General features: G+C 34.3%; 107 protein-coding genes, 1 tRNA gene, 1 pseudogene and 1 riboswitch (1 of these 110 running past the window's edge). Of the genes and pseudogenes, 51 read left to right on the top strand and 58 right to left on the bottom strand.

Translation table 11 applies throughout. The features are described from left to right. The 10 genes from queG to ACSV4D_RS00500 form a co-directional block, all read right to left on the bottom strand. Window positions 1–159, bottom strand: partial view of a tRNA epoxyqueuosine(34) reductase QueG gene (queG, locus tag ACSV4D_RS00545; protein WP_439226958.1) — the 5' end (the start) only. Its footprint begins 765 nt before the window's first position; 159 of the gene's 924 nt are visible here — the first part of the coding sequence; it begins with the start codon at window positions 157–159; its stop codon lies beyond the left edge, outside the window. A 70-nt stretch (window positions 160–229) separates the two neighbouring features. After that, window positions 230–1,252 carry a Holliday junction branch migration DNA helicase RuvB gene (gene ruvB / locus ACSV4D_RS00540; RefSeq protein ID WP_439226746.1) on the bottom strand — a complete coding sequence of 341 codons (1,023 nt, stop codon included), beginning with the start codon at window positions 1,250–1,252 and terminating at the stop codon, window positions 230–232. 97 nt (window positions 1,253–1,349) lie between these two features. Next, window positions 1,350–3,146 (bottom strand): cytochrome c oxidase subunit I, encoded by a 1,797-nt coding sequence (locus ACSV4D_RS00535; protein WP_408080875.1) that lies wholly within the window; start codon window positions 3,144–3,146, stop codon window positions 1,350–1,352. 31 nt (window positions 3,147–3,177) lie between these two features. Further along, entirely contained in the window at window positions 3,178–4,332 is a 1,155-nt protein-coding gene (locus ACSV4D_RS00530) for a cytochrome c oxidase subunit II (protein ID WP_439226745.1), read from the bottom strand. Window positions 4,333–4,351: 19 nt separating this feature from the next. Then, entirely contained in the window at window positions 4,352–5,719 is a 1,368-nt protein-coding gene (locus ACSV4D_RS00525) for a quinol:cytochrome C oxidoreductase (protein ID WP_439226744.1), read from the bottom strand. Window positions 5,720–5,746: 27 nt separating this feature from the next. Beyond that, window positions 5,747–6,292 carry a c-type cytochrome gene (locus ACSV4D_RS00520; protein WP_439226743.1) on the bottom strand — a complete coding sequence of 182 codons (546 nt, stop codon included), beginning with the start codon at window positions 6,290–6,292 and terminating at the stop codon, window positions 5,747–5,749. A gap of 7 nt (window positions 6,293–6,299) precedes the next feature. After that, a complete protein-coding gene (locus tag ACSV4D_RS00515) occupies window positions 6,300–6,824 on the bottom strand; it encodes a DUF3341 domain-containing protein (protein ID WP_408080871.1) in 525 nt (174 codons plus the stop codon). After that, entirely contained in the window at window positions 6,817–8,220 is a 1,404-nt protein-coding gene (gene nrfD, locus ACSV4D_RS00510) for an NrfD/PsrC family molybdoenzyme membrane anchor subunit (RefSeq protein WP_073241589.1), read from the bottom strand. Before nrfD ends, ACSV4D_RS00515 begins: the two co-directional genes overlap by 8 nt. A 29-nt stretch (window positions 8,221–8,249) precedes the next feature. After that, window positions 8,250–11,303, bottom strand: a complete 3,054-nt coding sequence (locus tag ACSV4D_RS00505) for a TAT-variant-translocated molybdopterin oxidoreductase (protein WP_439226742.1) — start codon at window positions 11,301–11,303, stop codon at window positions 8,250–8,252. 32 nt (window positions 11,304–11,335) lie between these two features. Then, entirely contained in the window at window positions 11,336–12,655 is a 1,320-nt protein-coding gene (locus tag ACSV4D_RS00500; RefSeq protein ID WP_439226741.1) for a c-type cytochrome, read from the bottom strand. 217 nt (window positions 12,656–12,872) lie between these two features. Between ACSV4D_RS00500 and ACSV4D_RS00495 the strand changes: the two genes are divergently transcribed. Beyond that, on the top strand, window positions 12,873–13,262 hold the full coding sequence (locus ACSV4D_RS00495) for an SPOR domain-containing protein (protein ID WP_408080868.1): 390 nt from the start codon (window positions 12,873–12,875) through the stop codon (window positions 13,260–13,262). Between the two features lie 466 nt (window positions 13,263–13,728). Here ACSV4D_RS00495 and infB read toward each other — a convergent pair whose 3' ends face one another. From infB to rimP, 3 genes are read right to left on the bottom strand one after another with little or no spacing between them, the layout of a single operon-like run. Continuing rightward, on the bottom strand, window positions 13,729–16,632 hold the full coding sequence (gene infB / locus ACSV4D_RS00490; RefSeq protein ID WP_439226738.1) for a translation initiation factor IF-2: 2,904 nt from the start codon (window positions 16,630–16,632) through the stop codon (window positions 13,729–13,731). 49 nt (window positions 16,633–16,681) lie between these two features. Further along, on the bottom strand, window positions 16,682–17,935 hold the full coding sequence (gene nusA / locus ACSV4D_RS00485; protein WP_073241599.1) for a transcription termination factor NusA: 1,254 nt from the start codon (window positions 17,933–17,935) through the stop codon (window positions 16,682–16,684). A 14-nt stretch (window positions 17,936–17,949) separates the two neighbouring features. Then, the gene (gene rimP, locus ACSV4D_RS00480; RefSeq protein ID WP_439226737.1) at window positions 17,950–18,414 is read right to left on the bottom strand and encodes a ribosome assembly cofactor RimP; all 465 of its coding nucleotides are present in this window, start codon (window positions 18,412–18,414) and stop codon (window positions 17,950–17,952) included. 170 nt (window positions 18,415–18,584) lie between these two features. On the opposite strand from rimP, the gene ACSV4D_RS00475 reads away from it, so the two are divergent. Further along, window positions 18,585–19,409 (top strand): universal stress protein, encoded by an 825-nt coding sequence (locus ACSV4D_RS00475; protein ID WP_439226736.1) that lies wholly within the window; start codon window positions 18,585–18,587, stop codon window positions 19,407–19,409. Between the two features lie 51 nt (window positions 19,410–19,460). On the opposite strand, the gene ACSV4D_RS00470 is transcribed toward ACSV4D_RS00475, so the two are convergent. Then, window positions 19,461–19,531: transfer RNA gene (locus ACSV4D_RS00470), tRNA-Gln, on the bottom strand. A gap of 216 nt (window positions 19,532–19,747) precedes the next feature. On the opposite strand from ACSV4D_RS00470, the gene ACSV4D_RS00465 reads away from it, so the two are divergent. Both ACSV4D_RS00465 and ACSV4D_RS00460 read left to right on the top strand, forming a co-directional pair. Next, entirely contained in the window at window positions 19,748–23,026 is a 3,279-nt protein-coding gene (locus ACSV4D_RS00465) for a glycosyltransferase family 117 protein (RefSeq protein WP_439226735.1), read from the top strand. A 94-nt stretch (window positions 23,027–23,120) separates the two neighbouring features. Continuing rightward, window positions 23,121–23,777 (top strand): polysaccharide deacetylase family protein, encoded by a 657-nt coding sequence (locus ACSV4D_RS00460; protein ID WP_439226734.1) that lies wholly within the window; start codon window positions 23,121–23,123, stop codon window positions 23,775–23,777. Here the strand turns inward: ACSV4D_RS00460 and ACSV4D_RS00455 are convergent. Next, window positions 23,774–24,070 carry a thioredoxin family protein gene (locus ACSV4D_RS00455; RefSeq protein WP_073241610.1) on the bottom strand — a complete coding sequence of 99 codons (297 nt, stop codon included), beginning with the start codon at window positions 24,068–24,070 and terminating at the stop codon, window positions 23,774–23,776. The two genes, ACSV4D_RS00460 and ACSV4D_RS00455, sit on opposite strands and share 4 nt — an antisense overlap. A 76-nt stretch (window positions 24,071–24,146) precedes the next feature. Then, complete coding sequence (locus tag ACSV4D_RS00450; protein WP_408080862.1) at window positions 24,147–25,382, bottom strand: metallophosphoesterase; 1,236 nt, start codon at window positions 25,380–25,382, stop codon at window positions 24,147–24,149. Between the two features lie 302 nt (window positions 25,383–25,684). Between ACSV4D_RS00450 and ACSV4D_RS00445 the strand changes: the two genes are divergently transcribed. The 3 genes from ACSV4D_RS00445 (at window position 25,685) to ACSV4D_RS00435 (ending at window position 30,653) form a co-directional block, all read left to right on the top strand. Next, on the top strand, window positions 25,685–26,131 hold the full coding sequence (locus ACSV4D_RS00445; protein ID WP_408080861.1) for a hypothetical protein: 447 nt from the start codon (window positions 25,685–25,687) through the stop codon (window positions 26,129–26,131). Between the two features lie 497 nt (window positions 26,132–26,628). Further along, window positions 26,629–29,472 (top strand): DNA polymerase I, encoded by a 2,844-nt coding sequence (polA, locus tag ACSV4D_RS00440; RefSeq protein WP_408080860.1) that lies wholly within the window; start codon window positions 26,629–26,631, stop codon window positions 29,470–29,472. A 164-nt stretch (window positions 29,473–29,636) separates the two neighbouring features. Beyond that, window positions 29,637–30,653 (top strand): hypothetical protein, encoded by a 1,017-nt coding sequence (locus ACSV4D_RS00435; protein ID WP_439226733.1) that lies wholly within the window; start codon window positions 29,637–29,639, stop codon window positions 30,651–30,653. A gap of 66 nt (window positions 30,654–30,719) precedes the next feature. On the opposite strand, the gene ACSV4D_RS00430 is transcribed toward ACSV4D_RS00435, so the two are convergent. Further along, the gene (locus tag ACSV4D_RS00430; RefSeq protein WP_408080858.1) at window positions 30,720–31,781 is read right to left on the bottom strand and encodes a LacI family DNA-binding transcriptional regulator; all 1,062 of its coding nucleotides are present in this window, start codon (window positions 31,779–31,781) and stop codon (window positions 30,720–30,722) included. Between the two features lie 335 nt (window positions 31,782–32,116). Here ACSV4D_RS00430 and rplM point away from each other — a divergent pair, with 335 nt between their 5' ends. From rplM to ACSV4D_RS00355, 15 genes are all read left to right on the top strand, one after another. Next, window positions 32,117–32,572: a 50S ribosomal protein L13 gene (gene rplM, locus ACSV4D_RS00425; RefSeq protein WP_439226732.1), complete on the top strand. Its 456-nt coding sequence runs from the start codon at window positions 32,117–32,119 to the stop codon at window positions 32,570–32,572. Further along, complete coding sequence (gene rpsI / locus ACSV4D_RS00420; RefSeq protein ID WP_408080857.1) at window positions 32,572–32,958, top strand: 30S ribosomal protein S9; 387 nt, start codon at window positions 32,572–32,574, stop codon at window positions 32,956–32,958. The genes rplM and rpsI overlap by 1 nt, the downstream gene beginning before the upstream one ends. 172 nt (window positions 32,959–33,130) lie before the next feature. Beyond that, entirely contained in the window at window positions 33,131–33,904 is a 774-nt protein-coding gene (gene rpsB, locus ACSV4D_RS00415) for a 30S ribosomal protein S2 (RefSeq protein WP_439226731.1), read from the top strand. A 128-nt stretch (window positions 33,905–34,032) separates the two neighbouring features. Then, the gene (gene tsf / locus ACSV4D_RS00410; protein WP_408080855.1) at window positions 34,033–34,995 is read left to right on the top strand and encodes a translation elongation factor Ts; all 963 of its coding nucleotides are present in this window, start codon (window positions 34,033–34,035) and stop codon (window positions 34,993–34,995) included. A gap of 113 nt (window positions 34,996–35,108) precedes the next feature. Beyond that, window positions 35,109–35,756 carry a queuosine precursor transporter gene (locus ACSV4D_RS00405; RefSeq protein WP_439226730.1) on the top strand — a complete coding sequence of 216 codons (648 nt, stop codon included), beginning with the start codon at window positions 35,109–35,111 and terminating at the stop codon, window positions 35,754–35,756. 2 nt (window positions 35,757–35,758) lie between these two features. Beyond that, a complete protein-coding gene (locus ACSV4D_RS00400; RefSeq protein WP_439226729.1) occupies window positions 35,759–36,322 on the top strand; it encodes a DNA-3-methyladenine glycosylase I in 564 nt (187 codons plus the stop codon). Window positions 36,323–36,408: 86 nt separating this feature from the next. Next, window positions 36,409–36,515, top strand: a riboswitch (TPP riboswitch). 64 nt (window positions 36,516–36,579) lie between these two features. Beyond that, complete coding sequence (gene thiS / locus ACSV4D_RS00395) at window positions 36,580–36,786, top strand: sulfur carrier protein ThiS (protein WP_408080852.1); 207 nt, start codon at window positions 36,580–36,582, stop codon at window positions 36,784–36,786. 104 nt (window positions 36,787–36,890) lie between these two features. Next, on the top strand, window positions 36,891–38,714 hold the full coding sequence (thiC, locus tag ACSV4D_RS00390; protein ID WP_439226728.1) for a phosphomethylpyrimidine synthase ThiC: 1,824 nt from the start codon (window positions 36,891–36,893) through the stop codon (window positions 38,712–38,714). Window positions 38,715–38,811: 97 nt separating this feature from the next. Further along, complete coding sequence (locus ACSV4D_RS00385; RefSeq protein WP_439226727.1) at window positions 38,812–39,399, top strand: thiamine phosphate synthase; 588 nt, start codon at window positions 38,812–38,814, stop codon at window positions 39,397–39,399. After that, on the top strand, window positions 39,372–40,127 hold the full coding sequence (locus tag ACSV4D_RS00380) for a hydroxymethylpyrimidine/phosphomethylpyrimidine kinase (protein WP_439226726.1): 756 nt from the start codon (window positions 39,372–39,374) through the stop codon (window positions 40,125–40,127). Before ACSV4D_RS00385 ends, ACSV4D_RS00380 begins: the two co-directional genes overlap by 28 nt. Further along, window positions 40,120–40,752 carry a thiamine phosphate synthase gene (locus tag ACSV4D_RS00375; protein WP_439226725.1) on the top strand — a complete coding sequence of 211 codons (633 nt, stop codon included), beginning with the start codon at window positions 40,120–40,122 and terminating at the stop codon, window positions 40,750–40,752. The genes ACSV4D_RS00380 and ACSV4D_RS00375 overlap by 8 nt, the downstream gene beginning before the upstream one ends. Further along, the gene (locus ACSV4D_RS00370) at window positions 40,739–41,509 is read left to right on the top strand and encodes a thiazole synthase (protein ID WP_439226724.1); all 771 of its coding nucleotides are present in this window, start codon (window positions 40,739–40,741) and stop codon (window positions 41,507–41,509) included. Before ACSV4D_RS00375 ends, ACSV4D_RS00370 begins: the two co-directional genes overlap by 14 nt. 77 nt (window positions 41,510–41,586) lie before the next feature. After that, a complete protein-coding gene (gene thiH, locus ACSV4D_RS00365) occupies window positions 41,587–42,744 on the top strand; it encodes a 2-iminoacetate synthase ThiH (protein ID WP_408080846.1) in 1,158 nt (385 codons plus the stop codon). A gap of 51 nt (window positions 42,745–42,795) precedes the next feature. Beyond that, window positions 42,796–43,506, top strand: a complete 711-nt coding sequence (locus ACSV4D_RS00360; RefSeq protein WP_408080845.1) for a HesA/MoeB/ThiF family protein — start codon at window positions 42,796–42,798, stop codon at window positions 43,504–43,506. Window positions 43,507–43,572: 66 nt separating this feature from the next. Further along, on the top strand, window positions 43,573–44,601 hold the full coding sequence (locus tag ACSV4D_RS00355) for a M14 family zinc carboxypeptidase (protein WP_439226723.1): 1,029 nt from the start codon (window positions 43,573–43,575) through the stop codon (window positions 44,599–44,601). Here the strand turns inward: ACSV4D_RS00355 and aat are convergent. Then, entirely contained in the window at window positions 44,587–45,225 is a 639-nt protein-coding gene (gene aat, locus ACSV4D_RS00350; RefSeq protein ID WP_439226722.1) for a leucyl/phenylalanyl-tRNA--protein transferase, read from the bottom strand. The two genes, ACSV4D_RS00355 and aat, sit on opposite strands and share 15 nt — an antisense overlap. Window positions 45,226–45,317: 92 nt before the next feature. On the opposite strand from aat, the gene ACSV4D_RS00345 reads away from it, so the two are divergent. Then, window positions 45,318–46,049 (top strand): phosphatase PAP2 family protein, encoded by a 732-nt coding sequence (locus tag ACSV4D_RS00345; RefSeq protein WP_439226721.1) that lies wholly within the window; start codon window positions 45,318–45,320, stop codon window positions 46,047–46,049. A gap of 50 nt (window positions 46,050–46,099) precedes the next feature. Here ACSV4D_RS00345 and ACSV4D_RS00340 read toward each other — a convergent pair whose 3' ends face one another. After that, entirely contained in the window at window positions 46,100–46,465 is a 366-nt protein-coding gene (locus ACSV4D_RS00340) for a DUF3127 domain-containing protein (protein WP_408080841.1), read from the bottom strand. Window positions 46,466–46,778: 313 nt separating this feature from the next. Between ACSV4D_RS00340 and ACSV4D_RS00335 the strand changes: the two genes are divergently transcribed. Next, entirely contained in the window at window positions 46,779–47,927 is a 1,149-nt protein-coding gene (locus ACSV4D_RS00335) for a sensor histidine kinase (protein WP_439226720.1), read from the top strand. A 91-nt stretch (window positions 47,928–48,018) separates the two neighbouring features. Here ACSV4D_RS00335 and ACSV4D_RS00330 read toward each other — a convergent pair whose 3' ends face one another. Together ACSV4D_RS00330 and greA are read right to left on the bottom strand one after the other, a co-directional pair. Further along, window positions 48,019–48,408 carry an HIT family protein gene (locus ACSV4D_RS00330; RefSeq protein WP_408080839.1) on the bottom strand — a complete coding sequence of 130 codons (390 nt, stop codon included), beginning with the start codon at window positions 48,406–48,408 and terminating at the stop codon, window positions 48,019–48,021. Between the two features lie 68 nt (window positions 48,409–48,476). Then, window positions 48,477–48,953, bottom strand: coding sequence for a transcription elongation factor GreA (gene greA, locus ACSV4D_RS00325; protein WP_035656904.1), 477 nt, complete (start codon window positions 48,951–48,953; stop codon window positions 48,477–48,479). 161 nt (window positions 48,954–49,114) lie between these two features. Between greA and ACSV4D_RS00320 the strand changes: the two genes are divergently transcribed. Continuing rightward, the gene (locus ACSV4D_RS00320) at window positions 49,115–49,534 is read left to right on the top strand and encodes a Rieske (2Fe-2S) protein (RefSeq protein WP_439226719.1); all 420 of its coding nucleotides are present in this window, start codon (window positions 49,115–49,117) and stop codon (window positions 49,532–49,534) included. 57 nt (window positions 49,535–49,591) lie between these two features. Here ACSV4D_RS00320 and ACSV4D_RS00315 read toward each other — a convergent pair whose 3' ends face one another. From ACSV4D_RS00315 to ACSV4D_RS00295, 5 genes are all read right to left on the bottom strand, one after another. After that, complete coding sequence (locus ACSV4D_RS00315; protein WP_439226718.1) at window positions 49,592–51,742, bottom strand: TonB-dependent receptor; 2,151 nt, start codon at window positions 51,740–51,742, stop codon at window positions 49,592–49,594. A gap of 297 nt (window positions 51,743–52,039) precedes the next feature. Next, a complete protein-coding gene (arfB, locus tag ACSV4D_RS00310; RefSeq protein WP_439226717.1) occupies window positions 52,040–52,441 on the bottom strand; it encodes an alternative ribosome rescue aminoacyl-tRNA hydrolase ArfB in 402 nt (133 codons plus the stop codon). Window positions 52,442–52,447: 6 nt separating this feature from the next. Further along, window positions 52,448–54,064, bottom strand: coding sequence for a DUF4301 family protein (locus tag ACSV4D_RS00305; RefSeq protein WP_408080835.1), 1,617 nt, complete (start codon window positions 54,062–54,064; stop codon window positions 52,448–52,450). Window positions 54,065–54,071: 7 nt separating this feature from the next. Next, window positions 54,072–54,719 carry a nicotinamide riboside transporter PnuC gene (pnuC, locus tag ACSV4D_RS00300; RefSeq protein WP_439226716.1) on the bottom strand — a complete coding sequence of 216 codons (648 nt, stop codon included), beginning with the start codon at window positions 54,717–54,719 and terminating at the stop codon, window positions 54,072–54,074. After that, complete coding sequence (locus tag ACSV4D_RS00295; protein ID WP_439226715.1) at window positions 54,720–55,454, bottom strand: geranylgeranylglyceryl/heptaprenylglyceryl phosphate synthase; 735 nt, start codon at window positions 55,452–55,454, stop codon at window positions 54,720–54,722. It lies immediately after the preceding gene. Window positions 55,455–55,544: 90 nt separating this feature from the next. On the opposite strand from ACSV4D_RS00295, the gene ACSV4D_RS00290 reads away from it, so the two are divergent. From ACSV4D_RS00290 to ACSV4D_RS00280, 3 genes are all read left to right on the top strand, one after another. Next, a complete protein-coding gene (locus ACSV4D_RS00290; protein ID WP_408080832.1) occupies window positions 55,545–56,141 on the top strand; it encodes a Crp/Fnr family transcriptional regulator in 597 nt (198 codons plus the stop codon). An 80-nt stretch (window positions 56,142–56,221) separates the two neighbouring features. Next, entirely contained in the window at window positions 56,222–56,506 is a 285-nt protein-coding gene (locus ACSV4D_RS00285) for a hypothetical protein (protein WP_408080831.1), read from the top strand. Then, window positions 56,503–56,913, top strand: a complete 411-nt coding sequence (locus tag ACSV4D_RS00280) for a group III truncated hemoglobin (protein WP_439226714.1) — start codon at window positions 56,503–56,505, stop codon at window positions 56,911–56,913. The genes ACSV4D_RS00285 and ACSV4D_RS00280 overlap by 4 nt, the downstream gene beginning before the upstream one ends. Window positions 56,914–56,996: 83 nt before the next feature. Here ACSV4D_RS00280 and ACSV4D_RS00275 read toward each other — a convergent pair whose 3' ends face one another. Next, window positions 56,997–57,632, bottom strand: a complete 636-nt coding sequence (locus tag ACSV4D_RS00275; protein WP_439226713.1) for a 4'-phosphopantetheinyl transferase family protein — start codon at window positions 57,630–57,632, stop codon at window positions 56,997–56,999. A 286-nt stretch (window positions 57,633–57,918) separates the two neighbouring features. Here ACSV4D_RS00275 and ahcY point away from each other — a divergent pair, with 286 nt between their 5' ends. Beyond that, window positions 57,919–59,235 (top strand): adenosylhomocysteinase, encoded by a 1,317-nt coding sequence (gene ahcY, locus ACSV4D_RS00270; protein WP_439226712.1) that lies wholly within the window; start codon window positions 57,919–57,921, stop codon window positions 59,233–59,235. Window positions 59,236–59,434: 199 nt separating this feature from the next. After that, window positions 59,435–62,212, top strand: a complete 2,778-nt coding sequence (locus tag ACSV4D_RS00265; protein WP_439226711.1) for an outer membrane beta-barrel protein — start codon at window positions 59,435–59,437, stop codon at window positions 62,210–62,212. Between the two features lie 277 nt (window positions 62,213–62,489). Here the strand turns inward: ACSV4D_RS00265 and rpmA are convergent, their stop codons facing one another. Together rpmA and rplU are read right to left on the bottom strand one after the other, a co-directional pair. After that, the gene (rpmA, locus tag ACSV4D_RS00260) at window positions 62,490–62,756 is read right to left on the bottom strand and encodes a 50S ribosomal protein L27 (protein WP_073241682.1); all 267 of its coding nucleotides are present in this window, start codon (window positions 62,754–62,756) and stop codon (window positions 62,490–62,492) included. Between the two features lie 24 nt (window positions 62,757–62,780). Further along, window positions 62,781–63,203 carry a 50S ribosomal protein L21 gene (gene rplU / locus ACSV4D_RS00255; protein WP_408080826.1) on the bottom strand — a complete coding sequence of 141 codons (423 nt, stop codon included), beginning with the start codon at window positions 63,201–63,203 and terminating at the stop codon, window positions 62,781–62,783. Between the two features lie 244 nt (window positions 63,204–63,447). On the opposite strand from rplU, the gene ACSV4D_RS00250 reads away from it, so the two are divergent. Together ACSV4D_RS00250 and ACSV4D_RS00245 are read left to right on the top strand one after the other, a co-directional pair. Further along, window positions 63,448–64,773 carry a M16 family metallopeptidase gene (locus ACSV4D_RS00250; protein WP_439226710.1) on the top strand — a complete coding sequence of 442 codons (1,326 nt, stop codon included), beginning with the start codon at window positions 63,448–63,450 and terminating at the stop codon, window positions 64,771–64,773. Window positions 64,774–64,786: 13 nt separating this feature from the next. After that, window positions 64,787–66,202: a M16 family metallopeptidase gene (locus ACSV4D_RS00245; RefSeq protein ID WP_439226709.1), complete on the top strand. Its 1,416-nt coding sequence runs from the start codon at window positions 64,787–64,789 to the stop codon at window positions 66,200–66,202. 64 nt (window positions 66,203–66,266) lie between these two features. On the opposite strand, the gene ACSV4D_RS00240 is transcribed toward ACSV4D_RS00245, so the two are convergent. From ACSV4D_RS00240 to mutY, 5 genes are read right to left on the bottom strand one after another with little or no spacing between them, the layout of a single operon-like run. After that, window positions 66,267–67,133 (bottom strand): DMT family transporter, encoded by an 867-nt coding sequence (locus ACSV4D_RS00240; protein WP_439226708.1) that lies wholly within the window; start codon window positions 67,131–67,133, stop codon window positions 66,267–66,269. Between the two features lie 59 nt (window positions 67,134–67,192). Next, window positions 67,193–67,786, bottom strand: coding sequence for a gliding motility lipoprotein GldD (gldD, locus tag ACSV4D_RS00235; protein WP_439226707.1), 594 nt, complete (start codon window positions 67,784–67,786; stop codon window positions 67,193–67,195). Beyond that, window positions 67,779–69,077, bottom strand: a complete 1,299-nt coding sequence (locus tag ACSV4D_RS00230; RefSeq protein ID WP_408080821.1) for a gliding motility-associated protein GldE — start codon at window positions 69,075–69,077, stop codon at window positions 67,779–67,781. Before ACSV4D_RS00230 ends, gldD begins: the two co-directional genes overlap by 8 nt. A gap of 23 nt (window positions 69,078–69,100) precedes the next feature. Then, entirely contained in the window at window positions 69,101–69,541 is a 441-nt protein-coding gene (locus tag ACSV4D_RS00225) for a single-stranded DNA-binding protein (protein WP_408080820.1), read from the bottom strand. 55 nt (window positions 69,542–69,596) lie between these two features. Next, the gene (gene mutY, locus ACSV4D_RS00220) at window positions 69,597–70,631 is read right to left on the bottom strand and encodes an A/G-specific adenine glycosylase (RefSeq protein ID WP_439226706.1); all 1,035 of its coding nucleotides are present in this window, start codon (window positions 70,629–70,631) and stop codon (window positions 69,597–69,599) included. A 134-nt stretch (window positions 70,632–70,765) separates the two neighbouring features. Here mutY and ACSV4D_RS00215 point away from each other — a divergent pair, with 134 nt between their 5' ends. From ACSV4D_RS00215 to ACSV4D_RS00205, 3 genes are all read left to right on the top strand, one after another. Then, window positions 70,766–71,056, top strand: coding sequence for an HU family DNA-binding protein (locus ACSV4D_RS00215; RefSeq protein WP_007805026.1), 291 nt, complete (start codon window positions 70,766–70,768; stop codon window positions 71,054–71,056). A 385-nt stretch (window positions 71,057–71,441) separates the two neighbouring features. Next, a complete protein-coding gene (locus ACSV4D_RS00210) occupies window positions 71,442–72,986 on the top strand; it encodes an Rne/Rng family ribonuclease (RefSeq protein ID WP_408080818.1) in 1,545 nt (514 codons plus the stop codon). A 257-nt stretch (window positions 72,987–73,243) separates the two neighbouring features. Further along, window positions 73,244–73,924 (top strand): hypothetical protein, encoded by a 681-nt coding sequence (locus tag ACSV4D_RS00205; RefSeq protein ID WP_408080817.1) that lies wholly within the window; start codon window positions 73,244–73,246, stop codon window positions 73,922–73,924. 133 nt (window positions 73,925–74,057) lie between these two features. Here ACSV4D_RS00205 and ACSV4D_RS00200 read toward each other — a convergent pair whose 3' ends face one another. Next, window positions 74,058–75,224, bottom strand: a complete 1,167-nt coding sequence (locus tag ACSV4D_RS00200; protein WP_408080816.1) for an MFS transporter — start codon at window positions 75,222–75,224, stop codon at window positions 74,058–74,060. Between the two features lie 242 nt (window positions 75,225–75,466). Here ACSV4D_RS00200 and ACSV4D_RS00195 point away from each other — a divergent pair, with 242 nt between their 5' ends. After that, window positions 75,467–76,300, top strand: a complete 834-nt coding sequence (locus ACSV4D_RS00195) for an AraC family transcriptional regulator (protein ID WP_408080815.1) — start codon at window positions 75,467–75,469, stop codon at window positions 76,298–76,300. A 28-nt stretch (window positions 76,301–76,328) separates the two neighbouring features. Here the strand turns inward: ACSV4D_RS00195 and ACSV4D_RS00190 are convergent, their stop codons facing one another. Continuing rightward, the gene (locus ACSV4D_RS00190) at window positions 76,329–77,075 is read right to left on the bottom strand and encodes an RDD family protein (RefSeq protein WP_439226705.1); all 747 of its coding nucleotides are present in this window, start codon (window positions 77,073–77,075) and stop codon (window positions 76,329–76,331) included. 20 nt (window positions 77,076–77,095) lie between these two features. Between ACSV4D_RS00190 and ACSV4D_RS00185 the strand changes: the two genes are divergently transcribed. Genes ACSV4D_RS00185 through ACSV4D_RS00160 form a run of 6 tightly spaced genes read left to right on the top strand, consistent with a single transcriptional unit; the run spans window position 77,096 to window position 83,344 of the window. Continuing rightward, window positions 77,096–78,091, top strand: coding sequence for a stage II sporulation protein M (locus ACSV4D_RS00185; protein WP_439226704.1), 996 nt, complete (start codon window positions 77,096–77,098; stop codon window positions 78,089–78,091). Next, a complete protein-coding gene (locus ACSV4D_RS00180) occupies window positions 78,057–79,013 on the top strand; it encodes a hypothetical protein (RefSeq protein ID WP_439226703.1) in 957 nt (318 codons plus the stop codon). Before ACSV4D_RS00185 ends, ACSV4D_RS00180 begins: the two co-directional genes overlap by 35 nt. Before the next feature lie 16 nt (window positions 79,014–79,029). After that, the gene (locus tag ACSV4D_RS00175; protein ID WP_439226702.1) at window positions 79,030–79,761 is read left to right on the top strand and encodes a DUF4129 domain-containing protein; all 732 of its coding nucleotides are present in this window, start codon (window positions 79,030–79,032) and stop codon (window positions 79,759–79,761) included. Continuing rightward, window positions 79,762–80,958, top strand: a complete 1,197-nt coding sequence (locus ACSV4D_RS00170; RefSeq protein ID WP_439226701.1) for a DUF4350 domain-containing protein — start codon at window positions 79,762–79,764, stop codon at window positions 80,956–80,958. Next, window positions 80,958–81,965: an AAA family ATPase gene (locus ACSV4D_RS00165; protein WP_439226700.1), complete on the top strand. Its 1,008-nt coding sequence runs from the start codon at window positions 80,958–80,960 to the stop codon at window positions 81,963–81,965. Before ACSV4D_RS00170 ends, ACSV4D_RS00165 begins: the two co-directional genes overlap by 1 nt. Before the next feature lie 47 nt (window positions 81,966–82,012). Then, on the top strand, window positions 82,013–83,344 hold the full coding sequence (locus tag ACSV4D_RS00160; protein ID WP_408080808.1) for a DUF58 domain-containing protein: 1,332 nt from the start codon (window positions 82,013–82,015) through the stop codon (window positions 83,342–83,344). Window positions 83,345–83,357: 13 nt separating this feature from the next. Here ACSV4D_RS00160 and ACSV4D_RS00155 read toward each other — a convergent pair whose 3' ends face one another. Continuing rightward, window positions 83,358–83,801 (bottom strand): nucleoside deaminase, encoded by a 444-nt coding sequence (locus ACSV4D_RS00155; RefSeq protein ID WP_408080807.1) that lies wholly within the window; start codon window positions 83,799–83,801, stop codon window positions 83,358–83,360. A 242-nt stretch (window positions 83,802–84,043) separates the two neighbouring features. Here ACSV4D_RS00155 and ACSV4D_RS00150 point away from each other — a divergent pair, with 242 nt between their 5' ends. Beyond that, complete coding sequence (locus ACSV4D_RS00150) at window positions 84,044–85,825, top strand: 1-deoxy-D-xylulose-5-phosphate synthase (protein ID WP_439226699.1); 1,782 nt, start codon at window positions 84,044–84,046, stop codon at window positions 85,823–85,825. Between the two features lie 37 nt (window positions 85,826–85,862). Continuing rightward, entirely contained in the window at window positions 85,863–86,960 is a 1,098-nt protein-coding gene (locus ACSV4D_RS00145; RefSeq protein ID WP_439226698.1) for a DUF3078 domain-containing protein, read from the top strand. Between the two features lie 4 nt (window positions 86,961–86,964). On the opposite strand, the gene ACSV4D_RS00140 is transcribed toward ACSV4D_RS00145, so the two are convergent. Further along, a complete protein-coding gene (locus tag ACSV4D_RS00140; RefSeq protein WP_439226696.1) occupies window positions 86,965–88,311 on the bottom strand; it encodes a deoxyguanosinetriphosphate triphosphohydrolase in 1,347 nt (448 codons plus the stop codon). A gap of 116 nt (window positions 88,312–88,427) precedes the next feature. On the opposite strand from ACSV4D_RS00140, the pseudogene ACSV4D_RS00135 reads away from it, so the two are divergent. Beyond that, a pseudogene (locus tag ACSV4D_RS00135) lies at window positions 88,428–88,559 on the top strand (hypothetical protein); the annotation flags it as partial. A 70-nt stretch (window positions 88,560–88,629) separates the two neighbouring features. On the opposite strand, the gene ACSV4D_RS00130 reads toward ACSV4D_RS00135, so the two are convergent. From ACSV4D_RS00130 to ACSV4D_RS00075, 12 genes are all read right to left on the bottom strand, one after another. Further along, complete coding sequence (locus tag ACSV4D_RS00130; RefSeq protein ID WP_408080802.1) at window positions 88,630–88,857, bottom strand: hypothetical protein; 228 nt, start codon at window positions 88,855–88,857, stop codon at window positions 88,630–88,632. Window positions 88,858–88,899: 42 nt separating this feature from the next. Continuing rightward, complete coding sequence (locus tag ACSV4D_RS00125) at window positions 88,900–90,315, bottom strand: efflux transporter outer membrane subunit (protein WP_439226695.1); 1,416 nt, start codon at window positions 90,313–90,315, stop codon at window positions 88,900–88,902. Between the two features lie 132 nt (window positions 90,316–90,447). Beyond that, window positions 90,448–93,612, bottom strand: coding sequence for an efflux RND transporter permease subunit (locus tag ACSV4D_RS00120; RefSeq protein WP_408080800.1), 3,165 nt, complete (start codon window positions 93,610–93,612; stop codon window positions 90,448–90,450). Between the two features lie 11 nt (window positions 93,613–93,623). After that, a complete protein-coding gene (locus ACSV4D_RS00115) occupies window positions 93,624–94,766 on the bottom strand; it encodes an efflux RND transporter periplasmic adaptor subunit (RefSeq protein WP_439226694.1) in 1,143 nt (380 codons plus the stop codon). A gap of 213 nt (window positions 94,767–94,979) precedes the next feature. Beyond that, entirely contained in the window at window positions 94,980–95,558 is a 579-nt protein-coding gene (locus ACSV4D_RS00110) for a TetR/AcrR family transcriptional regulator (RefSeq protein ID WP_439226693.1), read from the bottom strand. Between the two features lie 175 nt (window positions 95,559–95,733). Further along, on the bottom strand, window positions 95,734–96,483 hold the full coding sequence (locus ACSV4D_RS00105) for an SDR family oxidoreductase (protein ID WP_408080797.1): 750 nt from the start codon (window positions 96,481–96,483) through the stop codon (window positions 95,734–95,736). A gap of 75 nt (window positions 96,484–96,558) precedes the next feature. Next, window positions 96,559–96,846: an ArsR/SmtB family transcription factor gene (locus ACSV4D_RS00100; protein ID WP_408080796.1), complete on the bottom strand. Its 288-nt coding sequence runs from the start codon at window positions 96,844–96,846 to the stop codon at window positions 96,559–96,561. Between the two features lie 187 nt (window positions 96,847–97,033). Continuing rightward, window positions 97,034–97,363, bottom strand: a complete 330-nt coding sequence (locus tag ACSV4D_RS00095; protein ID WP_439226692.1) for a hypothetical protein — start codon at window positions 97,361–97,363, stop codon at window positions 97,034–97,036. A 154-nt stretch (window positions 97,364–97,517) separates the two neighbouring features. Then, on the bottom strand, window positions 97,518–98,012 hold the full coding sequence (locus tag ACSV4D_RS00090; RefSeq protein ID WP_439226691.1) for an RDD family protein: 495 nt from the start codon (window positions 98,010–98,012) through the stop codon (window positions 97,518–97,520). A gap of 196 nt (window positions 98,013–98,208) precedes the next feature. Next, on the bottom strand, window positions 98,209–100,605 hold the full coding sequence (locus tag ACSV4D_RS00085; RefSeq protein ID WP_408080788.1) for a ribonucleoside-diphosphate reductase subunit alpha: 2,397 nt from the start codon (window positions 100,603–100,605) through the stop codon (window positions 98,209–98,211). 103 nt (window positions 100,606–100,708) lie between these two features. Further along, window positions 100,709–101,698: a ribonucleotide-diphosphate reductase subunit beta gene (locus tag ACSV4D_RS00080; RefSeq protein ID WP_408080786.1), complete on the bottom strand. Its 990-nt coding sequence runs from the start codon at window positions 101,696–101,698 to the stop codon at window positions 100,709–100,711. A 252-nt stretch (window positions 101,699–101,950) separates the two neighbouring features. Next, window positions 101,951–102,529 carry a DUF3109 family protein gene (locus ACSV4D_RS00075; protein ID WP_439226690.1) on the bottom strand — a complete coding sequence of 193 codons (579 nt, stop codon included), beginning with the start codon at window positions 102,527–102,529 and terminating at the stop codon, window positions 101,951–101,953. Between the two features lie 257 nt (window positions 102,530–102,786). On the opposite strand from ACSV4D_RS00075, the gene ACSV4D_RS00070 reads away from it, so the two are divergent. Next, window positions 102,787–102,987: a hypothetical protein gene (locus ACSV4D_RS00070; RefSeq protein WP_439226689.1), complete on the top strand. Its 201-nt coding sequence runs from the start codon at window positions 102,787–102,789 to the stop codon at window positions 102,985–102,987. A gap of 3 nt (window positions 102,988–102,990) precedes the next feature. Further along, complete coding sequence (locus tag ACSV4D_RS00065; RefSeq protein WP_439226688.1) at window positions 102,991–103,596, top strand: FAD-dependent oxidoreductase; 606 nt, start codon at window positions 102,991–102,993, stop codon at window positions 103,594–103,596. Between the two features lie 97 nt (window positions 103,597–103,693). On the opposite strand, the gene ACSV4D_RS00060 is transcribed toward ACSV4D_RS00065, so the two are convergent. From ACSV4D_RS00060 to ACSV4D_RS00045, 4 genes are read right to left on the bottom strand one after another with little or no spacing between them, the layout of a single operon-like run. Beyond that, window positions 103,694–103,996, bottom strand: coding sequence for a hypothetical protein (locus tag ACSV4D_RS00060; RefSeq protein WP_408080778.1), 303 nt, complete (start codon window positions 103,994–103,996; stop codon window positions 103,694–103,696). 4 nt (window positions 103,997–104,000) lie between these two features. Next, the gene (locus ACSV4D_RS00055; RefSeq protein ID WP_439226687.1) at window positions 104,001–105,575 is read right to left on the bottom strand and encodes a S41 family peptidase; all 1,575 of its coding nucleotides are present in this window, start codon (window positions 105,573–105,575) and stop codon (window positions 104,001–104,003) included. Between the two features lies 1 nt (window position 105,576). After that, on the bottom strand, window positions 105,577–106,008 hold the full coding sequence (locus ACSV4D_RS00050; RefSeq protein ID WP_408080774.1) for a deoxycytidylate deaminase: 432 nt from the start codon (window positions 106,006–106,008) through the stop codon (window positions 105,577–105,579). Window positions 106,009–106,010: 2 nt separating this feature from the next. Beyond that, window positions 106,011–106,604, bottom strand: coding sequence for a HupE/UreJ family protein (locus ACSV4D_RS00045; RefSeq protein WP_439226686.1), 594 nt, complete (start codon window positions 106,602–106,604; stop codon window positions 106,011–106,013). A 185-nt stretch (window positions 106,605–106,789) separates the two neighbouring features. On the opposite strand from ACSV4D_RS00045, the gene ACSV4D_RS00040 reads away from it, so the two are divergent. Further along, the gene (locus ACSV4D_RS00040; RefSeq protein ID WP_439226685.1) at window positions 106,790–107,221 is read left to right on the top strand and encodes a TerB family tellurite resistance protein; all 432 of its coding nucleotides are present in this window, start codon (window positions 106,790–106,792) and stop codon (window positions 107,219–107,221) included. Between the two features lie 73 nt (window positions 107,222–107,294). Here ACSV4D_RS00040 and fbp read toward each other — a convergent pair whose 3' ends face one another. Beyond that, window positions 107,295–108,305, bottom strand: coding sequence for a class 1 fructose-bisphosphatase (fbp, locus tag ACSV4D_RS00035; protein ID WP_439226684.1), 1,011 nt, complete (start codon window positions 108,303–108,305; stop codon window positions 107,295–107,297). A gap of 171 nt (window positions 108,306–108,476) precedes the next feature. Between fbp and ACSV4D_RS00030 the strand changes: the two genes are divergently transcribed. From ACSV4D_RS00030 to ACSV4D_RS00020, 3 genes are all read left to right on the top strand, one after another. Further along, the gene (locus ACSV4D_RS00030; protein ID WP_408080768.1) at window positions 108,477–108,962 is read left to right on the top strand and encodes a GNAT family N-acetyltransferase; all 486 of its coding nucleotides are present in this window, start codon (window positions 108,477–108,479) and stop codon (window positions 108,960–108,962) included. A gap of 12 nt (window positions 108,963–108,974) precedes the next feature. Then, entirely contained in the window at window positions 108,975–110,231 is a 1,257-nt protein-coding gene (locus ACSV4D_RS00025; RefSeq protein WP_408080766.1) for an aspartate kinase, read from the top strand. 185 nt (window positions 110,232–110,416) lie between these two features. Further along, complete coding sequence (locus ACSV4D_RS00020; RefSeq protein WP_408080764.1) at window positions 110,417–111,490, top strand: glycosyltransferase; 1,074 nt, start codon at window positions 110,417–110,419, stop codon at window positions 111,488–111,490. Between the two features lie 99 nt (window positions 111,491–111,589). Here the strand turns inward: ACSV4D_RS00020 and ACSV4D_RS00015 are convergent, their stop codons facing one another. From ACSV4D_RS00015 to ACSV4D_RS00005, 3 genes are all read right to left on the bottom strand, one after another. Next, window positions 111,590–113,536: an OmpA family protein gene (locus ACSV4D_RS00015; protein WP_439226683.1), complete on the bottom strand. Its 1,947-nt coding sequence runs from the start codon at window positions 113,534–113,536 to the stop codon at window positions 111,590–111,592. An 11-nt stretch (window positions 113,537–113,547) separates the two neighbouring features. Next, entirely contained in the window at window positions 113,548–114,462 is a 915-nt protein-coding gene (locus tag ACSV4D_RS00010) for a PorP/SprF family type IX secretion system membrane protein (RefSeq protein WP_408080760.1), read from the bottom strand. Window positions 114,463–114,518: 56 nt separating this feature from the next. Continuing rightward, window positions 114,519–115,343 (bottom strand): gliding motility-associated C-terminal domain-containing protein (locus ACSV4D_RS00005; protein WP_439226682.1); only part of this gene is annotated, 825 nt, incomplete at its 5' end.

Below are 115,343 nucleotides of genomic sequence, written 5' to 3'. Positions count from 1 at the left end.
ATAACTCATCCTGCCATTCAGATTTTTGTTCAGCCAATTTTCCAGTCGGGGCGCTTCTTCTTCTAAAAAACCTGCTTTAGAGATACCACAAGACAAAAATCCGAGACGTTTAGCTTCGGATTTAATGAATTGTGAATATTTTTGTCGTGAATCGATGATGGCTTATTATTTTAAATGAGTAAAACAAAATTAGAAAACTCCATTTTAAATATCCTGTTTCCTGTTCCCTTTAAAAAAGTCCTCCCTGAATATTTGTTCTTGTTTTTCCTAAATGATTGTAGGCCTTCTCAGTAACTTCCCTTCCTCGCGGAGTTCTCATAATAAATCCTTCCTGAATAAGAAAAGGTTCATAAACCTCCTCAATAGTTTCACTACTTTCAGAGACAGCAGTTGCAAGAGTGCTTAAACCTACGGGACCGCCTTTGAATTTATCAATAATGGTATTTAAAATTTTATTATCCATTTCGTCCAGTCCATGTGCATCAACATTCAATGCTTTTAAAGCGTATTTAGAAATTTCAATATCAATAGTTCCATTTCCTTTTATTTGAGCAAAATCACGAACTCTTCGCAACAAAGCATTTGCAATTCGGGGCGTACCCCGGCTTCTTCCGGCGATTTCTATTGCCGCTTCCATAGAAATTGGCATTTTTAAAATAGAAGCACTTCTTTGTATAATAGTAGTTAGTAATTCTACTGTATAATATTGCAGTCTGGATGAAATTCCAAAACGTGCTCTCATAGGAGCTGTTAACAATCCGGAACGTGTAGTGGCACCAATTAACGTAAACGGATTCAAATTGATTTGAACTGTTCTGGCATTAGGACCAGATTCAATCATAATATCGATTTTAAAATCCTCCATAGCTGAATACAAATATTCTTCTACGATGGGACTTAAACGATGTATTTCATCAATAAACAGGACATCTCTTTCTTCGAGATTAGTTAATAAACCGGCAAGATCTCCAGGTTTATCTAAAACAGGACCCGAAGTAATTTTAATTCCAACCTCCAACTCATTAGCCAATATATTAGCTAATGTAGTTTTCCCCAATCCCGGAGGTCCGTGAAACAAGGTATGATCTAAGGCTTCACTGCGTTGATTAGCGGCAGCAACAAAAACTTTAAGATTTTCTAATACCTGATCCTGGCCGGCAAAGTCATCAAAGCTAAGCGGTCTTAATCGTTTTTCAAGATCAAGCTCTTCAGGATTATATCCTTTTGTCGTTGGGTCTAAGTTTTCATTCATTTGGCAAAGATAGAAAAAACCGATGTTGATTTATAATAATAAAATATGAACAACTCAGACATAAAAAAACCTCTGTAAAACAGAGGTTTAAATATATTTAGTGATGTAAAACTGATTCACCTGGTTTCATTGGAACCGTTTGAGGTACAAAATCCTCTTCATGTTCAGGGTTACTGTAATCGTAAGCCCAACGGTGAACTTCAGGAATTTCACCTGGCCAGTTACCATGTATATGTTCAACTGGTGTAGTCCATTCTAATGTAGTAGATCTCCAAGGGTTTTGTTCTGCTTTTTTACCGTTAAAGATACTGGCAAAGAAGTTATACAAGAAAACTAATTGGAAAGCTCCTCCAACCAAAGCAAAGGTAGTAATCAATACGTTTACATTTTGCAAGTCATCAAATAACGGGAAGTTTGTATTTGTATAATAACGTCTTGGTAAACCAGCTAATCCAATAAAGTGCATTGGGAAAAATACTCCATAAGCACAAACTGCTGTTACCCAAAAGTGAATATAACCTAAATTTTTATTCAACATTCTTCCATACATTTTAGGGAACCAGTGATAGATACCGGCAAACATTCCATAAAGTGCAGAAATACCCATTACTAAGTGAAAGTGAGCAATTACAAAGTAAGTATCGTGAACATTAATATCTAAAGTACTGTCTCCTAAAATGATTCCTGTTAAACCTCCTGTAATGAAAGTAGAAACCATTCCGATAGAGAACAACATCGCAGGATTCAGTTGTAAGTTACCTTTCCATAAAGTTGTAATCCAGTTAAATGCTTTTACAGCAGATGGAATTGCAATCAATAAAGTAGTAAATGTAAATACAGATCCTAAGAATGGATTCATCCCTGAGATAAACATATGGTGACCCCAAACAATTGTAGATAAAAATGCAATTGCAAGAACTGACATAATCATAGCTCTGTAACCAAAAATTGGTTTACGTGAGTTAGTTGCCATAATTTCAGAAACAAGACCCATTGCAGGTAAAATTACAATGTATACTTCAGGGTGTCCTAAAAACCAGAATAAGTGTTCAAACAAAACAGGAGAACCTCCCTGATAATGCAAAACTTCTCCGGCGATATAGATATCAGATAAGAAGAATGACGTTCCAAAACTTCTGTCAAAAATTAACAACAAAGCCGCTGATAATAACACCGGGAAAGAAATTACTCCAATTACCGCCGTAACAAAAAATGTCCAGATTGTAAGAGGCAATCTTGTCATAGACATTCCTTTAGTTCTTAAATTAATTACAGTAACAATGTAGTTCAAAGATCCCATCAAAGAAGATGCGATAAAGATTGCCATAGACACTAACCAAAGAGTCATACCTGTTCCAGACCCAGGAATAGCCTGAGGTAAAGCACTCAACGGAGGATAAATTGTCCAACCTGCAGAAGCTGGTCCAGCCTCAACAAACAGTGAACATAACATAATTACAGCAGATAAGAAAAACAACCAGTATGAAATCATGTTCATAAATCCGGAAGCCATATCTCTGGCTCCAATTTGAAGAGGAATAAGTAAGTTACTAAAAGTTCCACTCAAACCAGCCGTCAGTACAAAGAATACCATGATAGTACCATGAATTGTAACTAAGGCTAAATAAATATCATTTGCCATTACACCATCAGGAGCAAATTTATCACCTAATAAAACATTAAATATTTTAAAAGATTCTTCAGGCCATGCTAACTGCATTCTGAAAAGCAAAGACATAGCTATCCCAATAACTCCCATAATAATACCTGTAATAAGGTATTGTTTAGCAATCATTTTGTGATCAATACTAAAAATATATTTAGTAATGAATGTCTCTTTATGGTGGTGTTCATGTTCGTGATCGTGTGCGTGATCGTGAGCTTCTGCTGACATATATTATACTTTAAATTTTCTTAATAATTTATTATTTCATAGCTACTTCAGGAGCCGCAGGAGCTGCCACAGTATCATTCTCTTTAGCTTCAACCCCAGTTTCTTCAACTGGTTTCTCTAATGATGCTTTTACCTGAGCAACCAAAGTTGTTTGATCTGCTAACCATTTTTTATAATCCTCTGGTGTATCAACAACAATTTTCATTTGCATATTATAGTGTGAAGCACCACAAATTTTATTACAAAGCAATAAATAATCAAATGTATAAGGATCTAATCCTGATTCACCCTTAGCAATTAATTCAACACTCTTTTTAGCTCTTAACTCATTAATATGAGTTACTTTTTCAACCATATAAGGTAATTCTCTGTACTCAGAAGTAGTATAGACAGGAGTAAAAGCAAACTCAGTAACCATACCCGGAACACAGTTCATCTGAGCTCTGAAATGTGGAAAATAAGCTGAGTGTAAAACATCCTGAGAACGGAATTTAAAATGTATTTTTTTTCCTTTAGGAATATGTAACTCACTCACTACTATATCATCCTCTGCATTTTTATCTGATAAATCTACACCTAAAGTATTTACACCTTCGATATATCTTACATTAGCTTTACCTAATACGTTATCTTCACCAGCTATTCTGGCAGTCCATTTAAATTGTTGAGCATATAATTCAACTACAATAGTATCCTCATCTTCATCAACAAACATAATATTTGTCCAGGCATATAATCCATAAAGAATCAAACCAGCTAAAACAACAGCAGGAATAATACTCCACAAAGCTTCTAGTTTATTATTATCAGCAAAATATAAGGCTTTCTGATCTTTTTTTCCTTTATACTTAAAAGCAAAATAATATAATAAAACCTGTGTAATTGCCTGAACAGTAAAAATTAAAACCCAGGTAATATTCATCAGATTATCTACCTGTCCTCCATGCTCAGAGGCAGGAGTATGCAAGGGTAAATTACCCCAGGCTAACAAACCATATATTGTAAAAACATACAGGAATGCTAAAAAACCAAACATCAAATATCCCTGAATATTATTGTCTCTATCATTAGCTACCTGAGAACTATCTGAAGAAGTACCCACTTGAGTAAGGTCGAATATTTTAGTCAATTGCCATAAAGCAACAGCTAATAAAACTAAAACTATAATTACCAACAAACTTGTCATCTGTTTATTTCTTTAAAAATTAATAATGAAAATGTCTACTTTCTTCGATATAAGGATTTCTTTTTGCTAATAAAGGAGCTTTAGTTAATGCAGTAAACACTGTAAAAATAAACAATCCAAGGAAGAAAAGAACTGATGAAATTTCAGGAACACCTATAAACCACTGATCACCAACAGTACCAGGCATAATCATATTAAAGAAATCAATATAATGACCTGCCAAAATAACAATACCAGCCATAACGATTACCCAAGTAATTCTTTTGAAATCAGTATTGATAAGAATTAATAATGGGAAAACAAAATTCATAACAACAGCTCCAAAGAAAGGAAGGTTATATAAATTAATTCTGGTTACGAAATAAGTAATTTCTTCAGGAATATCAGCATACCAGATTAACATGAACTGAGAGAACCATAAGTAAGTCCAGAAAATACTAATACCAAACATGAATTTTGCTAAATCATGAATATGACTTGTATTAATATACTCTAAGAAGCCTCTTGATTTTAAATAAACCGTTACCATTGCAATTAAAGTGATTCCGCTCACAAAGAAACTTGCAAAAACATACCAGCCAAATAATGTAGAAAACCAGTGAGGATCAAATGACATAATCCAGTCCCAGGACATGATAGACTCCGATACGATGAAGAAAACCAAGAAACCTGCAGAAATATTAAAGTTCTTTTTATAAAAACTATTATCATTCGAATCATCCTGTGCTAAACAGTTTTTTCTGGAATAATGACGGTATAAATTCCATCCAATTAAGAAAATAGCTGCTCTTACAATCCAAAATCCGAAATTTAAATACCCTGATTTACCAGCAATCATTTTATCATAATTTGCACTTGCCGGATCCGTTACACCGTCTGCCATCCAGGCAAAAAGATGATTAAAATGAAGACCGCATAATACTAATATTATAAAAAAGATAACAGAAGCTACAGGAAGAAAAGAGGTTATACCCTGCATAACTCTAAACAAAACCGGAGACCATCCTGCTACAGCAACTTGCTGAATAGCATAAAAAACTAAAGTTCCCATTGTTATCAACAAAAAGAAAATACTAGCAACATACAATGCAGCCCAAGGCTTGTTTTGCAATTGATGTAACACGTGAGTTAAATGCTCTTCGTGTTCCGCATGTGCATCTGCTTCACTTGCGCCAGCATGATTTGCTGTTGCATGAGCTTCTTCGTGAGCAGGCTTTTCCTCATGATGTTGTGCTTCACCATGTCCACCATGTGATGATGCAGAAAGGATACTCTCTACTTCATGAATATCTTTTGGTGCGTTTAAAAAACCATACCCTATTCCTAATATACCTACGGCCATTAAGATAAAAGAAAAAGTTTTTAATTTACTTGAAAATGTATACATATCTAATACGATCAGTTTGTTCAACAATTATAATTGGCTTTTAAGTTTAAGCACGTAGTCAGCAATCAACCAACGTTCGTGTTTAGTTAATTGATTAGCATGAGAACCCATTGCATTTAAACCATAAGTCTCAACGTGGAAAACACTTCCTTCAGTGATAACTCTATCCGCATAACTAGGAACTCCAAGAAATTTTTCTCTTTCAACTAATTTTCCTTTACCATTACCAGTTGTACCATGACAAATAGCGCAATAAATATCAAAAAGTTCTTTTCCTTTTCCGGAATTTCTATCCAAAGAATCAAGAGGTGATTTTAAATTTGCTTTCGCTAATTCATAACCCTCAGTAGTATTTGGATACTCATAAGGTTCAAAACCTCTGTTTATACTACCCTGAGCAGGTAGCTGACCTTCCTGACCATTTGCAAAAGCTTTAGACTCTGAATAAGTTTCATAGCCTACTGATTCGTACATATTTGGAAAATACTGATAATTCGGCGCTTTATCGTTATGGCAGGAAGCTACTAATATAGTTATGCCTAACAATAGTGTTATTTTATATACCCTTTTCATATCTAAATTAATTCTTTTCAATTACTTTAACTTCTACAGCACCTGTATTTTGGAAAAAAGAAACTAATTCCTCTTCATTATTATTTACAGCTACTTCCATTAAAAAATGGTCATCAGTAGTTCTGACATCTGGATTTTCAGCTTCTTTAAAAGGCCATAATTTACTTCTCATATAAAAAGTAATTACCATTAAGTGAGCTGCAAAAAATACAGTCATCTCAAACATAATAGGCACAAAAGACGGCATATTCTGAATATAACTAAAACTTGGTTTACCTCCGATGTCCTGCGGCCAGTCATGAATCATAATATAACTCATCATGAAAGTTGCAAAAGAGATACCTACACATCCGTATAAGAATGCACAAATAGCTAATCTTGAAGGTGCTAATCCCATAGCTTTATCCAAACCGTGAACTGGAAATGGAGTAAAAACTTCCTCAATATGATGATGAGCTGCTCTGGTTTTCTTAACCGCATTCATCAATACATCATCGTCATTATAAATGGCGTATATTACTTTATTACTCATGGTGTGAATCTTTATTTGCTTCTCTTTCTCTTATGTAATTATCTCCTGTTGCTTTTAAAATTGTTTTAACCTCTGCCTGTGCAATTACAGGGAAAGTTCTGGAATACAATAAAAACAATACAAAGAAGAAACCTATTGTCCCGATGAAAATCCCAATATCAACAAATGTTGGAGAGAACATTGTCCAAGAAGACGGTAAATAATCTCTATGTAAAGACGTAACTATAATTACGAATCTTTCAAACCACATTCCTATGTTTACAACAATGGAAATAATGAAAGAAAACATAATACTTGTTCTTAATTTTTTAAACCACATAAATTGTGGAGAAAACACGTTACAAGTCATCATTGACCAATATGCCCACCAGTAAGGTCCTGTAGCTCTGTTTAAGAATGCATATTGTTCATACTCTACTCCTGAGTACCAGGCAATAAATAACTCAGTAATATAAGCAACACCTACAATAGATCCTGTAATCATGATGATAAGATTCATCAATTCGATATGTTGTAAAGTAATGTAAGCTTCAAGATTAGATACTTTTCTCATAATGATAAGCAACGTGTTTACCATCGCAAATCCTGAGAAAACCGCTCCAGCAACGAAGTATGGAGGGAAGATTGTGGTGTGCCATCCAGGAATTACCGAAGTAGCAAAGTCCATAGATACAATAGTATGTACTGAAAGTACAAGAGGAGTTGCTAAACCTGCCAAAACTAAAGACACTTCTTCAAAACGTTGCCAGTCTTTAGCTCTACCACTCCATCCAAAACTCAAAATAGAGTATATTCTTTTATTAAATGGTGTAATAGCTCGGTCTCTAAGCATTGCAAAGTCAGGCAATAAACCAGTCCACCAGAAGACTAATGACACAGATAAATAAGTCGAAATTGCAAATACGTCCCAAAGCAATGGAGAGTTAAAGTTAACCCATAATGATCCAAATTGATTGGGAATTGGCAATACCCAGTAAGCTAACCAAGGGCGTCCCATGTGAATAATAGGGAATAAACCTGCCTGTACAACAGAGAAAATTGTCATTGCCTCTGCTGAACGGTTAATTGCCATTCTCCATCTTTGACGGAATAACAATAATACTGCAGAAATTAAGGTTCCGGCGTGACCGATACCAACCCACCAAACGAAGTTTGTGATATCCCAGGCCCAACCAACTGTTTTATTTAATCCCCATGTTCCAATACCTGTAGATACTGTATAAACTATACATCCTATTCCCCAAAGAAAGGCTGTTAAGGCGATTGAAAATACAATCCACCAATGTTTATTAGCCAAACCTTCGACAGGCGCTGCCACATCTACTGTTACATCATGATAAGTTTTATCACCTATAACTAAAGGCTTTCTAATACTAGAGTCGTATATATGAGACATATTCCTTTATATTGATTTTAAATTTATTTCTAAGTATTTCTAACTTTTACGTGATAAACCACATTAGGTTTTGTTCCAATATGCTCCAATAAGTGATAAGATCTTTCATCAGCCGCTAATTCAGCCACTTTACTTGTTTTATCATTAACATCACCAAATATCATTGCTCCGGAAGAACAAGCACTTGAACATGCTGTTTGGAATTCTCCATCAACCACTTCCCTTCCTTCTCTCTTCGCATTTAAAATAGTAGCTTGTGTCATTTGAATACACATAGAACATTTTTCCATAACTCCACGAGAACGAACGTTAACATCAGGATTTAACACCATACGTCCTAAATCATCATTCATATGATAATCAAATTCGCTATTTTTGTTATATAAGAACCAGTTAAAACGACGAACTTTATAAGGACAGTTATTAGCACAGTAACGAGTACCAACACATCTGTTATAAGCCATATGGTTTTGTCCCTGACGGCCATGAGAAGTTGCAGCTACAGGACATACTGTTTCACAAGGAGCGTGGTTACAATGCTGACACATTACTGGCTGGAAAGAAACCTGAGGGTTATCTCCCGCTTCTTCCATTTCATTAAATGTAGACAATGAACTTGATAAACCAGCTATATTCTCTTTTCTTTCAACATCTTCAGCAAAAGTAGCATCAGAAGAATAATATCTGTCAATACGCAGCCAGTGCATATCACGACTTCTTCTAACTTCAGACTTCCCTACTACAGGTACATTATTTTCAGCGTGACAAGCAATTACACAAGCCCCGCAACCCGTACAGGCATTTAAATCAATAGAAAGATTAAAGTGGTGACCAACTGAACGATCAAAAGATTCCCATAAATCCACAGTAGTTGATTCAACTTCTTTATGGTCTAATGATACTTTTGGAGTTTCATTCCAAATTTTAGAATCCTTGGTATTGAAAATCTCTAAAGTAGTTTCTTTAATAATATCTCCTCTACCCATCAAAGTTTTTTGTCCCTGAACACAAGCAAATTCATGCTCTCCACCAGCTTCAACCAACTCAACTGACTGAACATCATTAAAACCTTTATATAAAGCGTAAGCATTAACACCTACCTGCATTTCTTCTTTCAAAGCAGCCTTACGACCGTATCCTAAAGCAAGACCAATTGTACCAACAGCCTGACCTGGCTGAACAATAACAGGAACCTGCTCTAGTTTTGTTCCGTCAGCAGTTGTAAGAGTAGCATAACTACCATTCAACCCACCATTAGCAACGATTTCATTAGACAAGCCCAGTGCTTTTGCATCAGCATGAGAAACAGTTACATAATTATCCCAGGAAACTCTTGTGATTGGATCCGGAAACTCTTGCAACCAAGGGTTGTTAGCCTGCTGACCATCTCCCATACCAGTTTTAGTATACAATACTAATTCTAAACCAGAAGCAGCTTTAGATTTTGCTAATTCAGAAGCAGCACCAGCATAATCAGCAGTACCTCCGGCAGCAGCTTGTGGAGCTCCAACAAATACTCCATCATGTAAAACTTTATTCCAAGATGAACCTGTAATAAATGATGAAGAATATGCTTTTAAATAATCGTAATAAGTTCCAGTAAGTCCGTTGATAGACATTAAAACATCCTGAAATTGTTTGGTATCAAATAAAGGACGAATTGTAGGTTGCGTTAAACTATAAGTTCCTTTAGTAAGAACTAGATCTCCCCAAGCTTCTAAATAATGAGGAACCGGAGCAGCAATAGTTGCAACAGCAGCAGTTTCATCTTCTTTTAAAGATAAAGCTACAGAAGTTTTTACTTTTTTAAGTCCTTCTGCAAAAGAAGCAGAATCAGCTAAAGTATAAACCGGATTTACACCGCTCATGATTAAAGTATGAACACTTCCCGCATTCATATCCTTAACTAACTGAGCTACTTTTTCATCAGACCCTTTTCTTATTTGTCTTGTTCCAACAGTTGAAAAAGCTTCACTAGCCAACACCTGGTTGATAGCTAAAACTAACAATTGTGCATTTTTATCCTGAATACCAGAAACTAAAAGACCTTTAGAACCGGCAGCTTTTAATTGCTGAGCTGCTTTAGTAACTTCAGCTTTTACTTCAGGAGCAAGATTTACAGCAACTGATGAACCTGTAATAATATTATATATAAGTACTAATGCTTGTTTTTGATTTGCAACCGTCATTGGCAGACGCTTATCAGCAGCAGCACCAGACAAAGTCATATTTGCCTCTAACTGGAAATGACGGGACATTTTTCCATTTTTTGGAATTCTGCCTTGTGCATACCCTGAATCGTATCCACCACCTTGCCAATCTCCCAAGAAATCAGCTCCAACAGAAACGATAAGAGAAGCTTTTGAAAAATCATAATCCACTAAAGCTCTTTCACCATAAACTGTTTCAAAAGCATCTAATGCAGCTGACGAAGAAACCGCATCATAAACTACATGTTTTGCATTTGGGTTTACAGCTATAAAATCAGCAATTAATTTTTCTGTTGAAGGACTCGCTAAAGTATTAGTCAGTAAAACAACCTGACCACCAGTTGCTTTTGCATCAGCGATACTTGATTTAATTTTTGCATCTACTACAGACCAGCTAGAATCTTTCGCTTCTATTTTTGGTGCTTTCAAACGCATATTATCATACAATGACAATATTGAGGCATGAACTCTGGCATTTGCAGCAAATTTAGCTCCCAAAATAGTATTATTATCTATTTTAATAGGACGCCCCTCACGTGTTTTAACAAGTAGATTTGCAAAATCAAAACCGTCAAAAACAGAAGTTGCATAATAATCAGCTACCCCAGGGATGATTTGCTCCGGTTGTAATACATAAGGAATTGTCTTGTTCACAGGCCCTTCACATGCAGCAAGTGTTGCCGCAGCAGTACTAAAACCAACGTACTTTAAAAAATCACGTCTTGATGTTGAAGAAGACGACATAGCATCTGTATTTCCTAAAAATTCATCTGTAGGAATCTCTTCAACAAATTCGTTATTTCTAAGCGCCTCAACAATAGAACCATTTTCTAGTTCCTCAACACTTTTCCAGTATTTTTTGTTTGATGACATTGTATATATATATTAAAATCTTAATAATTTGATTAATAGTGGCATTTTCCACATTCTAAACCTCCCATTTGTGCTTCGGTTAATTTCTCCACACCATATTTCTTAGAAAGTTCTTCATGTATCTTAGTATAATACCCATTTCCTTCCATTTTAACATCTGTTTTTCTATGGCAATCAATACACCATCCCATTGTTAAAGGAGCAAATTGTTTTTGAACTTCGTAAGTTTCAACAGGACCATGACAGGTTTGACATTCAATACCTCCAACAGTTACGTGTTGAGAGTGATTAAAGTAAACAAAATCAGGTAAATTATGAATACGAACCCATTTTACCGGCTTAGTTTTTCCAGTATAAGACTGAGTGGTTTTATCCCATCCCACTGCGTCATATAACTTTTGGATCTGAGCATCATAAAAAGCTTTACTGTACTCAGGAGTAGCAGTAGTTTCAGCAACTTCAGAAATATTTTTATGACAGTTCATACAAACGTTCAAAGAAGGAATACCTGCAGTTTTACTAACTCTGGCAGCAGAGTGACAATATTTACAGTTAATCTCATTATCACCGGCGTGAATTTTGTGAGAATAATGAATTGGCTGAATAGGTTGATAATCCTGATCAACACCCACCTGCATTAAGAAACCATACACAAAATACCCACTTGCCAACAATAAGAAAATAGAAGCAACCAATACTAAAAATTGATTTTTAACAAAAGTCTTCCATAATGGAGTACGCTCAGCTTTAGGAGCAACTTCAATACCGTTAGCTTTAGCAACTTTTCTTAATACATTGTTAACCATTATCAGCATTACTACTAATACTACTAAAACCAACGCAAGAACTCCTAAAATTAAATTATTAGAACTCCCCTCATTAGCTGAGCCTTTAACATCACCAGTTGGCAAAGCAGCCGCTGGTTCAGCTTTAGGTTCAGAAGTATAAGCAATAATATTATCTATATCCTCTGTAGACAACTGAGGAAAAGAAGTCATTACTGATTTATTATTTTCTTCAAATAATTTCACTGCAACAGGATCCCCTGATTTAATCATATCAGAACTGTTATGAACCCACTTATAAAGCCATTCTTTATCGTGCTTATCAGCAACACCTCTAAGTGCAGGACCTGTTGATTTTGCATCAAGTTTATGGCACGCAGCACAATTAGAATTAAAAAGCGCCTTACCTTTTACTGGATCACCACCAGACTGAGCAGCTGCTGGAGCTTCGGTTGCAGCTGCAGGAGCAGCGTCTTGCGCAAATGAAGAGAAGGAAAAAGCCAGCATCATCGCTAAACTTAAAAACATTTTCCTTGAGTTCGAATTATGGTTACCCACCTTTTTCATAAAGTATAATGATTATCTACTAAAAATTGGCACAATTTTTTATACAACAATTTCATATAAAAATGTCCCTTTATTTTAAACAGCCACAAAAATACGACTTAAGAACTATTCTCAAAACCCTAAAATAGCACAAAACTCAATTTATAATAATTCTAAATAAATTTTTTGTTTCACATTCAGCATATAAATATTAATTTTACTTAAAAATCTTCACATTATGAGAATTTTAACTATTCGAACGACTACAATTTACATTACTATTTTTACAATTTGTACTTTCAAATTGGCTGCACAAGAGGCAAAAATTAACATTCATCAAAATCCTAAATTTGAACAGCTTTTAAACGAAAAAAGAAAAATAAACAGCTCAATAGCTGTAAATGAAGGATATAAAATTCAGGTTTTTAGCGGCAACAGTGAAAAAGCAAAAAGCACATTATACAACTGCAGACAAAATTTTCCTGAACTCGACGGAACTATTGTTTTTAACACCCCAAATTACAAAGTCTGGATAGGGAATTTCAAAAGCAGAATTGAAGCGGAACGAAATTTAGCAGAAATCAGAAAAAATTACGAAAATGCATTTCTGATAAAACCTAAGAAATAAAATTTTAACACTATTTGTTACAAAAAAAGGAGCGTAATAAAGTACTTTATTCTTTATTACGCTCCTTTTTTTTCTCTAAATCCACCTTAAAAAGCGCGAATTTAATTTGTTTAAATCTATATACAATTATTCCATTTTAAATCAATACAATCAAAATAAGAACCTGGTCCAGAATATTTGCCACCAACTGCAAACACCCTCGAAATTTCAGATTTCATAACACCTGCAATCCTTTTTATTTTGAAAACGATTGGTCAATCTCTTCAACAAATTATTCCGCAAATTCTCTGCAAACCACTTCTCTTCAACTACTCTTTTGCAACAATTTTATATTCCGTTTTATTGAAATGCAGTACTGAAATCTTTACAGCCAAACATTATATTATCTGACGAATTAATTGTAATGTAAAAACAAAAAAAAATCCCGATTCGTCGGGATTTTTGTTGATAAACTATAATTGAAATATTATTTCAGTTTCTTTTTGATAGCAACTTCATGATAAGCTTCAATAACATCTCTCTCTTCAATGTCATTGTATCCTTTAATCTGGATACCACAGTCATACCCCTTAGTTACTTCTTTTACATCATCTTTGAAACGCTTCAATGCTATTAGCTCACCTTCATGAACAACGACACCTTCTCTAATGATTCTGATTTTAGCATTTCTGGTAATCTTACCATCCATAACCATACATCCTGCAATTGTACCCACTTTAGAAATTTTGAACAGCTCTCTGATTTCAGCAGTTCCTAATACTTCCTCTTTCATTTCAGGAGCAAGCATTCCTTCCATTGCATCTTTCAGATCATCAATTGCCGCATAGATAATAGAGTAGTAACGGATATCGATTTCTTCCTTATCAGCCAATTGTCTTGCATTTCCGGCAGGACGAACGTTAAATCCGATAATGATTGCATCAGAAGCAGAAGCCAACATAACGTCAGTCTCCGTAATTGCTCCAACTCCTTTATGAATGATATTAATTTGAATCTCTTCAGTAGACAATTTAGAGAACGAATCAGATAATGCTTCTACAGAACCATCCACATCTCCCTTAAGGATAACGTTCAATTCTTTAAACTGACCTAATGCAATACGACGACCAATTTCATCTAATGTAATGTGACGTTGTGTACGTACGGATTGCTCACGCATTAATTGAGAACGTTTAGCTGCAATTTGTTTTGCTTCTTTTTCGTCTTCAAATACATTGAATTTATCTCCTGCAGTAGCTGCACCATCCAGACCTAATATAGATACCGGCGTTGAAGGCCCTGCAACAGTAACAACATTACCACGCTCATCATGCATAGCCTTAACTTTACCATGATGTTTACCTGCTAGTAAGTAATCTCCAATTTTTAATGTTCCATGTTGTACTAAAATAGTAGATACATATCCTTTTCCTTTATCTAAGAATGCTTCCACTACAGTACCTTGAGCTAATTTATTTGGATTAGATTTCAAATCTAATATTTCAGCTTCTAACAATACTTTTTCCAAAAGCTCTTTTACACCGGTACCTTTTTTAGCAGAGATATCATGCGATTGGATTTTTCCACCCCAATCTTCTACTAACAAATTCATACCAGCTAGACGCTCTTTAATTTTTTCCGGATTCGCATTTGGCTTATCCACCTTATTGATAGCAAATATAATTGGCACACCTGCAGCCTGAGCATGAGAAATTGCCTCTTTTGTCTGTGGCATGATATCATCATCGGCAGCAATTACAATAATAGCAATATCGGTTACTTGAGCACCACGCGCACGCATTGCGGTAAACGCCTCGTGACCCGGAGTATCTAAGAATGCAATTTTTTGACCATTATCTAAAGTTACTCCATAAGCACCAATATGTTGTGTAATACCTCCAGACTCACCAGCGATAACATTTTCTTTACGAATATAATCCAATAAAGAGGTTTTACCGTGATCTACGTGTCCCATTACGGTAACAATAGGCGCTCTGGTTACTAAGTCTTCTTCTTTATCTTCAACTACCTCGATAGCTTCTTCAATATCTACAGTGATAAACTCTACATCATAACCAAACTCGTCTGCAACAATTGTTAGCGTTTCCGCATCCAGACGTTGATTTTGTGTCACCATGATACCAAGAGACATACAGGTTCCAATTACTTTGTTAATTGGCACATCCATCATGATAGCAATTTCACCTACAGTAACGAATTCCGTAACCTTAATAGTCTTACTTTCTTCGTCTAAAGCTCTTTGCTCATCATCAGATTTTTGACGGTGTGTATCTCTTTTATCTCTTCTGTATTTAGCAGCTTTAGATTTCCCTCCTTTTTTACCCTGAAGTTTTTCTAAAGTTTCTCTAATTTGATTTTTAACTTCCTCTTCTGTTGGTTCTACTTTAGCCACAATAGCAGGACGATTTCCTTTTACAAATCCAGGTCTTGCACCTCTGTTTGCATTAAATCCTCCACCAGTTGTATTAGGTGTAATTTTATTCGGATTAGGAGTTCCAGGAGGTCTGGATGTACCTGGCGTATTAGACGTGCCTGGTTTAGGAGCAATTCTTTTACGCTTATTTTTATTAGCATTAACTCCGGCAGCTCCAGGAGCGCCTGGTTTATTAGGAGTAATTTTAGGATCTTCTTTTTTCTTTTTAGGCTTATTGAACTGCGACAAATCAATAGTTTGCCCTGTCAGCTTAGCTCCTGAAAGTTTTTGATATTGCGTAGCTATAGCATCTTCAGCTGGCGCTTCATCAGTTTTAGCTGTTTCTTTAACCGCCTTAACCTCTTCATTTTCTTTAGATTTTGAAGCCGATACTACCTCTTCTTTCTTAGGGGATTTATCTTCAGTTACTGGCTTGTTCGTTTCCGCAACAACAGGTTTTTCTTCTTTTTTATCTGATTCCGATTTCTCTTGAGAAACAGTTTTAGCAGCCGGTTTTTCTTCTGTAGCTTCAGGCTTTGGAGAAACAACTTTTTCTTCTGCCGGAACAGACGGAGGTGTAGGTTTAGAAGGATTTAAATCAATTTTTCCAACCTGAACAGGTCCTGAAATTACAGCTCTTGCTTTAATTACTTCCTGTTGTTGTCTTTGTAATTCTTCTTCTTGCTTACGCTTATCTTCCGCTTCTCTGTCGCGTTCAATACGTAAAGCCTCTTTTTCTTTTCTTTTTTCTTCACCTACTTCCTTAGAAGCTTCTTTTTTCCCTCTGTCACCCGCAAACTGACCGCACAAGACATCGTATACATCGTTGGAAATTTTTGTGTTCGGATTGGATTCTATTGCAATCCCTTTATCTTTAAGATAATCCACAGCTCTTTCCAAAGAAATATTCAATTCCCTTAAAACTTTGTTTATTCTTATTACTCTCTCTTCAGACATATAACCTTTTTATTATTACCTATTTTGTTGTGTTGTTAGAAGCATAGAACTAACTATCAAACTCTTCTTTCAATATTTTCATTACATCCAGAATTGTTTCTTCTTCTAAATCTGTTCTTCTTACTAAGTCTTCTACATCATGCTTCAAAATACTTTTTGCAGTATCTAAACCAATTTTTGCAAATTCCTCTATAATCCATTCTTCAATTTCATCTGAGAATTCTGTTAATTCAACATCATCCTCATCAGCAGTAGCGCCTGCGATATCACCTTCTCTGATAACATCTAACTCATAACCGGTTAATAAACCCGCTAATTTAATGTTATGACCGCCTCTACCAATTGCTTTTGAAACTTCTTCTAATTTTAAGAATACATCAGCACGCTTTGCTTCTTCATTAATTTTAATCGAAGAAACCTTAGCCGGGCTTAATGCTCTTGTTATAAACAATTGAATGTTACTGGTATAATTAATAACATCAATATTTTCATTTCCTAATTCACGAACAATTCCGTGGATACGGGAACCTTTCATTCCCACACAAGCTCCTACCGGATCAATTCTGTCATCATAAGAGTCTACGGCTACTTTAGCTTTTTCACCCGGAATTCTTACTACTTTTTTAATCATTATTAAACCGTCAAATACTTCCGGAATTTCCTGTTCAAACAATTTTTCCAAAAACTTCTCTGAAGTTCTGGACATAATAATCTGAGGTTTATTTCCTTTTAGCTCAACACTTTCAATAATACCACGTACATTATCTCCTTTACGGAAGAAATCAGATGGAATTTGTTTTTCTTTTGGAAGTACAATTTCGTTTCCTTCATCATCTACCAGAATAACTACTCTTGGTCTCACATGATGTACTTCGGCAGTATAAATATCACCTATTAAATCTTTAAATTGCTTGTAAAGATTCGTATTATCATGCTCATGTATTTTTGATATCAAATTCTGACGCAAAGCCAAAATAGCTCTTCTTCCTAAATCAATTAATTTTACTTCTTCAGAAACCTCTTCACCAATTTCAAAATCTGCTTCAATTTTTCTGGCTTCTGTTAAAGTAATCTCTTCATTTTCAAAATCTAAATCTTCGTCAGCAACGATTACCCTTCTTCTCCAAATTTCCATATCTCCCTTATCAGGATTGATAATGATATCGAAATTATCATCTGAACCGTATTTTTTCTTCAATGCATTTCTAAATACATCTTCTAAAATTGCCATAAGCGTTACACGATCAATAAGTTTATCATCTTTAAACTCTGAAAATGAATCGATTAATGCTAAATTTTCCATGCGAATTCTTTAAATTAAAATGTTACTGTAACAACCGCCTCTTTAATTTCTGTATAAGGTATCTGTTGTTCTTTCTGTACTGTTTCTTTTCCTTTTCCTATTTTTTTAGGCTCTCTTGCTTTCCAAGACAAAATTATAAAATCTTCATTAGCATCAATCAATTCTGCTTCGATTTTTTCTTCATTTGTAGTCACTATCAGTGTTCTACCAATATTTTTTTTATACTGACGAACTAATTTTAGTGGCGATCCCACCCCTACTGAAGCTACTTCAAGCGAAAAATCCTGCTCTTCTCTGTCAAGATTACTCTCTATAGCACGACTAATATCGATACAATCCTGCAAAACCACTCCGTTATCATCATCCAAAGTTATAATTACCTTAAACGCATCGGTAATAGTCAGGTCAATCAAAAAAAGCGAAGAACGCTCTTCAAGAGCTTCCTGCAATAATGTATTTACTTTTTCTTTAAATGTCATATTTTTTATAAAAAGAGGGGACATTTAGTCCCCTCATTATCTAGATTTTAATAAATAACGGCACAAATATAGTGTTTATTTTTATAAACCAAAAATAATTGACTGCTGTAAAATTATTCCTTACCTTTATTTCAATAAAAAAAACTACAAATACAAACCCAATCATAATCATGAAGAAAATATTAGTCCCTACAGATTTTTCAATTCAAGCTGAAAACGCCCTGAAACTAGCTGCACAACTAGCCCAAAATAACAATTATGAAATTCATCTACTACACATAATGGAAATTCCCAGCCAGATGAATGATGCGATTACAGGCGCCACACCAATACCTGATATCATGTTTTTTATCCAAAAAGCAAAAGAAACACTGCGCTTTACAAAAGAAAAAGACTACCTTAAAGAACTCACCATCATCGATTCCATCAAAATGGAAAAAGCATCCACAGGAATCCTCTCTTACATAGACGAAAACAATATAGACCTTGTAGTAATGGGTTCTAACGGAGTTTCAGGAATTGAAGAAATAATCATAGGCTCCAATACCGAAAAAGTAGTTCGCAGATCCTCAGCACCGGTTATAGTTATCAAAGAAGAAATTCCGGTTTTTAACCCAAAAAACATTGTCTTTGCTTCTGATTTTACTGAAGAAATCAAAAAACCGTTTACAAAAATACTTGATTTTGTCAATTTATTTGACGCCAAATTAAATCTGGTGACCATCTGCACCCCAAACAGCTTTAAAACAACCGCTGTCGCAAATAAAATAATGAATGAATTTACCAGTGAATTTGCAATTAAAAACTTCTCAACAAACATTTACAATGACAGCAACATCGAGAAAGGTATCATTCATTTTTCCAAGGAAATCAATGCTGATTTAATTAGCTTCTGCACCCATGGAAGAACAGGTCTTTCCCATTTTTTCACCGGAAGCATTAGCGAAGATCTGGCCAATCACGCCTCTAAACCACTTATCATATTTAAAATATAACAACGCATAAACTAAAAATAAAAAAGCCTCTCGAATGAGAGGCTTTTTATGTTGGTCTACTAGGACTCGAACCTAGAAAGACTGCACCAAAAACAGTTGTGTTACCATTACACCATAGACCAGCAGTGCTTTATTGCGAGTGCAAATTTACAAGCTTTTTCAGTTTACACAAATTTTTTTTGACTTTTTTTTCTAAAAAAAATAAAAAAAATAAAAACTCTTTTATAATCAGGCAGTTAAAAACCAGATTAGTTTTATAGAAAATTTTGTTAATGGCAGTATCCTTAAATAAAAAAACATTTTCTTTGTAACTCGAAAAATTAACTAAATTTTATTACATGAATAAGGAGTCTTTCAATTTCAAAAAATGGAATACCATCATCGGATGGCTTGCATTTGGAATCGCATTAATAACCTATTCTCTTACTGTTGAGCCCACAATGAGCTTTTGGGATTGTGGAGAATATATTGCCACAGCAGCAAAACTGGAAGTTGGTCATCCGCCGGGAGCCCCTTTATTTCAAATGATTGGTGCTTTTTTTGCCATGTTTGCCGCAAGTCCTCAACATGTTGCTTTAATGGTGAATATGACTTCTGTTTTTTCGAGCGCTTTTACAATCCTTTTTATGTTTTGGTCATCCACTATGATTTTGAAAAAAATCATAAACAGCTCTGAAGAATACAATAAAAATAATGACATTGTAATTTTAGGAAGTTCCTTTGTAGGTGCTTTAGCTTATACTTTCTCGGATAGTTTTTGGTTCAACGCTGTTGAAGCCGAAGTATATGCAATGGCCTCTTTACTGATCGCCTTACTTTTTTGGCTTGGATTACGCTGGGAACAGGATATGGATAAACCAAGAGGAAATAAATGGCTACTAATTATATCACTAGTAACAGGACTTTCATTTGGAGTGCATTTTATGGCATTATTAACCATTCCGGCTATTGGATTCTTATATTATTTTAAAAACTACAAAACAATAACAATCAAAAACTTCATCATAGCCAATGTGGTTGTGATCTCTGTTTTATTATTTATTTTTAAATTACTGCTTCCTTTAACTATGGCATTTTTTGCAAAAGCAGAAGTTTTCACTGTAAATAGCCTTGGAATGCCGTTTAACTCCGGAACTATTTTAGCTGCATTAGCACTAATCGCTGCTTTTTATTTTGGCCTAAAATTCACTAAAGACAAAGGTTTAGTAACATACAACACACTTATTCTTTGTATTTTATTTATTTTAATTGGTTTTTCTACCTGGCTGATGCTTCCTATTCGTGCTAATGCCAATGTTATTATTAACGAAAACAAACCATCAGACGCACGAGAAGTTCTGGCTTATTACAACAGAGAACAGTATGGCTCAAACCCTTTGTTTTATGGCCCTCAGTACACGGAAACCTTTGTTGGTTTAGACCCTGATAATCCATACCGCGATAAAGCACCTAACTACGAGAGAGATTACAAAACCGGAAAGTATGTTATTGTAAACAACTATAAAAATGCGGAACAGAATAGCGATGATTCCCAAAAAGCGTTCTTACCAAGAATGTGGAGCACAGGCAATATTGAAAACTATATCAACTTTACTAATCCGCCTCAATTCAAGATAAATCCTAATTATCCATACGAAAATGATTTAGCCCGCTACGGAATTGACGCAAGCAAATTATCTGAAGAAGATTACAATAGAGCTACTGCACAATTAAGAAATGAAGTAGAAAAAACCATTAGCGAATTCAGGAAAGCATATGCTCAGAAACAAATTGATAATGAAGGTTATGTAAAATTCCTAAGAAGCTACAGTGATTATTTAATCATTGAAAAACCTACCACAGCAGACAATCTTAGTTTCATGGTTGAATTTCAATTTGGCTATATGTATTGGAGATACTTAATGTGGAATTTTGTTGGGCGTCAGAGCGACAATCAGGGGAGATATGACAATCAGGACGGAAACTGGTTAAGCGGAATTAAGTTTATTGATGAAATCCACTTAGGTCCGCAAGACAATCTACCTACGGATGCCTTAAACAACAAAGGCCGTAATGTTTATTATTTCATCCCTTTTATCCTGGGACTTATCGGTTTAATGTATCATGCAGGGAAAGACTTAAAAAGTTTTTATGTGCTGTTGATACTATTTCTTTTTACCGGAATTGCATTAAAAATCTACCTTAATGAAAGACCTTTTGAACCCAGAGAAAGAGATTATGCCTTAGTAGGCTCTTTCTATGTGTTTGCTATCTGGATCGGACTTGGTGTTTATTCGTTATACGAAAGTGCTACTAAATACCTGAACGCAAAAATTGCCGGTCCTGTAATTATAGCCGCTTCTTTATTAGCTGCACCGGTTTTAATGGCTTCGCAAAACTGGGATGATCACAATCGTTCTGGGAAATACACTGCGTTAGCAATGGCAAAAGCCTATTTAAATTCATGTGATCCTGATGCCATTTTATTCACTATTGGAGACAATGATACCTTCCCGTTATGGTATGCACAAGAAATTGAAAGCATCAGAACCGATGTAAAAATTGTAAACACCAGCCTTTTCATGACCGATTGGTACATTGATCAGATGAAAACTAAAACTTATGAATCTGATCCTTTGCCTATTTCGTTTACACACGATCAATATGTGGGAGATAAATTAGATTATGTGGTGAGTATTCCAAAGATAAAAAGCCGCTGGACCGTAAAAGGATTTATGGATTTTATCAAACATCCTAAATCAACTGTTGACATGCAAAACGGTCAGACCATTCATTTCTACCCTACTAACCAGGTTAGAATCCCTGTGGACAAAAATGCCATTATTAAAAACAAAATGGTATCTGAGAAAGATTACGACTCAATTGTTCCTTACATAGATATCGATATTCAGGGAAGTGCCTTATACAAAAACAGACTAATGATGCTCGACCTTATTGCAAATAACAATTGGAAAAGACCAATCTATTTTAGCGGAGGAGCTTTTGAAGATGAAGAATATCTTTGGATGAAAGATTACCTTCAACTGGATGGTATGGTTTACAAACTGATTCCCGTAAAAACTACTATCCCTAAAGACGGTAATCCTATGGAAATGGGGAAAATTGATGCTGATAAAATGTACAGTATCGTGATGCAATGGGACTGGGGCAACAGTAATGGTGATATTTATCACGACCCTGAAACCCGCCGTGAAAGTATTACTTACAGAACAAATCTTTCCCGATTAATGGATCAACTGATTAAAGAAGGTAAAATAGACAAGGCTAAAAAAGTAATTAATTTAGCCATGGAAAAAATGCCTGTAGACAAGTTTGGCTACTATTCCTTATTAGAACCTTTTACCAATGGATATTATCAGGTAGGTGAAAAAGAAAAAGCACAGCAACTTCTAAATAAATTAGTAGGTAAATACAAAGAAAACTTAAATTACTACAGCAAAATGAACGCAGCAGACCAGTCTGATATTGTTATCGATATTGTTACAGACATTGAACGCTACAGAGCGCTGCTGGGAGTAATGAAGAAAAACAACGATACTGCTTTTTTCCAGAAACACCGGGCTACTTTCAACACCTATATTGATATCTTCGAGCGTTTCGGAAGAGATAAAGAATAAAAGAAAATCTATTTTCTTAAAAAAAAAATGTAGCGATCTTCAAACACAAGATTGCTACATTTTTTTTATCTTTAATTTTAAACTTTTTTTACAGATGAAAGCTTATTGGGTTAAAACAAATCGTCTTATTAAAAAACTATTTTCTAATTATGTTTGGGACATCCCTAATAAAGAAAATAAAATCTACCTTACTTTTGATGACGGTCCTACACCCGAAATAACAGCATGGGTTTTAAATCAATTAGAACAATATAATGCCAAAGCTACTTTTTTTTGTATTGGAAAAAACATAGAGCAACATCCTGAAATCTTCAAAAAAGTAATCGAAAAAGGACACGCAATAGGAAATCACACATTCAACCATTTAAACGGATGGAAAACAAATACTAACGAATACATAGAAAATAGTGTTCAGTGTTCAGTAATTAGTAATCAGTTTTCCAACAACAAACCACAAACAACCGACAACCAACTTTTCCGCCCGCCTTACGGCAAAATAAAAAGAGCCCAGGCTAAAAAGCTCAGACAAAAAGGCTATAAAATAATAATGTGGGATGTTCTTAGTGCTGATTTTGACCAAAGCATCACTAAGGAAAAATGCCTGAAAAATGTGGTAAACAACACCCGGTCAGGAAGTATTATCGTATTTCACGACAGCATAAAAGCTTTCGAAAATCTAAAATATGTATTGCCCAAAGTACTTGAATACCTGGTAGAAAATCACTTTTCTTTCGAAACAATAAAAAACTAAATTTGCTCCTGAACGATGCTTATTAGCGAATTTGCATCTAATTCTCCGGATTGTCTCCAAACCATCTGACCGTTCTTATACACCATCAAAGTAGGCAATCCTTTAATTCGTAATGCTTCGGCAAGTTCTTGATTTTTATCCACATCAATCTTTATTACTTTTGCTTTATCACCCAAAGCAGCCGCAACATCTCTAATCACATCGTGCATAGAAACCGAAGATTCATTCCAATCTGTGTAAAAATCAATTAACACAGGAACGTGTGCACTTATAAGTTCTCCAAATTTTGACATAAAACCAACGAATTAATTTTTTAAATCTAAGAAAAAAATAATATTTCTTATCTACAAATGTAGCATTTTTAACGAATTATGTTACTTTATCCCCTTTTTTTAGTTCGATAACTGTAATTTCTGGCATAATTCCCACTCTTCCGGGATATGCATGGAAACCAAATCCCCTGTTTACATACACATAACGACCTAAATGTTCATACAAACCTGCCCATTGCGCATAAACGTATTGCGCTAAACTCCATTTAAAATAACCCGGAATTTCAATACCAAACTGCATTCCGTGGGTATGACCCGAAAAAGTCAAATGAAAATTCTTTGTATGTTCTTTTACTTCAAAATCCCAATGACTGGGATCATGACTCATCAGGATTTTAAAATCCTTTTCCCCTAAACCTTCCGAAGCTTTATTTAAATCACCGGCTTTTTTAAAATTATTTCCCCAGTTTTCAACACCTACTAAGGCAATTTTATCATTCCCTTTTTCAATGAGAGTATGTTCGTTTAACATCAGTTTAAAATCAATTTGCCCGTACAAATCTTTTATCTCTTTAAAATTTTGCACTTTATCAGCTTCATTTGACCAGGTAACATATTCCCCATAATCATGATTTCCCAAAACAGAATATTTACCGTATTCGTGTTTTTTTATCCGTTTAAAAGTTTCAATCCACGGATGCATTTCGTTAGCATGTGTATTGACAATATCACCCGTAAACAAAATCATATCCGAATCCTGCTCATTAATCAGATCAATTGCATAATTAATTTTATCCGGGTTGTCAAAACTCCCCGAATGCACATCTGAAATTTGAGTAATCTTAAAACCATCAAACGCATCAGGCAAATCAGGAAAAAAAATACGCTGTTTAATCACCTTATAATTGTATTTCCCAATTGTCACCCCATACAGTAAAGACAAAAACGGAATCGCGGCAAGACCTAGACCCAACTGACTTATAAACCTGCGTCTGTCAGGCATTATTTCACTCCGCGGCGAATTATACATACAATAATTAACCACACTTGCTCCTACTCTAAAAATATCTTCACCTAATAAAACAATTGCCAAAACGATTTTTGGAACATAAATCACCAGCATTAAGCCCATTAGAAACATTGTTTGATGCGTTTGCCCCACCGAACGGTCAAAGCTAAAAAACCCATAAACGATATAAATTAAAACAGCAAAACTCAGAGCACCATAAGCTACCAGAAACCACTTATCCTTTACAATTGTCTTAAAAGCCTGAAAAGCGTAGAGTTCAATCACAAAAAGAAACACCACAAAAAAGAGCAACCTAAAACCCATTTGAATATATTTTTACACAAAATAACAACATCTTCCCCGTAATTTAGAAAATCTTAAACAAACTTTAACTTGATACCGCATTTTTAGGAGCAGAATAATAAAGTATTTAATTACGTTCTCTCCTGCTCTCCGCTCTATCTTTTTATTTTGTCATCCTGAGCTTAGCCTGTCCAGAGTTCATCGAAGGATCGAAGGACAAAATAAAAAGGATGCCGCTACGATCAGGGCTAAAGAGAACGATTTGATTCCATTAATTAATTTTGTAAGAATATTTTAATATATTTGAAAAAATATCATTCAAAATGAATTTAGCTATTAACAAACCGCATCATTTTTTCTTTTTAATCATCCCTTTAATACTTGCATTTTCATATTACAAACCGAAAAACACCTTTGATATCAATATTGGGGACACCTATTTTGTTATTCTAAATTTACACTTAGGAATTCTCTTGGCTGTATTTTATTTTCTTCTTGGCTTAATTTATTTCTGCTTAGACAAAAAAGGAATACAGTTAAACCAGTGGATAACCTATACACATACTATTCTAACCATTGGAGGTCTAATTTTAATATGGTTGTTACTAAAAAGAATCAACAATAATCCGACTAAAAATTTTGAAGAAATTTTAAAATCTATAAAAATCAACCAATACTTAACTTATATATGTGTAACAACGTTATTCGGTATGATTTTTTCTCAGATAGTTTTTGTTGTTAGCATTATCTTAAAAGTAATTAAAGTTTAATATAGAACATACGAATAAAGAACCTATCCCTCAATTTAACGCTCAATTGCACCGAATGTCATTTTTTTGAAAAACAAAATCCAATACAAATTACAATTATTATATCCTGCAAGGTTTCTAAAACCTTGTAGATATAAGTTTGTTTTTCAATTTAAACACCTACAAGGTCAACAAAAAAACCTTGCAGGATATAAAAGAGACAATCTTTTCAAGTTATACAAACCAACCCAAATCTGGCGCTCGAGTGCATCGAGTGCCTACTTTCTTGTAAAAACAAAACGAAGCGTTTGCAACGCGGCTAACACACAAATTATTTGATTTATCACTTTTACCCAATCTTTACGGAATTACTGAATAAAATCCCTCATTCTTCGGGATGACAAGATTGAGAAAAATTATTTATCCTACAACAAAGCAATCTCAACAAAGCAATTAGAAATAATCATAAAGTAAATTGAATTCTATATTTTTACATTTTAAATTCAATTTACAATTCAATGTCACAAAAACGTCTTTTCCTACTCGATGCCTATGCTTTAATTTTTAGAGGGTATTATGCCTTTATTAAAAATCCAAGAATTAATTCTAAGGGCATGGACACCTCGGCCATTATGGGATTTATGAATTCGTTAATGGATGTCATTAAGCGTGAAAAACCGGATCATCTGGCGGTAGCTTTTGACAAAGGCGGCAGTGATATGCGTAACGAACTTTATCCGGAATACAAAGCCCACCGTGATGCTACTCCCGAAGCTATTAAAATAGCCATTCCTTACATACAGGCCTTACTAAATGCCATGCATATTCCTATTATTGAAGAAGCGGGTTATGAAGCCGATGACTTGATCGGAACGATTGCTAAGCAGGCTGAAAAACAAAACTACAAAGTCTTTATGGTTACTCCTGATAAAGATTTTGCCCAGTTAGTTTCCGAAAATATATTTATGTACAAACCCGCCCGTATGGGGAACGGAATCGAGATTTGGGGAATTCCGGAAGTTTTAGCAAAATTTGAAATAGAAAGACCGGAACAGGTGATTGATTATCTGGGAATGATGGGCGACTCTGCCGATAATATTCCCGGATTACCGGGTGTAGGTGAAAAAACGGCTAAAAAATTCCTGGCTGAATTTGGTTCACTCGAAAATTTATTAGCGAATACACACCAGCTTAAAGGCGCTATTAAAACAAAAATTGAAGCCAATGCCGAGTTAGGATTATTATCAAAAAAACTAGCTACCATCTGCATTGATTGCCCGGTAGCTTTCAACGAAACAGATTATGAACTCTCTACTCCGGACGTAGAAAAAACAGATGCTCTGTTTCATGAACTGGAGTTTAGAAGAATGGCAGAACAATTTGATGCTATTTTTAAAAGTCCGTCGCAGGTGACCCAAAATGAGGCAACCGCAGTTGACGAAACCAAATTATACAAAAAACCGCAACCTAAGAACGAAGAGCAATTTGATCTTTTTTCGAGCACGCTGCCTACTCATGACAGCGAAGTATCGCACCTGCAATTTTACAGCACCTTAGAGAACACCCCCCATTCGTACCAGATTATTCAGGGCGATCTGGGCATTAAATTATTATTGCAAAATTTACTGAAACAAACCTCTGTTTGCTTTGATACCGAAACCACCGGATTAGATGCTTTGCATGCTGAACTAGTAGGTATTTCATTTGCTTACGAAAAAGGAAAAGCATTTTATGTTCCTTTTCCGGAAAATCAGGAAGAAGCACGGGCTTTGGCAGAGAAATTTATTCCTTTTTTTGAAAACGAAACCATCGAAAAAATTGGTCAAAATATCAAATACGATTTAAAAATATTATCGAATTACGGCATTCATGTAGCCGGAAAATTATTCGACACCATGATTGCGCATTATCTGATTAATCCGGATATGCGTCATAATATGGATATTTTATCGGAAACCTATTTAAAATATTCGCCAAAATCCATTGAAGATTTAATTGGTAAAAAAGGAAAAAATCAAAAATCGATGCGCGAAGTAGCATTGGAAGACATCAAAGAATATGCTGCTGAAGATGCCGATGTAACTTTTCAATTAAAAGAATTATTTGCAGGAGAATTAGAAAAAACAGCTACTCAAAAACTATTTGACGAGATTGAAATTCCGCTAATCCCTGTTCTGGCAGCAATGGAAACAGAAGGAATCAACTTAGACGTTCAGTTTTTAAAAAGCATGTCGGTCAAAATGGCTGCCGAAAGCAACGCATTGGAACAAAAAATATACGAAACTGCAGGAGAAAAATTCAATTTGGCTTCGCCAAAACAACTCGGGGATATTTTGTTTGACAAAATGAAAATAGGCGGTGCCAAACAAAAGAAAACCAAAACCGGACAATATGCTACTGGCGAAGAAGTCCTGAGTTATCTGGCTAACGAACACGAAATTGTGCGTGATATTCTGGAATGGCGCCAAATGGTAAAATTACAAAGTACCTATATTGATGCTTTACCAAACCAGGTTGACACCAAAACTGGTCGCGTTCATACCGATTATATGCAAACTGTTGCGGCAACGGGACGTTTGAGTTCGAATAATCCAAACTTACAAAACATTCCTATCCGTACCGAGAGAGGACGATTAATCCGTAAAGCTTTTATTGCGCGTGACGAAGATTACACTCTGGTTTCTGCCGATTATTCCCAAATAGAATTACGCGTGATTGCGGCTTTGAGTGGTGAAGAAAATATGATTAAAGCTTTCCAAAACAATGAAGACATTCACAGATCGACTGCTTCAAAGGTTTTCAATGTACCACTTGAAGAGGTAACCCGTGAACAACGTAGTCACGCTAAAACGGTAAACTTCGGAATCATCTATGGTGTTTCGGCATTTGGGCTTTCGAATCAAACCAATCTGTCCCGCTCTGAAAGTGCTGAACTCATTGATGCTTATTACAAATCGTATCCAAGATTGAAATCCTATATCGGCGAGCAAATCGATTTTGCCAGAGATCATGGTTATGTGCAAACAGTTTCCGGTCGCCGTCGTTATTTAAAAGATATTAATTCACAAAATGCTGTGGTTCGAGGTGGTGCGGAGCGAAATGCAGTGAACGCCCCTATTCAGGGATCAGCAGCTGATATTATCAAAATTGCGATGATTAATATTCATAATAAATTAATCGCCGAAAACTGGAAATCGAAAATGTTATTGCAGGTTCATGACGAACTTGTGTTTGACGTTCACAACTCCGAATTAGAACGAATCCAACCGATGATTCAACACGAAATGGAAAATGCTTTTAAATTAGAAGTTCCATTAGTTGTCGATTTAGGAATGGGGAAAAACTGGCTGGAAGCGCATTAGGATTTTAGATTGCAGATTTTAGATTTTAGAAGGCAGTAAAAATTAGCATATATAATTTTATGAAGAAAATAATCCTGTGTTTTTTCTTATTTCAAACCATATCGATATTTTGTCAAAGTCAGACCTATTATTTAGAAGGTACTTTGGCAAAAAGTAAAATCTTTATGCAAATAAATGTTTTAGATTCTTCTGACGAACCTAATGCGACTTATTTCTATCAAAATTCATTAAAAGACATTCCGTTGGAAGGTTCATTTAAGAATAAGGAATTTGTTTTTATAGTGAAACATAACGACACAATTAGAGAAAAATTTACCCTGAAAAAAGTAGCTAATACTAATTTTGAAGGAACATGGAATAATGCTCAAGGAAAATCATTTCCCGTGAAACTGTCTCCTATTGATTTTACTAATTACAAATCGACTCTGACAGATGTTTATTACACAGACGAAAAATTTGATCTCATAAAATTGAAATTCCTTGAATTCAAAAAAGAAAAAACCACTTTTTATAAGAACAAAACAATCGATTGGTATTCTGAAAAACACTGTAATGTTCCTTTTTTTAGGTTAGGAGATAATTTTTCCGAAAACAGCAAAAACAAAGTCAATGCTGTTTTAGAAAAAATTCACATTAAAAATGTTATATGGCAGTTGGACTGCTCAAATGATAACAACTACAACACAGGAGGCGGTATATCATTTGAAGCCGATTTTACATTTTTAAATAACGATTTACTTGGATTTAAAGTTTTTTCGGATTATTACTGTGGTGGAGCTTATCCCGACACTAGTACTAGAGGATATTTAATCGACTTAAACACCGGACAAAACTACGAACTAGATCATATAATCGCATTTGACAAAAGTGTTACCACCGAAAAGGAAAGTAGTTTTAACAATTGGGTTAAATACAGACAGACCTATTTTGCCCCAAAACTATATGCAATTATAAACGCTGAACAACATTTTCAAAAACCTAAGGACAACGAAGAAGAACCTTGTGATTTGACAGATTTAGACAAATGGTGGAACGCTGAAGGATGGATTTACACCGAAAAAGGGATCGAATTCACTCCCTCTTTTCCACATGCAATGAGAGCTTGTCAAGAAACTTTTTTAGTTTCTTTTGAAAAATTAAAAAAGTATAAAAATCCTAAATTCAAATACAACCTGAATTAAAGCCCTTTATTGTTATTAATTTTAGATTTCAGCAACAAACAACACTTTAAACAAAAAATCCATTTCTTATTTCTTAGTCCCGAAAGTTTTCGGGATGGATTTTTTTGTTCTGGAAGATTCTCTTTCTTTTAGATTCGTTTTTATTACAACAGTTTGATAAGGTGCTTCATTTTCTTCATCACCTTCCAAACGTTCAATGAGTAATTTGGCAGCTACTTCTCCAATCTCTACTCCATGTTGGCTTACTGTACTTAAACTTGGTGTCAAGCGTCGGGAAGCCAAAATTCCATCAGCAAAACCAATAATGGATAACTCTTCCGGAATTTTATAACCTTTTTTAATCGCTACTTTCAAAGCTGCAACCGAATCACGTTCGTCTAAAGCAAAAACACCATCTATAGCATTATTTTCAAAAACAGCTTCAATTTTTTTCTTCATATCATCTTCAGAATTAGTGCGAAGAATAATATTTTCGTTTACTGCAATTCCATTATCAGCCAAGGCTTTCAAATAACCTTCGGTTCTTAATTTCCCAACACTTAAATCATCTACCGAGGAAATCAATGCAATATTTTTACAACCGGTATCAATTAAACGTTGGGTAACATTTAATGCCGAATCATAATCATCTACCACTACTTTATCACACTCTACTTCATCAGCAATGCGATCAAACATCACAATTGGTGTACCTTCATTAATAATATCGATAAAATGAGAGTAATCCTGAAGTTTTTGAGCCTCCTGTGAAACGGACAATATAAAGCCATCGGTAGTTCCATTACTCAACATCTCTAAAGTATTGATTTCTTTGACTAAGGATTCATTCGAAATACAAGTAATTACGTTATATCCTTTTGCATCGGCTACCTTTTCGATTCCACTAAAAACTTTGGCAAAAAAAGAATTCAAAATATTAGGGATAATTACCCCTATCGTTTTTGTTTTTCTGTTTTTTAAATTCAAACCAATAATATTAGGTTTGTAATTTTTGAGTTTAGCATACTCCTTAATCTTTACCTTAGTCTGATTACTAATCTCCGGACTATCATTCAGCGCTTTAGAAACTGTAGAAACAGAAACATTCAGTTCTTTTGCAATTTGCTTCAGTGTTGCTTTAACTTTCATAATGAATTATTGTCTTATAATGGATTGCTGAATCTATATTCTAAAAAATATATCATCTTTACATTAAAAAAATCCTATTGTGTCTTTTTCTTTCGATTGCAAGATTGCAAGATAATCAAATTCTTTTTCAAATCAAATGTAAGATAATTTTAGAACCAAAACAGCAACCGAAATTATAAAAAACGACCGGCATAACGCACAATAAATATTCATTTGATTATCAGCACAAAACCTAAAAAAAATTATTCATTTAAGGTATTTGGTTTTAAAATAATTAATTGTACTTTTGCAACCCCTTTATTGGGGATGGAATGTTTAATTAAAAAATTTTTATTGTGAACGCATTAAGCTACAAGACAATTTCAACTACAAAGGCAAACTCTACTAAAGAGTGGATCGTTGTAGATGCAGAGGGTCATAACTTAGGACGTCTTGCTTCTAAAGTCGCTATGATTTTAAGAGGAAAGTACAAGCCAAGCTATACCCCACACGTGGACTGTGGAGATAACGTAATTGTTATCAACGCAGAGAAAATCAACCTTACAGGTAACAAAATGGACGAGAAAATTTACATGCGTCACACAGGTTATCCAGGAGGACAAAGAACTTTAACTGCTAAAGTATTGCAAGCAAAAAACCCTGCAGCTTTGGTAGAAAAAGCAGTAAAAGGAATGTTACCTAAAAATAAATTAGGAGCTGAACTTTTCAGAAATTTAAATGTTGTTGTAGGAGCTGAGCACAAACAAGGAGCTCAAAAACCTAGAATTGTTAACCTAAACGATCTTAAGTAATGGGAGTTATTCACAAAATCGGTAGAAGAAAAACCGCTGTTGCACGTGTTTATGTTTCAGAAGGAACAGGAGTAATCACTGTAAACAAAAAAGAATTTGCAACTTATTTCCCTACAGCTACTTTACAGTACAAAGTAATGCAACCAATGTCTATGACAGAAAATGCAGCTAACTTTGACGTAAAAGTAAATGTTTACGGAGGTGGTGTAACTGGTCAGGCAGAAGCTGTAAGAATGGCAATCGCTCGCGCAATGTGTGAAGTAAATGCTGAAAACAGAGGTGTTTTAAAACCAGAAGGTTTATTAACAAGAGACCCAAGAATGGTTGAACGTAAGAAATTCGGTCAGAAGAAAGCTCGTAAGAGATTCCAGTTCTCTAAACGTTAATATTGCCTGTCTTGTTCACAGGAGCAAGACTTTATTGAATTTATTATTGAATTTAAACAATGTTGTTGTTGTCTCACTGAGGTGAGAAATTAGTTTAGCATCTAAATGCATTTAGCCGGGAAACCGCCATTCATGCATTGCTTACTCAACAGAACGTAAACTAGTACAAAAAATGTCAAACAAAGTAGAAGTAAAAGAATTACTAGAAGCAGGTGTTCACTTTGGACACATGACTAGAAAATGGGATCCAAACATGGCTCCTTACATTTATATGGAGCGTAATGGTATTCACATTATCAACCTATATAAAACTGCAGCTAAAATTGAAGAAGCTAACGAAGCTTTGAAAAAAATTGCTGCATCAGGTAGAAAAATATTATTTGTTGCTACCAAAAAACAAGCAAAAGACATCGTTGCTGAAAAAGCAGCTGCTGCAAACATGCCTTACATCACTGAAAGATGGCCTGGTGGAATGTTAACAAACTTTGTTACTATCCGTAAAGCAGTTAAAAAAATGTCTTCTATTGATAAAATGAAGAAAGATGGTACTTTTAACACGCTATCTAAAAAAGAGCGTTTACAAGTAGATCGTCTTCGTGCTAAATTAGAAAAAAACTTAGGTTCAATCGCTGATATGTCAAGACTTCCAGCTGCATTGTTCGTAGTAGATATCAAAGCTGAGCACATCGCAATAAAAGAAGCACAAAAATTAAACATTCCAGTTTTCGCAATGGTTGATACTAACTCTGATCCACGTGAAGTAGATTACGTTATCCCGGCCAACGACGATGCTTCTAAATCAATCGATAAAATTTTATCTTTAGTAACTGCTGCGGTTATCGAAGGACTTTCTGATAGAGGTTCTGAAAAAGAAACTGCTGAAGCTGCTGCAACTGAAGAAGCTCCTGTAGCAACTGAAACTGCTGCTCCGGCAACTGAAGAATAAATAATTTTTTAAATTCCAAGTTTTAAATTCCAAATTCCAAAATCAGATTTTTAACGATCTGATAACGTTGGGATTTGGGATTTGAAAATTGGAATTTTTACTTTTAACATTAAAACACAAGATATATTATGGCAACAATTACTGCTGCAGACGTAAACAAATTAAGACAAGCTACAGGTGCCGGAATGATGGACTGTAAAAAAGCTTTAGTTGAAGCTGAAGGAGATTTCGATAAAGCTATTGAAAACCTTAGAAAAAAAGGACAAAAAGTAGCCGCTAACCGTTCTGACCGTGAGTCTTCTGAAGGAGCTGCTGTTTCTTTTATTAATGCTGACAAAACTAAAGGAGCTATCATTACATTAAACTGTGAAACAGATTTCGTAGGTAAAAACGAAACATTCGTAGCTTTAGCTAAAGAATTAGTTGAAAAAGCAATCAATTTCTCTTCTAAAGAAGATTTCTTAGCTTCTGATTTCAACGGAATTACAGTTGCTGAAAAATTAATTGAGCAAACCGGAGTTATCGGTGAAAAAATCGAAATCGGTGGTTTTGAAATTTTAGAAGGTGCTTACGTTGGATCTTATGTTCACGTTAACAAAATTGCTGCATTAACAGCTATTTCTGCTCCAATTGCTAACGCAGAGACATTAACTAAAGATATCTCTATGCAAGTTGCTTCTATGGGAGCTGACACATTATCTTACAAAGATTTTGATCCTGCTTTCATCGCTGCTGAACTAGATGCTCGTATTGCAGTAATTGAAAAAGAAAATGAAGAAGCAAAACGTTTAGGTAAAACTTTGAAAAATGTTCCTAAATATATTTCTTTCGCTCAATTAACTGACGAAGTTATCAAACAAGCTGAAGAAGATGCTAAAGCTGAATTAAAAGCAGAAGGTAAACCAGAGCAAATTTGGGATAAAATTATTCCTGGAAAAGTACAACGTTTCATCTCTGACAACACTACTTTAGATCAGGAAAAAGCTTTATTGGATCAAAACTTTATCAAAGATGACAGTAAAAAAGTAGCTGACTATGTTAAAGGATTCAATGTTGAAATTACAGGTTTCAAAAGAGTTACTTTAGGATAATCAAAAAACACCTAAAATTTCCCCATACAAATCCATCTCGTTTTACATGAGATGGATTTCTTTTTTTATGTCTTTTCAAAATAATAGTCTAAATTTGAATACAAATTGTTACTATGTCACAATCCAGAAAAGACACTGTATTTGTCATTCTTGCCGGAATTTTTATAACGAATGCTATTGTAGCCGAATTAATAGGAGGAAAACTTATTTATATTGGTCCTTATCTAATGAGCATTGGAATCCTACCGTGGCCGGTGGTTTTTTTAACTACTGATTTAATTAATGAATATTTTGGTCAAAAAGAAGTAAAAAAACTCTCCGTTATCACAGCCTGCCTGATTTCTTATTGCTTTATTTTACTCTATTTTGCTTTAAAAATCCCTGCTGTAAAAGGAGAAGGACTGGTCAGTGATGCGCAATTTAATGGTATTTTTGGACAAAGTATGTGGATTATTGTAGGGAGTATCACTGCCTTTCTTGTTTCACAACTAATCGATGTCACTATTTTCCATTTTTTTAAAAACAAAACAGGAAACAAAATGATTTGGCTGAGAAGTACAGGATCTACCGTTGTTTCTCAGTTATTTGATAGTTTTATTGTCCTTGGAATTGCTTTTTGGATGACCGGAAAAATCACCACCGAACAATATATTTCCTCAGCATTTACAGGTTATTTTGTAAAATTAATCATTGCGGTTTTACTAACCCCTTTAATATATTTAGGTCATTCAATTATTGAAAAATACATTCACAAACCGTAATCATGGAAGAAAAAAACAGATGCAGCTGGTGTTTATCCAGCGATTTATACAAAGAATACCACGATCAGGAATGGGGAAAACCTGTTTATGATGATGCCACTTTATTCGAATTTTTACTACTGGAAACCTTTCAGGCTGGATTAAGCTGGATTACTATTCTCAATAAAAGAGAAAACTTCCGTAAAGCATTTGATAATTTCGATTATAAAAAAATAGCCCTTTATTCTGATGATAAAATTCAGGAATTGCTATTAAACCCCGGTATTATCCGTAACAAATTAAAGGTCTATTCGGCAGTAACTAACGCACAAAATTTCATAAAAATCCAAGAAGAATATGGTAGTTTTTCTAAATACATCTGGGGTTTTACAGACGGTAAACCTATTGACAATAAACCCAAAACACTGAAAGACGTTACCGCCACTACTCCACTCTCGGATACGATTAGCAAAGATTTAAAAAAACGGGGATTTAAATTTGTTGGTTCTACGGTTGTTTATGCTCATATGCAGGCAACAGGAATGGTCAATGATCACGTAGAAAGCTGCTGGACAAGGATCCAATAAGCTGTTTCGGTTTACAAATATTCTGCACAAAATTGTTAAACTTCTGATTCCGGAGCATCTATTTCTATCTTTTTGATTACATTTGTCTCACACTTTAGGGGTGTCTGCTCCGAGAATTCGGAAAAAGGCTGAGATTTTACCCTCTGAACCTGATCTGGTTAATACCAGCGTAGGGAAAAGTAAGATGACTTCCATAGTCCCATTTTTGGGCAATTGTAGCCATTCCTAAAGTATTTTTTATCTAAAAAATGAAAGGAATGGAACTAAAAATCAACAACCAAATCAAACAATTTCAGGCAAATGCACTAAGCATCCAAGCACTGCTCGATATTGAAATTCCACAAAAACAAAATGGCATTGCAGTAGCTGTCAACAACAATGTAATCCCTAAATCCAATTGGGATTCTCAATTCCTCAATGAAACTGACGACATTCTAATAATTTCTGCCACTCAGGGCGGCTAATATTTTAATTTAAAGATTGAAAAATTTAAGGATTAAAATATTCATCAAATCCACTTCTTCAATCTTTCAATTTTTTAATCATTAAATCTTTCAATTAAAAAAATATGACAAACGAAGAACAAATATCCAGACAACCTTTTCCAAATTCGACCAAAGTATATATCGATGGTGAAATCCACCCAATAAAAGTGGCGATGCGCGAAATCAAATTATCTGACACTAAATTATCCAAAGGTGGTGTTGAACATAATCCACCGGTAACCGTTTACGATACATCAGGACCTTACACGGATCCGAATATTGAAATAGATGTTAGAAAAGGATTACCTCGCATTCGCGAACAATGGATTTTAGACCGTGGTGATGTAGAAGAATTAACCGAAATCACTTCTAATTACGGAAAGGAACGATTGCATGATGAGAAACTGAATCATTTGCGTTTTGAATACCTGCACAAACCGATGCGTGCTAAAAAAGGAGCCAATGTTTCACAATTGCACTATGCCAAAAAAGGAATTATTACTCCTGAAATGGAATACATAGCCATTCGTGAAAACCAACGTATTGAGCAAATAGAAAATCAAACTAAGGCCATGCAATGCCAACATCCAGGTCATAGTTTTGGCGCTAACACACCAAAAAACAAAATCACTGCCGAATTTGTACGCTCTGAAATTGCCGCTGGTCGTGCCATTATTCCTAACAACATCAACCACCCTGAAAGTGAACCGATGATCGTGGGACGTAATTTTCTGGTAAAAATTAATGCTAATATTGGAAATAGTGCTGTGACTTCATCTATCGAAGAAGAAGTTGAAAAAGCGGTTTGGGCTTGCCGTTGGGGAGCCGATACCATTATGGATTTATCGACCGGAAAAAACATCCACGAAACCAGAGAATGGATTATCCGAAATTCACCCGTGCCAATTGGAACGGTGCCAATTTATCAGGCTCTTGAAAAAGTAAATGGAATTGCTGAAGATTTAACTTGGGAAGTATTCCGTGATACACTGATCGAACAGGCAGAACAAGGCGTTTCTTATTTCACCATTCACGCCGGAGTTCTTTTAAGATACATTCATTTAACTGCCAATCGTGTTACGGGAATCGTTTCTCGTGGAGGCTCGATTATGGCTAAATGGTGTTTGTTTCACCACAAAGAAAATTTCCTGTACACGCATTTTGAAGAAATCTGCGAAATCATGAAACAATACGATGTAGCTTTCTCTCTTGGTGATGGTTTACGTCCGGGTTCTATTGCCGATGCAAATGATGCCGCTCAGTTTGCCGAATTAGAGACTTTGGGCGAATTGACTAAAATTGCCTGGAAACATGATGTTCAGGTCTTTATTGAAGGACCAGGACACGTACCGATGCACATGATTAAAGAAAATATGGACAAGCAATTGGAACATTGTTCTGAAGCTCCGTTTTACACTCTTGGACCATTAACTACTGATATTGCTCCGGGTTATGATCACATTACCTCAGCTATTGGAGCAGCGATGATTGGTTGGTATGGCTGTGCGATGTTGTGCTATGTAACTCCAAAAGAACACCTTGGTTTACCCAACAAAAAAGATGTAAAAGATGGTGTGATTACTTATAAAATTGCTGCTCATGCTGCCGATTTAGCCAAAGGTCATCCGGGAGCGCAATACCGTGATAACGCCTTAAGTAAAGCCCGTTTTGAATTCCGTTGGGAAGATCAATTCAACCTTTCATTAGACCCAGATACAGCACGTGAATTCCATGACGAAACCTTACCTGCTGATGGAGCTAAAGTAGCGCATTTTTGCTCGATGTGTGGACCAAAATTCTGTTCCATGAAAATATCACAGGAAATTCGTGATGTGGAAGAAGCTAAAAAAGGAATGCAGGAGAAATCAGAGGAATTTATTGAGCAAGGAAAAGAGATTTACGTATAAAAAGAAAAAAGAACATAGAGAAGAGAATATAGATTTGATTTATTTTCGATTACTGTCTATTCTCTCTTTTCTATGTTCTATATTCTAAATTCTTAAAATGATAATTATATCCAATCCAACTGCGATAGCAAACGAAATTAATACCATTCATGCTCTTTTTGAAGAAGGAATGGAGCTATTTCATATTCGAAAACCAAATTTTTCCGAAAGAGAAATAAAAAATTTTGTAAATTCAATTGGATTGAAATATAGTCAAAAACTGGTTTTGCATAGCCATCATCATTTAGCCGAAGATTTAGGAATAAACAGAATTCATTTCACTGAAAAAGCCAGAACCAACTCTATCAGAGTTTCGAACCCTGATGGGATTATTTCAACATCAACTCATTCGACAGCTGAATTTAATACGCTTTCAAACGACGACTACGAATATGCATTTTTGAGTCCTGTTTTCCCTTCAATTTCCAAGGAAAACTATATTTCGAAAACAGATTTGTTCGAAGAAGTAAAAAAAAGAACCAATTTCAACACGAAACTGGTTGCTCTAGGGGGAATTTCGGCAGCAAATGTAAAACAAACTTTAGAACATGGTTTTGATGACGTAGCACTCTTAGGAACTATTTGGAATTCAGAAAAACCCGTTAAAAATTTCTTATTATGTCAACAAATCGCCCATTCGTTCTAAGTATTGCAGGTTTTGATCCTTCGGCTGGTGCAGGCGTCCTCGCTGATATAAAAACATTTGAGCAGCATAAAGTATATGGCCTTGCCATCAATACAGCCAATACCATTCAGACCGAAGATAAATTTGTTGCCATTGAATGGACAACTATTGAGTTTGTATTGCAATCTATCAAAACTTTATTTGATTCTTATGAAATCAAAGCGGTAAAAATAGGTATCACTCCCAGTTTAGAATACTTAAAATCAATTATCTTTTTGATAAAAAAGCTTTCGCCAAAGACAAAAATTATTTGGGACACTGTTTTAAAATCAACCACTGAATTTAACTTTTTAAACATCCAAAACCAAAATAATCTGATTGCTGTTTTAAAAAAAATTGACCTGATTACACCTAATTACAATGAGATTTTAAAATTGTCTTCTGAGGAAAAGGACGCTGATTTTATTGCAGCTGAACTGTCGGTCTACTGTGCCGTTTTACTCAAAGGCGGTCATCGTCAGGAAGAAATTGGTGTTGATTATTTATATCTGAAAAATGAGTTCATAAAGCTTTCAACGGATGAAAATTCACTCCCTAAAAAGCACGGTTCAGGTTGCATTTTGTCATCTGCTGTTACAGCTAATCTGGCATTAGGACAAGATTTAACAACTTCTTGCCGTTATGCTAAAAGGTATGTCGAAAATTACCTCAAATCAACCTACAATTTAATTGGATATCATTATGAATAAGAAATTACAATACATTTCGCAAGGACAAACAAGTGAAGAACAGTTAGACAATATTAGAAAAGCACTCGAAGGTGGCTGTAACTGGATACAACTGCGATTTAAAAATGCACCTGAATTGCAATTGTATACTTTAGCTGAATATACAAAAAAGCTGTGTGATGTGAACAATGCTACTTTTATAATTAACGACAATGTCCATTTAGCAAAAGAAATTCATGCCGATGGAGTTCATTTAGGGCTGTCTGATATGAAAGTGGAAGAAGCAAGAACCATTTTAGGCTACGAAAAAATTATTGGAGGAACAGCTAATACCATAGAAGATGTTTTGCAAAGAATTGAAGAAAAATGTGATTACATTGGACTTGGTCCTTTTCAATATACCGTAACAAAAGAAAATTTAAGTCCTGTTTTAGGACTGGAGGGTTATACTTCCATCCTGAACAAATTAAACACTGAAAATATCAAAATTCCTATTTATGCTATTGGAGGTATTACTTTAGAAAATACCGAAAACATCCTGAAAACAGGAATACACGGAATAGCTGTTTCGGGATTGATTACAGAAAGTAAAAATCCTGTACAATTAATTAATGATTTAAACAAGAAATTATATGCAACCATTTAATATTGGAGACAAAACTTTTGAATCCCGCTTATTCTTAGGAACAGGAAAATTTGGTTCGAATGCCCAAATGGAAGAGGCCATTTTAGCATCCGGAAGCGAACTGGTGACCGTTGCCTTAAAACGTGTTGATTTAGAAACCGAAACCGATGCAATTTTATCCCATTTAAAACACCCCCGAATCAATTTATTACCCAATACATCGGGAGCCAGAAATGCAAAAGAAGCTGTTTTTGCGGCTCAGTTAGCCAGGGAAGCTTTGGAAACAAACTGGCTCAAACTGGAAATCCATCCCGACCCAAGGTATCTTTTACCGGATCCTATTGAAACTTTAAAAGCCACTGAGGAATTAGCAAAACTGGGGTTTATCGTTTTGCCTTACATTCATGCTGATCCGGTTTTATGCAAGCGATTAGAAGATGCGGGTACAGCTGCCGTAATGCCGCTTGGTTCTCCTATTGGCAGTAATAAAGGATTAAAAACCATTGATTTTCTGGAAATCATTATCGAACAATCTAAGGTTCCTGTGATTATTGATGCTGGAATTGGAGCTCCTTCGGATGCGGCAAAAGCAATGGAAATGGGTGCTGATGCCGTTTTAGTCAACACCGCCATTGCAGTAGCCGGAAACCCAAAATTGATGGCGGAAGCATTCAAAGAAGCTGTTATTGCAGGAAGGAAAGCTTTTGAAGCTAAACTGGGACAACAATATTCTCAGGCAGTTGCTTCCAGTCCTTTGACCGCTTTTTTATATGAGTAATTTTCTTAACGGCTAAGTTCACTAAGCTTTGTGTTACTTGTGAAATATCTTAGTGCTCTTTGTGTTTAAAAAATAAAATGACAAACTTCAAATCTACTTTCGAGCAATATAATTGGAACGAAATTCAATCCCAAATTTATGCTACTACAGCTAAGCAGGTAGAACAAGCATTAGCTAAATCCAAAAGAAATCTTGATGATTTTTTGGCGATGATTTCTCCAGCAGCGCAACCTTATTTAGAACAAATGGCGCAAATAAGTCATGAATTGACCAAGAAACGTTTTGGAAAAACCATCCAAATGTATGCTCCGTTATACCTTAGTAACGAATGCCAAAACATCTGTACCTATTGCGGTTTTAGTCTGGATAACAAAATCAAACGTAAAACCCTGACCGATTCTGAAATAAAATTAGAAGTCGAAGCATTGAAAAAAGCAGGATTTGACCATGTTTTATTGGTAACCGGAGAAGCTAATTACACCGTAAATATTAATTACTTCCTGAATGCAATCGAGCAAATCAGAACTGATTTTTCCATTATTTCCGTTGAAGTGCAACCCCTTTCTCAGGAAGAATACGAACAATTGCATCAAGCCGGTGTGTATTCCGTTCTAGTGTATCAGGAAACCTATCATCAGGAAGTGTATAAAAAATACCATACTAAAGGCAAGAAATCGAATTTTGATTTTAGATTAGATACGCCGGACCGAATTGGGAAAGCCGGCATTCACAAAATAGGCTTAGGTGTTTTATTGGGGTTAGAGGATTGGCGAACAGATAGTTTTTTCAATGCTTTGCATTTGGATTATTTGCAAAAAACCTATTGGCAAACTAAATATTCTGTTTCCTTCCCTCGATTGCGTCCTGCAGAAGGCATTATCGAACCCAATTTCATCATGGATGACAAAGATTTGACGCAACTTATTTGTGCCTACCGTTTGTGGAATGAAGATTTAGAAATTTCAATTTCGACCCGTGAGAACGAAAAATTCAGAAACAATATTATCCCACTTGGAACAACCAGTATGAGCGCTGGTTCTAAAACCAATCCAGGTGGTTATGTGGTAGACCCACAATCATTGGAACAATTCGAAATTAGCGACGAACGTTCGGTTGCTGAAATAGCAACAATTATCAGTCAAAGAGGATACGAACCCGTTTGGAAAGATTGGGACAGAACTTTTAGTCAAACGTCGAAAGTCGAAAGTCTTAAAGAAAATTCGGTTTTACATTAAACATTATTTTGACTTTATAACTTTCGACTTCATTACTTTAAGACTTAAAAAATGAGCATTATACAGGATTTTTTACGATACAACAGACAAGTCATTTTACCTGAAATTGGTGAAGAAGGGCAGAAAAAATTAAAAAACGCCAAAGTATTGGTGATTGGCGCAGGCGGTTTAGGCTGTCCTATTTTACAATATTTAGCTCCCGCCGGAGTGGGAACTATTGGCATTGTGGATTTTGACAAAATCGAAATTCATAATTTACATCGCCAAATTCTTTATACCGAAAATCAAGTGGGTTTATCGAAAGCTTTGACCGCGAAAGAAACCGTTGAAAAACTAAATCCATTAATAAAAGTTTTAGCATTTGAAGAAAAACTGACTGTAGAAAATGCTGCCAGAATTATTGCTGATTTTGATATTGTAGTGGATGGATCGGATAATTTTAGTACGCGCTATTTAGTCAACGATACTTGTGTAAGGTTGGAAAAACCTTTGGTTTATGGCAGCATTCTGGGATTCGAAGGGCAACTTGCGGTTTTTAATCATCAGGGAAGTAAAAATTTACGTGATTTATTTCCAGAACCACCTAATCCCAAAGACGTACCCAATTGTAGCTTTAACGGCGTTTTAGGGACTTTACCGGGCATGATTGGAACGATGATGGCACACGAAACTTTAAAACTAATTATCGGTTTACCGAGTTTGAAAAACCAATTGGTTCTTTACAAAACCTTAGATTGGAGTTTTACAAAACTGAATTTTTAATTTAAATTTAAAAATCAAAAGCTATTTATGATTCCGTTGTATCTTTATACTTCCTAAATAAACATCATGAAAGCATACGATTATATCGATTCGATACTGAAAGCTCCTTTAGAAAAAATAGAAGGAATTAAAATTGGTACTTCTGTTGAGGGACAAACAATAGAAGGATTTCGTTTTGGAAAAGGCAATAAAAACATTAGTCTTATTGCGGGAAATCATGCTGACGAACCGATAGGTCCGTTACTTTTGAAAAAATTAGTATCTTACTTCTCTTCACTTTCTGAAAACCACCCATTATTTGAAAAATTCAGTTGGTGGATTGTTCCTCACACCAATCCCGATGGTGAAAAACAAAACCTAAAATGGTATCATTACACGGATTCAAAAACTGATTTAGACCAATATTTACTTCATGTACAACGGGAATTACCCGGCCGTGATTTAGAATTTGGCTACCCAATTGAAGGCAAAATTCCTGCTTTGCGTCCTGAGAATACTACGGTTTATGAATTTTGGAAAACTGCAAATGCTCCTTTTTCGCTACATGCTTCACTTCACGGAATGAAATCCAGTTATGGTGCCTGGTTTTTAATTGATGAAGACTGGATAGAAAGAACGCAACAACTAAGACAGAAATGTAAAGCTAAAACAAAAGAATTGGGGTATAACTTGTATGATTTAGATCGCAGTGGAGAAAAAGGATTTTCGAGAATTGATGAAGGATTTTGTACCAGACCTGATGGAGGTAAAATGCGGGAACATTTTTTAAATATTGGCGATACTAAAACAGCAACACAATTTCATGCCAGTTCGATGGAATCCATCAGAAGTTTAGGCGGAGATTGTTTGACCTTAGTTTCTGAAATGCCTTTATTTATTTTTCCAAAAAAAGAACGAAAATTAGTGTGGCCGGATACCTATTTGAATCAATGGAGCGACCAATTTACCCAATGGAAAACGGATTTAATTTCCGGCACCGTCTCTGCCGATGCATTAAAAATTGATATGGAGTCCAAAGGAGTTTATGCAATGCCTTGGGAAGACCAAATGAAATTGCAATGGCAGTTGATAGCCTCCGGATTAGAAACTATTTAAAATAGCCATAAATTCCTCGCGGGCAATTTCGCGACAGCCTAAACTTTCTAAATGTTCATTATAAACCTGACAATCAAGAAGTTTGTAATTCTCCATTTTTAATTGGTTTACCAAAAAAATAAAAGCCACTTTTGAAGCATTGGATACCAATGAAAACATACTTTCGCCACAAAAAACATGACCTAAATCAACACCGTATAAACCACCCACTAATTGGTCGTTTTCCAAAACTTCAACAGATTTAGCTATTCCCAGATCATGTAGTTTACAATAAGCCTCAATCATGTCATTAGTAATCCAGGTACCGTTTTGCCCTTCTCTTTTTACTTGTTGGCAATTAGAAATAACAGCTCTGAAATTTTGATTAAAAGTAACACGAAAGATTTTCCTGTTGATGATATTCCGCATACTTTTAGAAACAATCAACTCTTCCAAAAACAATACCATCCGGGGATTTGGTGCCCACCAGGTAATAGGTTCTCCATCTTCAAACCACGGAAAAATTCCGCTTTTATAGGCCAATTGCAATCGCTCTGGAGATAAATCACCGCCTAACCCAATAATTCCCGAAGAATGAGCTAAATGAACGGGTGGAAAAAATAAATCTTCGGATAAATAATACATAACTATTTTATTCTAAAAGGATATACTCTTACATTTGACAAATGTAATTTACTTTATGTGGTTAGCCCTAATAAACTTCTAATTTTATTTAGATGAGAAACATTTTGTTTGTAGTAATGTTCTTTTTTTTGATTCTAAAAATAAATGGACAAGCGATAGATTCCGTTGTTAGCGCTAAAAAGCTGTCTTACAAATCACTCCTTATCCCTACAGCTTTAATGGGTTCAGGAGTCTTATTATTTAAAACGCAACTTAACAAAGACCTTCAAAAAGAATCACAATCCTTTTTTGGTTCAGATTTTCGTACCGGAGCAGATAATTTTACCGTTTTTGTTCCTTTAGTACAAATGTACACCGGAAAACTTTTAGGATTTAAACCAAAAAACACTGTCATGCATCAGACTATTGATGTTGTTGCTGCCGATGCTATCAGTTATATTATAGTTACAGCAATAAAAAATTCAGTAAAAGCACATCGCCCTGATAGTTCAAATCAATTGAGTTTTCCATCAGGTCATACCGCAATAGCTTTTACACATGCAGCGCTTTTATATCAGGAATACAAAGATGCTGATTTTTGGTATGCCAGCAGCGGTTTTGTATTTGCGACTGCTACCGGGATATTGCGTGTAGCAAACAACAAACATTATACTTCAGATATTCTTACAGGAGCCGGAATTGGACTTGCTTTCGGGACTATCGTTTCTTATTATAATCCGCTCCAAAAAATTTATTTTGGAAAAAAGAATGAAACCTCAGCATTTATTTATCCTCAGATAGGAAGTCAAAAAGGACTTGGAATACTTATTAAACCTTCGTTTTAAGGCAAAAAAAAGCCCTGAATCATCAGGGCCTTGTTTCTGTATGTTTTGAATTAAAACGGTAAATCGTCCGGTTCATCTTCGTTTAAGTTTGTTGCCGGTGCAAAAGCCGGTGCAGCAGGAATTGGCGCAGCCGGAGCTTCGGTAGCCAGTTTCTCAATTCTCCATCCCTGAATACTGTTAAAAAATCTTGTTTCTCCTTGTGGATTAACCCATTCTCTTCCTCTTAAATTGATTGAAACTTTTACAGGTTCTCCAATAGAATAGTTATTCAATAAATCACATTTATCCTGAGTGAACTCTATCAAAATATGTTGTGGATATTGCTCATCTGTTGTAACAACTAATTCTCTCTTTTTAAATGATGCACTAACTTGTTGTTCCGGATTAACAACTCTAATTTTTCCTGTAACTTCCATCTTCGTTATTTTAATTGTTATTGATTATTATTTTTCCAAAAGCACTTCTAATCAGAAGTATATCATTTTCATTTAAGCCTTTTAACTTCAAAAGAAAAAACTTTTTTACAGAAAAACATTGAATATACAAATATAGTAACTTCTTTTAACCGATAATAATGTTTGTTTTACAATTTCCATTTTAATTTTTAATTCTCTGATGAACAGCTACATTTGAGAGCTTTCTCATGATTTACATTCGTTTATAAAACTTAAAAAAACTAAAATAATATGACGGTATATTTCGTTATATTTATACTCCAAAATATTACGTATGCAATTTTCTGACAAAAGAAATACCGGACGATGGATTCTTGTTTTTGCTTCATTTTTCATCATTTCGATTATTCTTTGGAATACTTATACTTTTTTTCAGATTTTTAAAAACGAGGAACGTCTGAAAATGAATCTTTTGGCTAAAGCCCAAAAAACGCTCATTAACGCTGATGAAAATACGGATGTGGAACTCCCGCTTCAAATTTTTAATAATAATAATTCCATTCCGGTTATACTCACTGAAAATGACAGTATCATTAACACCCTCAACATTGAGGAAAGCATTGTAAAAGACAAGGTGAAATCGATGGCATTTTTAGCTAACTTAAAAAAAGAAAATGAACCGATTATTATTGAGTATGCTCCTGACAAATTTCAAAAATGGTATTATGGAAACTCCGCTTTACTGAATAAGCTTAAATATTATCCTATTGCTTTGCTGTTGATTATTTTCCTGTTTTCGGCCTTGATTTATTATTTCTACCGCAGTACTAAAATTGCTACTCAAAATAAACTCTGGGCAGGAATGGCTAAGGAAACCGCCCATCAGATAGGCACACCACTTTCCTCCTTAATTGGTTGGGTCGAAATTTTAAAAAGTGAAAATATTGACGAAACCACAACAGCTGAAATAGAAAAAGACATTGACCGCCTGCAAACGATTACTGATCGTTTTTCTAAAATAGGTTCAGAACCGGTTTTAGAAAAAAGAAATATTACAAACGAAACATTGCAAACTTATAACTATCTGCAATCACGTTTTTCTAAACAGCTGGAATTTTCTTTCGAAAGTCCCAAGTCACCAATTTACACGATGCTCAATCCTGTTTTACATAGCTGGACTATAGAAAACCTGATTAAAAACGCTATTGATGCAATGAAAGGTAAAGGAAAAATTACCGTTTTAATACTGGAAGATCCTGTGTATGTAAAAATAAATATTTCGGATACTGGCAGCGGAATCTCTAAAAAACAATTCCAAACCATTTTTGAACCGGGATTTACGACTAAAAAAAGAGGCTGGGGATTAGGGCTTTCGTTGACCAAACGAATTGTAAAAGAATACCACAAAGGAAACATTAAAGTCTTACATTCCGAAATAGGTAAAGGCACTACGATGCAAATGAGTTTTAAAAAGCTTAGTTAAAATTATCTGATGCTGAAAAATCAATAAAAAAAATCGTTTAAAGAAATTCTCTAAACGATTTATATTATGTTTATCAGGGCGACAACTAAAACTACAAATTAGCTCTGATTTCCTGAGCCAGATTTTCAAATTCTTCTTTACTCAATTGCACTTTTTTCTGAAAGCGTATATCTTCCATACTGTTTAACGGAATCAGGTGAACATGGGCATGAGGCACTTCCAGTCCGATAACTGAAATAGCTATTCTATTGCACGGAACTGTTTTTTCTAAAGCCTTAGCCACTTTTCTGGAAAAATGCATCAATCCTAAATAATGCGCTTCATCCATATCAAAAATCTTATCGATTTCAAATTTAGGAATGCATAAAGTATGTCCTTTTGCATTAGGATTAATATCTAAGAATGCAAAATAGTTATCGTCTTCAGCAATCTTATAACATGGAATTTCTCCGTTTATTATTTTGGTGAATATTGATGACATTGTTTAGTTGTTTAATCGTTTATCCGCTTAACCGATTAAACAAATAAACGGTTAAACTTTTAAAATATTTACTCTCTTGTAATTTCTAAAATTTCAAATTTCAAAACACCGTTTGGCACTTTAATTTCAGCCACTTCGCCTATTGATTTTCCTAACAATCCTTTACCAATAGGAGAAGTAACAGAAATTTTTCCTGTTTTTAAATCGGCTTCACTTTCGGCAACCAGAGTATATTTCATTTCCATACCATTTGCCTGATTTTTGATTTTTACACTTGACAATACCAAAACCTTTGACAAATCAAGATTTGACTCATCAATTAATCGGGCATTAGCATGAATTTCCTCCAACTTGGCTATTTTCATTTCTAACATTCCCTGTGCCTCTTTTGCAGCATCGTATTCTGCATTCTCAGATAAGTCTCCTTTATCTCTTGCATCGGCTATATCCTGAGATGCTTTTGGACGCATCACTGTCTTCAAATAATCTAATTCTTCTCTTAATTTTTTAAGTCCTTCTGCTGTGTAATAAGATACTGTACTCATAACTTCATCATTTTATAAAATAGAAAAAATCCCATCGGAACGGGATTTCTTTCCACAAAGATAATATATTTTTTTATAGTGTATAATTATATGTTAACCATTATTATTTCAAATGTAAATAAATTAAATTTGTTTCACTAATACTTTTACAAATTAAAAATATGAAAAAAATTATCTCTCTTTTTCTAATCAGTCTTTTGTTTTTTTCGTGTTCAGATAATGGGTTCAATAATAACAATCCTTATATTCCAAATTACAATTTTTCAGTAACATTTAACTTGAGTTTACCACAGTATTCAAATCTTACAACCCCAGTTAATGCTGTTTATTATTCCGGTCCCGAAGTAGGTCCGAAAGGGATTTATGTTTTTAATACCGGATCCGGATACAATGCCTTTGATGCTGCCTGTCCTAATCAGCCACTGAGCAGTTGTTCTACATTAACTCTGGATGGGATTAATGTAGTTTGCCCCTGTGATGATGAAGAATACAGCTTATTTACAGGTCTGGGAAAATCAAAATATCCTTTGAAACAATATCGGGTTGAGAAAAGCGGAAATATCCTGAGAATATATAATTAAAAGCAAAAAGCCTGAAAGTTTAAACATTTCAGGCTTTTTAAAAATATAAACTACAAATTAAAACTTCAGGTTAAGTCCGGCCAGGAAATTAGCTCCGGCTTGGGGATAATAATAAACATAACCTCCACCATAATCAGCTCCATCCGAAACATAATGTTTATTTGCAAAATTATTTGCCAATACACTTATTGTAATTGATTTAAAAACGCTTTTAGGAAAAATAGTGTAAGTAGCATTAAAATCGTTTACAAAATAATCATTCAACTTTCCTTGTCCGTCATTCATATTGTTCAAATATTGACTTCCCACAAATTTAGACAACAGGTTCAATTGCAAATTTGCTAAAGGAGAAAATACAAGACTGTTAGCTGCAATTAATTTAGGGGAAAAAGCAATATTAGTATTCTCTAAATTAGCTGTACCGTTTCCGCTATCCAATACAAAATCAATATTTTTATTATCACTCAAGGTAAAATTAGGTCGGATTGTCCATTTTTTATCCAATTGAAAACTCGCATCAACCTCTAAACCTAAGCGATAACTTTCGCCCACATTAGTTCGAACCGGATTTCCTACATCATCCAACTCACCTGTTAAAACCAACTGGTCTTTGTATTTCATATAATAACCGTTGATATTTATCTGTGTTTTTGGAGTTAAAAATCGCCAACCCAATTCAAAATCATCCATTCTTTCCGGTTTCACATTTACGCCTTCATAATCCGTTCGGTTTGGTTCACGATTAGCTCTGGCATAAGACACATACACAGCATTTTTATTGTTTAACGTAAAATTCAAACCCGCTTTAGGATTAAAGAAATTAAAATTATCATTTACCAATCCTGTTTCTGCGCTATTGGCCTTATAGTGTACATTTCTATACTGTGCATCAACATAAACATTGACAAAATTTCCAATTTGATAATTGATTTTTGCAAAAACATTCCCATCCGTTTTTGAAGCAAAGTCTTCATAATAGCGATCTCCTAATTCGCTTTGAGAAGCAAATCGTGCCCAAATTACCTTTCCAAAATGATCGCCTTCATATTTATTCCAGCCTCCGCCTAAAATAACATCCAACGCTTCATTTTTATAATTTGCCGAAAAAGTAGTCCCGTAAAAATCATTGTCCAGCCATTTTTGGCGCACTAAATCAGTTGTAACCTCTGATCCTACAGGATTTAAACCATAATCTCCAAAATCAGCGTCTTCTTTGTAATTCTCGTAGTAACCTTTTCCTTTAGTATAATGAAAAGCCAAATTGGTATTCCAGTTAGAGGAAAATTTCTCGTTCCAATGCAACTGGTAATGGTCTTGTTGGTAATTATCGGTTTCGTTGTCATAAAAACGAGTATTCCCGGATTCATCTGTATAAATTCCTCCAAAATTAAAAGTTCTGTCAGAAGCCAAAGTAGCACCATCAATTCCGTTCCAGGCTTGGTATGTTTTTTCCGTTCCTCCAAAAGCCAAGGCTTTAATCAGAGTGGTTTTGCCCACATAAGTTCCCTGTAAAAAATAAGACTTTAAATCAGAACTTGCTCTGTCAACATAACCATCTGATTTTAAAGCCGACAAACGTCCAGCTAATTCGAAATGATCATTCATTAAACCGGAACTAAATTTTACTGTATGCTTTCTGGTATTAAAACTTCCAAAAGAATTAGCAATTTCGCCACTGCTCTTTTTTGAATAAGCATCGGTTAATAAATTCAAACTTGCACCAAAAGCCCCCGATCCATTAGTGGAAGTTCCTACTCCGCGTTGTAATTGCATATTCTCTACCGAAGAGGCAAAATCAGGCATGTTTACCCAAAAAGTTCCGTGACTTTCCGAATCATTATACGGAATTCCATTAACTGTAATATTCACACGGGTAGCATCACTACCACGAACACGAATTCCCGCATAACCAATTCCATTTCCTGCGTAAGATGTACTCACCACCGAAGGCAAATAATTCATCAAAGCTGGAATATCCTGTCCTAAATTGCGTGGAGCTATTTCTTTTTTGTCCAAATTAGAAAAGCTCACCGGAGTTTTTGTGGTGACACGAACTGCTGAAACCAAAACCTCATCAAGTTGATTTACCTTAGTGGTATCCTTTACCTGAGAAAAAGAGAGAAAAGAGAAAAGAGAAAAGAAAAGAGACATCAAAAACCTTAAACTTTGTGCCTTTATGCCTTTTCGGCTGGAAAAAAAAGTTTTCATCCGTAATTGTTTTTTTACGAATAAAAGGGGGAATTATTCTTTTTGTTATGTAATAAATTGTTCAATAAATAAATCAACAGTTTTAACTACTAATTTATCCTTATTTCCCTTAGCAACATTACTCGCTCAGGTTCGTTGGGTATAATCTCAGCTTCATTCTGAACTTGTTTCAGAATCTGAAATAAATTCAGATTTAAGCACCCCTTTGAGACGGCGCAAAGATAGAAAAGAATTAAGATAAAAAAATTAAGAACAAAGATTTAATTTTTTTAATAATTAATTCTATAAATCTTGATCCTAAAAATCTGGCTTTCTGCGAGTTTTCTTTATTTCCGAAAGATTCTTTTTGTCTTTAATTCTCTTTTTAATTACTGATTTAGGAATTTTAGTTGCTTTTCTGATTTTAGGAACAATCAATGCTTTTTTAATTAGTTCCAAAAATCGTTTGGTAACTATTTCTTTATTTTTTAGCTGGCTTCTGTCTTCATCACAATTTAGAATCAAAACTGCATCAGTAGTCAATCTTGAAGAAAGATTTGTTTCTAACAACGTTTTTTCTTCCTCTGATAATGCCTGCGAGTTTTTCAAATCAAAAGACAGCACCACTTTAGACGAAACCTTATTTACATTTTGACCGCCTGCACCACTGCTTCTGACCGCCTTATAATGTAACTCTGATATAATTTTTTGAATTTCCATCTTTTTTTAAGACTGATGCGCCTCTTTTAATAAATCATTTACATTTTTTACCGGATTAAAAGTAACCAGAGGCACTTCTGCAAAAACAGTCAGCCAGTTTGCCATTGCTCCGTTCCACAAACCAGGCAATTCGTAGCTTTTAATATCTTTTCCTAAATAATTTTTTTCTACAATAAAACCACTATCCTGATCTACAAACTGATGTAAATCAAATTTTTCATTTTTATAATTTTTTGTGGCACAAACTAAATCCACAGGATTAAAATGAGTTGCATGTTTCATAATATTAACCTGCTTTTTATTGCTTAAATCTACTTGCGAAGATTCTACAATCTGTAATGAAATTTCTTTGTGTCCATTTTTTACCCAGAAAGGTCCTCCACCAGGTTCCCCTTCATTTTTAACCATTCCGCATATCCTGATGGGACGGTTCAGAATGCTTTTCAGCACTTTGATTTTATTTTCGAAAGTGTATAAATCAAAATCTGCTTTGACTTCTATATTTATTTTTTCTTTCAGGAAAACCTTGATTTCTTCTATCTGATGATCTGTAGCAGTAAAACTGTCAATTAGATTCAGGCAGGCAAATATTTCCTGTTGCAGCTCTAACAGAATGCCGGCAAGTGCTTTTTTATAAAGTGCTATCGTATCATTATTATGCAGAATTACATTATCAATATTTTTAATAAAAATGATATCGGCATCAAGCTGATTTAAATTTTCTAACAAAGCTCCATGTCCACCCGGTCTGAAAAGCAATTCGCCATTTTCCTTTCTAAAAGGCTTATTATTCATAGTTACGGCAATAGTATCTGTTTTTTTATCCTGATACGAATAAGTGACATTAATACTGGTTTGAGTTTCTATTTCTACCTTGTCTTTTACTCTATCTATAATCTGTTCAAAATGTTCCTGATGTTCTTCTGAAACTGTAAAATGGAGGTATGACTGGTTATTGCTGCTGGAATAATAACCACATTCATATAAATGTTCTTCTATAGGTGTAGCAATTGTAGTAGCATATTTGTGAAAAGGCAAAATTCCTTTAGGTTTGGATGCAAAATCAAAATACCTGGCATCCAACATGAATTTTATAAAATAATAATTTTTGTAATCTCTGGAAAAAGAGTCAAAATCCGGATGTTCTTCTTTTAATTTTTTATAAATAATCTCAAAAAAGGGTAACTTCTCCATCCCCACAATAAAAACACGCAGCTTCGTATTTTTTTTTCTATTGATATAAGCATTAATACTTTCTTTATCAATATCATATTCATTCATAAATGTGGTCAGGAATTTAAACATCCTGCTTGCAGCCCCTGATGCAGGAACAAATTTTAATAATTTAAGATTTGTTTTATGCTCATCAAAAAAAACTGCTTTCTCAACAAATTCTTCGTGAGTTAATTTTAAAATTCCATTTCCTACGGTTGCAGCTTCTATTAATTCCATTTTAGCAATTCCTCTTTTAAAAATTGCCAGTTGCTTTTTAATATCTTCTAATAAAACACCGTGTTCATTGATTTGTTCAAAATCCTGATCTGAAAACCCCATACTTTTAACTCTTTTTAACTCATTAATTAATTTAGATCTTTCAAACCCGGAAACAGTAATTTCACTCATATATTTATTATAAAGCATCATTAAAAAAGAGGCCCTTTTCAGTCTTTTTTTTATTTAAAATTTCTTTCCATTCTAAATAGCCATATATCGCCAGAATTGTAAAAATTAAATATTGCAAAGCCGTAAAGGTATATCCCTTAAAAAAATACAAAGGTATTGAAATGAAATCTCCTACAATCCAAAAAATCCAGTTTTCTATTTTTCGTTTTGCCATTAACCACATTCCTACAAAAAAAGTTGCGGTTAAAAAAGTATCTACATAATTGAACCAGTTAATAAATTTATCAAAATACTGATACACCAGATACACAAAAACTAAAGTTAATATAAAAATAACAACTGCAGTACTTTTTTCTTTTTTGGTTATTAAAGAAACAGGAAATTCTTCTTCTCCGCCTTTTTTTCTGGTCCAGTGATACCATCCATAAATACTCATTATAAAATAATAACCGTTAATCATAGAATCACCAAGCAATTCCCATTTCCACAACAAATAAGCATAAATAAAAGTGCTAATTAACCCTGTGGGAAAGACCAGAATATTATCTTTTTTAGCAAACCATACACTGGCCAATCCAAAAAAAACTCCCATTAATTCCAGTGCAATTTCTGACGCAGGATAATTCGCGTATTGTGCGAAAAAAAAATCTATCATTTATAATTTAATTTTAGTGTTAAAAAAATCAGCATTTTTTTCAAAAGCAGTTCCAATTACCACTAAATCAGCTCCTGCCTGATAGGCTTTTTCAATAGCCGTCAAATCAACAATTCCACCACCTACAATTAAGGGAATCTGAATATTTTTAGAAACCCGGCTTATCATTTCTAATGGAACTGCCTGTTTAGCACCGCTTCCGGCCTCAAGATAAATCAGTTTATTACCCAGCATTTCTCCGGCCTGAGCAGTATGCAAAACTAATTCCGGATTATTTCTGTCCAAAGGCTTCGTTTTACTAACGCGTTCTACAGCGGTTTCGTGTCCGCTTTCTATCAAAACATAGCCCGTTGAAATGATTTCGAGTTGTGTTTTATTTAAAACTGGTACGGCATTAAGCTGATGTTCTATCAGGTAATCCGGATTTCTTCCGGATATCAATGATAAAAACAAAATTCCATCCGCATATTTAGAAATCTGCGAAGGATGCCCCGGAAAAAGAACGATTGGTAAAATGCAATTTTGTTTTATTCTAACAATCAAATCGTCTAAAATGTTGCTTTCTACTTGGCTTCCGCCGATAAAAACATGAGTCGCCGGTGATTGATTTATGTTAAAAATCAAACTATCTAATTTTTCCCAAATTATTTTATCCGGATCCAGAAGAATGGCTAATAATTTTTGATTAGCAGCTTTAGCTAGCTGTATTTCCTTATAGATTGTTGCTTTTTCCATGAGAATGTAAAAGTAAAAAGTTTTTACACCACAAGAACTATTTCTAAACAATTATATTTGTAAGCCTTTTAGATGTCTTAAAATTTTACAATGATTGCCGGAATAATACTGGAAGCATATGGCGGAATAAAAAAACTTTTCAAAAATGGAGAACTTATTTTTGAAGAAGGCAATCAGCCTGCCTATTATTATCAAATTATTTCAGGTGAAGTTAAGATGAATAATTATAATGATGAAGGCAAAGAATTTATTCAGGGAATATTTCATCAGGATCAGTGTTTTGGAGAACCGCCACTTTTTATAAATCAGGCCTATCCTGCTAATGCTGTCGCAGTAACTGACTGTGAAATAATTTCAATCACAAAAAACAAGTTTCTGGAATTACTTAAAAACAATCCCGAGATTAGTTTAAAAATAATTAAAAATTTATCGCAACGACTGTATTATAAATCGGTTATGGCTGCCGAAATTTCTTCTCAGGATCCGGAACACCGGATTTTACGCTTAATAGACTATTCAATAGAACAATTCCGTTTTAAAAAAGAAGAAGCCGGTTTTCTGATTAATTTTACCCGTCAGCAATTAGCTGATCTAACAGGTCTAAGAGTAGAAACGGTTATCAGAGCTATAAAATCATTAGAAAAAAAAGGCTGTTTAAAAATTATCAACCGAAAAGTATACCGCTAAAAAAGTTTTTGTTTTATGATTTTAGTCATAAAACTGAGGTGTTTTATCGTGGTAAATTTGTCCTATAAAACAAATATATCATGACACTTTATAACACAACATTCGAAAATTTCAACAAAAGTTACATTGGTTCTGCCACTATGGCTATAATCGGACAAAGCTGTCTGGGAGCTACAGCAGCGATGTTTATACTTTCTAATGGCACATCTGTAGTCCAAATGGTTCAACTGGCAATTATTGTATTTGCTAATATTTTTGCCAACACTTCTATTCTCGCACAACTGAGTCATAGAACCGTTTTTAATTTAATTATCAGCAGTGTGTTTTTAAGTATTTTATTAATCATCATAAATAGCCTGATATGAAAGAAATAGAAAGCAGAACTGATGTCAAATTTTTAGTACATCAGTTCTATGCTAAAATAAGAACAGATGAAGAAATTGGTTTTTATTTTAATACGATGATAAAAGATTGGGATGCACATTTGGAAAAACTGACTGATTTTTGGGAAACCAATTTGTTTGCGGTTAAGAAATACAAAGGAAACCCTCATGCAGTGCATAATGAAGTAGATTCTCATTTTGAAGAAAAAATTAGTGCTAATGAGTTTGGAATCTGGCTCAATCACTGGTTTCAGACCTTAGACGAACATTTTGAAGGAGAAAATGCAGCAATCCTGAAACGAAGAGCCCGCAAAATGGGTAGTTTCCTTTATCTTAATATGTTTAAAAACAGATTAAAAGAATCCGATACACCAGTGAAAAAAAATTAAGCGTTTTTAAAAATCTCTTAAGAAACTACCTGACTCCAGTAATTTTTTTTAGAAAACTTAAAAACCAGCAACTATAAAAAAAATTACACTTGCTCTAATGCGTAAACAAGTGTAAAGTCTTCCACTTCTTCAAAATAAATATCAAATTGTGTCTGTAATCCTCCAAAGTTTAAATGCGCAGTAGTCCCGGTTTGATTTAAGCTAAATGCCCCGACTGCAATATGATCTTTAAAACTGATTCCTTTTTCGTTTCTGATTTTAAAAATAGCTTCTTTAGCTCCCCAGATTACCGTGAGTTTTTTTATGTATTCGGCTGTTTTTTCCCGGTCTAAGTATTGAAATTCTGCATCACAGAATTTGTCAGCAATGCGAATAATTTTTTCTCTTTGCAATTCGATATCAATTCCTACGGTTTCATTACTGATAATAATCGATGAAAACTCATGAGAATGAGTAATTGAAATATGTTTACCATCCTGAAGATGTGGCTTCCCAAATTCGTCATAATACAAGTCAAAATCGGTATAACCTGCTTCATTTAATAATTTTCGGACACTTAGAAAACCGCGTTGATGCAATTCTGATTTCATGCCCTTAATTCGCAATTGACATGTAGTAGTCAAACTAACTTCTGCAAACAATTGTTCGTAGGATTCAGTGATTTTCCAAATATAAATTTGAGTGTTGTTATTAAATTGTATTTTTTTGTATAAAGGCATTCTTTTAAATTATGAATTATGAGTTATGAGTTTTGCCTCTTAACTCAGCTGTCCTTCTAGCCCCGGTAGTAGCGGCATCCTTTTACTCCTTTCTTTAGGGAGTAAAAGATACAGCGGATAACGGGAATAGCTTCTAAACGAAATAAGCTCTTTACTAAAATAAATTATTCAGTTAATATTCAAAAGATTAAGACATTAAACATTTCATAAATGTTTGCGAATCCTTTTTATATAATAAGTTATTACGTAATTTTGCAAAAAATTTATAATTACAAATATACTATAAATGAGTACAACGACTACGCCTTATGTGGCTTTCAAAGTAAAAGACATTTCTCTGGCCGCCTGGGGAAGAAAAGAAATTGAACTGGCTGAAGCTGAAATGCCAGGGTTAATGGCGCTTCGTGCTGAATATAAAGACGAACAACCATTGAAAGGTGCTCGTATTGCAGGATGTTTGCATATGACAATCCAGACTGCAGTTTTAATTGAAACTTTAATTGCTCTTGGTGCTGAAGTTACCTGGTCTTCCTGTAACATTTTCTCTACTCAGGATCAGGCTGCTGCGGCTATTGCTGCTGCCGGAATTTCAGTTTACGCTTGGAAAGGTTTAAATGAAGAAGAATTTGACTGGTGTATTGAGCAGACTCTGTTCTTTGGTGAAGAAAGAAAACCATTAAACATGATTCTTGATGATGGTGGAGATTTAACTAATATGGTTATTGACCGTTACCCGGAATTGGTTCCTGGAATCAAAGGATTGTCTGAAGAAACTACAACTGGTGTTCACAGATTGTACGAAAGAGTAAAAGCCGGAACTTTACCAATGCCTGCAATTAACATTAACGATTCTGTTACTAAATCTAAATTTGACAACAAATACGGTTGTAAAGAATCTGCTGTAGATGCTGTTCGTCGTGCAACTGACTTGATGTTAGCCGGAAAAAGAGTTATCGTTTGTGGATACGGTGATGTTGGAAAAGGGACTGCTGCTTCTTTCAGAGGTGCAGGATCTATTGTAACAGTTACTGAAATCGATCCAATTTGTGCCTTACAAGCTGCAATGGACGGTTATGAAGTGAAGAAATTAAACACTGTAATTGCTAATGCTGATATCATCATTACTACTACAGGAAATAAAGATATCGTTCTTGGAGAGCATTTCGAGCAAATGAAAGATAAAACGGTTGTTTGTAACATCGGACACTTTGATAACGAAATTGATATGGCCTGGTTGAACAAAAACCACGGTGCTTCTAAAATCGAAATCAAACCTCAGGTGGACAAATATACAATCGATGGAAAAGATATCATCATTTTGGCTGAAGGTCGTTTAGTAAACCTTGGTTGTGCTACAGGTCACCCAAGTTTTGTAATGAGTAACTCATTCACCAACCAGACTTTAGCCCAAATTGAATTATGGAATCACTCTGATAAATATGAAAACAACGTTTATATGTTACCAAAACATTTGGATGAAAAAGTAGCAGCTTTACACTTAGCTAAATTAGGTGTTGAGTTAGAAACTTTACGTCCTGACCAGGCGGCTTATATTGGTGTTGAAGTTGAAGGTCCATACAAACCAGAATATTACAGATATTAGATTAGTGATTAGTTACTAGTCAATAGTGATTAGTCTTTTTTTTTTAATAAAGCAGAACCCTTGCTGTCCCGAAGTTTCGGGAGCGAGGGTTTTTTTACGACCATTCACTAGCATCCGGGAAAAATAAATATAAAATTTACACTTGCAGTTAAACCTTTTCTTCTAATTAACATCTTATGTTCAGTTTAACCAAATTATCATGTGTAAATATTTATCATTTCTATTTTTACTTGCATTTTCTTTTCACGCTAATGCCCAAAGCTATACTTTAAAAGGAAAAGTACTCAACATCAACACACAACTTCCGCTGGAGTCTGCTACAGTATATATTACGACAGTAAAAGACTCGACTATTTTGGAATATACCCTTACAGATAAAAACGGGGATTTTAATTTTGCAGTTAAAAAAAATGACAAACCTGTCTTTTTAAAAGTTACTTATGTAGGTTTTGAAACTTTTACTGAAGAACAAAAAGACCTTACCGCTAACAAGGATTTCAGCAACATTTATCTTGCTGAATCAACCAATACACTTAACGAAGTGGTTGTAAAAGGAGAAGCTCCACCAATCAGAGTCAAAAATGATACAATAGAATACAATGCTGCTTTATTTAAGGTTCGTCCGGATTCGAATGTTGAAACACTGCTAAAACAACTTCCCGGACTCGAAGTGGATAGTGATGGTAAAATTACTGCCAACGGAAAAGAAGTGACTCAGGTTCTAGTAAACGGGAAGCCCTTTTTTGACCGCGACGGTGCTATGGCTTTAAAAAATCTGCCTGCTGAAATCATCAATAAAATTCAGGTTTCTGACTTTAAAACTAAAAAAGAAGAATATTCTAAAGATCAGGCAGCTTCAGACAATGCCAGCATCAATCTGACTATTGATGAAGAAAAAAACAAAGGTTATTTTGGAAAATTCCTTGGCGGATACGGTACCGATGATCGTTATGAATCCAGCTTTATCGTAAACTATTTTAATAACAACAGAAAAATAAGTTTGCTCGGCTCCTCTAATAATATTAATGCTCAGGGTTTTTCTCAAGACGAAGTATTTGACAATATGGGCGGCGGAAGAAACAGTAGAGGCTCAACTGTTAACAGGAGTCAGGCCAATGGTATTACCACATCAAATTTATTAGGACTTAATTATTCTGATGAATTATTTAAAGATTTTGAGGTAAACGCCAATTACAATTATACTGATACTCATACGGAGAACATAAATAAATCTAACTCGACTAATTTTAGACCTGACGGAAATTTCAACACAGTTTCTGAATCTATAACAGACAACAGAAACAACAGCAATAAGGCGAATGTGGAATTAGAATATAAAATATCGCCTAGCATACGATTATTTGTTGCGCCAAGATTCAGCACTTCTACATCAGAAAGCAATCCTCAATCTAACAGCACTACAACTGCAGAAGATGGCACATTAACTAATGATGCGTACTCTAAATCCGAAAACAGAAATGAATCCAACAGCTTTAGCAATTCCATTAACTTTAATAAAACATTCGAGAAAAGAGCAAGAAACCTGAGTTTTGTATTCAACAACAGCAATAACAATTCAAATTCGAACAACTTTAATCAATCAGAAACAAATTATTACATAACAGACCGACAAGTCATTCGGGATCAAAACATTAAAAACAACAGCATTAGCGACTCTTATTCTGCCGAAATTGAGTACACTGAACCAGTAACCGATTCTATTCGTTTTAAAATAGGTATGGAATATAATTTTCAAAACAATATTAACGATAACAAAACCTATGATGATATCGGAAATGATGTATATACCAACTTAAATGAGGAACAAACCACTTACCTGACTTCTAAACAAAATAGTATTGCTCCAAAAGCCGGTATACGATTTCAAAAAAACAAATTTACTTTTGACGTCAATTCTACAACATCAATTGTACAATACGACAACCACTCTTTTTACAAAGGAGAAACAATTGATTTAAATAAAAAGTATGTTCTGCCTTTTGGCAGCGCACAAATCCGGTACAGAATAGACCGTTCTAAATTTTTCACAGCCAGATACAATTACAGTCAGTCTCTGCCTTCAGCATCAGAGTTACTTCCTATAGAGAACGTATCAAATACCTTAAACACAGTAACAGGAAACCCAAACTTAAATCCTACAGAAACACATAGTGCCAATATTAACTATAGAAATTTTGATTTCCGTACCCGTTCCGGTTACAATTTATATCTTAACAGTAATTTTTATAATAATGATGTAATCACTACTTCTATATATGATGAAGACAACAACAGACGGACTTCTTATGAAAACATTTCAGGTACCTATTCGATTTCAGCAGGTGCCAGCTGGAATAAATCCATCAAACAAGAAGGTAATTTATTACGCTACGGAATAGCCTTAAATGCTAATCATTCCTTCTCCAAAGGTTTTACTAACGGTGTTTTATACGGAGCTAAAGCTATCGGAATTTCTCCAAGAGTATATCTTAATTATGATTATGGCGAATTTTTTACCATTGCTCCTTCTTATAATTTCTCTTACAATGAAACAAACTACGACATTAGTACTCTAAACGCTAGATCTAATGTGGTTCACAGACTTAACCTTCAAACTACAAGCTACTGGCCTGCTAACTGGATTTGGGGTAATGATTTTGGATATACTTACAATTCTATCAATCAAAGTTTTTACTTATGGAATACCAGTTTATCGTATACCTTCTTAAACAAAGCATTTGTTGCTAAAGTAAAAGTATATGACCTTTTAAACCAAAATCAGAGTATTACCAGAAGTATTTCGACTACATCGGTTAGCGATAACGAAAATACTGTATTGAGACGTTATGCTATGTTCTCTTTGACCTATAAAATCCAAAACTTTGCCGGAAAAGCTCCCGGAAAAAACAGAAATACAGGCAGAGGGGAACGTCCGGAAGGATTTGGAGGCGAGAGACGCGGAGGCCCAATGGATTAAAACAATTATTAATTCAGGTTTTTGCAACAAATCCCCTTGTTTTTAAATTAAGCAGGGGATTTGTTGTTTATACTACACAGGAAACTCTGTAACTGCTTAACTTAAAAATACCAGATTCAATAGCTAACTAGCAATATTGCTTTTGCAAAAGATATTAACCAAATAGATTTTCTGTGCTAAAATATTTTATAAAACCATTTGATTGAATCAGTAACTTTTAAGCACAAAAAAAACCTGTTAGCGTCGCTAACAGGTTTAAATAAATTGAGAAAATCAATTATGCTTCTACTTCAAACGGAAGGATTGAAACGTATGATTTGTTGTCTCTTTTCTTTTGGAACTTAACAATTCCGTCTACTCTTGCGTGTAGGGTGTGATCTTTACTGATGTAAACATTTTCACCTGGATTGTGTTTCGAACCTCTTTGTCTTACGATGATGTTCCCTGCGATAGCAGCCTGTCCTCCAAAAATCTTAACACCTAAACGTTTTGATTCTGATTCTCTACCATTCTTAGAACTACCGACACCTTTCTTGTGAGCCATGATGTTTTAGTTTTAATATTGTTATTATTCTTGAGTATCTTCTTTTTTAGCTTTAGCTGCCTTTTTCTTTGGAGCTTCAGCTGTTTCTGTAGTTGCTTCAGCTGCTGCTTTTTTAGAAGCCGCTTTTTTAGCACCTGCTGCAGTAATACCTTCAATTACAATTTGAGTAAGATATTGTCTGTGACCATTTCTTTTTTTGTATCCTTTTCTTCTTTTCTTTTTGAAAACGATAACTTTATCTCCTTTTAAGTGTTGTAACACTTTAGCTTCTACTGAAGCACCTTCTATAGCTGGGGCGCCCAAAGTTACATTCCCATTGTCATCTAATAAAAGAACTTTATCAAAAGAAACTTTTGATCCTTCTTCGTTAGACAAACGGTGAACATAAACCTTTAAGTCTTTGCTTACTTTAAATTGTTGCCCTGCTATCTCTACGATTGCATACATACCAAATTGATTTATTGATTTTTAAGGTTGCAAATATACAATTATTTTTTTATCACACAATCCCTAAATTTAAAAAAGTTTTTATTCTCTTTTTTACTTTATTTTCAATACTTTAGAAACCGGATTACAACTTATTTTTCTGTTAAAAAAAACCACACTACACAACCAATACTAAAAAAAAGTATTTTTGGAGAAACAATATTACTCATTAAAGTATTGCAACCTTATTTTTATTAATCTTAATATGAAAAAAACAATAATGGCAATAAGTACTGCACTTTTCCTTGGCGGTGTCGCCTCTGCTCAAAAAATAGCTTTCGAAGAATATGATTTAGATAATGGCATGCACGTTATCCTGCATCAGGACAACAGTGCTCCGGTGGTAATCACTTCGGTAATGTACCATGTGGGTTCTAAAGACGAAAACCCTAACAAAACAGGATTTGCACATTTTTTCGAACACCTGTTATTTGAAGGAACTGAAAGCATTAAAAGAGGCGAATGGTTTAATATTGTTACTGCCAATGGCGGCGTAAACAACGCTAACACCTCAGATGACCGTACTTATTATTATGAAGTTTTTCCTTCCAATAATTTAGAATTGGCTTTATGGATGGAATCTGAAAGACTGATGCATCCCGTGATTAATCAAATTGGTGTTGACACCCAAAAACAGGTAATTAAGGAAGAAAAAAACTCCCGTTATGACAATCAGCCATACGGCAAAATAATCCAGGCTGTTAAAGAAAACCTGTTCATCAACCATCCTTACCGCTGGACCACTATAGGCTCTACCGAACATTTAAACTCGGCCAAACTGGAAGATTTTAAAGCCTTTAATGAAAAATTTTATGTCCCTAACAATGCCGTTCTGGTGATTGCCGGAGATTTCGAACCAAAACAAACCAAAGATTGGGTTCAGAAATATTTTGGACCGATTAAAAAAGGGGCTCCGATAAAAAGAGAAACATTTGTTGAAAAACCAATAACCGAAACTATCAAAGCTACTCATATCGACCCAAACATCCAGATCCCGATGCTTGTAGCTGCATACCGGACTCCTTCAATGAAAACCAGAGACGCCCGTGTTCTGGATTTTATTTCCGTTTATTTAAGTGACGGAAAAAGTTCAAAACTATATAAAAAAATAGTTGACGATCAGAAAAAAGCATTACAGATTGGAGCTGTGAGTTTTAATCAGGAGGATTACGGCATGTACATTATATATGGTCTGCCTATGACTAATTTTACCAATGAAGATTTACTGAAAGAAATTGACGAAGAAATAGTGAAAATTCAAACCAATTTAATTTCCGAGAGAGATTACCAAAAATTACTGAACCAATTTGAAAATCAATATATCAATGAAAATTCAAGCGTAGAGGGAATTGCCGAAAACCTGGCCAAATATTACTTACTTCATGGAGATGTAAATCTTATCAATAGTGACATTGACATCTACCGTTCTGTCACCAGAGAAGAAATTCAGGCCGTTGCAAAAAAATACCTTAATCCAAACCAGCGTCTTTTATTAGATTACATTCCTAATCCTGAAAAAAACGAAAACTAAGTCCTTTCGAACCATGAAAAAATCAAGTATTTTAATCATTCTAATTTTAGTCACCGCAATGATGCAAGCACAAGAACGAAAACAACCTGTAGCCGGAAAACCTCCTGTTGTCAATATAAAAAAACCAAAAACTTTTATTTTAGCAAACGGACTAAAGGTAATGGTTGTTGAAAATCATAAATTACCCAAAGTAACTTATAACCTAACCATAGACAATCCCCCATTTGCAGAAGGAGAGAAAAAAGGAATGGACGAATTATGCAGCAATCTGATAGGTAACGGCAGCAGCAGGATTTCAAAGGAAGACTTCAATGAAGAAATTGATTTTATGGGAGCCAGTGTTTCATTTAGTTCTAATAGCGCTTACGGAAGTTCACTTTCTAAATTTTCAAAACGCACACTGGAACTTCTGGCTTACGGAGCTCTGGATCCAAATTTCACTCAGGAAGAATTAGACAAAGAAAAAGCAAAAGCAATCGAAGGGTTACGCTCTCAGGAAAAGAGCGTTTCCACCATAGCCAACAGATTAGTTAATGCACTGGCATATGGAAAAAACCATCCGTCAGGTGAATTCATGACTGAAGAAAGCATTTCTAAAATCACACTAGAAGATATCATAAAAATTTACAATACTAATTTTGCGCCTCAGAATGCTTATTTAGCCATAGTAGGCGATGTTAAATATGAAGAAATAAAACCACTTGTCGAACAACTGTTTGGTTCCTGGAAAAGAACAAACACTAACAAAATCATCTATCCTGATCCCGACAATGTAGCATCAACCCAAATCAATTTTATTGACGTTCCTAATGCGGTGCAATCTGAAATCTCATTAGTAAACACTTATAAATTAAGAATGAATGAAAAGGATTTTTTTCCGGCGGTAATTGCAAGCTACATTTTAGGCGGAGGTTTTAACAGCTACCTGAACATGAATTTAAGAGAAGCTCACGGCTGGACTTACGGAGCAAGTACTAGTATTGGCGCAGGAAAATATGTAACCAGTATTCGCTCGTCGTCTGCTGTAAAAAACAATGTAACCGACAGCGCTGTAGTTGAGTTCATCAAAGAAATCAAAAAAATAAGGACTGAAAAAGTAACCACAGAACAACTTGATAACGCCAAAGCCAGCTATATAGGCCGATTTGTAATGAAAGCCGAAAAACCGGAATCAGTTGCACGATATGCTTTAAACACTGAGACTGAGGATTTACCAGCTGATTTCTACGAAAACTACATTAAAACCATCAATGCAGTTACCAAAGAAGACGTTATAAACGCTGCCAATAAATATTTCTTAATCGACAACAGCCGAATAATCATTGTAGGAAAAGGCAAAGAAGTCATTCCGGAATTAGAAAAACTCAACATCCCTATTTTCTATTTTGACAAATATGGAAATCCGGTAGAAAAACCTCTTTTTGAATAAGAAATCATTTTTAAAACATAAAGGCTGTCTTTCGGGCAGCCTTTCTTATTTTTATTTAACTCCACTATTTTTTAGCTGACAAATAAACTCCTATCAGAATAATGAATGCGCCAAAAAACTGAACTGCTGTCAACGTTTCATGATCCAGCAATCCCCAAAAGAAAGCCACAACGGGAATTAAATACGTTACAGAAGTTGCAAAAACCGGTGATGAAATTTGAATTAATTTAAAAAACAAAATATTCGCTATACCAGTGCCTACCACTCCTAAAATCATAATAAACAATACAGAATGCTGTACTTTTTCAACTGCAAGCACATCATAAAATCCAGTGAAATAAAGAATAATTAATGCCGGAAAAATCAAAAACAAAAAATTTCCTGTGGTAATACTTATTGGACTCAAATCAGACAAAAAACGCTTAAGCAAATTAACATTTACCGCATAACAAAGTGAAGCGATAATAACCAAAACAGCATAATAATAATTTTGACCCGGATGATTAAGTGCTCCGTTAAAAACAAGAAGCAAACTCCCAATTAATCCTATAAAAACACCCCAAACTTGTCTTTTCTGAAAACCAACACCAAAAAATAAAACACCTAAAACCAAGGTATTCAAAGGAGTCAACGAGTTCAAAATAGAGCTTACTGAACTATCAATTTCTGTCTGAGCCAGCGCAAAAAGAAATGCAGGAACAAAGGTTCCAAATACAGAAGTTAAGGCTATAAATTTCCATTTGTCTTTTGGGATTTTCGATAAACTTTTAAATCCTATTAACAACAAAAACAAAGCCGCAAATATAATTCGCAAAGAACCCACCTGGATAGCTGATAATCCTATTAACCCTTTTTTAATTAGAATAAAAGAACTTCCCCAAACCAAGGAAAGCAAACCTAAATAACCCCATTTTACTTGTTTTGATTCCAAAGCTTTTATTTTAGTCTGAATTGTACAATTTTAAAGAGACAGAATTATTAAAAGAAAAATTATTTCCAAGATAAAGTCTCCATCAAATGCTGCATATCGTTTTTAATATAACTCGCTGCCGGCATAATAGAATCAAAATTAGGTTTAGCGTAAAAGTATACAGAACCTGTTAAAAAATGCCTGGTACTGTCAGTTACATAAAATTGGGAATTAGTCGCTGCATTCCCATCTACCTGATAAAACATTCCGTATACCTTCCTTTCCGGATTTAAATAGGGTTGTTCCAGAATATCATCAGCTTTAATAACATGCTCAAAAGTAAGTTTCTGAGCATCGCGAAGTAATGTATTCAGATTATTTTTCACAGGCTTATAAGTCAGATAGATTGTGGCTCTCATCTTGGGATACGAAATGGTAAAACCACAGTCTTTTTCGCCCTTTATAATTGCCTTAGCATTCATATCAAATGCAAAAGGACATTGATTTTCAAAATGTTCATATTCAGCCACAGGATAATCCAGTCGCAAATAACCTGCGGGTTTAGGCAACACATTATCTTTACAACTGGAAAAAAGTATTAATCCAAAAAAGACGGGTATCACCGCTATTTTCGTTCTGTTAAACTTTGTACGAACACTTTTTAAATTAAACATCAATAGTCACTTTTATCTGTTTGATACGTTTTTTATCTACAACCTCAATAGTAAAAAGGCAGTTTTCAAAAGCAATTTTTTGTCCTTTGGCGGGGAAATTTCCAGAAATTTCCAGAATAAATCCTGCTAAAGTTTCAGCTTCTCCTTTTTGCTCTTCAAATAATTCCTCATCAACATCTACAATTCTGTAGAAATCTTTCAGGTTTATTTTTCCTTCAAAAAGGTAATTTCGATCGTCGATTTGAGAAAAATTAATATCTTCATCATCAAACTCATCGCTAATATCCCCTACAATTTCCTCAATAACATCTTCTAACGAAACCAAACCGGAAGTCCCGCCATATTCATCCACAACAATAGCAAGATGACTTTTCATAGACTGAAAATCTTTGAGCAGATTATCCAGTTTTTTATTTTCAGGCACAAAAAATGCTTCTCTGATTAAAGTCGTCCAGTCAAATTCTTTTTTATCAATATATGGTAATAAATCTTTGATAAACAGAACACCTTCAATCTGATCAATATTATCGCGATAAACCGGAATTCTGGAATAGCCTTTTTCAAGAATCTTAACATAAATCTCACTAAAAGATTCTGAAATTTCTAATGCAAAAATATCAATACGCGGACTCATAACCTGCTTGGTATCAGTATTTCCAAAAGAAACAATTCCTTCCAATATTTTTTGTTCATCGGTCGAAGTTTCATCCGTTGCAGTCAATTCTAAAGCCTGAGACAATTGGTCAACCGAAAAACTTGTTCTTTGTTTTCCCAGTTTATTGTGTAAATAAACAGTTGTAGAACGCATCGGAATACTAATTGGCGACAGAATATTATCTAAAAAAGATATAGGATAAGCGATTCTTTTAGCAAACTTAACATTGTTTCTGCTGGCATAAACTTTTGGTAAAACTTCACCAAAAAGTAATAATAACGAAGTAACAACGATAACTTCTAAGATAAATTTTAAAACCGGCGAAGTAACAGCCGCAAACAAATCAGAACCTATAAAAGAAAAAAGAATAACTACTCCAATATTTATAAAATTATTAGCTACAAGCAGTGTCGCCAATAGTTTTTTAGGCCTTTGTAATAATTCTGAGAGTATTTTTCCTGTAGAAAGGTTTTCCTGAAGCGTATCGTCAATATCCTTTTGCGACAGCGAAAACAAGGCAACTTCAGCTCCCGAAACTACTGCAGAACAAAACAGCAATACAAATATTCCGGCGAAACCAAACAATAGATTAATATCTAAAGTATAAACGAAATTTAAACTGGGCTCTGGGTCCAAATTAAAAAAGATTAGTTAAACAATCAAAAAGGCAAATCATTGATAGGCAAGCCTTTATTTGGTGTGTCAAAGTTAGTGTTTTTTGCGGATTCCGGACTCTGATTTTGCTTGTTGTTTTCAGTATCTTTTTTAGTTGATAAAAAAGTAAATTCCGTCACCTGAATCTCAGTAGTATGCTTCATTGAACCATCTTCTGCCTGCCATTGCCGGGATTTAATCCTTCCTTCCACGTAAATTTTATCTCCTTTTGACAAATATTTTTCACATATTTCTGCCGCTTTATTACGCACTACCAGATTATGCCATTCGGTAGAAACGATTTTCTCATTGGTCGTCTTATTAATATACACCTCATTAGTAGCCAGTTGAAATCTCCCAATACAATTGCCTGCCTCAAAATAGTGCATCTTAACATCGTCCCCCAGATGACCAATCAGCATTACCTTATTTAATGTTCCGTTCATAGTTGTATTAATGCGTCGTACTTATACCAAAGGTACATTTTTTTGTGCTGTAATTCTATTCTGATTCAATAAAATTATGAATCACAATGGGAAAAGGATACCGCTTTAACTCTTCTTTAGAGATTCCATTCTCCACTTTACCTTTTACATTCAGCTTCCAGAACTTAATATGCAAATGCTGATGCGACAATTTATGCACAATGCTTTTTTCATTGCAGGCTTGCATACTTATAATAGGATTAGTAAAAAATAATTCCTGCTGAACAGCATTAGACACAAACTCAAAATCTTCTTCCTGTAACGTTTCTATTAAAGGAAACTCATATAAGTTATGCCAGATTCCTTTTGCGGTTCGTTTCTGAATCAAAGTATTCTCTTCAGCATCAGAAAGCATAACATAATTAAAGTATCGATTTCTTACTTTTAACTTCTTTGATTTCACTGGCAATTGATCCACTTTCTTTTTTTGAAGAGCGGCACAACTATCATTAAAAATACAATTTGTACAATCAGGATTTTTAGGCACACATTGCAAAGCACCAAACTCCATAATAGCCTGGTTAAAAATAGCCGGGTTATCTTTTGGCATTAATTCGAAAGCCAAGGCTGCGAATTCTTTTTTAGCGGAAGCCTGGGCAATATCAGTTTCAATATCAAAATAACGAGAAAGCACTCGAAACACATTTCCATCTACCACCGGCACCACTTCATTATAAGAAAAAGAAGCAATTGCCGCTGCGGTATATTCGCCTACTCCTTTTAATTGCAATAAATCCTTATAGTTATCCGGAAAAATTCCGTTGCGTTCAGTCGCTATATATTGAGCGGTTTTATGCAGGTTACGGGCACGTGAATAATATCCTAAACCCTGCCATAATTTTAAGACTTGTTCTTCTTGGGCTTTAGCCAAATCAAAAACGGTTGGAAAAGCAGTTGTAAAAGACAAAAAATAGGGCATTCCCTGCGCTACCCGTGTCTGTTGCAACATGATTTCGGAGAGCCAAATATGGTACGGATTAGCGGTATTTCGCCACGGCAAATTGCGCTTATTTTGTAAATACCAGTTTATTAGCAAGTTATGAAAATTCATTATTAAATATTTGTTCACAAAAGTAAAAGTTTATGTAATTAAAATTTAATGAATTAGCTTGAATAATTGTTTTTTTAATTCATATATTTGCACACTCAAAAAAATTATTACAGAATAATAAATAAGGAAAGAAAATGACGAAAGCAGATATCGTAGCGAAAATTTCAGAAAAGTTAGGTCTTGAAAAAGGTGATGTGCAAGCAACAGTAGAGACCTTTATGGAGGAAGTAAAAACTTCATTAGAAACTGGAGACAATGTTTATTTAAGAGGTTTTGGTAGCTTTATCGTAAAGACAAGAGCTGAGAAAACAGGTAGAAATATCTCAAAAAACACTACAATTAAAATACCTGCACACAACATTCCTGCTTTCAAACCTGCAAAAGTTTTTGTAGAAGGAGTAAAAACAAATAACGAAGCAAAATAATATTATTAATCATAAAATCTAAAAGATTATGCCAAGTGGTAAAAAAAGAAAAAGACATAAGGTAGCTACTCACAAACGTAAGAAAAGAGCGAGAGCTAACCGTCACAAAAAGAAAAAGTAGTTTTTAACTACTTTTTTCTTTTTAAACGTTCATTGAAATTGAAAAAAGATGAAAGAAAAAAGAAAATAGAAAATAGGCGCAAAAAAGTCTATTCTCTTTATTCTATTTTCTACTAATCTTCTTTTCTCCGGGTTCAATACCTGTTCAAAATATTGTTTAATCCATCCTTGTAGAAGTTGATGGTTAATAGTTCATGGTTGATGGTTTTTACCAACAACCGACAACTAACAACTAACAACCAATTCTTGGATAAAAATTTACAACGTGAATAAAGAATTAATCATTCGATCTAGTTCTGATTCCGTAGATTTTGCCTTATTAAAAGATGGAAAACTAATTGAATTACACAAAGAAGAAGAGACAAGCAACTTTCAGGTAGGCGATATTTTTATTGCCAAAATCAGAAAACCGGTTGCCGGACTTAACGCTGCTTTTGTAAATGTAGGCTTTGAAAAAGATGCCTTTTTACATTATCATGATTTAGGACCTAATCTCACTTCCCAGCTGAAATTCATAAAACTTGTAAGCGCAGGTAAAATAAAAGATTTCTCCCTAAAAAACTTTCAGTTTGAAAAAGAGATAGACAAAGACGGGACTATTACAGACGTAATAAATGCCAATCAATCTATCTTAGTGCAAGTTGTAAAAGAACCAATATCTACCAAAGGACCAAGAATTAGCGCTGAGCTTTCTCTTGCCGGACGTTTTATTGTTTTAGTTCCTTTCTCTGATCGTGTGTCTATTTCTCAAAAAATAGAAGACAAAAAAGAAAAAGACCGTCTAAAAAAACTTGTACAATCCATCAAACCTAAAGGATTTGGTGTTATTGTTCGCACAGTAGCCGAAGGCAAAAATACAGCCGAATTAGAAAAAGATTTGCAGAATCTGCTCAACAGATGGACTGCAATGTGTAAGAAATTACCAACTGCTCATCATCCCTCAAAAGTATTAGGCGAACTCAACCGAGCTTCCTCTATTCTTAGAGATGTTTTTAACGATACTTTTACCAGTATCCAGATAGATGATGAAGAGTTGTACCAACAAACAAAGGATTATCTGCAAGAAATTGCACCATCCAAACAATCTATTGTGAAGTTTTATCAGTCAAACGACACACCTATCTTCGAGAAATACAATATAGAGAGACAAATCAAAACTTCTTTTGGAAAAACAGTTTCCATGAGTAAAGGAGCTTACCTTATCATTGAACATACTGAAGCATTACACGTTATAGACGTGAATAGCGGAAACCGTTCTAATAAAGCGACTAATCAGGAAGACACAGCCATGGAAGTAAATATGATTGCCGCTGCCGAAATAGCCAGACAATTGCGTTTGCGTGATATGGGCGGTATCATAGTCGTGGATTTTATCGACATGTCTAATCCCGAAAATCGCAAAGTCCTGTTCGACTTCCTTCGAGAAGAAATGAGCGACGATAAAGCGAAACATAAAATCTTACCTCCTAGTAAATTTGGATTAGTCCAGATTACCAGACAAAGAGTAAGACCAGAAAGAAATATTAAAACCAGAGAAGAAGATCCAAACAATGAAAATGGTGAAATTGAAGCGCCAATATTAATCATTGACAAAATCCAATCTGACCTGGAAAGAGTTTTAAAAAACCACAAAAAAGTAGTACTTAATGCACATCCTTTTGTGGCTGCTTACCTCAGCAAAGGTTTTCCATCATTACGTTCAAAATGGTTTTTTGAACATAAAAAATGGGTGAAAATTATACCACGTGACGCTTACACGTATTTAGAATATCATTTCTTTGACAAAAAAGGAAATGCTATAAAAGACTAAACAAAAAACCGCTTTTCGAAAGATTAGCGGTTTTTTTGTGGCTTTTTTTGAAGCTTTTTCAAGCTATCCGTTACAATCTTTATTGTTTTAAAGAAAAACAATAAAGGATTTCTCCCGAAACCTCAGGACTATCTGGACTAGGGATTTTGATTTCAAACTAACTATTTTTATAAAAATCTAATTCTTATTTTTGTACGAATAAATTTCAATATTTAATTTATTCATATTAAAAATTTGCATTAAGAACCATAAAAAAGATGAAATCAAAAAACTTATTGAAAATAGTTTGGTTATCAACCTCTATTATAATTTTTACAACAATTGGCCTATATTTATTTAAATTCGGGAGCTTAAAATTATCAGACAACAGCGAAGACTGGGTTAATTTTGCTAATTACTTTAGCGGGATAATCAATACTTTATTTACATTAATAAATCTCATAATATTAACTTATATAAGTATTAATTTAGTAAAAATTGAAGATGACAGAAACAAATGGACTATACAAGAACTAGCAAGACCATTTGGAAGCATACATCTACAAAATTCTGAAGAAACCATAGAAATCTCAATTCATAATATTGGATTAGGACCAATGATTATTACTAAATTTAGAATACTAGATAATACAGGAAAAATTTATCCGAATTTTTATGATTTAATATGTGAAATCGATGAAAATGAAAATTTTCCATTCCAAGCAACAGAACCTAAATATGATTATTTTGAAATCAACTCTAAAAATGGCGCTATTGGCAAAGATCAATCCCATTTTTTATTTAAATTATATTTTAAAAATGATAATATTCAGAACAAAGAATATACAGAATTAATAAAAGCAAAACTTAACAATTATACCGTAGAAATAACTTATAAAGATATTTACAGAAGACCAATTGAATGTATCAAAGAAAGACTCCTTTTTAAACCAAGCTAAATATAATATAAAAATATTGAGCACATTTAAAAGAATGCCATACTTAAATTTGATTTTAATCAAACAAAAAAGCGCCAATCTCCCGATAGTTATCGGGACAAAAGCGGTTCTTAAAAAATATAAATTATTAAATTTAAACAGTTTCAAATTTTAAAATTCTTCGGCGTCTTTGTATCAAAATTACAATCACTAAAACCCCTATTAGAGACATTCCAACTCCAACTAAATTAGGCGAAGCATAACTAAATCCGGCAATCAAAGGCAAACCACCTAAAAAAGCACCCAGAGCATTCCCGATATTAAAAGAGGCCTGTATGGCTGCCGAAGCAATCATTTCGGCTCCTACTGCAATTTGAATCATCAACATCTGAATAGGAGCAATCAATGCAAAAGCAATGCAACCCGTACAAAAAACTAAAATCAAACTAATATATGGGTTTGATGATAAAAAAAATACCATTGCTAAATCGAAAGCCATCAGCAAAAGCAAAACAATTAAGGTTTTCTCCGGTGAAAATTGATCAGCTAATTTACCCCCTATAACATTCCCTACAACCATTCCTGCACCAGCAAGTATCATAATATAAGGCACATCGGTAGCTTCAAAACCTGAAATATCAGTCAATAAAGGAGCAATGTAACTAATCCAGCAAAACAAACCTCCTACCCCAATTGCCGTAATTAAAATAACCAACCAGGCTTCGACCTTCTTAAAAAACTGCATTTGGTCTTTTATCGAAACTTTCTCATTCGATTCTACATCTGGCATCCAAAAGTAAAGCGAAATAAAGGTTACAACACCTAAAAAAGCTATCAGAATAAAAGTGTAGCGCCAGGAAAAATGATGCCCAATATAAGTTCCGATAGGCACTCCAATCAGATTAGCAATTGTTAAACCAGCAAACATAATGGATATTGCCTGAGCTTCTTTTCCTTTCTCCGCAAGTCTGCTGGCTACTACCGCTCCAACACCAAAAAACGCACCGTGCGGTAAACCGGAAAGCAATCGCGTTAAAAAGAAAAAACCATAACCCGGCACCACAATTGATAATGCATTAAAAAAAGCAAGCATTGCCGCGAGGATTAAAAGTGTTTTTTTAGGCGGCTCATTTCTAGCTATAATCACTAATAAAGGTGCGCCAATAACCACTCCAAGTGCATAAGCCGAAATTAAATAACCCGCAATGGGAATACTTACTTTTAAATCGGATGCAATATCTGGTAGTATTCCCATCATCACAAATTCCGTAATCCCTATAGTCAAACCACCCAAAGAGAGTGAAAGCAAACTTTTTTTCATTTTTATTCTAAAAAATTAATACTAGCGAAGATTGATTTTACCTCAACGTCTATTTACACTGCAAATTTACAGACCGGCAATTCAATAAAATTGTAATTTTACCTCATAAACTTGCAACTATAGACTATGGAATTAGCATACCCTAAATCCCCCGTAAACATCAATAGTGATATGCGACTCGAGCGATAGCGAACAGGCGAAGCAATTATATATAACCTATAAAAAACAATAAATAGCTACATATGAAAAAATTAAATCAATTTGACACCTTAGTCATTGACGAATTTGAAGAAGACCAATACCATCTTCCCAGACATAGTCACACCTATTATGAGATTATTTATATTATAAAAGGAAGCGGAATCCATCAGTTAAACAAAAATCTGATTCCGTATCAGGCAGGAGATTTATTTGTTCTTTCAACTGATGATGAGCATTATTTTGATATTCAGGAACGAACACGCTTTTTCTTTATAAAATTCACCGATACTTATTTTAATTCGAATAAAAAACTTTCCTGTGATGAGTTTTTACTCAATACACCCGAGAATTTCATGAGGGATAAATCTCTGAAGGAAAATGTTTTAAAACTGGACGAAACATATGCTGTGATATTAAAAAATACCATCGACAACATCCGAACTTATAACAGTAATTCAAACATTTCGACTTCGCCAATTGCTTTTTACCAAATCCTGTCTATTTTTGGGTTAATTAAAGAAAGTTTACAACAGCAAAATATAAAAATTGCTCATTCAGGAGTAGATAACGACCAGATTATCTCTTATATTCATCAGAATATTTACAAACCAAAACTAGTTCAGATAAAAACCATTGCAGCACATTTTAATATCTCTCATAGTTATTTTGGTACTTATTTCAAACGAAATTTTTTGTTGAGTTATAGAGATTACTGCAATAAACTGCGAACACAATTAATAGAAAAAAGAATTTTAAACAAGCAGTTATCTATGAAACAAATTGCTTATGAATTTGGCTTTACCGATGAAAGCCACCTTTCTAACTATTTTAAAAAACAAAGAAATTTGAAACCTAGTGAGCTTAAAAAGCTATAGTTAATGTGTTTATTTTTCATCTGCCACATTACATATGCTGAGTATAAAAGTTATAATCTTTTAAAATAGTTTTGATAAATTCTTCGTTTGTTGTACCGGATTGTTTTGTTATTCCGGTTACACTTTCGATTTTATCTTTTAATTTTCCTAGAATTTCAAAATCAATCTTTTTTTGCACTAATGTGGTCTGATAGGTTTCTTTTATTATACGGATATCATTATCTGAAAGCCTGATAACCAAAGGATAAACCGGCACATAAGCATCACCTATTTCTTCGAGAATAGTACTGTTTATTGTAATTTTATTTTTCAAAGTAATGACAGCTGTTCCGGATGCCATATCGCCCAGCCGCTGCGTTTTTTCACTAATAATCATAGCTGTCAACCCCACCAGACCACTACTGGAAATAAAATCAATAAGACGAAAAAGCCAACGTATAATATAATCCCCGAAAGAGGCCTGATAACCATCTATTTTCACCACTTTAATTTTACAAATCTTCTTCCCTAAAGTCTGCCCTTCAAAAAGAGTTTCCAGAACTAAAGAATAAAAAACATAGGGCAGCGCCAAAATCATCATAACAGACATTATCGCCCATCGGTCTCCGCCAAAAATCCGGTCTAATTTTAGCCAGTAAAAAATATAGAATACCGTAAATAAATAGGCGATTTTTATAACCAAATCTAAGGCGTAAGCACCCATTCTTTCTCCTACAGAAGCAGCAGAAAATTTAATAACAACATTTTGTGTAGTATTTATCGATAATTCTGACATATTTTATTATTTTAGCCTCAATGAGAGAAGTTGCATTCATAAAACAAAACAAAGAAAAATGGCTTGAATTTGAACAGGCAATTTTTGGTAAATCTAAGAAAAATCCTGATGAAATGGCAAGCTTGTACATTCATTTGGTAAATGATTTATCTTATGCACAAACTTATTACCCCAAAAGTAAAACGGTAATCTATCTGAATTATTTGGCTTCTCAGATATATCAAAAGATTTACAAAACCAAAAGGGAAGATAAAAATCGTTTTATACATTTCTTTTCAGCCGAAGTACCTCTTTTAGTCTATCAATACAAACGCTATCTGTTGTATGCCTTTATTTTGTTTTTTTGCTGCGTCAGTATCGGAGTTGTTTCTGCTAAATATGATCAGGATTTTGTACGCCTTATTCTGGGTGACGATTACATAAATATGACTTTGGAAAACATAAAAAAAGGCAATCCGATGGCAGTTTATAAATCCGGCGGGAATGTGGGGAGTTTCATTGGGATAACACTCAATAATTTATATGTAGGAACCCGTTGTTTTATTTATGGCGTTTTTCTAGGAATTGGGACCTTTACTGTTTTATTACAAAACTCTATCATGCTCGGTGCTTTCCAGTATTTTTTTCACCAGCAGGGTGTTTTTTGGGAAAGCGTTCGCGGTATCTGGATTCATGGCACAATGGAAATTTTTGGGATGGTGGTAGAAGCTGCATGCGGTTTCATATTAGGCGCATCTATTTTATTTCCTAGAACTTTTTCCAGAATGAATTCCTTTAAAATTGGTTTCAAAAACAGTCTTAAAATTTTTCTGAGTACTATTCCTTTCACCATTGCAGCTGGATTTCTGGAAGGTTTTATCACCCGGTATTCCATTGAAATGCCAGTCTGGCTGAGTGTCTTTATTATCATTTCAACACTTTCCTTTATTGCTTTTTATTATTTAATATACCCATTTATTATTAACAAAAAAATAAATCTAAATGATGTTTCAGCTTCACAAAAACCGTTCGTTTAGCACTTATATTAATGATACTTTTCTGTTTTTCAAAATGCACGGAAAAAGCTATTTTAAAAACTATTTCATTATAAACGGTGCCTTGCTGTTGCTATTAATTGCAATTGTATTTTTTGGTTTTCAGTTTTACTTTCAGACGCTGTTTTCTAATTTAGGCAACCCCGGATTAGATTCGAACCCAATGGTAAATATGCTTACTGACAATGTCGGTTTTATTGCTTTTTTTGCCATACTTATAATGGTTTTATTTTTCTTTATTTCTGTTTTACAATATGCATTTCCGGTAATTTATTTTGATTTATTTGACAAAAAAAACAATGATGATATCGAACCTTCGGAAATACTCCAGAGTCTGAAACAGAAATCTTTTAAAATTTTTAAATTCTTTATCGCATTAGTATTTATAATAACTCCCATAATAGTTCTCATTTTTGGACTCAACATCCTTTTATTTTTCATAATCATAGGAATCCCATTGTTTTTTATCACAGCTCCGGCTGCCCTTAGCTGGGTAAACATTAGTTTTTATCATTATCTGAATTCAACTGACAGATTGTTTCCTTCTCTAGCTGTAGGTTTTAAATATTTAAAACAACAGTTCTGGACCAATGTAGGATCAACAATGATTATGATAATTATTATTCAGATTGTAATGACCATTTTTACCACAATACCGTATCTGTTAGGCATGGTAAATATGTTTACCGATTTTTCACCTCAGTCCGGACCAATTAATCCCGAACAATTTTCGGCACTGCCTATGTTAATGACAGTTGTAATGGTTATTTCTCTTGTTGCCAATTATATTCTCAGCAATTTAATTATTGTCAATCAGGGGCTAATTTATTACAGCCAGAAAGAAACGGAAGAGAATACTTCGGCTAACCATTCTATAGACTTGATAGGTAGTGATAGTGAATAAACTAATCTTATTTTTTTTGTTGATAACAGGTATTTGTTCCTGGTCGCAGGATTCTTTGGCTGTAGCCAAAAGCAGCACTATGTCTATCAATGAAAAAGAAATCCTAGTTGACAACAGTATCATTAAACCGCTGAAATTTAATCCGGAGTATAAAAAAAGCTATCAGTCGTCTGATTTTATTTATGATGTAAAAATTGCCGAAAAAGGAATTTGGGATCGCTTTTTAAATTGGTTATCATTTTGGTTTAAAAAGATTTTTGGGCTCCCTGACATGGATGTTTCAGGAAAATATGTTAATCTGACTTTAAAAACTATTGCAATACTTATCATAGTGTATGTTATTTATAGTATTGTGAAGCTCATCCTCAATAAAGAAGGACAATGGATTTTTGGGAAATCAACTGCTCAAAAAATCCTGAAATATGATGATATAGAGCTAAATCTGAAACATATAGATTTTGAAAATTTAATAAAGGACACCTTAAAATCCGGGGAGAAACGATTAGCTATCCGATATTATTATTTATGGTTACTCAAAAAAATGTCCGAGAAAAATGTAATCGACTGGAATCCTGAAAAAACAAATTCAGATTATCTGTATGAGATAAAAAATGAAAGCATTAGGAATGACTTCGGTTATGTGTCTTATTTGTACAATTACATTTGGTACGGAGAATTTGACCTGGACGAAATCACTTTTGAAAAAGCAAAAAAAACATTTGAAAAAACGTTACAATCCATCTCATAAATGAACAATACCATTAAAATATATATTGTTTTTTTCATCTTATTTTTAGCAGGAATTGTTTATATTGACGCTGTTAAGCCCAAACCTGTAAACTGGTTTCCCTCTTATGATTTAACCGAAAAAATTCCTTTTGGACTCTATGTTTTTGACAAAGAATCTACCGGTTTATTTAAACAAAACAAAATCCAAAAAGTAATAAAAACACTCTATGAATTTTTTAACAGCAAAAATGCTTTAGTCGATGTAGCGTACGACTACCGCGGAACTATCTTTTCTGTCTCTGAAAATTACAACTTAGACAGCAAATCAGACAAAGAACTTTTTTATTTTGTCGGTGATGGCAATACCGCTTTTATAAGCTGCAAAGATTTTCCTGAAACGCTAATGGACAGTTTAAATTTCAGCATTAACTCCAGTTTAAAATTATCTGACACGGTAAATGTGTGGATGGCTAATAAAAATTTAGGTTGTGAAAAATACAATTTAAATATTGGAGCCGGGAATATTTACTTTTCAGAAATAGACACCCTGACAACAACCGTTTTGGGGTATCAGGGAAAAGACGATAAAAAAGAAATTAATTTTATAAAAGTGCCTTACAAAGAAGGTTATTTTTACCTGCACACACAACCGGCCTGTTTTGCAAATTATCATTTATTAAAAAGCAATCATTTTGAATATACCGAAAAAATTCTTTCTTATATCCCTGAAGGTAATCTTTTCTGGTTAGTAAAAGGCCAAAATGGAGAAGTTATTTCTAATTCTCCTTTGCGCTATATTTTGAGTCAGCCTGCTTTAAAATGGGCCTGGTTACTGTTCCTTTCCGGCATGCTGCTGTTTATGATTTTTAATGCTAAGAGGAAACAGCGTATCGTTCCTATCGTGAAACCATTAGCCAATACAACAGTCGATTTTACAAAGACTATTGGTAATTTGTATTATCAGGAAGGCGATCATCAAAATATTATCAATAAAAAAATAATTTATTTTTTTGAAAAAATAAGGAATGAATATTTAATTGACACTACTGTTTTAGACGAGAATTTTGAAAAAAAATTACAACTGAAAACAGCTAAAAGCATGCAGGACATTAAAGAGCTGGTATGGCTAATTAAACGTCTGAATGATCCTTATTACTTATGTGTTGAAGAAGATTTAATTGAAATTAATAATGCAATAGAAAAAATTATCAGCTAATGGAAAATACAGAAAACAGCCATCCGGATTCAGAAAATGTAACCTTTGAATCCCGATTAGATTTAGGAGCATTAAGCGAAAGCATTCAAAAAATAAAAAAAGAATTAGAAACCGTAATTGTGGGTCAGCATAAAATGATTGATCAGTTGCTGGTTGCTATTTTATCCAATGGTCATGTTTTAATCGAAGGCGTTCCCGGAGTTGCTAAGACCATAACTGCTAAAATTCTGTCAAAAACACTCTCAATAGGATTCAGCCGCATCCAGTTTACACCGGATTTAATGCCATCGGACATCTTGGGAACATCGGTATATGATTTAAAAAAATCCGAATTCGAATTTAAAAAAGGACCTGTTTTTTCTAACCTGATTTTAATTGACGAAATCAATCGTGCTCCGGCCAAAACGCAGGCTGCTCTTTTTGAAGTTATGGAAGAACGCCAGATCACTATGGACGGAACAACATATACATTAGAAACACCATTTATTGTTTTAGCGACACAAAACCCCATAGAACAGGAAGGAACCTATCGTTTACCCGAAGCACAATTAGACCGTTTTCTGTTTAAAATCAACATTGATTATCCGGTTCTGGATGAGGAAATTATAATTTTACAAAGAGAGCATTCTCTTCAGAATCACGGAAAATTAGATACTATTGCCAGCATTATTTCGGCGAGTGAAATCAACAGCTATCAGGCTTTAGTAAAACAAGTACTGGTAGATGCAAACCTGATTGAATACATTGCTAAAATTGTGGTGAATACCCGCGAAAATGCATTTTTATATTTAGGTGCTTCTCCACGCGCTTCTATTGCAATCCTGAATGCAGCCAAAGGTTTTGCTGCTATCAGAGGCAGGGATTTTGTTACTCCGGAGGATATTAAAGAGGCCGCAATTCCCGTATTGCAGCACCGGGTAATTGTTACTCCTGAACGTGAAATGGAAGGGTTAACGAGTGTCGAAATCATTAAACAAATATTAGAAAACATTGAAATTCCCAGATAAATAAATTTCAAAAAAAATCCTTTTACAAATCATAAGTGCTATAAATATTGAACTATTTTAAACAATTTTATATCAATCTGCTGTTCTTCTATTTGCTGGCAGGCATAATAGGGATATTTTGTCTGTCGTTTATATTTCCAGCTTTGTATCAGGCTGCGGAATATATTCTGCTTGCTTTAATGTGCTTTTTCGTTTTGGATTTTATCATTTTGTTTCTGACAAAAAACGGAATAGAAGCACAAAGAATAACGCCCGAAAAATTATCTAACGGTGATGAAAATCCAATAATCATTAGCATTAAAAATTTCTATGCTTTTAGTGTTTATGCTAAAGTAATTGACGAAATTCCCTTTCAGTTCCAAATCAGAGACTTTGAAATTAAACGAAAAATAAAAAATGCTTCAGTTGATGATTTTCAATATTATCTCAGACCCACAGAACGCGGTGAATATCATTTTGGAAATTTAAATATTTATATTTCTTCTCCATTAAAGTTGCTTTCTAAGCGCTATATTTTCAATAAAGATGTAATGGTTCCGGTCTACCCTTCTTACATTCAGTTAAGAAAATACGATCTGATTGCTTTTTCTAATAATTTGTTTCAGTACGGGGTTAAAAAAATAAGACGACTGGGACATACAATGGAATTCGAACAAATTAAAGAATATGTTCCCGGTGATGATATCAGAACCCTGAACTGGAAAGCTACTGCCAAGAAAAACAGTTTAATGGTGAATCAGTTTCAGGACGAAAAATCCCAAAATATTTATATGGCAATTGATAAAGGGCGTACGATGAAAATGCCTTTTAACGGAATGAGTCTGCTTGATTATGCTATAAATGCCACTTTAGTGATGTCTAATGTGATTCTGAAAAAACAAGATAAAGCCGGTATGTTTTCTTTTTCTAAAAAAGTAGAAAACCGTGTCGTTTCAGAAAAAAGAACGTTGCAAATGCAAAAAATTCTGGAAAATCTCTATAAAATTAAAACGGATTATTTTGAAAGTGATTATTCCAGACTCTATGCGGACATCAAAAAAAACATCAGCCAGCGAAGTCTGATTATTTTGTATACCAACTTTGAAACATTAGATAGCCTCCACCGTCAGTTACCTTATTTAAAAGGAATTGCAAAAAGCCATTTACTGGTAGTCGTTTTTTTTCAAAATACCGAATTGAATCAGATAACCACTAAAAAAGCAGAAACAATCCAGCAAGTCTACGACAAAGTCATTGCTGAAAAGTTTATTTTTGAAAAAAAGCTTATTGTAAACGAACTTAAAAAATACGGAATTCATTCGGTTTTGACACAACCCGAAAATCTGACCTTAGACACCATTAACAAATATCTTGAAATTAAGGCCAGAGGAATATTATAATCGTTTACAAAAATTATTTTCTCCTCGAAACAAAAAAATGTTTCATCAAATCAGCAGCTTCATTTGCCATGATTCCTGAAACCACAGTAGTTTTAGGATGTAGTTTTGTTCCCAGAGTCATAAAACCACGTTGTTCATCACGGGCACCAAAAACAATTTTAGAAATCTGACTCCAGTATAAAGCTCCGGCACACATCTGGCAAGGTTCCAGAGTTACATACAGCGTACAATCTTTTAAATATTTCCCGCCTAAATAATTTGCAGCAGCAGTTATCGACTGCATTTCGGCATGAGCAGTAACATCATGAAGCATTTCAGTCAGATTATGACTGCGGGCAATGATGGTATTATTGACTACAATAATTGCTCCTACAGGAATTTCGCCTTTCTCAAAAGCCTTTTCGGCTTCCTGCAAAGCCTTTTTCATAAAATATTCGTCGGTGAAAATATTTTCCATACAGCAAAAGTACGATTTTGAAATAATTTTCGGGAGCTTAAAATTAAGATCTAAATCTCTTGCAGCAATTGTTATGGCGTTTTTTCAATTTGAATCTTGAAATTTTAGCAAGACGAATAAACAATAACAGTATAATTTAAAATCGTTTTATAATGCCTTCCTGCTTTAAAATTCAATTCAATCTGCAGATACAAAAACAGATTTAAATTTAAAACCGTAAATTTGCTTTTTTAGAATTCCTAATGAAAAGCAGTCTACTCCAAAATATCAATTCTCCTTCTGATTTACGTGTCCTTGACGAAGCCCAACTTCCTCAGTTGGCTCAGGAATTACGCAATTTTATTATCGATATCGTTTCAGTAAAAGAAGGACATCTGGGTGCGAGTTTAGGAGTGATTGAATTAACCATTGCTTTGCATTATGTATTTAACACACCCGATGATGCTTTAATATGGGATGTGGGCCACCAGGCTTACGGACACAAAATCCTAACGGAAAGAAGAGATAATTTTCATACTAATCGGCAATTAAACGGAATTTCAGGTTTTCCCAAAAGGAGTGAAAGTATTTATGATGCCTTTGGCGTAGGTCATTCCTCGACTTCCATTTCGGCCGCACTGGGAATGGCAATTGCATCAAATCTGAAAGGAGATTTCGAAAAACAACACATTGCCGTAATTGGTGATGCTTCGATAGCTTCAGGAATGGCTTTTGAAGGACTGAATCATGCCGGAGTGACTAATGCCAATTTATTAGTCATTCTCAATGATAACGCCATCGGAATTGACCCAAGCGTCGGTGCTTTGAAAAACTATCTTACGGCGGTAAAAGAAGGCAAAAATCCCAGACAAAATAATATAATTAAATCCCTGAATTTTAATTATTCAGGACCAATTGACGGCAACGATATTTTTGCAGTAACCAAAGAATTAAAGCGTTTACAAAAAATAAAAGGACCTAAATTTTTGCATGTAATTACTAAAAAAGGAAAAGGATTACAACAGGCAGAAGAAAATCAGGTCGTCTATCATTCTCCCGGAAAATTTGATCGCTTGACCGGTGAAATTATTCCAAAATCAGAAGCGGATCTACCTCCAAAATATCAGGATGTTTTTGGTCTGACTATTTTAGATCTGGCAAAAGCCAATGAAAAAATTATAGGTATCACACCTGCAATGCCTTCAGGAAGTTCATTAAAATTTATGATGGATGCCTTACCGGAACGCGCTTTTGATGTAGGAATTGCCGAGCAACACGCAGTAACCCTTGCCGCCGGAATGGCAACACAGGGGATGACTGTTTTTTGCAATATTTATTCTACTTTTTTACAAAGAGCTTATGATCAGGTCATTCATGATGTGGCTTTGCAAAATTTAGCTGTAATATTTTGCCTGGACAGAGCAGGATTAGTAGGTGAAGACGGAGCAACACACCATGGCGTATTTGACATTGCTTACTTACGCTGCATTCCTAATCTGATTATTTATGCTCCTATGAATGAAATAGCATTACAAAACATTATGTATACCGCTCAGTCAGGACTGGAACATCCTATAGCTATCCGTTATCCCCGAGGTCGCGGTGTAATTCCTGATTGGAAAAAAGAATATTTTGGTCACTATCAAAAAATTGATATTGGGAAAGCTTTTTGTATCAAAAATGGAAGTAAAGTAGCCGTTTTATCGAGCGGAACCATAGGAAACAATGTAAAAATGGCGCTGAACGAGATAGAAAATCCTGAAAAAATTGCCCATTTTGATTTTGCATTTGTAAAACCTTTAGACGAGAAATTATTACACGAAATATTTCAAAAATTCAAATTCATCATTACAATTGAAGATGGCACAGTTATTGGTGGTTTCGGAAGCGGAATTCTGGAATTTGCAGCTCAGAATAACTACCGGTCCAATATTAAAACATTAGGAATTCCGGATGAGTTTATTGGACAAGGAACTGTAAACCAATTACAACAATATTGCACAATTAGCGTTGAAACACTAAAATCACTCTTTTTGAGTTATTAAAACAAGAAATTTGCTGACATTAAATACCGATTCAATAATGAAAGTACAAAAACAAACTCTTCTTATTCTGTTATTACTATTTATTACTGGGACCAGTAGTTTTTCGCAGGTTGTTAAAGATACAATTGTTGCGGATTCCATTGCTACAGATTCAATCCCTAAAATAATACTTCAGCCGGTATTACATGATAATTTTTACAGAAAACCTTCTCCTCCTAAATTAAGATACACTATTGCAAGAACGGTTAAACTTCCTGAAATTATAAAAATAGAACCACATTACTCACACTGGCACGGCAAAAACATTTTAGGATTTGACATTTCCGAAATTGCGTTTGTAAACTGGAGTGCGGGTGGTACCAGTTCTATTTCAGGATTACTCAAAGGAGATTTCAACCGAACTTATGAGAGAAAATACATGAAATGGGTGAACGAACTCAGTATCAGATACGGAATGAATAAACAGGACGGTGTTGAAGTTCGTAAAACCGACGATGCTTTTCGGTTTAATTCTACTTTTGGATACCGAAAAAACCCTGAAAGCAACTGGTTTCATTCGGGAAAACTTAATTTTAACACTCAGCTGACTAACGGATACAAATATCCGAACAAAGACAATCCTATTTCACGACTCTTTGCACCGGCATATCTGTTTTTAGGAACCGGAGCGGAGTATAGCAAGAAAAATAAAGATTTTGTTTTTTACGCTTCTCCTTTTACTTATAAGGCAACATTAGTGTGGGATCAGGATTTAGCTAACAATGGATCTTTCGGTGTCGAAAAAGCGATTTATGATGAAGACGGAAATATTGTCAAAAGAGGAAGAAGAGCTAAAAATGAAGTCGGTGTACTGATTACAAATCATTACAAAAGTGAAATTTCCAAAAATGTGATTTTTGTGAGCAATGTGAGTCTCTATTCAGACTACATTAACAAATTTGGAAATGTCGATGTAGACTGTGATTTAGCTTTAAATTTAGTCGTAAATCAATATGTAAAAGCAAATATTGGTGCCCGTATTTTATACGATGATGACATCAAAAACAAAACAGAAATTGATGGCGTTGAGGTTACCGAAGGGCCTAAAACCCAGTTAAAACAGGTTTTAGGAGTAGGTATTACATATGCTTTTTAAGCCATTATCTTTTTTTGGTACCATTAATGGTCTCATATAATTCTAATGCATTTCCATCTGTAAGCAAGGATACGTAGTGACAAATGTGCAGCAAACGATCATATAGATTCTCTTTTTCCAGATGGTGTTTTTCCGGCAATAATTTTAATATTAACTTATCATAATTAGAAGCTGTACCATTAAATGTATTGTCATAAGCAGTAATAAATTTATCCAGTAAAGTCTGTATAATCTGATAACCTACTAATTCTTTTTCAATGACTTCACGGCTTTGATAAATTTTGTCAATACTAATTTTGATAATGTCATCCATCTGAGCTTTGTATTTGCTTTTGTCCATTAATGCAAATGGAAATTGCCCTTTTAAAATAGCCTCTTCATTAGCGATAAACACTTTTACGGCATCATTTATCAGGCTGCTTATCGCTAATGCCCTTAAATAACTTATACGGTCTTCTTTAGTTTGTAAAGTTTTATATTTGGAAGTATTAATACTGTCTTTTACTAATTTAATCAAATATTCCAAAGCAAAATCTTCGGAAACCAAACCTAAATTTATACCGTCTTCAAAGTCAATGATGGTGTAACAGATATCATCTGCAGCTTCAACTAAATAAGCCAGCGGATGTCTTTCAAAACCAATATCCTCACCGGATTTATTGGGAATCAAACCCATATCCTGAGCGGCTTCTTTAAAAAAAGCAGCATCAGCCTGAAAGAAACCATATTTTTTATCGGAGATATTTCGGGTAGGTTTTTTGGGCAAACTCTCCTTTGGGTATTTCATAAACGCACCCAGAGTAGCGTAGGAAATGCGAAGCCCGCCCTCAATTCCCGGACGGCTTGAAGTCATCACCGAAAAACCATTGGCATTTCCTTCAAAATCAATTAAATCCTGCCATTGTTTTGGGCTCAGATATTCCTGGTATTTTTTTCCTTTTCCAATAGAAAAATATTCTCCTATAGCTTTCTCTCCGGAATGTCCAAATGGAGGATTTCCAATATCATGCGCTAAAGATGCTGCGGCAACAATAGCTCCAAAATCATTCATGTGAAATCCATGAATATCTTTTAAATACGGATATTTTTCTATAATTTTTTTTCCAACCAAACGTCCTAAAGACCTTCCCACTACCGAAACTTCCAAACTATGCGTTAATCGGGTATGTACAAAGTCAGTTTTAGAAAGCGGAATTACCTGGGTTTTATCCTGTAAACTTCTAAAAGCAGCCGAAAATATAATACGATCATAATCTACTTCAAATCCTAAACGGGTGTCATCCTGTTCAATTCGTAATCGTTTACTTGTATCGCCTTGTTTTTTTAAAGATAAAAGTTGTTCCCAGTTCATTTTGATTTTATATTCAAATTAAAAACTCAAAAATACATTTTATTTTAAGATTTTATAAGGTAAATGCGAGGAAACACAATCACATCAAAAAAAGTAGATTCTGAGATTTTCATGCTGATCAGTTATGGGTTAATCCGGATTGCGGTTTAAAAACGCGTCATTGGGAAGAAACTAAAAAAGCGTTGATCGAAATGGTAAATGGCGCTAAAAAAATGCGTATTGCTGCCAAAAATACTGTTCTTGCTTAATTTTTTTTTATTATTCAAAACCCTGGCTGAATTATATTCGACCAGGGTTTTTGCATTTATTGATACCTGATTACAAAGCCATCTGATTGTATTTAATTTGATGTTCCATAAAAATTAACTGGATTTCTGAATAAGACAAATTCGAATTTTCGATAGAAATCAGACTATTCTTTTCCTGCTTTTTAAATTTCAAAATAGCATTGGGACTTAAATTTAAAAGATCATAAGTAACCCAAAATTTCTGATACACAGAGTTAAGATCGGTATTAAAAAGATAATTATTAAATTTTGAATTCATTTTTTACTGCTTAAAATTATTTAAAAAATAGTTATAAACCGGTTATTCCCATCCACCACCAAGAGCACGATACAATTCGACATTTGACGACAAACGTTCCTTTTTTATTGATGCGAGTTCCAGTTCTGCAGCCAAAAGGTTTCCTTGCGCAACAATCACTTCAAGATAAGTAGCCATTCCGCTTTTAAAAAGCAAATCTGCATTTCCAATTGCTTTTTGAAGCTTTTCAACGCGTTGTTTTGCAATAGCATATTGTTCTTCCTGCTTGTTAATTTTTGCCAGAGCATCAGATACTTCCTGTACCGCAACTAAAAAGGTTTGTTTAAACTGCAAGATTGCCTGTTCCCTTTGAACCTTAGCCACTTCATATTGGGTTTTTAGTTTTTTACCGTTCAAAACCGGAGCTGTTAATCCACCTGTTACTGATCCAAATAAAGAAGCCGGAATATTAAACCAGTTGTTAAACTCAAATGAGTTCACACCGGTTACGGCAGTGATATTCAAAGCCGGGTACAAACTTGATTTTGTAATTCCAACTTTTGCATTCGCCATTTTTAACGCCAGTTCAGCACTCTTAACATCCGGTCTTTTTTCCAACAACTCAGACGGAATCCCTGCTGAAAGATTTTCTTTGACAAGAATTGTGTTTAGTTTACTTTCCCTTTCTTTAGCATCCGGAAAACTTCCTGATAAAACACTTAAAGCATTTTCCTGAATTTCTATATCCTGCTCTAATTTGGGAATTAACTGAGCCGCTACTAATCGTTGTGCTTCGGTTTGATCTTTTGCCAGCGAGCTTAACTGACCGGATTCAAACTGTAAATTAACAATGAAGAGCGTACTGTCATTTAGAACCAACGTTTTTCTGGCAATTTCCAGCTGTGCATCGAGCATAAGCAAATCATAAAACCCTTTTGACACTGTAGCTACAATAGTAGTTTGCAATGCTTTTTTAGCTTCGGCTGTTTGCATAAATTCAGCTAGAGCACTTTTTTTCTGGTTTTTTATTTTACCCCAAATATCCGCTTCCCAAGATAAATTTAATCCGGCTGAAAAATCTTCCAGGTGTTTTTGTCCTAAAAACTGAGAGGTACTTAATCCGTTCAGACTATTATCGGAAAGACGGTTCGTTACTGCCGTAGCATAGGCATTCAGCTGAGGAACATTTCCCCATTTAGCCTGCTTAAATTTCAAGTTGGCAATTGCTATATTTTGCTCCGCAATTTGTAAATCGTTATTTTTTTCTAATGCAACATCAATAAGCTTTACTAAATCAGGTTCTTCAAAAAAAGATTTCCATTTAATATCCGCACTACTTGTGGTATCAGCAGTCTTTTGATTCCTGAAATTCTCAGGAAGTGCCTCTTTGGGAGCTTCAATATCCTTTGAAACGGTACAGGATAGTATTGTGAGAATCAAAATGGCGACCATCACAATTTTAGTTATATATTTTTTCATTTTATAAATTGTCATTAAATTTCTGTACAAGTATCTTTTCTGCTTTCTAAATCTTTAGAAATCCTGTACGATATATAGCCGATGCCAATAATGACGGCCAGCAGAATTGTCGTTATAAAATTTTCCATTTTTTTATTTTTCTTCGTTATGAATTACGGCTATCGGTTTTCCGGTAACTTTTTCCTGTAAATGCTGGAATACGATGAATAAAACCGGAATGATTAATAACCCCAGAATTACTCCTGAAACCATACCTCCCGCAGCGCCAATACTAATGGAATGATTTCCCTGTGCAGACGGTCCTGTAGCACCCATCATCGGAATTAATCCTACTACAAAAGCCAGTGATGTCATGATAATAGGACGCAAACGTAGTTTAGCCGCCTCTATTGACGCTTTGACTAATGCTTGTCCGGATTTTCTTTTCTGAACGGCAAATTCAACAATCAGAATCGCATTTTTGGCAAGCAATCCTATAAGCATTACCAATGCCACCTGTACATAAATATTATTTTCGATTCCTGTTAAACCTATTGCAGCAAATACTCCAAAAATTCCTGCCGGAATAGAAAATATAACTGCTAATGGCAAAATGTAACTTTCATATTGTGCAGCAAGTAAAAAGTAAATGAATATCAGACACAATAAGAAAATAGTTGCCGACTGCCCTCCGGATGAAATCTCTTCCCTGGTTTGTCCTGAAAATTCATAGGCATAACCTGCCGGCAGTTGTTGTGCTGCAACTTCTTCAATCGCTTTAATGGCATCACCTGAACTAAATCCAGGAGCAGGTATAGCATTTATCGAAATAGAGTTGAACAAATTATATCTAGAAGCGGTTTCTGAACCATAAATACGACTTAGTTTTACCAATGTGTTGATAGGAACCATTTCGCCATTGTTATTTTTCACAAAAACTCTGTCAATAGATGACGGATCGGCTCTGTCATCAATATCAGCCTGCACAACTACTCGGTAATATTTTCCAAATCGGTTAAAATCAGATGCCTGGGCACTACCAAAATATGCCTGCATGGTTTGTAAAATGTCTTTTACTTTCACTCCCAATTGATCAGCTTTTTCATCGTTGATATCCAATTGCAATTGCGGATAATCGGCTTTGAAAGAGGTAAAGGCAACTGCAACTTCTGGACGTTTCATTAATTCGCCAATAAAGGTTTGAGAAATTCCACTGAATTTATCCAGTTTACCGCCGGTTTTATCCTGCAACACCAAATCTAAAGCTTCCACATTACTAAATCCGGGAACAGTAGGAAAACTAAATACGAAGAAGCTTCCGCCTGAAATTGCACCTAATTTACCACGAACCTGATTCATAATTTCGTCGATGTTTTTCACTTCGCCACGCTCTTCATTTGGTTTCAACAATACAAAAACAACCGCTGATGACGGACTGGTAGAATTAGTTAATAAATTAAACCCTGAAATAGCAGTAACATCTCTTGAAGCATCTAATTTGCTCAAAATATTTTCAGCTTCTGTCATTACTTTCTGTGTTCCGTCAAGCGAAGTTCCCGAAGGTGTGTTAACTGCAATGGCAATAAATCCCTGATCTTCTGTCGGGATAAACCCGGCCGGCGTTGTTTTTACCATTACAATTGTAGCAATAGTAATTAAAGCCAATCCTCCCAAAGAAACCCATTTGTTACGAATTAAGAATTTTAATCCACCTATATAACGGTTGGTCAAGGATTCGAAACTATTATTGAATCCGGTAAAGAATTTCTCTTTAAAACCTGGTTTGGTATAAGGAATATTTCCATCATGTGGTGCGTGATTATCTTTTAAAAATAAAGCCGCCAATGCTGGACTCAATGTTAATGCGTTTACAGCTGAAATTACAATCGCAATAGCCATTGTAAAAGCAAACTGACGATAGAAAACTCCGGTCGAACCTTCCATAAAACCAACCGGCAGGAATACAGCGGCCATTACCAGCGTAATTGAGATAATAGCTCCCGTAATTTCATGCATCGCTTCATGTGTGGCTATTTTTGGAGACAGATGTTTGTGCTCCATTTTGGCATGCACCGCTTCTACAACCACAATAGCATCATCCACCACAATACCAATTGCCAGAATTAAAGCAAAAAGTGTTAATAGATTAATCGAAAACCCAAATAACTGCATGAAAAAGAAGGTTCCTAAAATAGCTACCGGAACCGCTATGGCCGGAATTAAAGTAGATCTAAAATCCTGTAAGAAGATAAATACCACTATAAATACTAATAGAAAAGCTTCTAATAAAGTATGTTTTACCTGATCGATGGATTGATCCAATGACACTTTGGTACTATAAAAAATATTATGCTTGATATCTTTTGGAAAATCCTTCGAAGCTTTCTCCATTAATTTATTAATAGCAATCTGAATATCATTGGAGTTAGATCCAGCCAACTGAATAACACCAATTACAATTCCTTTTTTACCGTTCAAACGTGTTAAACTGTTATAAGAGTAAGCACCAAGTTCCACTCGGGCAACATCTTTTAATCGAAGTACAGAACCATCAGCATTCGATCGTATAGCAATATTTTGATAATCTTCCGGTTTAGTAAGTTTTCCTTTGTATTTGATTACGTATTCAAAAACCTCTTTACTTCGTTCTCCAAATTTACCTGGAGCAGCTTCCAGACTTTTGTCCTGAATTGCTGCCATCACTTCATTAGGCGTTACATTATGTGTCGCCATTTGAGTTGGATTCAGCCAAACCCGCATCGAGTAATCTTTTACACCACCAAAAATACTGGCAGAACCTACACCCGGGATACGTTTGATTTCAGGGATAATATTAATTTGAGCATAATTGGCAACAAAAGTCTGATCGTATTTAGCTTCGTCATCAGTATACATACCAATCGCCATGATGAAACTATTTTGTTGTTTGGCGGTGATCACTCCTTGTTGCACTACTTCGGCAGGCAATTGACTGGTGGCTTGTGCAACTCTGTTTTGCACGTTAACCGCTGCTTGGTCGGCATCAGTGCCTAGTTTAAAGAAAACGGTAATGGCTAAAGTTCCATCATTACTGGCGGTAGAACTCATGTAAGTCATGTTTTCTACTCCATTTATAGATTCTTCCAGTGATGGTGCTACAGAACGTAAAACTGTTTCGGCATTTGCTCCCGGATACACTGCTGTTACTAAAACCGAGGGAGGTGCAATATCAGGAAACTGTTGTAAAGGCAATTTTGTAAGTCCAAGCACCCCGAGAATGACTAACAATATGGAGATAACCGTTGCCAGTACAGGTCTTTGTATAAATATTTTGAACATTTTTATAAAAATTATTTTTTAGTAATGATTTGCGCAACCTCAACAGCTGCTTTTTGAGGCTGAATTTCCTGTCCTTCCTGAAGTTTATCAATGCCGCTTAATACAATTTGGTCTCCGGATTTTACTCCCTCACTAACCAGATAGTTTGTGCCGCTTTTACCAATAATGCTGACAGGCATTTTACTTACTTTATTTTCTTTGTTTAAAGTGAAAACAAATACTTTATCCTGCATTTCAATTGTTGCTGATTGTGGTATCAAAATAGCATCGTCATGATTGATTCCTAAACGAATTTTCCCCGTATTTCCGGAACGCAAAGTTCCGTTTGCATTTGGGAAAGTAGCTCTCAAAGTAATGGCTCCGGTAGTTTTATCAAACTGACCGTCTACCATATCAATTTTTCCGGATTTTGCATAAGCATTATTATCCGCAAGAATCAAGGTTACAGGAGGCAGATTTTTAATTTTATCTCCAATTGTATTACCATTATATTGTGATTTGAATTTGATAAAATCAGTTTCGCTCAATGAGAAATAAACAAAAACCTCGTGTACATCCGAAAGAGTTGTTAAAGGTTCAATATCGGTAGCAGAAACTAAACTTCCCTGCTTTTTAGGCAGCCTGCCTATGTAACCGCTAACCGGGGCTATCACATTCGTATATCCTAAATTGATTCTGGCTGATGCTACCATCGCTCTTGCCTGCTCAATATTGGCTGCAGCAATTTTTTGAGAAGCTTTAGCTGTTTTTAACTGATAATCTGAAACTACTTTGTTTTGCACTAAAGGAGCTAATTTATCTACTTCTAACTGAGCATTAATCAAAGCTGCTTCTGCAGCATGAAGACTGGCCAGAGCATTGTTTAACTGTTCACGAAAAGGACGCTCATTTATTTTAAATAAAGTCTGCCCTTTATTTACGTAAGCACCTTCGTCTACTAAAACACGGTCAAGATTTCCGCTTACCTGCGGACGAACTTCCACATCTACAGTTCCCTGAATTGAAGCAGGATATTCGGTTTCAGTAGTCACGTTTTCGTTAATAATACTTAAAACAGGTAACTTAGGTGCTTCAGGAGCTGGAGGAGCTGCATTCTTATCGGCGCAACTGATAAAAAACAGTGCTATTAGGCTTAGAAAAGTAACTTTTTTCATAATGAAGATTTGATTTAATTTGGTAATTACTATTGTTTTTGGAATAATCGTTTCAGAATTCATGCTGTTTTTAATTAATATTAATGTTTGTTGTATAATCACTTATTCTGAAATAAACGTTTCAGAATCAATGCTGTAATTTAAAAATGATGCTTTTAGTATGTATTGTTTTCTGAAATAAACGTTTCAGAATTCAGATAAAAAAAAAGGAAATTATTTAAATATGTTTTTAATCAGAAATTCTGACATTTTTTTGATTTTTATTGGGTTGCCATGAAGGATATAGGATTGCTTCCATCCTGTGAAAGAAGTAACAATATATTCTGCCATTAAAGCGGCATCTTCTGAATCATCCATTTCACCATCATCCATTGCTTTTTGAACCACGGTAGCTATAAATTCGATAAAAACATCATTGTTTTTACTCATTTGATTGCGAACACTACAATCATCGGGAGCTATTTCAAAAATTGTTTTCATTCCCAAACATCCTTTATCACAATCAACAATCCAATCTGCTTTATCAGTAATAATTTTAATCAGTGCCTCTTTAGCTGATGGATATTTAGCCACTTTTTCTTTTACTTCAGTCATCGCATTATCAAAATAATTGCTGATGCACTTCATAAACAATTGGTGTTTGTCGCCGATGGTGTTGTATAAACTGCTTCTGTTAATCTGCATAGCATCTACGAGATCCTGCATTGAAGTAGCATTATATCCTTTTTCCCAAAAGACATTCATTGCTTTTTCAATTTTTTCCACTTCGTTAAATTCTACACAGCGAGCCATATGAGTTTAATTTACATTTTGCAAAGATATAATTATTTTTGAAACAAGCGTTTCAGAATACGATTTTTATTTAAATTTTAAAGGAGAACATCCGTTCTGGGCTAAATTTCCCCGGATGTTTCATCCTCTTGAAAAAAAACTATTTATAATTATGATGAAAGTATTGATTTTATAGTTACAGTGTTGCTGCACCTCCATCAAGTAACAACTCACCTCCTATCATAAATTTAGAATCATCGGAAGCCAGGTAAAGAAATCCTGCTGCTATTTCTTCTGAAGTTCCTAACCGTTTAGCCGGAATTCCTGAAGCCAAATGATTTTTAGTTCCGTTTACTTCTTCTTTTGAAGCCCCGTTTCTTGCAAAGAGTGGTGTATCAATTGGTCCGGGCGAAAGTACATTTACACGAATATTTCTGTCTAATAATTCTGCCGATAAAGTTCTTGCTAACGAACGAACAGCAGCTTTTGATGCCGAATAAGCTGCCAAAGTAGCAAAACCTTTATGAGCAACCGTGGATGCTGTAAGAATAATTGAAGCCCCGTCATTCAGATAGGGTAATGCTTTTTGTACACTAAAGAACACACCTTTAAAGTTGATATCGCTCGTCTGATCAAACATCTCTTCGGTAAAATCAGCAAGGGGCGATGCAATAAAAACACCTGCATTAATCACTAATACGTCAATTTTTCCAAAAGTATCTTTTACAGCCAAGTAGCTTTTATCAATGTTTTTGATATCCGAAACATCACTTATGACTCCGATTGCTGCATTTCCTATTTCAAAAACCGCTGCATCAATGGTAGCTTTATTACGTCCTGTTATGGCAACTTTAGCTCCTTCTTCAGCAAATAATTTAGCTGTTGCTAATCCGATACCGCTGTTCCCTCCTGTAACAACAGCAACTTTGTTTTCTAATTTTTTCATTTTTTGCATTAACAATTTAATTATTATAAGTATTTAAATATCTAAATATTTCGATTTATATGGTTAAAAAAAAGGCTAAAAGCCTAAATTCGCAATATACCGGCTATAAGCCTCGCACATTTCTTTATTGATAACAAACTTCAGATTCCGTCCTTCTTTTTCTGACAATAACAATTCAGCTTCTACTAATTGTTTCAAATGATGAGACATCGTTGATTGTGCCAGATTAAAACATTCAGAAACTTCACAACACTGCATAAAATCTTTACGCTTACTAATCATATCCAGTATTTTTAACCGATAAGGATCTCCTAACGCTTTGGATATTTTTTCTACCTGTTTTATATTTAATGGGGTAATCATGAGGCAAAGATAATAAATAAATCGATTTATTTCGATATTTATATTTAAAAATATTTTCAAACAAGAATTAACGGATAAAAACAATATACGGAACTTACAATAAAATATTTGCTATTCCCTGAATCTACACCATCGAAAAAAGGATTAAACTGTTTTCAAAATAATCTATTTTTCTCTTTTGAGAATTTTAGAAAACAGTATTTTTTTTCAGTTTACTGAATGAAATACTGTTAAGATATTTTAAAAAACAACTCTTATTTTCTAAAAAAATTGTTTTATACAAATTACTTTTATACTTAAAATCCTTTTTAATATTTAAAAACATATGTTTTTGCAAGGCATTCATAAATAAACTATCTGCAATAAAAAGGCGGTTGAATTCTATAAAAAAAGCGACTACAAAAACCTCTATATTACTAGCCTGTCTGGAATACATAATCATATCATTTGTACATACAGCATACATTAAACGAATAATAGCCGTACCTGTATTTTTTATATACTGAATTGCTTTCATAACTATTTCATTTAGTACTAATACAAATGTAAATTAGAAAGGGCTCTGACTATTTATACTATTTCAGGATAGTTTTATGAAATTCTGAATAAAATAAAAAAACAGCCATGAGAACAATAGCTGTTTTAAACTTTAATATTTATACTTCAACATTTTACATCACATCCGTAATAAGTTTATTTTGATTTTTTCTGACATTAAGCAATTCTCTCTTCTTAACCACATAGGTTTTTGAAAAAACATCATGCCAGCCTCTGGGAACAGACCCCAAAAAAGAAAACACTTCAAAAGGAATAAAACGACAACAGCTTCGGATAAAAAAGGTTTTTTTAGCAGGCTTAGATCCGTCACTGTTTACAACTATTGTATGAGTAATTAATTTTGCAATAGTACGGGAAAAATACATCTCAGTAAGCCAATAATACAAAAAGGCAATTATTAAAGAATAAACACCTATTTCAGATTTGCTCATATTTTTAACCCAATTGGATAATTCAAAATTATCTACAGCAAGTGCAATTAAAATAATTGTAGTTCCTAAACTCAGGATTAAAATATAAATAAATATTAAATCAACAAACCAATTCAGAAAGCGCTGAAACTGGGTTGCCTGCAAATTATCTGTTATTATAAATTTTTCATTTTCCATAAACAATATATTTAGTATTATAAAAAATCACGATTAATGTCTATCTCAAATATAGCAAATAATCAGTAGAATAACCAATAAAAACTGACTAAAGCAACCACTTTAGCACTAATTCATTTTTAAACAGAAATAAAAAAAACAGCCATCAAAGCGATGGCTGTTTAAAAAATATTGTGAATTAATAATTAAACTTTATTTATGCTCCGCACATTTCGCAGTCTTCCGGACCGCCAGCCTGTGCCTGTAAAATCATTTTTTTATAATCGTCAATATTAATAGATTCCGTTTTAATCTCTTCATTAGCCACAGGGGTTTCCTCTTTTTTATCATTATTTAAGGTAAACTTAATCGCATCTACAGCTGATTTTGTTCTTAAATAATACATTCCTGTTTTCAATCCTGATTGCCATGCATAGAAATGCATTGATGTCAATTTAGCATAATTAGCATCCTGCATAAACAAGTTTAATGATTGTGACTGGTCAATAAAATACCCTCTTTGACGGGACATATCAATAATGTCTTTCATAGACATTTCCCAAACGGTTTTATACAATTCTTTCAGGTCTTGAGGAATCACATCAATGTTTTGAACTGATCCGTTGTGACGCATGATTTCTTGTTTCAGACTTTCATTCCACAATCCGCGTTCAACTAAATCATGTAATAAATGTTTGTTTACCACAATAAACTCACCTGACAATACACGACGTGTATAAATATTTGAAGTATAAGGTTCAAATGCTTCGTTGTTTCCTAAGATTTGAGAGGTAGAAGCCGTAGGCATTGGCGCTACTAATAATGAGTTACGCACTCCATGCTCCATTACTTCTTTTCTTAATGAAGCCCAATCCCAACGCCCGGATAATTCTTCGTCTTTTAATCCCCATAAATTATGTTGGAATTCTCCTTTAGAAATTGGAGAACCTTCATAAGTTGAATAAGGTCCTTCTTCTTTTGCCATTTCCATAGAAGCGGTTACAGCAGCAAAGTATAACGTTTCAAAAATTTCCTGATTCAGTTTCTTAGCTTCATCACTTGTAAACGGCATACGCAACATGATAAAAGCATCGGCTAACCCCTGAACACCTAAACCTACCGGTCTGTGACGAAGGTTAGAATTCTCAGCTTCCTGAACCGGATAGTAATTTCTGTCAATTACTTTATTCAGGTTTCTGGTAACACGTTTGGTAACATTAAATAAAGCTTCATGATCAAATTTTCCGTTCTCCACAAACATTGGTAATGAAAGCGAAGCCAGATTACAAACAGCAATTTCATCCTTAGACGTGTACTCCATAATTTCGGTACACAAGTTAGAAGAACGAATTGTTCCTAAGTTCTTTTGGTTCGATTTACGGTTAACTGAATCTTTATACAACATATAAGGAGTTCCTGTCTCTATTTGAGATTCCAGAATTTTTTCCCATAACTCACGTGCTCTGATAGTTTTTCTACCTTTTCCTTTAGCTTCATAATCTGTATACAAAGCTTCAAATTCTTCTCCGTATACATCATACAATCCAGGACATTCATTAGGACACATTAAAGTCCATTGTCCGTCTTCCTGTACACGTTTCATGAACAAGTCCGAAGTCCACATTGCGAAGAATAGATCTCTGGCACGCATTTCTTCTTTTCCTGTATTCTTTTTCAAATCTAAAAATTCGAAAATATCGGCATGCCATGTTTCGATATAAATCGCAAAACTACCTTTACGTTTTCCTCCACCCTGATCTACATAACGAGCCGTATCGTTAAATACTCTCAACATTGGAACAATACCGTTGGAAGTTCCGTTAGTACCACGAATATAAGAACCTGTAGCACGAACGTTATGAATAGAAAGTCCAATTCCTCCCGCCGATTGCGAAATTTTAGCCGTTTGCTTCAACGTATCGTAAATTCCGTCAATACTATCATCCTGCATTGCCAAAAGGAAGCATGAAGACATTTGAGGTTTCGGTGTCCCTGCATTGAATAATGTTGGAGTAGCATGTGTAAAGAACTTTTTAGACATCAGATCATATGTTTCTAAAACAGCAGTTAAATCATCTAAATGAATCCCTACAGCTACACGCATTAACATATGTTGTGGTCTTTCAACAATTTTACCGTTTATTTTTAACAAATAAGAACGTTCTAATGTTTTGAAACCAAAATAATCATAATTAAAATCTCTGGTATAAATAATATGCGAATCTAAAAACTCTGCATTTTCCTGTATTACTTTAAAAACCTCATCCGAAATTAACGGAGCTTCCTGACCGTTTCTCGGATTCACATAATGATACATTTCGGTCATTGTTTCCGAAAATGATTTTTTTGTATTCGAATGTAAGTTAGAAATTGCAATTCTCGCAGCCAACTGAGCATAATCCGGATGTGCAATTGTCATCGAAGCCGCAGTCTCGGCAGCTAAATTGTCTAACTCTGACGTAGAAACTCCATCATATAATCCTTCGATTACTCGCATTGCCACTTTTACGGCATCCACTAAATCATTTAAACCATAGCAAAGTTTTTTAATTCTTTCTGTGATTTTGTCGAACATTACTGGCTCTTTGTGGCCGTCTCTTTTTACTACGTACATAAGTTTTTTGGTTTTGTAAAACAGAAAATCCCTTCTCTGCTTTGGGTTATTTGTAATCTTTGTTTTGCCCGTGGGCGATAAAGCATACCGCTTTTATTTTATATTAAAAATCAGCGTCGAAAGAAATTTTCTGAGCATCAGAATCATTTGCTGTTCCACTGTTTAAAACTCCCGATTTTTGATATTCAGATACTTTTTTCTCAAAGAAATTAGTTTTTCCCTGCAATGAAATCATATCCATAAAATCAAATGGATTGGCAGTATTATATATTCTTTCACAACCTAGTTCTACCAATAATCTATCGGTAACAAATTCCAAGTATTGAGTCATCAAACCAGCGTTCATCCCAATTAAACTTACAGGAAGCGACTCTGTGATAAACTCTCTTTCAATATCTAAAGCGTTTACTATAATTTCTTTGATTCTTTCTTTTGGTACTTTATTCACCAAATGGTGGTTGTGTAAATGCACCGCAAAATCACAGTGAACTCCTTCGTCACGGGAAATTAATTCGTTAGAGAACGTTAATCCCGGCATCAATCCACGTTTTTTCAACCAGTAAATAGAACAGAAAGCACCTGAAAAGAAGATTCCTTCCACAGCAGCAAAAGCAATTAGTCTTTCAGCAAAAGAATCTGACTCTATCCATTTCAAAGCCCAGTCTGCCTTTTTTCTAATAGCAGGAAAAACATCTAAAGCATTAAACAATTCATCTTTTTCTTTTTCGTCTTTTACATACGTATCAATCAAAAGCGAATAGGTTTCACTATGAATATTTTCCATCATAATCTGGAAACCATAGAAAAATTTAGCTTCAGCATATTGTACTTCATTCACAAAATTTTCAGCCAGATTTTCATTTACAATTCCGTCAGAAGCAGCGAAGAAAGCTAAAATATGCTTGATAAAATATTTCTCATCCGAATTCAGTTTATTATTCCAATCATGCAAATCCTGAGACAAATCAATTTCTTCTGCAGTCCAAAAACTTGCCTCCATTTTTTTATACCACTCCCAAATATCATGGTGTTTAATTGGAAATATTACGAAACGATTTTTATTCTCTTGTAAAATGGGTTCAATTTGCGACATTGTAATTCTATTTTTAATGAGATTTAAGGATAGTTTTTTGCTTTTTGAAGCTTTACAAAGATTGTGAAATATTGCGGGAATTAAAAGCCAAACTTATTCACAATACCCCCTAGTTTTTAACAAAGACAGAAAAGACATTCAAATCCGCCAATAAAAATAAACATTTAACAATCAGCTATTTAAAAATTCGAAAACGTTGTAAAAAGCCGTAAAATATAGGATTTAAAAAATAGAAACCAAGAAAAAAATACTTTATTTTATCTTTGTTTTTGCCCATTCCTGAGCAACAATTTCGAGTTCCGAATACCAATCTTCTCCAAATCTCCTGACTAAAGCTTCTTTGACAAATTTATACACAGGAACTTCTAATTCTTTACCTAAAGAACAGGCTGCATCACAAATATCCCATTTATCATAATTCACAGCAGCAAATTCCGTAAAATCTTTTACCCTAATAGGATACAAGTGACAGGAAACCGGTTTTTTCCAGTCTACAATCCCTTCATTATAAGCCTGTTCAATTCCGCAAAGTGCTGTTTTACCGTCAAAAATCACATAAGCACAGTCCTTGTTATCAATTAATGGTGTTTCCAGATCACCATCGGTTCCTTTTATCCAGGTTCCCTGAGCTTCAATTGCAGCGATTCCTTCTTTTCTCAGAAAAGGCTTTACCTTAGGATATATTTCTTCCAGAATTTTAGTTTCTTTTTCATTTAATGGCGCACCTGCATCACCGTCAACACAACAACCACCATGACAAGCTGATAGATTACAAACAAAATTTTTCTCCAATATATCTTCTGAGACTATGGTTTTCCCTAATTGAAACATGACTTGTCTTACTATAATTTATAAAATGCAAAGATAATCAATCTCCAGCATAGAATACCGTATCTGCCTATTAAGAACTATCTGAAATCATAAAATCTGTTTATTTTAACAGTCTGCTGTTAAATTATAAGCTTCTAATGTTAAAGGAGTATTGCTCTAAATTATTTTTTTATAATTTTACCCCATAATTTAGCCTGTAGTAATAAGTTATTTCAAAAATCAGGTCTGTTTAATAACTACAAGCAAAAAAAAATATCATGAAAATCTTTACTAACATCTTAGTGATTCTGGCAGCAGCTCTTGTTATTTTTAACATCACTCAATTAGATTTTAAAAATCTTTTTAAAGAAGATAACGCTATAGCTTTTATTGGAATAGCCGCTTCTTGCTGTGCCATTTTAATTTTAGTCATTTTTAGAATGTCTAAAAAAATTGAAGACAAAATGAACGACAAATAATCCATGTTTGACGTTTTAATCATAGGGGGCGGAGTTTCCGGAATGTCATGTGCTTTAGTTCTTGGCTCAGCCAAAAACAAAAGCTTTGTAACGGACAAAAAAATTGGCATCTTCTCACATCAGAAATCCTCTTCATTACAAGATGCTTTGTTTAATAATGCTTACGGAATTCCGGCAGGAAAATTAGGCTCTGAACTCCTTAGCGAAAGTATCGAACATTTAGAAAAAAGCTATCCACATATTAGTCAGATTCCAAACGAAAAAGTACTTCGCATTGAAGGGAATTCTCCTGATTTTACTGTAATCACTAATAAAAACAGCTATAAAACGAAAATAATCGTAGTAGGAATTGGCTCAGCAAATACATTTGCAATCGAAGGATTAATGCAATATGTTATCCCACATCAAAAAGCACTTCCTGAAAAACAAAGGATACAACTACAAAACAACGACCATAAAGTTGCCGATGGTATTTATGTTATTGGAACTTTGGCCGGATGGAGAAGCCAGCTTTCTATTGCCGCAGGAAGCGGTGCAGCAGTTGCTACTGATATTCTTACTTTATGGAATAATGGCACTCAGACTCATGCTCACGACAGTATCCGATAAATTTCTTCACAATTCAATATTAACCTTTCAGAATTTAAGTTTCATTAAGTTTTTCGCTTAATCTCATTCTTTATCAATACTTTAAATAGTTTTCTGATTATTTAACCAAAACGATATCGGTAACTTTAATGTAATTTTCTGTTTCTGCTTTCCAGAATTCTCCTTTCAAAGTCACTTTTTCGCCTATTTGAAACACTCTGTACTCCTGTGCATCTGTCAGATTAATTCTGCTCACAGTCGCCTGATAAACCTGATTATCATCGGTTTTTATCTTAGCAGTATAACCATCTTTACCGTATGTTACAGATTCCACATTTCCTGTCAGCTGATTTTTATCTTTTACCGAAGCACAGGAAAAAATCATCCCCATTAAAAATAACAAACTCAGAAACTTTTTCATTTTTTTATTTTTTATTTAAAATCGTTTTAATCATTTTATCATGTTTTAAAACCACATCATAATAAGCCTTATTATCATACAACTGCCTTGCAAATTCAGCGTTAATATAGCGCTTTACAACAGATTTACTTTTACCTAACTGAATTCCATGTATATGTTTAGAAATGAATTTTTCAAAAGTACTATAATACACATCTGTAGCATTCATTTTCTTTAAAAACTGTTCAAACGAAAGTCCTTTAAAAGTATTTCTCTTTTTATCCAATTGTTCAAAAACAAAATTACCTAAAATCCCCGATTCCATTATATAAACCGCTGCTTCATCGGCATTTTCAAATTCAAGCGGAACAAAAACGTCAGGCACAATTCCGCCGCCGCCGTATACAATTTTCCCTTTTGGTGTTTTAAATTTTAAACTGTCTGCTACTTTGATACTGTCTTTATCATACAATTCGCCGTTTTTAAAACGCAATTCTGATTCTTTAAAATATTGCTCCGTTCCTTTAAAATACGGTTTCTGAATAGATCTTCCCGTAGGTGTATAATAGCGGGCTACGGTCAATCGCACGGCAGAACCATCAGCAAAATCCATTTCCCGTTGTACCAAACCTTTACCAAAAGAACGCCTTCCTACAATTGTCCCTCTGTCATTATCCTGAATAGCTCCCGCTAGAATTTCGCTTGCTGACGCTGAGTTTTCATTGATTAAAACGAATAATTTTCCTTTTTCAAAAGCACCTTTTTTGGTCGCATAGGTTTTTTCAATTCTTCCGTTTTTATTTTTTGTAAAAACAATCAGCTGTTTATCCGGCAATAATTCATCGGCAATAGCAATAGCCTCTTCCATATAACCGCCACCATTGTCACGAAGATCAATCAACAGCGATTGAGCCCCTTGTTTTTTCAACCTGAGCAAATTAGATTTAAACTCTTCATAAGTCGTTTCGGCAAAACGATTTATTTTAATATAGGCTGTTGAAGAATTAAGCAGGAGTGCCACATCAATACTCTGCAACGGAACAATACCCCGCTTAAGCTTAAATTCTATTTTTCTCTTTTCTGATTTTCTGTAAACAGTAAGAACCACCTCAGAGCCTTCTTCTCCTTTAAGTCTGGCAGATAAACTGTCATTAGCCAATTTACGACCAAATAACCTAGCCCCGTCTGCATACAGAATACGGTCCCCGGATTTGATTCCTGCTTTTGCCGAAGGGCCATTTTCTAATGGTTGAATAACCGCTACAGTATCTTTGTAAACATAAAAACGAACTCCTATACCTACAAAATCACCTTTCATATTCTCAGCCGCTACGACTTGTTCTGAAGGAGGTATATAAACTGAATGCGGATCTAACTGCGACAAAATGTTATCTACTGTTCTATTAACAATAGAATCTGTATCGAGTTCATCAACATATTCATTATCAATAAAATCAATTAATTTATTGAGTTTAGCTTTAGAATTATTAGTTACTAAAAACCTGTTTTGACTTGAGAAATTTAAAAAACCGCCAATAAATATTCCTATGGAAAGAATAACAGCAATATAAACAGGTATGTATTTAAAATTTATCTTCACTTTAATCCTCCAATTCCGGAATATGATCCACTATTACACCTGCTTTTTTTAAAAATTGAATCCCTGAGTCGTCACGGTAACCGTTTTGATACACCACTCTTTTAATCCCGGACTGATGAATTAATTTACTGCATTCCTTGCAGGGAGAAAGTGTGATATAAAGAGTTGCTCCTTCACAGGATTGTGTGGAACGTGCGACTTTAAGAATCGCATTAGCCTCGGCATGTAAAACATCCCATCTGGTCAAACCTTCTTCATCTTCACAGCAATTATCAAAACCTGAGGGTGTGCCGTTATACCCGTCAGAAATTATCATTCTGTCTTTTACAATAATAGCTCCTACCTGTTTGCGTTTGCAGTAAGATAAAAGTCCCCATTCCTTAGCAATACGTAAATAAGCTTTATCGTATTTATTTAATTTTTTTTGATCCATAATCATCTTAACCAAATTTCATTTCCAATAATCATTGGCAAAACTACTCCAATAATAAATGCCGACACAACTAAAGTCCAATCTCTTTTAGAAAATCTAAAAACAGTCTGCACAATATACGCAATAATTAAAAAAACTAAGATAACTGCTAATTGCCCTGCTTCAATACCCAATGCAAATTCTAATATAGGCAGCAATTTAGAAGTTATTGTTCCGTGGTGTATGGATTTAAAATAATTAGAAAATCCTAAACCATGAATAATTCCGAAGAAAAGCGTAATGAAAAAAATCAGATTGATACTTTCTTTTTTTCCTGACTTTCCGGCTGTAAAGAGATGAAACAAAGCTACTATTAAAATGGTTACAGGGATTAACAACTCTACAACTGCTACTTTTACTGCTATAACTCCGTAAACAGACAATAACAAAGCCACAGTATGACCAACGGTAAATGTGGTAACCAGAAGCAAAATCCGTTTCCATTCTTTAAAAGAAAGCGGTATTGCCAGCGCAATTAAAAACAGAATATGATCGTAGGAATAGATATTTAAAATATGTTTTAATCCTAATTGAAAATAGATTAAAAATTGGGACATCATAGCACTAATTAATTGATAAAGGGTTTGTAAACTTACGATTAATTTTGAAACCCCTCAATTCAATCCGGCAATTCATTAGAATAATTTTATTATAAATTAAATTTATCCTTAAATTAAGTTTAAAAGAAAATTAATAATTTAAAAATTGAATTATATTTGCCGAATAAAAAAACACAATAATTATGTCATTTTCAGATTTATTTGATAGCGAATTTAAACAAAGAAATAAGGGACATTTTTCTGCGATTGTTCGTGTTGCTCTAGCTGACGGAATTGTATCTGCTGAAGAAAAAAACTTCTTAGACAAACTAGCTACAAAACTTGAAATTTCACCTTCAGAGTACGAAGAAATTTTAGAGAACCCAGCAATTCATCCGATTAACCCTCCATACTTATACTCTCAAAGACTGGAGCGCTTATACGATTTGGCAAGAATGGTACATGTTGATCATCAGTTAGGAGACAAACAGGAAGTGGTTTTGAAAAAAATTGCCGTTGGTTTAGGATTCACGCCAAGTAACGTAAATTATATTATTTCAAAAGCAATGTCTCTGGTTGACAAAAAAGTTGACTTTGACACTTTTGCTTACGAAATGCAAAACATGCACAAGTAATTTTTACTTTTCACATACCGAATAAGCTCTTGAATTTAGCATTCAAGAGCTTTTTTGTATATATAAATTGTTGTTATTTTTTTGCTTTAAGCATGAACTCTTCCGCTTTAGCAACCATGTTATAGCTTCCGCAAAAGAAAGGTACCCGTTCATGCAGTTCTTTTGGTTTGATTTCCATTATTCGTCCGAAACCATCTGACGCTTTTCCTCCGGCCTGTTCTGCAATAAAAGCCATTGGATTGCATTCATACAACAATCTTAATTTTCCTTTAGGCGCTTTAGAACTGGTAGGATAAATATAAATACCTCCTTTTATCATATTTCTGTGAATATCAGAAACCAGACTTCCAATATACCTTGATGTATAAGGTCTGTCTTCTTCTTCAGACTGACAATATTTAATATAGTCTTTTACACCTTGAGGAAACTGAACATAATTCCCCTCATTAATAGAATAAATATGTCCGTCTTTCGAAAACTTCATATCAGGATGTGAAAGGTAAAAAGTACCTATTGCCGGGTTTAACGTAAATCCGTTTACTCCATGTCCTGTTGTGTATACTAACATAGTCGATGTTCCGTAAATTACATACCCTGCAGCGACCTGCATGGTTCCCGGCTGTAAAAAATCTTCCAGAGTAACAGGTGTCCCGATTGGAGTAATTCTTCGGTACACCGAAAAAACGGTACCTACCGAAACATTTACATCAATATTAGAAGAACCGTCGAGAGGATCCATCAATACAACATACTTATTTTTATGGCTTTTATCCTTGCCTTCTACGGTAATAAAATCATCGTTTTCTTCAGAGGCAATTCCGCAAACAATTTCGCGATTGGTTAAAGTCTGAATAAAAATTTCATTAGCATATACATCTAATTTTTGCTGATCTTCGCCCTGAATATTAGTTTCTCCTGCGGCTCCGGTAATATCTACTAATCCTGCTTTGTTGACTTTATAACTAACTACTTTTGCTGCTAAACGAATTGAATTGATTATTCTTGATAATTCACCTGATGAATATTGAAAAGCTTTTTGGTTTTCAATAATAAATTCTCCTAAGGTTTTACTGCTTTCTTCCATTACGAAATCGATATAATTTGAATTTGAAGTAACAAATATCGCTTTTTTTGTGATAATGACTCAATAAAACTTACTAAGTTTGTCAGTATTGTATATTTGCTAACAATTAATTGCTTAATAGAATTTAAGAAAGTCATATTGTTAAATTTTAAACCCTAATAATACGAATTTATGAATATTAGAGTAGGCAAAAAAGAAGATATGGCAGCCGTTCTTGGACTTATTCAGGAATTAGCAGAATTTGAGAAGGAGCCAGATGCCGTATTGATTACTGAAGAGGATTTGATTCGGGATGGTTTTGGGAATCAGCCTTTATTCCATGTTTTTGTAGCCGAGATTAATTTGGAAATTGTAGGTATTGCATTTTACTATTATCGCTATTCTACCTGGAAAGGAAAAATTATCCATCTTGAAGATTTAGTGGTCAAAAACAGTATGAGAGGTAAAGGAATAGGTTACGCCTTATATTCAGAAATCATCAGGCAGGCACAAAAAGATGGGGTAAAACGCATTGACTGGAATGTACTGGACTGGAATACACCGGCGATTGATTTTTATGAAAAAACGGGAGCAAAAGTATTAAAAGAATGGCATGTTGCTCAAATGGATGAATCAGGAATTGCTGATTTTTTAAAGAACAGATTAAAACAATATTAGAGAAATAAAAATATGAAAGTATTTAAGTTTGGTGGAGCATCAGTAAAAGATGCTGCCGGAATAAGAAACGTGTATGACGTTTTACAAAAAGCAGGATATCAGGATGTGTTATTAGTGGTTTCGGCAATGGGGAAAACAACTAATGCATTAGAATTAGTAATTAAAAATTATTTTGACAAATCGGCTGAACTGAATGCCTCTGTACAGGAGATAAAAAAATACCATAATCAAATTTTATTAGACTTATTCGAAGATGAAAATCATGCCGTATTTGCAGCTGTAAATGAACACTTTTCAGACTTAGAATATTTCTTAGCACACAATAAATCTCCTAATTACAACTTTGTTTATGATCAGATTGTAAGCATGGGAGAAATTATCTCCACAACAATCCTGAGCTATTACATGAATTTTATGGGAATTGAAACCCAATGGATTGATGTGCGTAATTTTATTAAAACCAATAATAATTACCGTGATGCCGAAGTAGACTGGGAACTTACTCAAAGTAATATTTCTAAAAATATTAAGACCAAAAGTTTAAACATCACACAGGGATTCTTAGGTTCTGACGAAAATAATTTCACCACTACCTTAGGACGTGAAGGTTCAGATTACACTGCTGCTATTTTTGCATATTGCTTAAATGCCGAAAGTGTAACCATCTGGAAAGACGTTCCAGGAGTTATGAATGCTGATCCAAGGTATTTTGAAAACGCAAGTTTGCTAAACCAGATTTCGTATCGTGAAGCCATTGAATTAGCATTTTACGGAGCAACGGTTATTCACCCAAAAACATTACAACCTTTACAAAAAAAGGAAATTCCTTTACATGTAAAATCCTTTATTAATCCATTATTAAAAGGAACTGTAGTGAGCAAAGGAGCAACTCTGGAACCCTTTATGCCTTGTTTTATTGTAAAAAGAGAACAATTACTGATTTCCCTTTCTTCTATTGATTTTTCATTTATAATGGAGGAAAACATTAGTGAAATATTTAGATTATTCCATGAGTTTAAAATCAAAGTAAACCTGATTCAAAACTCTGCCATCAGTTTCTCTGTTTGTGTGGAGGATAAATTTGGCAACTTTAAAGATTTATTGGCCATTTTATCTAAAAAATTCAAAGTAGGTTATAATGAAAATGTTACCTTATATACTATCAGACATTTTAACGATGCTGCTGCTCAAACCGTTAGTGAAGGCAAAACCGTTTTACTAAAACAATTAGGCACAGAAACCATGCAGATTGTAACTAAAGAAAACTAAAATTTTCTTTTAATATATTTTAAAGACATTGTGTTTAATGACAAACGCAATGTCTTTTTTTTATTTAAAAACGGATTCCTGTGTAATTATTAAATTAGGAAATAATAACTTAATAGTTTGATAATTCATAAGAAAGTCTATAGCAACTTTGTTTACTTATTTTTATCCTTAAAATGAACAAAGCAATGAATTTAAATACGCCAAGTAAAACAATTTTAGTGGCTCCTTTAAACTGGGGTCTGGGTCATGCTACAAGATGTATTCCTATTATTAAAGCCTTACAAGACAACAATCACATTCCCGTTATTGCTTCTGACGGAATTGCTTTGGACTTATTAAAAAAAGAATTTCCATATCTAAAATTTCTTGAATTACCTTCCTACGAAATAGAATATGCTAAAAACGGCAAACATTTTAAATGGAAATTGCTTAAAAATTGTCCTAAAATGATTGAAGCCATTTTAGAAGAAAAAAGGCTGGTAAAAAAATGGATTAAAAAACATGATATAGACGGCATTATTTCTGATAACAGATTGGGGGTTTACAGTAAAAAAGTACCTTCGGTATTTATTACGCATCAACTCAATGTTATGACAGGAAACACCACATGGTTAACGAGTTTATTGCATCAGAATATTATAAAAAAATATACCGAATGCTGGGTGCCTGATGTGGCAGAAAAACCAAATCTGGCAGGAGAATTAAGTCATCTAAAAAATCCCGATTTAAATATCAGATATATAGGTCCGCTGAGCAGAATGCATCCTAAAAAAACAGCTGAAAAATATGACTTGATGATTATTCTTTCCGGACCGGAACCCCAACGCGGGATGCTGGAAGAAAAATTAAAAAAAGAGATTCCTCTTTATAATGGCAATATTCTCTTTATAAAAGGCATCATAGAAAAAGAGCAGAAAAAGGAACAAAAAGATAATGTAACTTTTTATAATTTCATGCACAGCCGTCAGCTGGATCAGGCATTTAATGAAAGTCGGCTTATTGTTTGCCGTTCAGGATATACCTCAATAATGGATTTAGCAAAACTCAATAAAAAAGCTTTTTTCATTCCCACTCCCGGACAGTATGAACAAGAATATTTAGCTAAAAAACTAAAAAAAGAAGGCCTTGTTCCCTACATAGAACAAGACCTCTTTACTATTAAAAATTTAGATGAAATCAACGATTACAAAGGACTTTCTGAAATAAAGTCTGATTTAAACTGGCCGGAAATTTTTAATGTGTTTTTAAACAAACACTAATCAACCAAATAAATGGTCGATTAGTGTGTTTAAAATGCTATCCTAATTAACCCCCGTTATAGGATAGCGATACAAAAACTAACCTAACTAAAAACTTAGTTATTGGATAGAAACAATAACAAACTCACTTCTTCTGTTCGCCTGATGTTCTTCTTCTGTACATTCAACTCCGTCAGCACATTTATTAACTAACTGAGATTCTCCATATCCTTTAGCAGTCAAACGGGATTTATCAATTCCGTTTTCAATCAGCCATTCTTTAGTTGAAGCAGCCCTTCTTTCTGAAAGTTTTTCATTATATGCTGCTGTATTTCTACTGTCGGTATGCGAGCGAATATCAATTTTGATTGCTGGATTTTGCACCATAACATCCAGAATTTTAGATAATTCTAAAGCTGCATCCGGACGTATGTTGTATTTATTCAAATCAAAATAGATGATTTTGATTCCGAAAGCCTTAGCGATATCATCTCCAACTGTTACCTTTTTAAGTGTTTTTTCTATGGTAATAGGAACAATTGTTTTTCCTGTATTATCAGCAATTGTTGTTGAAATCTCATCAGTGTTATAGGCTTCTTTTTCTGTTTTGATATAATATTTAGCTTCACAGTCTACTTCGCCAAAATCAAACTCCCCTTTTGCATTTGTAGTAGCTGATTTTAAAAGCTTATAACTACTATCGTATAAACTTACTTTAGCATTTTCGATCATTTCGCCGGTTTCTACATCCGCAACAGTACCTGCTAAAAATTGTTCACACGAATATTCAATTGGTCTTGTTTCTTTTGCTTTATAAATATCGTCTCCTCCCATACCACCATCTCTGTTAGAAGTAACATAACCTATCTTGGTATTAGTGTTGAATAAAAAGCCAAAATCATCTTTTGAGCTGTTTAAAGGCTCTCCTACATTTAAAACTTCTTTAAAGCTTCCGTCCTGTCTGGCTTTGGACACAAAAACGTCTAACCCACCCAGACCCGGATGCCCGTCTGAAGCAAAATAAAGTTCATTTTTTTCTGTTATATAAGGAAAGGTTTCTCTTCCTTCAGTATTAATTGTTTTGCCTAAATTTTCAGGAGTCCCAAAGGTTCCATCCTCGTTGATACTTACTTTATAAATATCTGACTGACCTAAAGTTCCCGGCATATCTGAAGCAAAATACATGGTTTTTTCATCAAAACTCAAAGCAGGATGTGCCGTACTGTAATTATCACTATTAAAAGGCAGTTCAGTAATATCATCCCAGCTTTCCCCTTTTAAAGTAGCTTTATAAACTTTTAATAAAGTAGTTTCATTAGCATCTTTACCTCGTTTACCGTTATTGTAGTTATTTCTGGTAAAGTAAACTGTAGTTCCGTCTTTAGTAAAAACAGGGGTTGACTCGTGAAATTTAGTATTCAGTTTTTTGAATGCTCTTCTAACGTCTTTCAGAGATCCATCACCATCAATGCTGGATTGATATAAATTAGTAAAACCTTCTCCTGTCCAGGGATCCATTCTTTTTACAAAATTTCCGGTATCACGGGCAGTGGTGAATACTAAATTTTCTTTATAATAAGAGCTTCCGTAATCGGAGTATTCTGAATTGATTCCTGCATTTTCAATTATATATCTGCCGGAATTCTTTTTGATAACCTCCAGATAATCCTTTTGCGTTAAAGCTAATTTGGCTCTAAGATCATTTCCGTTTTCTTTATTAAATCTGGCCATCATTTCATCCGCTTTTTCATACTCCTTAATAGATTTTAAGGATTGGGCAAAACGATAATAAAATTCTGGCTTTACGATTGTTCCCGCAGCATAAAGTTCTTTGTAATATTTGGCTGCATTTTCTAAATCACCATTAAAATAATATGCATTAGCTAATTTTAATAACATATCGGGCGATTTATACCCTCTTTCATACATTCTTTCATAGGTCTTGATAGCATCAATGTAAGCGAATCTATCGTATTCTTTATCTGCTTTACTGTCCGGACTAACCTGTGCTGAGAGTTGTAAAGCAAAAAAACTAAACAACAATATTGATATGTAATACTTTTTCATAAGCTATTTTTTTAGAAAAATCTTGGAGTTATTATTCTCTTTTGAATGTTGAATAATTCAAAACGTAAAAATATTTCGTGAGAACCTGAATTATAATTTTCCAAACTAGTGGTATCAAAATCATAGCTATATCCTATAAGCAATCCATCAGTAACCTGAATTCCTGCCATGGCTGTAGCAGCAGCACTCCATCGGTAAGAAAGCCCCAGCGAAAACTTATCCTGTAACAAAACATTCGCAGAAACATCCACTTGTAAAGGTGCTCCTGATACCATTTTTGTCAAAACACTTGGTTTTAATTTTACTGTAGGACTTACATCAAAAACATATCCTCCCATTAAATAATAATGTAATCTGTCCTGAACAGCAGCCGAAGCATTGTCATCAAAATGTTTTACATCTAAAAAGTTTGGAACCGAAAAACCTACATATAATTTATCCGAATGGTAGTAAACACCTGCTCCGATGTTAGGAGAAAATTCATTATCAATGTTGTTTTGAAATACCGGACTGCCTCCATTATAGCGATCCAGTTTTGTATAATCCACATTCAATAAATTGGCAGTAGCTTTAATACCAAAAGACAAGTTATACTTTTCAGAAGTTGGAATCGTATAGGATACATCTGCTGAAATATTATTCTGATCTGAAGCTCCAATTTTATCATTTACAAAAGACAGTCCAAGACCCAATCTTGAATTCCGTATAGGCGTATTGATAGAAAATGCATTTGTTGTTGGTGCTCCGTCCAGACCTACCCACTGTGTACGATGTAGTCCAAAAATACTTGTTACACCGCGACTTCCGGCATAAGCAGGATTGATATTGATGGTATTATACATATAATGCGTGTACTGTGAATCTTGTTGGGCAAAACCAGACACCATTACTAATAACAGAAGTATTATTATAGAATTTGTTTTCATACTATTAATTTTAATTTTATTCTAAAAGAACCTTTCTTTTTCGTATTCTGCATTCATTAATCATTAATTAAATGCAGATAGCCTGATTTATTCAACCCATTACCATCTTTGTCTACATAATTAATCACATAGAAATAAGTTCCGTTTGGCAGTCCTTTGGATTGATTTACTGTTACTCTACCTTCAGATATTCCTCTAAAAGCTTTAGCATTGTTATCATAACCATCTACTTCAAACACCTTCACTCCCCAACGGTCAAATATTTGAACCGAATTATCAGGGTAACAATCTATACCTCTTATGTATAATATTTTTTCAAATTCTGAACCTGAATTTGGAGCAACTGCATTAAACACTTTTAATACACATCCATCAACACCTACCACAGTCATTCCATCTTCAAGAGGATTTGTCTCATGTGATAAATCCTGAACCACTCTTCCTAATGGAGTTGTACCGTAAACTGTTGCCTGATTACTAACATTTCCTGCAATAATATCTGCCTGAGTAATTACATAAGTGGCAGAGAAAGTAGTACTGTCCATAGCACCAATAGGTAAATTGATTGTTCCTGAATTCATATCTAAGCCCACCATTGCATCTTCTATCCACACATTAGACAATGGAACATCTCCCATATTCATGATAGTATATTCATACCTAATAGTCTCTCCTATCTGAGCTTGTCCATCTGGAATTTCATCCTGAAGTATACCTTTTAACAACAATGCGATTTTTGCATTTTCAGGTAAATTTGTAATTGTTGGGTCATCATTATCAACCGCTGTTCCTGAGATATCCTGAACATCAACTCCCTGTGGATCCTGACCGATTGCAATAGCTGTATTGCTTACCACTCCGGCATCAATATCAGCTTGTGT

The sequence above is a fragment of the Flavobacterium sp. ARAG 55.4 genome (genome assembly GCF_051846875.1).
Taxonomy (GTDB): domain Bacteria; phylum Bacteroidota; class Bacteroidia; order Flavobacteriales; family Flavobacteriaceae; genus Flavobacterium; species Flavobacterium plantiphilum.
The sequence above is the reverse complement of the archived record's forward strand: the minus strand, read 5'-3'. Positions and strand labels throughout refer to the sequence as shown.

What these genes read in the sequence shown, in the direction of transcription:
- ACSV4D_RS00155 (WP_408080807.1), bottom strand. Translation starts at nt 83,801, where the DNA reads ATGGAAAATATTTTCACCGACGAATATTTTATGAAAAAGGCTTTGCAG.
- ACSV4D_RS00280 (WP_439226714.1), top strand. Translation starts at nt 56,503, where the DNA reads ATGAAAGAAATAGAAAGCAGAACTGATGTCAAATTTTTAGTACATCAG.
- ACSV4D_RS00150 (WP_439226699.1), top strand. Translation starts at nt 84,044, where the DNA reads ATGAAAAGCAGTCTACTCCAAAATATCAATTCTCCTTCTGATTTACGT.
- ACSV4D_RS00275 (WP_439226713.1), bottom strand. Translation starts at nt 57,632, where the DNA reads ATGCCTTTATACAAAAAAATACAATTTAATAACAACACTCAAATTTAT.
- ACSV4D_RS00330 (WP_408080839.1), bottom strand. Translation starts at nt 48,408, where the DNA reads ATGTCATCAATATTCACCAAAATAATAAACGGAGAAATTCCATGTTAT.
- thiS (WP_408080852.1), top strand. Translation starts at nt 36,580, where the DNA reads ATGGAACTAAAAATCAACAACCAAATCAAACAATTTCAGGCAAATGCA.
- ACSV4D_RS00335 (WP_439226720.1), top strand. Translation starts at nt 46,779, where the DNA reads ATGCAATTTTCTGACAAAAGAAATACCGGACGATGGATTCTTGTTTTT.
- ACSV4D_RS00375 (WP_439226725.1), top strand. Translation starts at nt 40,120, where the DNA reads ATGAATAAGAAATTACAATACATTTCGCAAGGACAAACAAGTGAAGAA.
- aat (WP_439226722.1), bottom strand. Translation starts at nt 45,225, where the DNA reads ATGTATTATTTATCCGAAGATTTATTTTTTCCACCCGTTCATTTAGCT.
- ACSV4D_RS00535 (WP_408080875.1), bottom strand. Translation starts at nt 3,146, where the DNA reads ATGTCAGCAGAAGCTCACGATCACGCACACGATCACGAACATGAACAC.
- ACSV4D_RS00095 (WP_439226692.1), bottom strand. Translation starts at nt 97,363, where the DNA reads ATGAAAGCAATTCAGTATATAAAAAATACAGGTACGGCTATTATTCGT.
- rplU (WP_408080826.1), bottom strand. Translation starts at nt 63,203, where the DNA reads ATGTATGCAATCGTAGAGATAGCAGGGCAACAATTTAAAGTAAGCAAA.
- ACSV4D_RS00445 (WP_408080861.1), top strand. Translation starts at nt 25,685, where the DNA reads ATGAATTTAGCTATTAACAAACCGCATCATTTTTTCTTTTTAATCATC.
- ACSV4D_RS00455 (WP_073241610.1), bottom strand. Translation starts at nt 24,070, where the DNA reads ATGTCAAAATTTGGAGAACTTATAAGTGCACACGTTCCTGTGTTAATT.
- ACSV4D_RS00195 (WP_408080815.1), top strand. Translation starts at nt 75,467, where the DNA reads ATGAAAAAATTAAATCAATTTGACACCTTAGTCATTGACGAATTTGAA.
- ACSV4D_RS00295 (WP_439226715.1), bottom strand. Translation starts at nt 55,454, where the DNA reads ATGGAAAAAGCAACAATCTATAAGGAAATACAGCTAGCTAAAGCTGCT.
- ACSV4D_RS00265 (WP_439226711.1), top strand. Translation starts at nt 59,435, where the DNA reads ATGTGTAAATATTTATCATTTCTATTTTTACTTGCATTTTCTTTTCAC.
- ACSV4D_RS00515 (WP_408080871.1), bottom strand. Translation starts at nt 6,824, where the DNA reads ATGAGTAATAAAGTAATATACGCCATTTATAATGACGATGATGTATTG.
- ACSV4D_RS00290 (WP_408080832.1), top strand. Translation starts at nt 55,545, where the DNA reads ATGATTGCCGGAATAATACTGGAAGCATATGGCGGAATAAAAAAACTT.
- ACSV4D_RS00065 (WP_439226688.1), top strand. Translation starts at nt 102,991, where the DNA reads ATGTTTGACGTTTTAATCATAGGGGGCGGAGTTTCCGGAATGTCATGT.
- ACSV4D_RS00200 (WP_408080816.1), bottom strand. Translation starts at nt 75,224, where the DNA reads ATGAAAAAAAGTTTGCTTTCACTCTCTTTGGGTGGTTTGACTATAGGG.
- ACSV4D_RS00105 (WP_408080797.1), bottom strand. Translation starts at nt 96,483, where the DNA reads ATGAAAAAATTAGAAAACAAAGTTGCTGTTGTTACAGGAGGGAACAGC.
- ahcY (WP_439226712.1), top strand. Translation starts at nt 57,919, where the DNA reads ATGAGTACAACGACTACGCCTTATGTGGCTTTCAAAGTAAAAGACATT.
- ACSV4D_RS00215 (WP_007805026.1), top strand. Translation starts at nt 70,766, where the DNA reads ATGACGAAAGCAGATATCGTAGCGAAAATTTCAGAAAAGTTAGGTCTT.
- ACSV4D_RS00315 (WP_439226718.1), bottom strand. Translation starts at nt 51,742, where the DNA reads ATGAAAACTTTTTTTTCCAGCCGAAAAGGCATAAAGGCACAAAGTTTA.
- greA (WP_035656904.1), bottom strand. Translation starts at nt 48,953, where the DNA reads ATGAGTACAGTATCTTATTACACAGCAGAAGGACTTAAAAAATTAAGA.
- ACSV4D_RS00450 (WP_408080862.1), bottom strand. Translation starts at nt 25,382, where the DNA reads ATGGGTTTTAGGTTGCTCTTTTTTGTGGTGTTTCTTTTTGTGATTGAA.
- ACSV4D_RS00165 (WP_439226700.1), top strand. Translation starts at nt 80,958, where the DNA reads ATGGAAAATACAGAAAACAGCCATCCGGATTCAGAAAATGTAACCTTT.
- ACSV4D_RS00355 (WP_439226723.1), top strand. Translation starts at nt 43,573, where the DNA reads ATGAAAGCATACGATTATATCGATTCGATACTGAAAGCTCCTTTAGAA.
- ACSV4D_RS00435 (WP_439226733.1), top strand. Translation starts at nt 29,637, where the DNA reads ATGCAAATAAATGTTTTAGATTCTTCTGACGAACCTAATGCGACTTAT.
- ACSV4D_RS00340 (WP_408080841.1), bottom strand. Translation starts at nt 46,465, where the DNA reads ATGGAAGTTACAGGAAAAATTAGAGTTGTTAATCCGGAACAACAAGTT.
- ACSV4D_RS00070 (WP_439226689.1), top strand. Translation starts at nt 102,787, where the DNA reads ATGAAAATCTTTACTAACATCTTAGTGATTCTGGCAGCAGCTCTTGTT.
- rpsI (WP_408080857.1), top strand. Translation starts at nt 32,572, where the DNA reads ATGGGAGTTATTCACAAAATCGGTAGAAGAAAAACCGCTGTTGCACGT.
- ACSV4D_RS00460 (WP_439226734.1), top strand. Translation starts at nt 23,121, where the DNA reads ATGAAAGCTTATTGGGTTAAAACAAATCGTCTTATTAAAAAACTATTT.
- rpmA (WP_073241682.1), bottom strand. Translation starts at nt 62,756, where the DNA reads ATGGCTCACAAGAAAGGTGTCGGTAGTTCTAAGAATGGTAGAGAATCA.
- ACSV4D_RS00495 (WP_408080868.1), top strand. Translation starts at nt 12,873, where the DNA reads ATGAGAATTTTAACTATTCGAACGACTACAATTTACATTACTATTTTT.
- thiC (WP_439226728.1), top strand. Translation starts at nt 36,891, where the DNA reads ATGACAAACGAAGAACAAATATCCAGACAACCTTTTCCAAATTCGACC.
- ACSV4D_RS00205 (WP_408080817.1), top strand. Translation starts at nt 73,244, where the DNA reads ATGAAATCAAAAAACTTATTGAAAATAGTTTGGTTATCAACCTCTATT.
- ACSV4D_RS00100 (WP_408080796.1), bottom strand. Translation starts at nt 96,846, where the DNA reads ATGATTACCCCATTAAATATAAAACAGGTAGAAAAAATATCCAAAGCG.
- polA (WP_408080860.1), top strand. Translation starts at nt 26,629, where the DNA reads ATGTCACAAAAACGTCTTTTCCTACTCGATGCCTATGCTTTAATTTTT.
- ACSV4D_RS00250 (WP_439226710.1), top strand. Translation starts at nt 63,448, where the DNA reads ATGAAAAAAACAATAATGGCAATAAGTACTGCACTTTTCCTTGGCGGT.
- ACSV4D_RS00140 (WP_439226696.1), bottom strand. Translation starts at nt 88,311, where the DNA reads ATGAACTGGGAACAACTTTTATCTTTAAAAAAACAAGGCGATACAAGT.
- ACSV4D_RS00190 (WP_439226705.1), bottom strand. Translation starts at nt 77,075, where the DNA reads ATGTCAGAATTATCGATAAATACTACACAAAATGTTGTTATTAAATTT.
- gldD (WP_439226707.1), bottom strand. Translation starts at nt 67,786, where the DNA reads ATGTTTAATTTAAAAAGTGTTCGTACAAAGTTTAACAGAACGAAAATA.
- ACSV4D_RS00130 (WP_408080802.1), bottom strand. Translation starts at nt 88,857, where the DNA reads ATGAATTCAAAATTTAATAATTATCTTTTTAATACCGATCTTAACTCT.
- ACSV4D_RS00475 (WP_439226736.1), top strand. Translation starts at nt 18,585, where the DNA reads ATGAAGAAAATATTAGTCCCTACAGATTTTTCAATTCAAGCTGAAAAC.
- ACSV4D_RS00370 (WP_439226724.1), top strand. Translation starts at nt 40,739, where the DNA reads ATGCAACCATTTAATATTGGAGACAAAACTTTTGAATCCCGCTTATTC.
- ACSV4D_RS00245 (WP_439226709.1), top strand. Translation starts at nt 64,787, where the DNA reads ATGAAAAAATCAAGTATTTTAATCATTCTAATTTTAGTCACCGCAATG.
- ACSV4D_RS00040 (WP_439226685.1), top strand. Translation starts at nt 106,790, where the DNA reads ATGTCATTTTCAGATTTATTTGATAGCGAATTTAAACAAAGAAATAAG.
- ACSV4D_RS00530 (WP_439226745.1), bottom strand. Translation starts at nt 4,332, where the DNA reads ATGACAAGTTTGTTGGTAATTATAGTTTTAGTTTTATTAGCTGTTGCT.
- ACSV4D_RS00010 (WP_408080760.1), bottom strand. Translation starts at nt 114,462, where the DNA reads ATGAAAACAAATTCTATAATAATACTTCTGTTATTAGTAATGGTGTCT.
- rimP (WP_439226737.1), bottom strand. Translation starts at nt 18,414, where the DNA reads ATGACATTTAAAGAAAAAGTAAATACATTATTGCAGGAAGCTCTTGAA.
- ACSV4D_RS00015 (WP_439226683.1), bottom strand. Translation starts at nt 113,536, where the DNA reads ATGAAAAAGTATTACATATCAATATTGTTGTTTAGTTTTTTTGCTTTA.
- ACSV4D_RS00430 (WP_408080858.1), bottom strand. Translation starts at nt 31,781, where the DNA reads ATGAAAGTTAAAGCAACACTGAAGCAAATTGCAAAAGAACTGAATGTT.
- ACSV4D_RS00345 (WP_439226721.1), top strand. Translation starts at nt 45,318, where the DNA reads ATGAGAAACATTTTGTTTGTAGTAATGTTCTTTTTTTTGATTCTAAAA.
- arfB (WP_439226717.1), bottom strand. Translation starts at nt 52,441, where the DNA reads ATGGAAATTCAAAAAATTATATCAGAGTTACATTATAAGGCGGTCAGA.
- ACSV4D_RS00405 (WP_439226730.1), top strand. Translation starts at nt 35,109, where the DNA reads ATGTCACAATCCAGAAAAGACACTGTATTTGTCATTCTTGCCGGAATT.
- ACSV4D_RS00465 (WP_439226735.1), top strand. Translation starts at nt 19,748, where the DNA reads ATGAATAAGGAGTCTTTCAATTTCAAAAAATGGAATACCATCATCGGA.
- ACSV4D_RS00500 (WP_439226741.1), bottom strand. Translation starts at nt 12,655, where the DNA reads ATGAAAAAGGTGGGTAACCATAATTCGAACTCAAGGAAAATGTTTTTA.
- ACSV4D_RS00085 (WP_408080788.1), bottom strand. Translation starts at nt 100,605, where the DNA reads ATGTACGTAGTAAAAAGAGACGGCCACAAAGAGCCAGTAATGTTCGAC.
- ACSV4D_RS00075 (WP_439226690.1), bottom strand. Translation starts at nt 102,529, where the DNA reads ATGTTTCAATTAGGGAAAACCATAGTCTCAGAAGATATATTGGAGAAA.
- pnuC (WP_439226716.1), bottom strand. Translation starts at nt 54,719, where the DNA reads ATGATAGATTTTTTTTTCGCACAATACGCGAATTATCCTGCGTCAGAA.
- ACSV4D_RS00170 (WP_439226701.1), top strand. Translation starts at nt 79,762, where the DNA reads ATGAACAATACCATTAAAATATATATTGTTTTTTTCATCTTATTTTTA.
- ACSV4D_RS00385 (WP_439226727.1), top strand. Translation starts at nt 38,812, where the DNA reads ATGATAATTATATCCAATCCAACTGCGATAGCAAACGAAATTAATACC.
- ACSV4D_RS00115 (WP_439226694.1), bottom strand. Translation starts at nt 94,766, where the DNA reads ATGAAAAAAGTTACTTTTCTAAGCCTAATAGCACTGTTTTTTATCAGT.
- ACSV4D_RS00125 (WP_439226695.1), bottom strand. Translation starts at nt 90,315, where the DNA reads ATGAAAAAATATATAACTAAAATTGTGATGGTCGCCATTTTGATTCTC.
- ACSV4D_RS00045 (WP_439226686.1), bottom strand. Translation starts at nt 106,604, where the DNA reads ATGTCCCAATTTTTAATCTATTTTCAATTAGGATTAAAACATATTTTA.
- ACSV4D_RS00305 (WP_408080835.1), bottom strand. Translation starts at nt 54,064, where the DNA reads ATGAGTGAAATTACTGTTTCCGGGTTTGAAAGATCTAAATTAATTAAT.
- ACSV4D_RS00145 (WP_439226698.1), top strand. Translation starts at nt 85,863, where the DNA reads ATGAAAGTACAAAAACAAACTCTTCTTATTCTGTTATTACTATTTATT.
- tsf (WP_408080855.1), top strand. Translation starts at nt 34,033, where the DNA reads ATGGCAACAATTACTGCTGCAGACGTAAACAAATTAAGACAAGCTACA.
- ACSV4D_RS00380 (WP_439226726.1), top strand. Translation starts at nt 39,372, where the DNA reads ATGTCAACAAATCGCCCATTCGTTCTAAGTATTGCAGGTTTTGATCCT.
- ACSV4D_RS00520 (WP_439226743.1), bottom strand. Translation starts at nt 6,292, where the DNA reads ATGAAAAGGGTATATAAAATAACACTATTGTTAGGCATAACTATATTA.
- rpsB (WP_439226731.1), top strand. Translation starts at nt 33,131, where the DNA reads ATGTCAAACAAAGTAGAAGTAAAAGAATTACTAGAAGCAGGTGTTCAC.
- ACSV4D_RS00400 (WP_439226729.1), top strand. Translation starts at nt 35,759, where the DNA reads ATGGAAGAAAAAAACAGATGCAGCTGGTGTTTATCCAGCGATTTATAC.
- ACSV4D_RS00525 (WP_439226744.1), bottom strand. Translation starts at nt 5,719, where the DNA reads ATGTATACATTTTCAAGTAAATTAAAAACTTTTTCTTTTATCTTAATG.
- ACSV4D_RS00225 (WP_408080820.1), bottom strand. Translation starts at nt 69,541, where the DNA reads ATGAACGGAACATTAAATAAGGTAATGCTGATTGGTCATCTGGGGGAC.
- ACSV4D_RS00180 (WP_439226703.1), top strand. Translation starts at nt 78,057, where the DNA reads ATGATGTTTCAGCTTCACAAAAACCGTTCGTTTAGCACTTATATTAAT.
- infB (WP_439226738.1), bottom strand. Translation starts at nt 16,632, where the DNA reads ATGTCTGAAGAGAGAGTAATAAGAATAAACAAAGTTTTAAGGGAATTG.
- ACSV4D_RS00120 (WP_408080800.1), bottom strand. Translation starts at nt 93,612, where the DNA reads ATGTTCAAAATATTTATACAAAGACCTGTACTGGCAACGGTTATCTCC.
- nusA (WP_073241599.1), bottom strand. Translation starts at nt 17,935, where the DNA reads ATGGAAAATTTAGCATTAATCGATTCATTTTCAGAGTTTAAAGATGAT.
- ACSV4D_RS00320 (WP_439226719.1), top strand. Translation starts at nt 49,115, where the DNA reads ATGAAAAAAATTATCTCTCTTTTTCTAATCAGTCTTTTGTTTTTTTCG.
- ACSV4D_RS00050 (WP_408080774.1), bottom strand. Translation starts at nt 106,008, where the DNA reads ATGGATCAAAAAAAATTAAATAAATACGATAAAGCTTATTTACGTATT.
- nrfD (WP_073241589.1), bottom strand. Translation starts at nt 8,220, where the DNA reads ATGTCTCATATATACGACTCTAGTATTAGAAAGCCTTTAGTTATAGGT.
- ruvB (WP_439226746.1), bottom strand. Translation starts at nt 1,252, where the DNA reads ATGAATGAAAACTTAGACCCAACGACAAAAGGATATAATCCTGAAGAG.
- ACSV4D_RS00090 (WP_439226691.1), bottom strand. Translation starts at nt 98,012, where the DNA reads ATGGAAAATGAAAAATTTATAATAACAGATAATTTGCAGGCAACCCAG.
- ACSV4D_RS00185 (WP_439226704.1), top strand. Translation starts at nt 77,096, where the DNA reads ATGAGAGAAGTTGCATTCATAAAACAAAACAAAGAAAAATGGCTTGAA.
- fbp (WP_439226684.1), bottom strand. Translation starts at nt 108,305, where the DNA reads ATGGAAGAAAGCAGTAAAACCTTAGGAGAATTTATTATTGAAAACCAA.
- ACSV4D_RS00020 (WP_408080764.1), top strand. Translation starts at nt 110,417, where the DNA reads ATGAATTTAAATACGCCAAGTAAAACAATTTTAGTGGCTCCTTTAAAC.
- ACSV4D_RS00060 (WP_408080778.1), bottom strand. Translation starts at nt 103,996, where the DNA reads ATGAAAAAGTTTCTGAGTTTGTTATTTTTAATGGGGATGATTTTTTCC.
- ACSV4D_RS00360 (WP_408080845.1), top strand. Translation starts at nt 42,796, where the DNA reads ATGAGCATTATACAGGATTTTTTACGATACAACAGACAAGTCATTTTA.
- thiH (WP_408080846.1), top strand. Translation starts at nt 41,587, where the DNA reads ATGACAAACTTCAAATCTACTTTCGAGCAATATAATTGGAACGAAATT.
- mutY (WP_439226706.1), bottom strand. Translation starts at nt 70,631, where the DNA reads ATGAATTTTCATAACTTGCTAATAAACTGGTATTTACAAAATAAGCGC.
- ACSV4D_RS00110 (WP_439226693.1), bottom strand. Translation starts at nt 95,558, where the DNA reads ATGGCTCGCTGTGTAGAATTTAACGAAGTGGAAAAAATTGAAAAAGCA.
- ACSV4D_RS00080 (WP_408080786.1), bottom strand. Translation starts at nt 101,698, where the DNA reads ATGTCGCAAATTGAACCCATTTTACAAGAGAATAAAAATCGTTTCGTA.
- ACSV4D_RS00025 (WP_408080766.1), top strand. Translation starts at nt 108,975, where the DNA reads ATGAAAGTATTTAAGTTTGGTGGAGCATCAGTAAAAGATGCTGCCGGA.
- ACSV4D_RS00285 (WP_408080831.1), top strand. Translation starts at nt 56,222, where the DNA reads ATGACACTTTATAACACAACATTCGAAAATTTCAACAAAAGTTACATT.
- ACSV4D_RS00505 (WP_439226742.1), bottom strand. Translation starts at nt 11,303, where the DNA reads ATGTCATCAAACAAAAAATACTGGAAAAGTGTTGAGGAACTAGAAAAT.
- ACSV4D_RS00030 (WP_408080768.1), top strand. Translation starts at nt 108,477, where the DNA reads ATGAATATTAGAGTAGGCAAAAAAGAAGATATGGCAGCCGTTCTTGGA.